The sequence below is a fragment of the Pseudomonas sp. SCPG-7 genome, from assembly GCF_002156405.1.
GTDB classification, from domain to species: Bacteria; Pseudomonadota; Gammaproteobacteria; order Pseudomonadales; family Pseudomonadaceae; genus Aquipseudomonas; species Aquipseudomonas parakoreensis.
Genome location: NZ_MVOO01000012.1, coordinates 1 through 115,343 on the forward strand (window position 1 = coordinate 1; position 115,343 = coordinate 115,343).

A 115,343-nucleotide genomic window follows, 5' to 3' on the forward strand; every position below is an offset into this window, starting at 1 on the left:
TATTCCCTTACTCAGACACAAGCGGGCTTGCCCGCGAAGACGGCAGCACTAACGACGTCGCACCCAACTGGCGCACGAAAATGTGCCCATCCGGTAATGAACATCTTGGATAACGACAGCTTTCAGCCTATTGCGACCTGATTCACAGGACTGGCACGCCCACTGCAAACGCCCTCCCCCGAGCTTTCCAAACCGTTCCGGGAGCATGCGCATGAACACACAACTCAAACCCACGCTGGGCACCTTGCACCTGTGGGGCATCGCCGTCGGGCTGGTAATTTCCGGCGAGTACTTCGGCTGGAGTTACGGCTGGGGCGTCGCCGGCACGCTGGGTTTTCTGGTGACTTCGTTCATGGTCGCCACGATGTACACCTGCTTCATCTTCAGCTTCACCGAACTGACCACCGCGATTCCTCATGCGGGCGGGCCGTTCGCCTATAGCCGCCGAGCCTTCGGTGAAAAAGGCGGACTGATTGCCGGACTGGCCACGCTGATCGAATTCGTCTTCGCCCCTCCGGCCATCGCCCTGGCGATTGGCGCTTATCTGAATGTGCAGTTTCCGGCGCTCGACCCGAAACACGCAGCGGTCGGTGCCTACATCGTGTTCATGACCCTGAACATCCTCGGGGTGAAACTGGCGGCAACGTTCGAACTGATCGTCTGCGTGCTGGCGGTGATTGAATTGCTGGTGTTCATGGGTGTGGTCGCACCGGCCTTCAGCTTCAGCAGCTTTGCCCTGAATGGCTGGGCCGGTTCCGATGTGTTCGGTGCGCCGGCGATTGCCGGGATGTTCGCTGCGATTCCGTTTGCGATCTGGTTTTTCCTCGCCATCGAAGGCGCGGCGATGGCTGCCGAAGAAGCCAAGGATCCGAAGCGCACGATCCCCAAGGCCTACATCAGCGGGATCCTGACTCTGGTGTTGCTGGCGATGGGCGTGATGTTCTTCGCCGGCGGTGTCGGTGACTGGCGCACCCTGGCGAACATCAATGACCCGCTGCCACAGGCGATGAAAACCGTGGTCGGCGACAATTCCGGCTGGTTGCACATGCTGGTGTGGATCGGCCTGTTCGGTCTGGTGGCGAGTTTCCACGGGATCATCCTCGGCTACTCGCGGCAGTTCTTCGCCCTCGCCCGCGCCGGTTACCTGCCGGCGTCGCTGGCGAAACTCTCGCGTTTCCAGACCCCGCACCGCGCAATCATCGCCGGCGGCATCATCGGCATCGCCGCGATTTACAGCGACGGTCTGATCAACCTCGGCGGCATGACCCTTACCGCGGCGATGATCACCATGGCCGTTTTCGGCGCGATCGTGATGTACATCATGAGCATGCTCAGCCTGTTCAAACTGCGCAAATCCGAACCCAATCTCGAGCGGACTTTTCGTGCGCCGTGCTATCCGCTGATTCCGCTGATTGCCTTGGTGCTGGCGGTGGTTTGTCTGGTGGCGATGGCGTGGTTCAACGCGCTGATCGGCTTGATCTTCCTCGGCTTCATGGCGGTCGGTTTCGGCTACTTCATGCTTACCGGTCAGTTGCGCGCTGACGCTCCGGCCGATGCCATGCTAACGGGGCGATAACGCATCATGTAGGAGCTGCCGAAGGCTGCTCCTACAGGGAATTAAGGTGCGGCTAGGATATCGGGCCTAGAATGGAACCACTGCGAAGTCATTTCGCTCATAAGTGGTATGCAGCGTCGCTGGCGAAGCCCTCGCCCGCCAAGCTGCCATTAAGGAGAGCCGTTATGCCCTGGTATGCCTGGTTGATTCTGGTCGTTGCAATCGGCTCGATCGTTGGCGGATTGATGATGTTGCGCGACACCGCCAACAAGGTTGAACTGACCGATGAGGAACGCAAGCGCGTTGCGCAGCGCAACGCCGAAGCGGACATCAAGGACGCGCAGGATCGCTGAACGAAAAACCCCGCCGGATCAGGCGGGGTTTGTTTTTTGTGGAGCGTATTCCCCCAAGGATCATGTTGGACTCAGCCGCACGCTTTTAAGAAGTAGAAGTACAGTCACCATTTCATTTACCTTGGTTAAGATGGTGGTCTTGTTGCGGAGAGTTCCACATGCGTTACTCGCAAGATCATAAAGCTCAAACCCATCAGCGGATCATCAAGGAAGCCTCGGCGCGATTTCGCAAAGACGGCATCGGTGCTACCGGCTTGCAACCTTTGATGAAAGCACTGGGGCTGACCCACGGCGGCTTTTATTCGCACTTCAAATCCAAGGACGAACTGGTCGAAAAAGCCTTGCAGGAGGCGAGCGCTCAAGTCGATGGACTGTGCGCCGAGATCTTTGCTCAGGAACAGCCGCTGCAGGCATTTATCGACACTTATCTTTCCGAATGGCATCAGACCTCCCCGCACGAAGGCTGCCCGCTGCTGACCATTTCTTCAGAGCTGGGTCTGCGCGGCCAGCCAAGCCCGACCAGTGATGCGGTACTCAATGCCCGACTGAGTCAAATCGAAGGCACCCTTGAGGGCGACAACGGCGCCGACCGGGCCATCGTCATCATGTCGACACTGGTCGGCGCGCTCTTGCTGTCACGCAGTGTCGCTGACGCCGAGCTTGCCCAGCGCATCCTCGACGTCACGCGCGATCACCTCAAGCAATCGCAGGACTAAGCCTGCCAACGCTTGAACAGCACACTGGCGTTTACCCCGCCGAAACCGAAACCGTTGGACAGGGCATACTCGATCGGCATCGACCGTGCCTGACCATGAACGATGTCTACACCCGCACTCGCCGGATCCGGATTTTCGAAGTTGAGCGTCGGCGGGACGACCTGATCGCGGATGGCCAACAGGGTGAAGATCGCTTCCAGTCCGCCGGCAGCGCCGAGCAAATGCCCGGTGGCGGATTTGGTCGAAGTCACGGCGATTTTATTCTCCGTACCGAACAGCGCCTTGATCGCTGCCAACTCACCAAGATCGCCCACCGGCGTTGAGGTCGCATGCGCATTGAGATGCTGCACCTGCTCCGGCGCAACACCCGCCTGAGCCAACGCCAACTGCATCGCCCGTCGTGCACCGCTGCCATCTTCCGGTCCGGCAGTGAGGTGATAGGCGTCGGCAGTGGTGCCATAACCGACCAGCTCAGCCAACGGCTGCGCACCGCGTGCCAGCGCATGCTCCAGCGATTCGATCACTAGCAGCCCGGCCCCCTCGCCCATCACGAAACCATCGCGACCGCTATCAAACGGTCGTGAGGCTCGTTCGGGGGTGTCGTTGTAACCACTGGACAGCGCCCGCGCCGCGGCAAAACCGGCCAGACTGACCCGATCAATACAGGCTTCCGCTCCGCCACAAACCGCGATGTCCGCTTCACCGGCACGAATCATCCGCGCAGCATCGCCAATCGCCTGCACCCCGGCAGCACAAGCAGTCACCGGTGCGCCGAGCGGGCCTTTCAAAGCGTGCTGGATCGACACATGTCCGGCCGCCAGATTGACCAGAAACGATGGGATGGTGAACGGCGACAGACGACGCGGACCACGACTGTCCGTAGTGCGTACAGCGTCAGCTATTGCACCGAACCCGCCAACACCGGAGCCGATGATCGTTGCGGTGCGCTCCTGATCCTTGGCTTCGGACGGCTGCCATCCTGCCTGAAGCAGGGCCTGGCGTGCCGCTTCCATGGCGAACAGGATGAAGCGATCCATCTTCTTCTGTTCCTTGGGTGGCGTGGCAAGGTCCGGATCGAAACCGGCCTCGACGTCTTCCGCCGCCATGGGCACCATCCCGGCGACCCGGGTCGGCAGATCTGCGCTCACCGCGTCCGGCAAATTGCGCAAACCCGAGCGCCCGGCGAGCAAGCGTTGCCAGACCCTCTCGACGTCACTGCCCAAAGGCGAAACCAAGCCCATACCGGTGACAACAATTCGACCTTCACTCATACCACAGTTACCTCTGATCAATGCTTGTAGCGTTGGGCCGCAGAGCTGCGCGACAGGTTCGGTGCCATGACATGCCGCGCGCGCACGAAGGCCTGCCATTCACCCTCATCCGGCAGCGACGGGATGGTAATCAACTCGCCCTGATCCAGACCGGCCAGCGCCGCATCGACCATCTCGCCAGCTTCCATCACCATCTCCGCCGGAATACCGCTGGCGTCGATGCCCGAGCGTTCCCAGATTTCAGTGCGGGTAACCCCGGGCAGCACCGCTTGCACCTTCACGCCAGTGCCTTCGAGCTCGGCGTTGAGCGATTGAGTCAGGCTCAACACGTAAGCTTTACTCGCGCTGTAGGTGGCATTGAAGCGCTCCGGAAACAGCGCCACCACCGAGGCGATGTTGATGATCGTGCCACGTCCGGCCTTGGCGAAACTGGCGGCGGCTGCCGAGGCCAGCAACGTTACGGCGGTGACGTTCAACTGGATCAGACGCTCCAGTTGCTCGGCATCGGAGTTGGCCAGTAAGCCATCGGCTGCGACCCCGGCGTTGTTCACCAACAGCGTGATGCCTGAATCACTGCGCAGGCGTTGCTGGAGTTTGAGGACATCGTCCTTTTGCGTCAGGTCGGCTTTGAGCACTTCGACCTTTACACCGTGCGCTTCGCGCAACTCGCCCGCAGCGCTGTCAAGACGCTGTTGATCCCGTGCCACCAACAGCAAATCAAAACCTCGCGCTGCCAGCCGCTGCGCGTAGATGGCACCGATACCGGACGATGCGCCAGTGACGACGGCCGTACCTTGAGACTGGACTGAACTCATGAGAGCGCTCCTGAAACATATTGGGAGATAGGCCTCCAACGCTCACTTGCCTGGAGGTGACGGAAATTATTATAGGCATAATCTCAAGACAATATGATACCCATAATTTTCAGATCGCCGACAGACGCGACGGCGCTCCCTCAGTCGCATCTCTGCCACCAGAAAGCAGAAAGGCCGGTCAATGACCGGCCCCTTGGCGTTGAATAATCAGCTTAGTTCACTTCCAGCTTGTCGCGGTTGCGATCGAGGATCGCCTTGCCGATGCCCTTCACTTCCAGCAACTCATCCACCGAGGCGAATGGCCCATTAGCGTCACGATACGCAACAATCGCTTTGGCCTTTGTCTCGCCAACTCCGGCCAATTGTTTTTGCAGAGTGGCTGCGTCGGCACCGTTGAGATCGACCTTTTCACTCGACGGCAATGTCACGTTATCGCTCACCATCGTTGCATTATCCGTGCTCGGGACGACGGCAGGTGCCGCGACTACAGCGATTGAAGCACTGGTGAGCAAAGCAAAAACCAGGGAGTAGAAAAAACCGTTACGCATAAATGACGCTCCATCATCGATTGAGAAAGCAGCTTTTCCGAAGCTGCTCTCCAAACTTAGGCGATGGTTGGCGGGTGTCAAAAATGCGTCTATTACAGGATGTGAAACAATCAGGGTTCGAGGCGGCGTTGTTGATAGATCCAGTCGACGATTTCGCCGTCCGGGGTGTAGCCGCTGACAGTTTCGCGCAGCAACTGACGCACTCGTGAGTAATCATCCTTTTCGACTGCGACGAGTAATTCGTGCAGGCGCCCCTTGAGTACATCCCAAGACAGGTGATCTTCATTAGCCGTCATGATCATCGGGTGCTGAGTAGCCGCCACGTTATCGCCGATCAGCAGCTCCTCGTAGAGTTTTTCTCCCGGCCGCAGACCGGTGAACTCGATGGAAATGTCACCCTGCGGATTACGCTCTGATCGTATGCTCAAACCGGACAGATGAATCATTTTCTCGGCAAGCTCGACGATTTTTACAGGCTCCCCCATATCCAGAACAAACACGTCACCGCCTTGCCCCATGGATCCGGCCTGAATCACCAACTGCGCGGCCTCGGGGATCGTCATGAAATAGCGGGTAATCTTGGGATGGGTGACTGTCAGCGGACCGCCTGTTTTGATCTGGCTGTGAAACAGAGGAATAACCGACCCCGACGAGCCCAGCACGTTGCCGAAGCGCACCATGGTGAAACGGGTTTTATTTACTCGGGAGACATTGGCACTGTCTCCAAATAATACTGGTGCGGTTTCACGACTAAGTGCCTGTAGCGTCAACTCTGCAAGACGTTTGGTACTGCCCATAACATTCGTTGGCCGCACCGCTTTATCCGTAGAGATGAGGACGAAATTCGATACTCCTGATTGCAGTGCAGCCTGTGCAGTATTGAGAGTGCCGATCACATTGTTGAGAACACCCTCTGCAATATTGTGCTCGACCATCGGCACATGCTTGTAGGCGGCAGCATGATAAACCGTGTCGACTTTCCAGGTTTTCATGGTATCCAGCAGCTTGTCCTGATAGCGAATGGAACCAAGGATTGGCAATAGTCGAACGGGAACCGCCTCTCTACATCCTCGCTGTTCCAACTCCGAAACAATGCTATACAGGTTGAACTCGCTGTGCTCGTACAGCACCAGGCTGGTAGGTCCCAACGAGAATATCTGCCGGCACAGCTCGGAACCGATCGACCCCCCAGCACCCGTGACCATTACCACCTTGCCGGTAATGCAACGTGCCAGCAGATCTGTTTGGGCCGGTACGGAGTCGCGTCCAAGCAAATCTGCAATGTCCACCTCCTGAATGTCTTCCACCCTTACGCGACCACTGGCCAGATCGGTGAAATTGGGAACGCTGCGGACGTGAAGCGGAAAACCTTCAAGCAGATTGAGAATTTCACGACGTCTGGCGCGTGTCGAAGACGGCAACGCCAGCAGTATCTCCTGGGCACCGGTTACATCAATCATCTGTTGTATATGCTTAGGCTTATAGACTTGCAGCCCAGATATAGAACGATCGGAAATACCGGGATCATCATCAATGAAGGCCACCGGACGCATCACGCGCCCCATGCGCAGAGCCGCTACAAGTTGATTGCCGGCTACACCGGCACCATAGATGGCAACCTTGGTCAAACCATCATCGCGGCTGGTAAAAGGTACGTGTTGGGCGGCCGTGAACCAGTCACCCATGAAAAACTGGCGCATACACAATCGCAGTCCACCTATAATTATCATGCTCAACCACCAATAGTTGAAAATGATTGATCGAGGTACCACTGTTTCGTGATTGCTATACCAGTAAACGACTACGGCCAAGATAAGCGAGGAAAGACTGACGGCCTTGACTATCGCTATCAGGGCATCATTGCCGAAATAACGCATGACTGCCCGATACATTCCAAAGCGGATAAACAGTGGAATGGCGATGACGGGGGCACAGGCGAAAAGCCAGATATGAGCTTTGAAAGGGTTATACATGTCATCGATACCCAGACGCACGATGAATGCCAACCAAAGGGCAACCCATACCAGAACGATATCGGTCCCCACCTGCAGCAGACGTTTCTGCTTCCGAGGTAACCCCAGCAAAACGGTCCGTACCTTATCCATTCACCCGTGCGAGCACTTGGCTCCCTCCTTAACCAGTCGACGACCAGCATTGTAACCTCAATGCATGAGCCATCATCTGAATAATTAGCTGCCTGAAAGCGAATTCACCTTCGGCGCAAACACCACATCCCAATGGCCTTACAGCATTGTTTTCTGCTGACACAATGCATCAGAAAGCCATCACTCCCCCGCATGGTCGCCGTCGTCGACTACGCATTCGCGTTTCAACTCTGGACAATTGACAACAATACAATTTGCAAAGTTGCTCTGGTCAAACCTGTCGGAATTTAAAACTCAGGTGATACGCACGTTAGATGCCGAACCGGAAGCCAAAACGACCATATTGATAATATTGCTTTCTGCGGAATCTGATAAAGACTTGCTGAAAAGTTATCGCGCGAAATCAGAGATAGCACGAACCTTTAGGGAGACTGCTAACTTGTAGAAGGAAGTTGAAGCTTTCTTACAGCAAGAGTCTGTCGAATCAATCCAATATTCTGATGGAAAAGTCGTTAGACACAAAAAGGGAAGTCACCTGAAAAATACAGCCGACTGGTGCATCTGCAAGGGGGGGAGCGCATCGAAGATTCCTCCCCCTCCCCTTTCAGGTTGCCAGCCGCAATGAGCAATGCGACCAGCGATTATCATACGTACGGATATACTTATTCGCTTTTGTTCCACGCCCCCTGCGGGCACCCCATGCGAATGTAATCTGCAAATGGATCGCTTCCTGGAATTTGCACGCCATGTTCAGCGGCATAAACAGCTGGGTTGAAATCCAAAGGCGGTGCCGGTGGATTAATACCGCTTGCCCATGCCCGGACATAACGACGTATGTCCTGTTCATCGGCTTTGAACAAGCCAGAGCCAATAATGGTTTGAACGTCGCGTCTTTCCTGGCCTGCACGTTCGGCGGCGTTAATTCCGACGACCTCAAGTGCTGCGACGTATTTATCCATGTCAAAGTAAACTTTAGAGGCATCGTGACTCTTATTGACCGCCTGCTCATACAACTCGCGGGAATTTGCCAGTGCGAATATTTTTTGAACGGCGCTATCGACATCAAGGTAATCAGCAATGCACGACTCGCGCAATCCACAAGAGGAAAGGAAGTCGGAAATACCGGTAGCCTTGTCGAAGCAGAGTACTGGCAATCGCGCGTCGAAGGCATCAATAGCGACGTTCGGCAACGGATCAAGTCGAGATGAAATAAACAGCAGATCGGCTTCTTCATAAGCCGTTTCAATTGCAGAGGTCTCGTCCAGCATGACAAAGTTATCTTGTAATCCGGATCTTTTGATCTGATCTGCAAGGTAAACCGAGTAACCATCTTCTACATCGGGGTTGTAACCCTTACCGATCCAAACAAATCGAAATTTATCGCCACCTGGTGTAAGCATCGTCTTGATAGCGCATTGAATGAAGAGGTCGGCACCTTTACGGAAGTTTACGTAACCCGCGCCCAGAACCACGAATTTCCTGTCGATGTCACTCACCTGACGGATCCGCCCACGCAAGTATTCCGACTCTCTTGTCAACGCCTCTTCACTGACCACTTGCCCGGGCAAGACACAGCGCCCTTGAGGAATAATATGCGCAATCATGGACTCCAGGTCGGGACATGAGTCCTGCGCGCTCTCCCAGGTAATGTCTGCCGAGAAAACCTGATCGGCAGACCACAGTCTGGCATCAGCGAACACCGAACTCGAATTAGGATAAGCAGAGGCAAACTCATGAATCAATGGAATGGCAGGTACAAAATGCCGAGCCAGTGGTTCCAGAACCACGCGGCACTCCATGCTGTTGACCAGCGCAAATTTGAAGCTGAACTGGCTGCACAGTTGCTCGATAGCAAAAGCTGTATAGGGCACATTATTTTTCAGTCGCGGGCTTGCCATTGTTGCGATGGCAGCTTCCTCAAAAGCATCTAGCAGCGCTCCATGCCCAAGCAAAAGAGCGACGACATTATAATGACTGGATAAGCGCTCTACCAAGTTGAGTGCAAGTATCGGCGCCCCCGAGCGCGACGCTTCGTGACTGACAACCATAACTGTTTCCCGCGCAGGATCGAATGCGCGGGTATTGGACAGTTTGATTTCAGGCAGGGTTACAATGCGCCAGCTTTCCTGATGACCGTGATTCAAATAATGAGCGACAGGATCAATGGCGGTACCTAGATCAGGGTTGAGCTTCAGATAGAGCACCGGATCAAAGTTTTTTGGCAGCGAAACCAAATTTTTCGCATTGGACTTCGCCCGTGGCTCCTGAACTTCAACAGACTCAATAACTTTCGAAATGGGAGGAAGCTGCTCTGCCAGGTTTGCCTCAACGCTAACTGATGGAGCGGAAATTTCTGGCTTGCGCACCTGCTTCAGGGAAGCTTCGGAGCTCTTCAGGTTCTCTGAGCGCTCAGTAAATAGTCTGAACAGCTTGGGGAAAAAGCTATTGCGAGCCAAAATCTATTCCTTCTAATTGGGGCAGTTTTCATGAACGACGAGTGCCCTAAGATTACATTGTTCAGCGGTTGGAGCTGTCCAACACAATCCTCATGAACAATTTTCCAGGCAATCGAAGCGTGCTGGATGCCAACTTCGATCTAGTCGTCAACAGGTCGGGGGGATGCTCCCTGCGTACGTGCATGATACACATTTTGGAAACTATTCTGATACTTTTAGACACACAACCTCGGGAGGATGAGCCGCCATGGACGTGCCATGGCGCTCCTCCCAGAAAACGGCCATCAGCACCTAATTTTTTTCAAGCTCACCGGCCCTATATTTGACGGCGAGCCAGATAAGCGGCAGATAAGCTACCAGCAGCGCCAAAGCGCCATCCAGTTTGAAACAGACCACACAAAACGCAATCGGCAGCAGCCAAAGCAGATTGATCAGTCCGACCACAGCGGTGACGGGTAAATGCTTGCCCATCTGTCTGGATGCAAACTGATAGGCGTGACTACGATGCGCCTCGTAAATTTTTTCGCCTCGTAACAAGCGACGCATCAACGTGAATGTTGCATCCACTATGAACACACCAAGCAGGATCAGCCACCCCCAGAGCAATCCTGGATCAGCCCACGCAGCTTGAAGCGACAGCACCCCGATTACGACACCGAGAAATCCGCTGCCAGCATCCCCCATGAAAATTTTCGCAGGAGGAAAGTTCCAACACAGAAAACCTGCAGAACACACCGCTAGCAACCCCGGCGGCCATGCCAACTCTGCAAATCCACCAAGCCAGTAAATTAAAACCATACCGCCACAAGTGGTCACTGCTTCAACGCCGGCGATACCATCAATGCCATCCATGAAGTTGTAAAGGTTAAGCATCCAGACAAGATAAACAAGCGCCAGAAAATGGCCTAACCAGCCTAATTGGATACTGCCCCCCCCAACCTCCAGCGGCGCCAGACCGCCTACCCAATAAATCGCCCAGGCTGCGGCAAAAAAATGAGCCAAAAGACGCCATCGAGCGGCAACGTGACCATGGTCATCCAGAAAACCGATAATAGCGGTAATGCCACCAGCGCCAACCAATGCAATGAAAGCATCCTGTGTCATCAATCCCAAATAGAATAGAACGCACAGAGCACAGACAAGTGTTAAAACAATGGCGACGCCTCCACCGCGGGGAGTTGGAATCGAATGCGAACTGCGTTGATTGGGTATATCGATCAAGCTGCGCGATAAGGCATATCGACGCAGAAAAGCTGTTAGAGCAAAAGAAAGGACCGCTGAAACCGAAATAAGCCACCAGTAATTCATTTTTTTCGAACATCCAGAAATGGTTTCACTGTAGAGTCGATTGCGCTGCGAAAACTTACCGGCGGAACCCAACCCAACACACGCTGATTTTTAGTGATATCCACTTCCAGCGAACCAAAGATACGCTGTGCGACGGCACCTTTTCCTAAGAGTTTGGCCACAACACTCATTAGGCTAACCGGCAGCGGCAACAATATCGTCGGGCTATTCATAGCCTTTGCCAGGCTGCGCAACAACTCGGTTGTGGAAACGTCATGCCCGTCGCTGACTAGAAATGTCTGATTCGCCGCCGCAGGGTGTTCGATACACGTAACTATAAAATCAATCAGGTTTTCGAGGCTGACCAGACTACGCTTATTATTTACTGCACCAAACGGCAAAGGCACTCCACGCTGCAACCAGCGGATCATATTCAGGAAATTGGCTTTTACACCCACCCCATAAACCAGCACGGGGCGAATGATCACAACTTCCATCCCGGTAGCAAGGGCGAGATCCTTCAGTGCAAGCTCTGCCTCAAGCTTAGAGATACCATAAGGGTCAACCGGATCCGGTGCATCGTCTGCGGCGAATGCACAACCGGGCTGGGTAAACTCGCCATTCACCTTGATTGAACTGAGATAAATGAAGCGCTTCACACCGGCTTCCGCCGCCTGCCGGGCAAGGTTCAATGTAGCCTCGACATTCACCCGCCGAAACTCCGCCACAGGGTCAGCAGCAGACTCAGCCATGACATGAACCCGCGCAGCCGAATGAACCACAACATCAACGTGATTTAACGCATTTTGCCAATCGACATAAGCGGTCAAATCCGCATACATGAAACGCCGAATGGATTGAGGAAGCTCGTTACACTCTCTACGCAACGCGGCAACCAAAGAATACCGGCCACAAAGGGCTAAATGCCGAAGCAAGCCCCCTCCGAGAAATCCTGAGCCACCGGTTACTAATACTGTTTCAACTTTCATTCATCAGGCTCGTTGAAAAAGCATTGAATGTTTGATACATGCATCATGACTATTTACCACCAAGCATCCCAAACCATTGCTGGCTCGCCATATAAGTAACAGAGCCGTGCATGTGGGATTGGGGACACAAACCTGGCAATACCAGACAACCCCGCGCCCCCTATCGGATCGAATGGCCTTAACTGACTTTTGTGGCCACTCGTACGGCCAGGTCTCGCGCATATTTCCTGAGTTCTGGAACAGCAGTGGCTTCCCAGTATTGCGCCTTGAGCATTGGGCCAACATAAGTCAGCCAACTTACTGGAACGCCGCGCCGATCCAGAACAGAAAGCGACTCATCCACACAGATGCCCAGACCGAGGTTATCCATTTGAATCAGGCCTGCTTGAAGCAACTGAACAATTAAACGATCATCGACCCGAGCAAGATTCGAATTCGGCCCCGTACAATTTATGATGTGCGACACTTGTACGGGATCAATCGCCACGCCCCCCCGCCCTCCGACATGAATCCGCAAACCGTCGGATAACGCTTCAATGTTATTGATTCTACCCGCCATTGGCTTAAGCCGACCCTGCTCGATCTGCGCCGAAAAAGCGGAATATGAGGCAGGAGCAACGCGGTGGCGATGAGCATCCCAGTACACTTGCAAATGGCGAAGGAAACGTTGCCGCTCCACTGGGTTCAAGCGCGCCCATAACTGCGCGGTAATCGGCCGCACAGCCGCGATGATGTCACGCCAATCAATATCATCTTTGGCAGCGGCGCGAACCAATGAGCGCATTTGACGCAAGTAGCTCAGCACAGTTGGGGGAGAATCAAGAAGTGCTTGAGCCACATCTCCCGAGGCGAAACTCACATGTCGTGAAGAGCGATGTGGTAACGGTAGCACGCCTCGCCTTGAGAGCATGTAGACCAGTCCGCTATGCCCTTGCTGATCCAGAGTCAATGCGACATCCAGCGCAGTAAGCCCTGCGCCCAGCAACAGAACCGGTGCCTTCGGGTCGATCGGTACCTCAATGTCTCCCGACCAAGGGTCCGCAACATAACGACCCGTATCTCGGGCGGTGGACGTAATCACTGGGTTAAACGGCGAAAAGTTTCCGAATGCAAGAATTACATGATCTGCAATTATTTCCTGGCCATCTGCAATGCGCACTCGCGCCTTACCATCCTGCTCTTCGATACTGTGCGCTTCTGTAGTGATTCGTTCGAAACTGACGCCATCAGGACAATTGCGCTCGGCAGTCGCCAGTAATCCCGAGAGGTATTCGCCATAGAGCTTGCGAGGCACAAAAGATGACGACGAAGTACCCGGCAAACGCGTTTCGCAAAAACGCAGAAAATGATCTGGCTGATCAACCAGCGCTGACATATTACCTGCCGGCACATTCAGCAAATGCCGGGAGCTATTGGTTCCGTAGGCGAGTCCGCGAGCCATCTCACCAGAGCGGTTGAGCAACAAAACGCGCGTACCGGCCTTGGAGGCTTGCAGTAATTGAACGGCGGTAACCGCCCCACTAAAGCCCGCACCAATGATGATCAGAGTCTTCAAGGTTCGATCCGCCCCACCAGATAGTCCATGATTTTCGCGACAGAAGTGGGCACATCATCATCAAGGGTGTTGATGGTGATATCCGGGGTCAGCGGCGGTTCGTATGATGAGTCGATACCAGTGAAGTTTTTTATCATTCCTGAGCGAGCCTTGCCATAGAGCCCCTTGGGATCCCTGCGTTCACACTCAAGCAACGGCGTACTGATATAGACCTCAACGAAGAACTCATCACCAATCACCTTCCGAGCCAGAGCTCGATCAAGGCGAAAAGGCGATATGAAAGCACTGACTACGATAAGACCTGCATCAACGAACAACTTGGCAACTTCAGCGATTCGACGGATATTTTCCGTACGATCATCATCATTGAACCCAAGATCATTGCAAAGACCAAGACGCATGTTGTCCCCGTCCAGCAAATACGTGTGACGATTATGCTCAAGCAACGCCTGCTCCAAAGCATTGGCTATCGTCGATTTACCAGCACCACTGAGCCCGGTAAACCAGAGAACCACTGGTCGCTGCTGCTTAAGAGCACTACGCTGCTCACGATCAACGACCATCTGATGAGCGACAAGATTTTCCGTCATCGAAACCACACCGCTGTTATATCCACATTGACTGAATCTGAATCTTCAAGGCCAACAGAAAACTTGGATCTGCCTGCCTTGAATCCAAGCTCAGAATTAAGCGTGAAGAATAGACCCAGCCACTGCTCGCGCCAAGGAAAACCTCCGCACGAAAACAATAGCTGACGTTGCTAAATGGATGATTTCCATACCTGCAATAACTCATCCACATAAACAGAAACAGATTTTGGACGAGTGGAACTGGAAGATAAATTCGCCAATAAACCCTGCTCAGAGACCAAACGTTTCAGAGCTGCTTCAAGCGCCTCCACACTGCCTGGCTCATACAGTAGCCCGTCGACATTATGTGTGACTGCATCGGCTATTCCCGGCACATTGGAAGCCACAACCGGACAGCCGGCAGCCTGCGCCGAGTAAACGACCAACGGGGTGTTTTCATTCCAGACAGATGGCACGACCAGCGCGTCCAACTCACCCAGCACATTGAATATATCTTCATTGGAAAATGTGCCGCAAAACGTAATACCTTCATTACCATCAGCCAAGCGATGCAACTGGGCTACATAGTCAGGAAAGTCTGTTTGCTTGCCATAAATTTTCAACTGGACATCGCAGGGAGAAAAATGGCGCAACGCCTTCAAAAGCACATGGCAACCCTTGTGCGGCGCGAGAGTACCAATAAACCCCAATACCAAGGGGCGATCTTTCAGCGCTCGATCCCGAACGACTACCGGTCTTTCCAGATTGATGCCGTAGGAAGATCTCACCACGATGTCTGGACGCACACCATTGCGCGTCAATAGTGACTCGATCATGGGGTTGGGCGCGATAATTCCCTGCAGAAGATTCAATCGACGGACATTGCGATCTAGCCGACCATTCAGCGCTCGTACTTCATCCAGCAGCGATACGGAAGGCATCCCGGACGACCGAACAATTCGTACCAGCATATCGCTGATAACATCCGGAACGGTCGTCAGAAGCCGCCCGATCCGGTCGGGAAGCTGACTGGCGGCAAAATGCACGACACAATTCCCCGCTTCCTTGCTGGGGCCGGCACATGCTCGCCCCCCGCAACGTAGTAATTGTCCAGTAGGACAGATACTCCAGAAGTCGGTGGGGGTGTAATAGGCTGGAACACCGGCAGCGACCGCTTTTTCGATCAAGCCGGTGCCGAGACGATTGAGATGGAAAAAATGCACAATATCCGGCCTGAATTCCTCCAGCAAGTCCTGGAAAAAATCAGCAGCCAAATGATTGTCATAACCGATCTCGATTTTTGAAGTCTGATCCGCCATGGGCAAATAAGCATGCTGAAAGCGATCAACCAGAATCGAGTCGTACTGATATTGATCAAAGCGTTCGTTATCTGCGAGCGCCTCATTGGCCGGATAGCCTGTAAAGATTCGAACTTCATGCCCGAGAGATTTTAATGCACGCGCGACGGACAGCGTCAAAACCTCAGTTCCCGCAGAAAACTCAGGGAAGAACTGATGGACTGTGAGAAGTACCTTCATTTGCAACCAACGCTATCAGCGAGCAGACGGCAACTCACCCGACCACCCTCACTTCTGCTGTTCGTTCTTGGCCCACTCAAAGGTTCTAACTATCCCTTCCTTCATCGAAACTTTGGGCTCCCATCCCAACTCCTCGCGTGCCAGATCGTTGCTCAAAACGCTGACAGGGACGTCAAAAGGGCGTCCTGGCTTGTAGTTTCTGGCAACCGGCGCACCACTGACTTCTTCAATCATCGACATCAGGCTATTTAGACTGGTGCCCACACCAGAGCTGATATTGAAGACACTGGCGCTACCCGAATAGGTAGCAGCCTTGGCGAACGCCTCTGCCACATCACTGACGTGAAGGAAGTCGCGCTCGACGCTACCATCCCCCCAAACCTCGATTGGCAACCCTTTCAATACATTATGGATGAACACTCCCACCGCTCCCTGTGCGGTTTCCACGCGCTGACGCTCACCGTAAGGATTGGCAACCCGCAGTACGACGGGCTTTATGCCATAGAGATGGTTATACATCTGCAGATATTTCTCGATGGTCAGCTTGGTTATGCCATAGGAAACTTCTGGATCTGTGGGATGCTTTTCATCAATAGGGAGGTATTTCGGGGCACCATATACCGTACCTCCGGAAGAAATAAACACAATCCGGCCAACGTTGTGCGCAACCATTGCATTAAGCAGCTGCAAGCTTGCGACCACATTGCTTTGCACATCATAAACCGGATCTTCATTCGAGCTTTTTGGCAGCGTCGTGGAAACCAGGTGAAAAACAGCATCCGCGCCATCTACAGCTTTATTGATATCGCTGGTCGATGACAAATCACCTGTCATCCATTCGACACATTCATGAGGTAAAAACTTGCGATACTCAACCACGCGAGGTCTTTCAAAAACTCGAATTGAATGGCCATCCAACAACAATCGATCAACAATAGTCGACCCAATAAAACCGCCACCGCCAAACACTGTAATCTTCATAAAAACTCTCGACTTACATCGAAGCCATGACAAAATAATTGACGACAATTCATCAAAAAATGACAAAAAAAGTAACACAAAAACCAAAGAGCGTCAAGAAACCAGCACCTTCAACTTTCTCATCATCTTTTTTATCAACGGCTTTTCCAGCATATATTTAGCCCATGGGTACTTCCGAACTTCCGCGAAGAGTAATCGCAAAATTCCACCGCTCGTTGGAACTTCTGTTTTAGCTTCGTTTGTAAGGCAATGTGTGGAATAGAGATAGTCCAGATAGGACGTTACACGCCGATTTTCCAAAGCTGTCGTTGCCAGTTCCCGTGCCAGACCAGCAGGCAAGAACGGTTGAGATGAAGACGCCCTGTTGGCTTGAGCCTCATCCAGAATCTGTAGCCACTGACGGTTAGTGGCTGCGGCGGTATAGTGCGCCTCGATCAACTGCTGACACGCTTGCGCCTTACGCTCGCGCATTGGCGCATCGATCGAAAGTGTCTGCAACACACCAACATAGCGATTGACCTCATCCTCACCGTGAGGAATCAGATACCCTGTCTCCTCCCCCACCAACTCATCCTGTCCGCCTACATCTGCAACAACAGGTACAACGCCCGCTGCCATCGACTCGAGCAGCGCGACCGAAATCCCCTCATATTCCGACGGCATCAGCAACACATCGGAAATCGCCAATAGTGAAAGCCACTCGGCATGCGGTTTCGCGCCGACCACATGAACATCGGCGCCCAAATCGAATTGCCTGATCAAATCCTCGAACGCCGGACGCAATTCGCCTTCCCCGATGATCAGCGCATTGAAGCGGACACCGGCCTGCTTCAAGGCATGAAGAATCTCGGCCAATTTCAGAGGGCGCTTCTGATTGCACATGCGACCTGCAAAAATGATAGTCAGTGCATGCTCGTCCAGACCGAAACCCCGCTGCATCTCAGCTCTCTGGGCTTGAGAGAGCGAAACCGGATGCGATTTGATCCCCGTGTACATGACTCGGATCTTCGCGGGGTCTGCGTTACGCTCAGCCATCCATTCGGACAAATGACGAGTACTCACCACGTTCATGTCCAGCGCGTCCTGATAGCCCACGCCAAATCGCGGATGCCCACCATTGAGCCAGTGCATTTCCTCGGTGTGGCATAAATCCACAAACGTTGTCTTTGGTGCTTCAGTACGCAAATAAGGAAGAAGCTGGTAACCCAGTGTGCTTCCGGCAACCAGCACCGTGTCGATTTGCCTGGAGGCTATGAGGTACAGCAAGAAACGCGGAAAGTCAGACAGCGAAAGAATATTCGGCAGAATGAAAATATCCGAAGTCAGTTCTGCAAACCGATCCTGCCAACGATGATCAGCATCAAGCGTGGCACAGACAGTCACATCGGCACCACCCGTAACAAGTCCTTGTATCAGATCAATATTGACTCGGTCAGCCCCACCTTCAACCATCCAGGGCAGTAGAAACATGACTCTTCTGCCGTGCGCATTGCGTTTCAAAGAATTATTGAAGGCAACACCCTCTGGCAATGTTTCGTAAGCAGATGGATAACGTCGCTGGGGACTCGGAACAGGCTTGAGTGGCATGGTACGGGGAGCATCAACGCCTTGATGCAACGGTACGTTACGACACATTTGCAGAACTTCTGGGATAGTGAACCCCCAATAGCCGGCATCCGCTAGACGAACGAGCAGTGAAGTGAGTTCCCGACCGTCGGCCATGGGCGCGAGGCCTTCAGTCACATTCAAAATGACCGACTTGCGAATAACAATAACTCTGACTTTGGCATGAGGGTTATCAAGATAATATTTGCCCTCACTCAAATTCTGTCGTCCCGCTCCGCCCTCCGCTCCCGGAATACTCCCAAAGGTATTGCAAAAGGCAAATTCGGGATTCGACTCAAGACACCAGATTCCCTTCTCAATAAATGTCGGCTCGAGCTCCGTAGCCGGATCAGCCAACACGACATATTCAGGGTGCAACCAAATGTCATTCGTGACAGAAAGCCCTGCATGGTCACGAACCTGCACACGCTCATCTGCGGCCACTGACTGAAGAAATGCTGCAGTTACTCGCGACTCCTCGCTCCCGTCGCAACAAATCAACCACTTCCACGCTTGAAATGTCTGGCCAAGGAGCGACCGGTAAAGACTGGAGAGATCCGTAAGACCGACGCTCGAACAACTGACCACAAGGACTTGATCTTTATGAAGAGCAGATTTTTCAGTATCCAATTGATAACGGCTGACCATTCCATCAGGACCGGAAACAAGAGAGGAATCAAGATGCGCGGTGTTTGACATAAAATTACTTACTTCCCTGCGCCGAAACGCTGAAAATCTTTTAAAAATTTGATTTTTGAAAAACTATCGACATCACGAAGTTTCAGGAATGGCTTTTCAATAAAGGTATAGCTCAGATGAGCAAGCGCATATACACACGAAATGAAAACCGGGTAGACCAACCAGGGATTAGTATAAATGCGCTCATGCAATCCATATCGATTCAGAACATTTATCACCAATATGAAAGCAAAAATATGACCAAGATAAATCGAATAGGAAATCAGACTGGTATATCTGACAAACCGATTTATCAAATCGAAACGCGATGCGCGCAAATTGAAAAACGCGGGAATTAACGCCGCAAAAAATATTGCTGAGCAGGTGAAAAACAATGACTGCTCAAACTTGCTCCCTGCTGTCCAGGGAAGCCCTTGGCGAGTCAATACGATCAGGGTGACAGCCAATACAAATGGCACATACCAAAAGCTGGAAAGACTTTGAAAAACGGGCCGGTGCCAAGTATATAGATAGGCAATCAACACTCCGAAACCGATTGCATCCAATCGATACAGAACAACATATCGCGCATCGTCATATCGGACCGATTGAATCGGCAATCCGATACGGGCAAGGAACGGTACAAGCAAAAACACCATGATCCCGATCACAGCTGCACGTTTTATTCCGGCCCCCAAGCCGATGATCAACAACATGACCAGTGGAAAAGTGTAATAAAACCACTCTTCGACCGCCAGACTCCAAGACAGGCGGTAGAAATCCGTCATATTCCAGGCGAAGTTCTGAGCAAATACCAGATAGTGAAACTGCTCAACAAAGGTTGTCGCACCCGCCCAGTCAAATCTCAGCGAGACAAAAAAGAAAAAAATATAGAGCGGCAATGTCCTCATCCACCGCCGGTACCAGAACCCTGTAACTCCGGCAATCTTTTGCTCTCGCCAGTGTGCTGCTTCTTTCATCAGGATCCTGCCGATCAAGAAGCCACTCAGGCAGAAAAACAAGTCCACGCCGAACGTCGCAAGAAACGAAAAACCAGCCAGTACCGGATGAGGGGTCGAATGCCCCAGCATATGCCCAAACACAACGAGCAGGCAGGCAATGGTTCGACACACGTCAAGACCAAATGAGCGGTGGACATTGGAAGCAGTGTCTGTTGTTGAAAGGTTATTCATCAAGCTTCACTTCTTTATTCCACAGAATTTCACAGCAACGCCCTTCCGGCGCCCTGAACTGGCCCAAGGCAACACGTGTATTTGCGCCAGGTGAAAGCTCTACGCGATAACGGCAAGACCTGAGGCCTGCCTGATCCTTGTATTCGATCGGCTTCAAGGCCTTCAAGTTGAACTGTTGGTTTATGAACCCTTCAGGACCTGCACTGGAAACATCCGCAGGATAGGTGTGCAGGAAGAACTCATCCCCGAGCTTATCGATGTCACAGGCTTTTACTTCCAATGTGATTTCAGCACTCGTTACCATCACATCGAGGCCTTGCGGAAGAACCACCGGCGCGACTGCCGACACTGGTAAATCCGCCACCCTGCCCACTCCCGTCCAGCGCACGAATGATAGAACGCCTATGGCAATCAAGCTGAAAAAAAGGACACCGCTCAATATCTTCAGATCGACCTTCACTCGCACCCTCATCATCACAGAACACTACACTCGATAAAGCAACGCTCCGCTCAAGCTTCGAAGATAGGATTCGAAGCCCAAGACGATTCAAAGCTGGACCGATAACCGATTAGACCTTCCAGCTATAACACACGGAGCTTGCGTACTACCTTCCCAGCTAGACGGCGCAATGGACTGATAGCAATTGGCTTCGGTGCTACCGGCTCTACCGCAGCAGGGTTAAAAAAGTCTTCCTGGCCCGTGAGAGCAATAAAATCCAGATAAGTGAAGCCGTGAATAGCTTCAATTTCCGCCCGCTCTTCTGAACTGTTCATCAATTGATAGAGAAGCTCAACACCGAACAGTCGGGTGCCTGGGCAACCACCAATCTGAATTGCGAACATTGCCAACAGGTAACCGCTATTGGCACCTTGTGGCGTTACCCATCTTTCACTCTCAGGAAACGCTTCAAGAATGTCGGCTAGCGGCATTCCGATATAGTGCTTTTTCTGCAAGTACCACTCCAACCACATCCGTGCGCGCCTGTCAGGTCGCTCACCACTCTCGTTGGATTGGTCCGAGAAAATCCGGTGTAATGTCAAGCGCTCCTGAACGACGTGGATATCGGCGATCATCAGTAGCCGCGTCCACATTTCCGCGTCGTCCGTCTGCGCATTGGCGCTTCTGTACAAGCCGGCCTGTTCATAGGCAGTGCGTCTGACCAAGGCACTTGGATGGCATAACTGATTTTCGTTGAAGAACAAAGAGCGTAACCACGCCGTACGCGGTTTGTTCGGCTGATTGAACCATTCAACGACGAGCGGACGGTTATTCTCATCAATACATTGAACGTGAGAGAACACTGCGCCTACGCCCGGATTCGCATCCAGAACGGCTACTTGCTTTTCCAGCTTATCGACTTCCCAAGCGTCGTCCGAGTGATGAATAGCGATATATTCACCTGTACTCTGCGACTCGACAGCCCGGTTAATATTGTAAATATATCGACGAGTCCTGTCGTTTTGAATCTTTATGATTCGGGGATCATTATAACTTTCGATAACACCCCAAGAGCCATCTGGCGAAACATCATCAACAATAATCAGTTCCCAATCGGTGAACGTCTGATTGAGAACAGACTCGATCGCCTGGCCAATAAATTTTTCGTGATTATACGAGGTGAGTACAACCGAAACCTTTGCCACCTTTACTCTCCTTTGCGCCGTTTAACCAGCCGTCCGGCTTTGCGCAACCGGTTAACAAGACCAGCTTCGACAAAATGATGCACCGCAAGGTATCGCTTATGCTTAAGGGCAAACGCGTCACGCTCAGAAATCAGTGACGCAACATTCTGCTTTATCTTTTCCAGCTCGGCTCTTGACCACTCCAGCTGATTATTAGCTAGAGCCAAATCGCTATTTGAACGTGAAAGCTCGGAATTAGACTTAGCCAGTTCTGAATTGGACTGCGCCAGTTCGCTACCGGATTGAGCGAGTTCGTTGGTCGAATGCGCAAGCTCGGCCTTCAATTGTGCAAGCTCCGAATTCGATTGTGCCAACCCCGAATTGGCCTGTGCCAAGCTCGACTTCAGTTGAACCAGATCGGAAGTTGTTTGCACTAGTTCGACCTTCAGCTGTCCTACCTTCCACTCGGACTCCGCGAGGTCGGCCTCCAACCGTGACGTTTTATCAGTAACCCGTGCAAGCTCAGCACCCAGTTGAGCCCCCTCAGCACTATGTCTGGCGAGCTCGGTCTCCAACCGCACCCCTTCGGCATTTAGTCTTGCCAGTTCCGCATTCGATCGCTGAAGTTCGGCGTTCGAATGTGCTAGAGCAGCATTGGATTGCGTGAGCTCGGACTTCAACTGCTCAAGTTCGGCGCGAGTCGCATCGAGAGTCTGGGCTCCCGCGGCGCAGTAGCCCTGAAGATCTACCAGCTCTGCTTCCTTTTCCTTGCATAGGGACATCCAGACCTCACGCTGTTCAGCCAGCCAGTCCTTGTCCTTCAACAGCGTAGAAAATCTGGCACTGAAATGCTGCCGCATTTCGCTGATGCGTAAATGCCGCCCTCGCAGGAGTTCTATACCTTTGAGCGCCAAAGTCAGGTGCTCTTGAGAGAACTGTTCTTTGGCTGGTGGCAAATCAAGCGAGTAGCCATACACCTCAAAGTCTTTCGCATAAAGCCGCTCAATCAGCGCTTTTGACCTGGCGCTGATAAATTCCGGCAAATAAGGGATCAGACTCTCGTTAGCTCTTGAAGTGGTGAAGGGATTGACATACGCCCCCCCTAAATGAGCCCGTAATGCGTCATTTAACTCGGAGGTGTCTTCAATTTTCGACACAACGGTATAGGGAAACAATTGAGGTTTGAGCAGGTCGTATTGTGGCGCCCAGTGCCAATCCTTGAAATCATCGGCTTCAAAGGTATTCAAGTACTCCAGAAAGCACTCAAACGCTGCTGCCACATCAGTCATTGTTTCGACTGGGTACTCAACAAATGCCTGCCCTAGATACGGCTCAATCTGATACGGCTCACGCAATAATATCTTTGACTGCCAAGCAGAAAAAAGCCGCTTGTACGGGTTCCGTACCAAAGCAAAGCTAAAAAAATCGCCATTTTTGATTTCCTGCAATTGCTCCGGTGACTGCAGGCAAAGTTGCGGGGCAGCGATGCGCATCGAGTCATGAATGACAAGCTCAGGATCAGTCTCGGAACTGGTTTTAAGGTTCCGAATGGCCTCGGCAACACCTTCCAGCTCAGCGAACCACCATTTCAGAGATGTACACGCCACCTTCGGGGTTGCTACGTAGAATAATTTCCGTTCCTGTGAAACACAGCTGTTCCATGTAAAAAAATCCAATAAACGCTGGTCGTCATTGCTCGTCATTACCGTCCTCTCAGGCTTATTGTTTTTTCTTAAGAACGGAAACCTTGCCAACGTTGATGCACTCTTCGTACATCTGCGTTGCGAGTAGCTCGTTGATTAGAATACGTGGCCCCAACTCTGGGTCAGAGGCATCATCAAAAGCAATGCATGCGCCTTCTGCGACATGTGGCAACCAGCACTCGAAATCGCGCTTCACACCTTCATAACTATGATCGCCGTCAATCCACAGCAACCCAACAGGCTCGTTCCACTTTGGCACAATCATTTCACTACTCATATTGATCAACGAGACAATCTCGCTGCACTCGGTGATCAACATTGTTTTGTAAAATTCGGTACGATCCTTGGGTCCGAAGACGCCACCGAGCACACCAATGAAAGGCTTGTGTGGATCGACGGCATAGACGGGAGCATTGTGCCCCGCAAGGGAGCCTCGGCCGAGGAAGACAGTAGAACGGCCACGGTAAGACCCTACTTCCACAATGCATCCTGACTGGACCTGACCTGCCAACGCATAAAGAACCAATCCCTCTTCCAGGCTGATCATACCGTCAGTGAGCTTATGGAAGGTGTGAATATCCCGGAGTTGATCCGCAGGAATGCTGTCAGAGTAGTTCAAGTGCTGGCTCATTATTAGAGGCATCCATATAACCGAAAGATCTTGCACCTTGATCCGAAACGAGACGGAACATAAGTGCATCCAGAATTCTGTGGCACAGGGTCGGCTCGCTTTCCGACCACACGCCTCCACCGACGAAGTATACGCCCGGCAGCATGACCATCTTGAAGCTGAAAGTGACCTTGAACGCCCGATCCGTACCGTTGCATTCAAAATACTTGCCTTCGTCAGGAAAGCGCTGACCGGTAATCACGACACCCGACACGGTTCGAATATGAGTTGCAAAGAAGACTCGGGATACGGACTCCTTCAACTCGCCAGTCATGACAATATTGTAGTCACCACCAGCCTTCAGGACGTTGCAGCGTCGACCTTGCTTGTCAAAGATCTCGAAGGCGTCGATTCGCGCTCCCTGCTCTGGATAAATCGTTGTGGACTCAGGAACCATCCCGGGATCGAAATATTGATCCTCCGGAGCCTTATCTGCGCCAACCTCGGTTTTTCCGGCCTCTCCGCTCTCAATCGCAAGCGTTTCGTTGCCGATCTGACGAAACTCCTCAATTAATCGAGGTTGTTCATCCGCAGGGGCATAGATCAATTTTTGATACGCACGCACCACACTCATTGGCGACCCTGTACAGATTCGCTCGCCGCGCTCCATCAATATCGCCCGGTCACATAGCTCGACAACTTGTGGCCCTGAGTGAGACACGAACAGGATCGAAGTCCCTTTGGCCTTCAACTCATCAAGACGAGCGAAGCATTTGCGTTGGAATCGCTCATCCCCCACTGCCAAGGCTTCGTCGACGATGAGAATATCGGGATCCACCATGGCCTGGACGGCAAACGCCAGGCGAACGATCATGCCGCTTGAGTAAGTCTTGACGGGTTGATGAATGAACTCACCAATATCGGCAAAGGCTGCAATGTCGTCATAACGCTCATCAACTTCCGACCGGCTCAAGCCGAGGATCGCGGCGTTCATGTAAACGTTTTCGTGCCCGGTGAACTCGGGGTTAAATCCGGATCCCAACTCAAGCAAAGCACCAATACGCCCCACGGTCTGGACGTGACCGGCACTCTGGTTCAGAGTGCCGCAAATAACCTGCAGCAATGTGGACTTGCCACTACCGTTGCGCCCGACAATACCGACTGTCTCGCCTCGCTTGATATCGAACGAAACATTCCGCAGCGCCCAGAACTCGTGATAGTACTGCTTGCGCTGGCCAGCAAACATTTGCGCCAGTCGATCCCGTGGCTTGTCGTAGATGTGATAGCACTTGCTGACATCCTGCAGCTTGATTGCAATTTCAGAGGACATCAGCAAACCCCTTTCTAGTCTTCTGGAAAAATGCAAAACCCAGGCATGCGATTATTATTCCGACCACCGAATAAATTCCCAGTACTTGCCAATCCGGTTGCTGGCCGAAAAACAGAACGCTTCTGACGTTTTCTACAGCAGCAGTCAGAGGATTCAACTGCAACAACCCCCTGTACTCTTCCGGCACCGCAGTGGCGGGATAGAAAATAGGCGCGAGGAACATAAGCCCACTTGTGACCAAGCCAATAAAATGGGCAACGTCACGCATATAAACACCGAGAGAAGCCAACCCCCAGGACAAACCGAGAATGATCAACAACAAGGGTGCGATGACCACTGGTAGATAGAGCATTGTTATCGGCGGCAAACCGAACACAATACCGTAGGCAGAGGTCCAGACTATCAGGCTCACCAGAGCATGAAACAGGGATGCGCCGACGATCACGCAAGGCAGTATTTCCAAAGGAAAAACCACTTTTTTTACGTAATTGGCATTGGAAATAATCAAGTTGGGGGCGCGAGTTACGCACTCGGAAAACAAGTTAAAGACCATCAATCCCGCGAACAGGATTAACGCGAACTCCGATTTTGAATCTCCTGCACCTGCCCAACGAGAGTTAAAAATGAAACTGAATACAAACGTGTAGATCGAGAGCATCACGATAGGGTTGAAGAACGACCAGAGGATTCCCATGAAGGAGCCCCGATAACGACCGATGACCTCCCTCTTGATCAACGCAGCGATGAGCGCACGATTGCGCCAGACACTGGTAAACATGACGCTTGGCGAAGCTGAAAATATCTGCATCAGCCAGCAACCTCAAAACTATTCATAAAAAAAATCCCTTGATACATTCTTGATCAAACCCCTTTGAATATAACGGCGACCAGCAGTCCCAGATTACCCATTAGCGTCTGGCGGTAGACGCCGCAGCGCCAAATCCCGAATAGACGGCCGAGCAGGCTTCGCTTGCGGGCAACCTTGAATTGCTGCAGCACCTCTCGATTCTGCTCTGCGAGAAGAAACTCTACGGCCTCCAGATTGTTGATATTCTGATCGATCCAGCGGCTCAACCGACCCTGAAACAGCTTTTGGATTCGTACGATGGTCGATTTGAGCCCAACACTGGCACCAATCGAATTCGCCTCATGCTGACGATAGAAAAGGTGTGGGACCTCATCGAAATAAAATGCTCCACCGGCCCCCGTTACCAGCAGATACGCCCACCAGTCATGAGCAACTACGTTCAAATTCGCGCTGGACCTTAACACTTCACGTGCAGCACGATTAAAGACCATCGTATTACCGGCCGCGATGTTCTGAACCAAAGCGTTGGAGAATCCGAAAGCGCGCGAATAAAGCGGTGTAGTTCCAACGGTGACACCCTCCTCGTCAATCAGGGTGGTGCGAGTGGCATAGAGTGCGGGAACGTCGACGGGAACCTGACCTAGCCACATCAATGCTGCCGTCAGCTTGTCACCTGCCCAGATATCGTCCTGATCCGACCAAGCATAAAAATCAGCGTTAATCTCTTCTCGACAGGTCAGCGACATGAAATTGTTGGCAAAACCGGATCGAGGACCGGAAAGCAACGTAACCTTTTCGTGCCCGAGCCGCTCTTGAAAGGCGCCAACAATATTGAGTGTAGAGTCAGTCGAACCGTCATCCGAAACGAAAAGACGCCACTGCGCATGATCCTGTTGCTCAATAGACGCCAATTGCTCGGGAAGGAACCGTTCCCCGTTGAAGGAGCACATCAAAATCGCGACGGTCTTTCCCCTCTCCAGCACTTCGACAGTGTCTAAATCCAGGCGGGAGTTAGCGGAATCCGCTGATAAAGGGCTTGACACTGTAAGCTCCACTGCAATTAAACGCCGACCGAGGGCCTGAAGAATCATTCAAAGCGCCTCGATCGTCCGGCTCCATCCGCCTCGGCTACAAGGCGGAGGATTATAGAGAACTTTCATTACCGGTTGTTAAGCTTCGAGCCAAGCGCGACGGATCGCGACGCCCGCTACCTGCCCGATCAAGTCTTCTTGCCGACAACAGCCGTCAAGCAGCACACGAAAAAGAACAGAAGTTTATCCCGAAGACGACGACGACACTGCCAGCCTCGCACTGAAAGCGCCAGTAGATCGCCCCGCCCCAAATTCAACCAACTGCGGACAAATGGTTCGTTGCCTACACCGACGAGCAGCGCAATAGTCCTGACCTGCTTGAACCACCATCCTTCATGAATGGTGGCATAACGCTGAAGCAGAGATGACAGCCCCGTATTAGCGCCCACCTGATTATTTTCGTGCTGGCGGTAGAGCATGCTGGAGCAAGGATCGATAAACCATTCAAAACCATGACTACGAGCAAATGCATAGCAATACCAGTCATGCAGGCTGACTTGCTGCATTGACTCCCAATCATCAAGAACCTGCTGACGAAGTGACTGCGCAAGAACTGGCTTCAGCACGTAAGTACAACCAGGCCCCGCTGCCTCGAATAAATAATCCCAAGAGACTTGCGGCTGACTCTTGTCGAGCAGAATGGTTTTCCCGTTTGGCCAGAACGCAGTGACGTTACTCGAATAGGCGTGGACACCTCGTGCAGCAATAATTTGCGTAGCACGCAACAGCTTGTCGGACTGCCAGATATCATCCTGATCCGCAAATGCCACAGCATCGAAGCCTTGCGTATCAACATCACGAATCAGACGAAAAAAATTGCGCGCTGCACCGCCAAAACGACCGGCAGGTGGCAACAGAATCACACGATTATCGACAGCGGCAAGCGCTTCGCACCAGGCCTCGGTACCGTCATCAGACGGGTCGACACTGATATGAATTGTGACATCGACAGACTGCTGATTCAGGATCGAGGCTACTTGCTCCTCGATCCACTGCATACCATTGTAGGCAGCCAGCAAAACCGCGATCTTGGGATGATTTACTGGCATGCCATTCCTGCTTGCAGCGGTTGAACGCACCGACTGGGAAGCGCTTTGCTTACGAATCAGCGTGACGGCGAATCAAGCAGTTTTTGCAGATACTGACCATACCCGGTCTTCTTGAGAGCCTGGGCCTGAGCAGCGAGTTGCTCAGCGGTGATCCAGCCATTGTTGTAGGCGATTTCTTCCAGGCAAGCCACCTTCAACCCTTGGCGCTGTTCGATGGTGTGCACAAAATGACTGGCTTCCAACAGCGAATCATGGGTACCGGTATCCAGCCAGGCGAAACCACGACCGAGCATTTCCACATTCAGCGACTTCTGATTGAGATAGGCGCTGTTCACATCGGTGATTTCAAGCTCGCCACGCTCGGAAGGCTTGATGTTCTTGGCAATCTCAACGACCTGATTGTCGTAGAAATACAGCCCGGTCACCGCGTAGTTGGATTTCGGCTTCAGCGGCTTTTCTTCGATACTCAAGGCTCGGCCGGTAGCGTCGAACTCGACCACCCCGAAACGCTCCGGATCAGACACGTGATAACCAAATACGGTAGCACCATGCTCTTGCGAACTGGCGGAGCGCAGATTGTCGGAGAAATGCTGACCGTAGAAAATGTTGTCACCCAGGATCAGACAGCAAGGGTCTTCACCGATGAACTCCTCACCGATAATGAACGCTTGAGCGAGACCGTCCGGGCTAGGCTGCTCGGCGTAGGTCAGTTTGATGCCGTAGACACTGCCATCACCCAACAACTTCTTGAAGCAAGGTAGATCTTCCGGAGTAGAAATGATCAGGATTTCGCGCATACCAGCGAGCATCAGTACCGACAACGGATAGAAGATCATCGGCTTGTCGTAAATCGGCAGCATCTGCTTGGACACACCGAGTGTCAGCGGATGAAGACGCGTGCCTGAGCCGCCAGCGAGGATGATGCCTTTACGATTTATGGTGGTCATTTTTCAAGAACTTCCCTAAGCATTCGAGTTACACCACTTTGCCAATCCGGCAAGTGTAAAGAAAAATTGTCGCGTAGTTTCTGAGTATTCAAACGCGAATTCAGCGGGCGACGAGCGGCGGTGGGGTATGCAACAGCGTCGATCGGCTTGATGGTTTTGAAGGCGAGTTCTTCGCCATTATCCCGAGCAAAACCAAGCACATGACTGGCGTAACCATACCAGGACACTTCACCGCTGGCGGCAAGGTGGTACAAGCCTGCCAGTTCCGGCCGAGACTGCGCCTGCTGCAAAGCAAGCGCCGTGACATCGGCGATCAGATCAGCCCCCGTCGGCGCTCCTATCTGGTCGGCAATGACACTTAGTTCCTGACGTTCCTTAGCCAGACGCAACATAGTCTTGGCAAAGTTTTGCCCACGAACCGCAAAAACCCAACTGGTACGAAATATCAAGTATTTGCAGCCCGAGACCTGGATCGCCAGCTCTCCAGCCAGTTTGCTTTCACCGTAGCGATTCAGTGGCGCAGCTGCATCGGTTTCCAGCCAAGGAGTCTCACCTCGGCCATCGAACACGTAATCAGTCGAATAATGAACCAGCCAGGCACCCAGTCGCGCAGCCTGCTCGGCCATCACCTGAGTGGCCAGACCATTGACTTGCAGTGCCAGCTCGGATTCCGACTCAGCCTTGTCGACCGCGTTGTAGGCAGCGGCGTTGACGATCACATCGGGTTTGACCCGCATAATGGTGTCGCGCAATGCCGACAGATCAGTCAGGTCACCACACAAACCATCAACGGTCTGCCGATCCAGCGCAATCAACTCGCCAAGCGGAGCAAGGGAGCGTTGCAGCTCCCAGCCGACTTGACCGTTCTTGCCTAGCAGCAGAATCTTCATGCCTTGTTCGAGCGGTCCGCGTAGTTCTGGTTGATCCACTGCTGATAGGCACCACTCTTGACGTGAGCGACCCATTCAGTGTTGTTCAGATACCATTCGACGGTCTTGCGGATCCCCGTCTCAAAGGTTTCTTCCGGAGTCCAGCCCAACTCGCGCTGAATCTTGCTCGCATCAATTGCGTAGCGCTGGTCGTGCCCCGGGCGATCCTGAACGTATGTGATCAGGCTGGCATGCGGTCGGTGTACAGAGTCGGGACGCAACTCGTCAAGCAGTGCGCACAAGGTGTTCACGACTTCGATGTTTTGCTTCTCATTGTGACCACCGATGTTGTAAGTCTCACCAATCACACCTTCGGTCACGACCTTGTACAACGCACGAGCGTGATCTTCTACATACAGCCAATCACGAACCTGATTGCCTTTTCCGTAAACCGGAAGCGGCTTGCCTTCCAGCGCATTGAGAATGATCAATGGAATCAACTTCTCGGGAAAGTGGCACGGGCCGTAGTTATTCGAGCAATTGGTGACCAGTGTCGGCAAACCGTAGGTACGCGCCCAAGCACGAACCAGGTGATCAGAACTGGCTTTGCTGGCCGAATAAGGCGAACTAGGCTGATAAGGTGTGGTTTCAGTGAACAGATCTTCCGGGCCTTCCAGGTCGCCATATACTTCATCAGTCGAGATATGGTGAAAACGGAAGTTGGCTTTACGTGCATCATCCAGAGCAGCCCAATAGTGCCGCGCAGCTTCAAGCAGCGTGTAAGTGCCAATGATATTGGTTTGAATAAACTCCGACGGACCGGAGATCGAACGATCAACATGGGATTCTGCGGCCAGGTGCATGATTGCATCCGGTTGGTGCTCACGCAGCACACGGTCAACCTGATCACGATCGCAAATATCGACGCGTTCGAAAGCGTAACGCGTGTTCTGGCTGACTTCTGCCAAGGACTCCAGATTGCCGGCGTAGGTCAGCTTATCGACATTGACGACAGAGTCAGAAGTATTGGAGATGATATGACGGATAACTGCCGAGCCAATAAAGCCTGCGCCGCCGGTAACTAGAATTTTCACGCGAAACGATACCCTTGAGCTGCAGACAGCGCTGCCATTGAGCACTGTCTAATCCATGAATGCAGATGCCACTCGCAGTTGGCATCCGTCAGAGTCAGTCTGAATCGACATGCGTTACGGCACGATCGAACAAGGGAAGCATTTTACAGCTTAATCATGGATTTACTAATGGATAAAGACAGACTGAGGCGCAATTTCGACAGACGCGTCGCGCCTATCACTTTTATACCAGTCTCTTACCCGCAGCTCTGGACGATCGTCCCAGTAGCCAGCCCAGCATAGGGCCGATCAACATACCGATCAGTAGCGCCAACACTACAAGCACCGACACCGGCAGTTGCGGCCCGGAAAAACCCAGAAACAAAAGCGAAACTGACTGCTGGTTCTCAAGAACAAAAGCCAACACCGCCAGCACCATCAAAAGGAGAAATGCGCCAAGCAGTATGCGTTTCAGATTACGCATTCAGACCCCCTTGAATTTGAATAACGCAAATCAAGCGCCCTCCTCCTCTTCCTCGTTCACACGATCACGCAATTCCTTGCCCGGCTTGAAGTGCGGAACAAACTTGCCGTCAAGGCTGACAGACTGACCGGTCTTTGGATTGCGACCGACGCGCGGCGCACGATAATGCAGGGAAAAGCTGCCAAACCCACGGATCTCGATGCGATCACCGGTAGCGAGGCACTGGGACATTTGTTCAAGCATGGTCTTGATGGCCAGCTCCACATCCTTGGATGAGAGTAGCCCTTGATGGGTGACAATTCGTTCGATCAACTCCGACTTCGTCATATTTTTCCCTTCTTTTTCAAGCAGCTAGATCAGCGCTTGAAAGGTTTTAGCACGCCCGGAAGATTTTGAACAGCCCAGGGATTGACATATCTTCCTTGGCGCCGAAACGCCCGTTTTCAGTACACAAAAGCACCAAACCAAGGCAGCGCACATTCAACGGCACATCACCAACATGGTTCGAGTGACATAGCCTGCGGGATTGAAGCCAAATGGAAACTCATCTTCGTCTTTAGCATCATCGGACCGGGTGATCACCCTGTAACCCGCCCCCTTGCACTCCTTCGCCGCGCGCTTTTGGCACTTCTCCCACCCCGACCCCAAACCGGAGCAGTCGATCTCGATACCGCTGACACCACGCACCGCATGCGTCTTGGCACTGGTGGTACAGCCAGCCAAAACCAACACCGCAATCAACACAATAAATCTGTTCATCCACTTCCTTATGCCAGGCAACGCCCGACTACTGCACGACTACTACCCACAGCTTAGTCGCGAATAGGCGATTGATCCGATTAAAGAAACAGACAACCCGCTGAAGGGATTGGTTTCACCGTAGTCTCAGCCCCCCCAAATCGCAGGCACAAAAAAGGGCGACCGAAGTCGCCCTTTTTCATGATCAAGCAGAACTTAGTTCTGTTTGGCCATTGCTTGCTTCAACAGAGCAGCCATGGTGGTATCGGCTGGAGCTTCCTGAACGGAGTTCAGGCTCTGGATAGCTTCTTTCTCTTCAGCGTCATCTTTCGACTTGATCGAGAGCTGGATTACGCGGCTCTTGCGGTCAACGCTGATGATCTTGGCTTCAACTTCCTGGCCTTCTTTCAGAACGTTGCGCGCGTCTTCAACGCGGTCACGGCTGATTTCGGAGGCTTTCAGGGTCGCTTCGATGTCGTCAGCCAGAACGATGATGGCGCCTTTGGCGTCAACTTCTTTCACGGTGCCTTTAACGATAGCGCCTTTGTCGTTAACCGAGACGTACTCGGAGAACGGATCGCTTTCCAGTTGCTTGATGCCCAGGGAGATGCGCTCGCGCTCTGGGTCAACCGACAGGATGACGGTGTCCAGCTCGTCGCCCTTCTTGAAACGGCGTACGGCTTCTTCGCCCACTTCGTTCCAGGAGATGTCGGACAGGTGAACCAGACCGTCGATGCCGCCGTCCAGACCAATGAAGATACCGAAATCGGTGATCGACTTGATGGTACCGGAGATCTTGTCGCCCTTGTTGAACTGGCCAGAGAAGTCTTCCCATGGGTTCGACTTGCACTGCTTGATGCCCAGGGAGATGCGACGACGCTCTTCGTCGATGTCCAAAACCATGACTTCCACTTCGTCGCCGACTTGTACGACTTTCGAAGGGTGGATGTTCTTGTTGGTCCAGTCCATTTCCGAAACGTGTACCAGACCTTCAACGCCCTCTTCCAGCTCAGCGAAGCAGCCGTAGTCGGTCAGGTTGGTTACACGAGCGGTAACGCGAGTGCTTTCTGGGTAACGGGCTTTGATAGCAACCCATGGATCTTCGCCCAGCTGCTTCAGGCCCAGGGAAACACGGTTGCGTTCGCGATCGTATTTCAGAACCTTGACGTCGATTTCGTCACCAACGTTGACGATCTCGGAAGGATGCTTGATGCGCTTCCAGGCCATGTCGGTGATGTGCAGCAGGCCGTCCACGCCACCCAGATCGACGAATGCGCCGTAATCGGTGAGGTTTTTGACGATACCTTTGACTTGCTGGCCTTCCTGCAGGGATTCCAGCAGAGCTTCACGCTCGGCGGAGTTCTCGGCTTCGAGGACGCTGCGACGGGAAACGACAACGTTGTTGCGCTTCTGGTCCAGCTTGATGACCTTGAATTCCAGCTCTTTGCCTTCCAGGTGCGTGGTGTCGCGCACTGGACGGACATCAACCAGGGAACCTGGCAGGAACGCACGGATGCCGTTAACGTCGACAGTGAAGCCGCCTTTAACCTTACCGTTGATAACGCCCTTGACCACTTCCTCAGCTGCGAAGGCTGCTTCCAGAACGATCCAGCATTCAGCGCGCTTGGCTTTTTCACGGGACAGCTTGGTTTCACCGAAACCGTCTTCAACCGAATCCAGAGCAACGTGAACTTCGTCACCGACATTGATAGTCAGATCGCCAGCGTCGTTGTAGAACTGTTCCAGCGGGATGAGTGCTTCAGACTTCAGGCCAGCGTGAACGGTTACCCAGCGAGCCTGGTAATCGATATCAACGATAACACCGGTGATGATGGAGCCTGCCTGAAGGTTCAGGGTCTTTAGGCTTTCTTCAAAGAGTTCCGCAAAGCTTTCGCTCATTTTAATTCCTGTAGATGAGGGCGAAGAATACGCCCATCTCCACACCCCAGACGGTGTGGGTTAGTTTCATTTAAAAGAAGCGCTGCAGGACTATGACTGGTCCCCTGCGGCCTTCTTGGTCACCCGGCGATATCGCGAATGGCGATCTCGCTCATGATGCGTTCAAGCACCTGATCGATGGACAACTCCGTGGAATCCAGCTGAATCGCGTCGGCCGCCGGCTTGAGCGGGGCCACTGCACGCTGGGTATCACGCTCGTCGCGTGCACGGATCTCATCTAGCAGACTCGACAGACTAACATCCTCGCCTTTGCCCTTCAACTGCAAATATCGGCGACGCGCTCGCTCCTCGGCGCTGGCGGTGAGGAAGATCTTCAATGGGGCATCGGGAAAAACCACCGTACCCATATCGCGACCATCAGCCACCAACCCCGGCGCCTCCTGGAAGGCGCGCTGGCGCTGCAGCAGCGCCTCGCGCACCGCCGGCAGCGCAGCTACCTGGGACGCGCCTGCGCCAACACTTTCAGTACGGATGACATCGCTGACTTCATCACCTTCCAGGATGATGCGCTGCAGCTGACCTTCAGTCGCCGCGATGAACTGCACATCCAGATGAGCAGCCAGCTTTTTCAGCAACTCTTCATTGGTCAGGTCGACACCATGGTTGTGCGCAGCGAACGCCAGCAGGCGATACAGCGCACCGGAATCCAGCAGGTTCCAGCCCAGACGCTTGGCCAGAATCCCGGCGACCGTGCCCTTGCCCGAACCGCTTGGTCCATCGATGGTGATGACCGGTGCAATGTTTTTCACGACTGAGCCTCTTGAGCCACACGAATGCCGACCTGCGCGCACAGCGCGAGGAAGTTCGGGAACGACGTCGCGACGTTGGCGCAATCATGGATGCGGATCGGCGCAGTGGCGCGCAGCGAGGCCACACTGAAGGCCATGGCGATACGGTGATCGCCGTGACCATGCACTTCGCCGCCACCGATCTGGCCGCCATCGATGATGATGCCGTCCGGGGTCGGCTGGCACTTGACGCCCAGCGCCAGCAAGCCGTCCGCCATGACCTGGATGCGGTCCGATTCCTTGACGCGCAACTCTTCAGCACCGGTCAGCACGGTACGACCTTCGGCACAGGCCGCCGCCACGAACAGTACCGGGAATTCGTCAATCGCCAGTGGCACCAGCGCTTCCGGAATCTCGATACCTTTCAGTTTAGCTGCCCGCACGCGCAGGTCGGCTACCGGTTCGCCACCGACCTCACGTTGGTTTTCCAAGGTGATATCGGCGCCCATCAGACGCAGGATGTCGATAACGCCGGTACGGGTCGGGTTGATGCCGACGTGCTCCAACACCAACTCGGAACCTTCGGCGATCGACGCCGCCACCAGAAAGAACGCCGACGACGAGATATCGCCCGGCACTTCAATGTGGGTCGCGGTCAGCTTGCCGCCGGACTCGACCGAAGCGGTCGCGCCATCAACGCTCACCGGGTAGCCGAAACCACGCAGCATGCGCTCGGTGTGATCACGGGTTGGAGCCGGCTCAGTGACAGTGGTCTTGCCTTCCGCGTACAGACCCGCCAGCAGCAGGCAGGACTTCACCTGAGCACTGGCCATCGGCATGGTGTAGGTCAGACCCTTGAGCTTATGACCGCCACGAATGGTCATCGGCGGACGACCTTCGGCAGCAGTTTCAATCACAGCGCCCATTTCACGCAGCGGATTGGCCACGCGATTCATCGGACGCTTGGACAGCGACGCATCGCCCGTCAGGGTGCTGTCGAAGTTCTGCGCCGCCAGCAGGCCGGACAACAGACGCATCGAGGTGCCGGAGTTGCCCAGATAGATCGGGCCAGGTGCCGGCTTCAAGCCATGCAGGCCAACGCCGTGAATGGTCACGCGACCGTGGTGCGGGCCTTCGATGACCACGCCCATGTCGCGAAATGCCTGCAAGGTCGCCAGGGCATCTTCACCCTCGAGGAAACCTTCCACCTCGGTCACGCCTTCGGCCAGCGAGCCGAGCATGATCGAGCGGTGGGAAATCGATTTGTCACCTGGTACGCGAATCCGACCGGACAAGCGGCCACCAGGTTGAGCCAGAAAAATCAGATCGTTGGAATTCATAGCGTCCACATAGGCCCTGCGGGCCAGGATTTTACTGAAATGCTCGCGGGCAACCCGGGCGCGCGTGAAGACGCCCAACAATTGGTGCCCATCCCCTGCATCGACCGCGTCGCGCAAGGCGTCGAGGTCGCTGCGAAATGTATCGAGTGTGCGCAGGACAGCCTCGCGGTTGGCGAGGAAGATGTCGTGCCACATCACCGGGTCGCTTCCGGCGATTCTTGTGAAATCGCGAAAACCGCCCGCAGCGTAACGGAAGATCTCAAGGTTTTCATTGCGTTTGGCCAACGAGTCGACCAGACCGAAGGCCAGCAGGTGCGGCAGATGACTGGTCGCGGCCAACACTTCGTCGTGGCGCTCGACCTGCATATGCTCGACATCGGCACCCAGCTCACGCCACAAGCGATCGACCACCGCCAGCGCGGCCGGGTCGGTTTGCGCGAGCGGGGTCAGAATCACCTTGTGCCGACGGAACAGCTCAGAGTTGGAAGCTTCCACCCCACTCTGCTCGGAACCGGCAATCGGATGCCCCGGCACGAAACGCGCCGGCATACCGCCGAACGCCTCGGTCGCCGCGCGCACCACGTTGCCCTTGGCGCTGCCGACATCGGTCAGAATCGCCTGGCCCAGATCGACACCCGCCAGACGCGCGAGCACCTTCTCCATGGCCAGAATCGGCACCGCCAGTTGAATCACGTCGGCGCCCTGACACGCAGCAATCAGGTCGTCTTCGCAACGGTCCACCACACCCAACTCGACCGCCAGCCTGCGCGATTGCGGGTCGAGATCGACCCCGACCACTTCACGGCAGATGCCGCTTTCACGCAAGCCTTTGGCAAACGAACCACCGATCAACCCCAGACCGACCACCACAAGGCGACCGATCATAGGTGCAGCAGATTGCAGAGCAGTGACATCACCCACGAGCCAGAACCTTGCGCAGCGCTTCAAGGAAGCGGCTGTTTTCCGCCGGCAGACCGATGGTCACCCGCAGGTGGTTCGGCATGCCGTAATTGGCCACCGGACGCACGATCACACCTTCACGCAGCAGCCCCTGGAAAACCGGTGCAGCGACCTGACCAAGATCGACGCAGATGAAGTTGCCTTTGGACTCGATCCAGCTCAGACCCAGCTCACGGAAACCCGCCTGCAGTTGCTGCATGCCGGATTCGTTGAGCTGACGGCTTTGCGCCAGATACTCGTCGTCCTTCAGCGCCGCACAGGCTGCGGCCAGAGCCAGGCTGTTGACGTTGAATGGTTGGCGCACACGGTTGAGCACGTCCGCTACTACCGCAGTGGACAGACCATAACCGACGCGCAGCGCTGCCAGGCCATAGGCCTTGGAGAATGTGCGCGATACCAGCAGATTCGGGTACGCCGCGAGGAAATCCAGACCGTCCGGCAGATCGCTGCCTTCGGCGTACTCGATGTACGCCTCGTCCAGCACCACCAGCACGTGTTCCGGTACATCTTGCAGGAACTCGTCCAGCGCTTCGGCGCCGAACCAGGTGCCGGTCGGATTGTTCGGATTGGCGATGAACACCACGCGGGTATTGGCGTCGATGGCCGCAAGCATCGCAGGCAAGTCGTGCCCCCAGTCCTTGGCCGGCACCACTTTGGCCTGCGCGCCGACCGCCTGGGTGGCGATCGGGTAAACGGCAAACGCATGCTCACTGAACACGGCGTTCAGACCCGGCGCCAGATAGGCGCGCGCCACCAGCTCAAGAATGTCGTTGGAACCGTTGCCCAGGGTTACCTGGTTCAGCTCGACGCGGCACTGCTCGGCCAACAGCGATTTCAGCGCGAAGCCATTGCCGTCCGGATAACGGGTCAGCTCGGCCAGCTCATCACGGATTGCCGCCAGCGCTTTCGGGCTGGCGCCCAGCGGGTTCTCATTGCTTGCCAGTTTGACGATTTTCGCCGGATCCAGATCCAGCTCGCGCGCCAGTTCGTCCACAGGCTTGCCCGGAACGTACGGCGAAAGTTGTTGCACGCCCGGCTGTGCCAGAGCGAGGAAGTTGCCACTCATTTGCTACCGCCCCTTAAAGAACTGCTTTCGGGTAGGAACCCAGCACTTTGAGTGCTACTGCTTCCTGACTGATCTTTTCCAACACACCTTTGATCAACGGATCACGGTGGTGGCCGACGAAGTCGATGAAGAACACGTAGGTCCATTTGCCACTGCGCGACGGACGGGTTTCGATCCGGGTCAGGTCGATCCCGTTATCATGGAACGGCACCAGCAGCTCATGCAGCGCGCCAGGCTTGTTGCTCATCGAGACGATGATCGAGGTTTTGTCGTCGCCGGTCGGCGGCACTTCCTGATTACCGATCATCAGGAAGCGCGTCGAGTTGTCCGGACGATCTTCGATCTTCTCGGCCAGACGCGTCAGGCCGTACAAGCCTGCGGCCATGTCACCGGCAATCGCCGCCGAATTCCACTCACCCTTGACCCGCTTCGCCGCTTCGGCGTTGCTCGCCACCGCCACGCGCTCGACATTCGGGTAATGCGCATCCAGCCACTTGCGGCATTGGGCCAGCGACTGCGCGTGGGAATAAATGCGGCTGATGCTGTCGGTCTTGGTGTTTTCACCGACCAACAGGTGGTGGTGGATGCGCAGCTCGACTTCACCGCAGATCACCATGTCGTGTTCGAGGAAGCTGTCGAGGGTGTGGTTGACCGCGCCTTCGGTGGAGTTCTCCACCGGCACCACGCCGAAGTTCACCGCACCCGCCGCTACTTCACGGAACACTTCGTCGATTGCCGCCATCGGCTTGCTGATCACCGCGTGGCCGAAGTGCTTCATCGCCGCTGCTTGAGTGAAGGTGCCTTCAGGGCCGAGGTAAGCCACTTTCAATGGCTGCTCGAGCGCCAGGCACGAAGACATGATTTCGCGGAACAACCGCGCCATCTCTTCGTTGCCCAGCGGCCCCTGATTGCGCTCCATCACCCGCTTGAGCACCTGAGCTTCACGCTCGGGACGATAGAACACCGGCACTTCGCCTTCGGCCAGCGAGGCCATCTTTACTCGCGCAACTTCCTGGGCGCAGCGGGCGCGTTCGCTGATCAGCTCGAGGACTTTGCTGTCCAGAGCGTCGATGCGAACGCGCAGTGCCTTGAGTTCTTGCTCGGACATCAGCCGTGTTCCTTCTCGAATTCAGCCATGTACGCCACCAGCGCGTTGACGGCGTTGATGTCGACGGCGTTGTAGATGGAGGCGCGCATGCCGCCCACGGAGCGGTGGCCCTTGAGGTTGAGCAGGCCGCGTTCGTCAGCACCGGCGAGGAACGGCTTGTCCAGGCGATCGTCAGCCAAACGGAATGGCACGTTCATCCACGAGCGGTCCGACTTGTTGATCGGGTTGCTATAGAGGCCGCTGGCGTCGATGAAGTCGTACAGCGTGCGCTGCTTGACGTCATTCAGTTTGGCGATCGCTTCAACGCCGCCCTGCTCTTTCAGCCACTGGAACACCAGGCCGGAGAGGTACCAGGCCAGGGTCGGCGGCGTGTTGTACATCGAGCCGTTGTCGGCCGCGACCTTGTAGTCGAGCATGGTCGGGCACAGCGCGCGAGCCTTGCCCAGCAGGTCTTCGCGGATGATGTTGACGACAATACCGCTCGGACCGATGTTCTTCTGTGCGCCGGCGTAGATCATGCCGAAACGCGAGATGTCGACCGGACGCGAGAGGATGTCCGAAGACATGTCGGCGACCAGCGGCACATCACCGGTTTCCGGGATCCACTGGAATTCCAGACCGCCGATGGTTTCGTTCGGCGCGTAGTGAACGTAAGCGGCGTCTTTCGACAGCTTCCACTCGTTCTGACCCGGGATGGCGAAATAGTCGTAAGGCTTGGCGGTGGCGGCAACGTTGACGTGGCCGTAGCGCGAGGCTTCTTCGATGGCTTTCTGCGACCAGATACCGGTGTCGATATAGTCGGCGCTGCCGTTTTCCGGCAACAGGTTCAGCGGGATCTGCGCGAACTGCTGGCTGGCGCCACCCTGCAGAAACAGCACTTTATAGTTCGACGGGATATTCAGCAGGTCACGCAGATCCTGCTCGGCCTGGGTGGCAATGGACACGAACTCATCGCTGCGATGGCTCATTTCCATGACCGACAGACCCTTGCCATGCCAATCAAGGAGTTCACCCTGGGCACGTTGCAGGACAGCTTCAGGAAGCGCCGCAGGACCGGCACAGAAGTTATAGGCTCGCTTGCTCACATCCAATCTCGCTCTGATTTGGTGGTATCACATATCAGTCGGCGCCGATCCTGCGGGAGCGAGCTTGCTCGCGAAGGCGGACTGACATTCAACAACGATGTCGCCTGTTGCTCCGCTTTCGCGAGCAAGCTCGCTCCCACAGGGTTCGTCATGGGCGCCGATATTTCATACCGGACAAATAACAAGGGGGCGAATTTTCATCCGCCCCCTCGCTTGTCCGCTTATTCCTGCGGCTCTTCGTCAGCTGCGGCGTCGAGTTGCTGGTCCTCGGCAACGTCGTCGATCACGACATCTCCCTCGAACTCGGCACCCTCTTCACCTTCAAGCTCGTCGCCTTCGACTTCCGATGGCTCCTGAACCCGCTCCAGACCGACCAGGGTTTCATCCTTGGCCAGTTTGATCAGAGTCACGCCCTGAGTGTTACGACCCAGGCTCGACACTTCGTCGACACGGGTACGCACCAGCGTGCCCTGATCGGAGATCAGCATGATTTCTTCGCCGTCGAGCACCTGAACCGCACCGACCAGACGGCCGTTACGCTCGTTGCTGACCATGGCGATCACGCCCTGGCCGCCACGCTTGTACTCAGGGAACTCGGTGATCGCGGTGCGCTTGCCATAACCACGCTCGGAAGCAGTGAGGATCTGGCTGCCTTCTTCCGGGATCAGCATCGAAATCAGCTTCTGCCCTTCCGGCAGACGCATGCCGCGTACACCACGGGCAGTACGGCCCATGGCACGGACATCGGACTCTTTGAAGCGCGTCACTTTGCCGCCATCGGAGAACAGCATCACTTCGCGCTCGCCATCGGTGATGGCCGCGGAGATCAACACGTCGCCTTCGTCCAGTTCCAGCGCGATCAGACCGACGCTGCGCTGACGGCTGAAGGATTCCAGCGGAGTCTTCTTCACGGTGCCGTTGGCGGTCGCCATGAAGATGTAATGACCTTCGGTGTATTCCTCGACCGGCAGCATGGTGGTGATGTATTCACCGTCATCCAGCGGCAGCAGGTTAACCAACGGACGACCACGGGCGGCGCGGGACGCTTCCGGAATTTCGTAAGTCTTCAGCCAGTACACCTTGCCCTTGCTGGAGAACAGCAGCAGCGTGGTGTGACTGTTGGCCACCAGCAGGTGAGCGATGTAGTCCTCATCCTTGACGCCGGTGGCCGACTTGCCTTTACCGCCGCGGCGCTGGGCCTGGTAGGCAGCCAGCGGCTGGGTCTTGGCATAGCCGCCGTGGGAGATGGTCACGACGCGCTCTTCTTCCGGGATCATGTCGCCCAGGGTCAAATCGAGACGCGCATCGAGAATCTCGGTGCGGCGCACGTCGCCATATTCGGCGCGGATCACTTCCAGTTCTTCGCGGATCACTTCCATCAGGCGCACGGCGCTGTTGAGGATGCGGATCAGCTCGCCGATCTGGTTGAGGATCTCTTGATACTCGGCCAGCAGCTTCTCGTGCTCCAGACCGGTCAGACGGTGCAGACGCAGCTCCAGAATGGCTTGTGCCTGTTCTGGCGACAGGAAGTACTTGCCTTCGCGCAAACCATATTGCGGATCGAGATTTTCCGGACGGCACGAATCGGCGCCGGCACGTTCCACCATCGCCACCACCGCCGAGGATTCCCAAGGGGTGCTGACCAGCGCTTCCTTGGCTTCCGACGGAGTCGGCGACGCCTTGATCAGGGCGATCACCGGGTCGATGTTCGACAGGGCAACGGCCTGACCTTCGAGGATGTGACCACGCTCGCGAGCCTTGCGCAGCTCGAATACGGTACGACGGGTGACCACTTCGCGACGGTGACGGACGAAGGCTTCCAGCAGATCCTTGAGGTTGAGGATGCGTGGACGGCCGTCGATCAGCGCGACGATGTTGATGCCGAATACCGATTGCAGTTGGGTCTGGGCGTAGAGGTTGTTGAGGATCACCTCAGGCACTTCGCCGCGACGCAGCTCGATCACGACGCGCATACCGTCCTTGTCGGACTCGTCGCGCAGCTCGGTGATGCCTTCGAGCTTCTTCTCTTTGACCAGCTCGGCGATCTTCTCGATCAGACGCGCCTTGTTCAGCTGATACGGCAGTTCAGTGATGACGATCTGTTGACGGCCACCGACCTTGTCGATGTCTTCGATGATCGAACGCGCACGCATGTAAATGCGACCACGACCGGTGCGATAGGCTTCGATAATTCCGGCACGACCGTTGATGATCGCGGCCGTCGGGAAGTCCGGACCGGGGATGTATTGCATCAGCTCATCGACGGTCAGCTCGGGATTGTCGATGAGGGCCAGGCAACCGTCGATGACTTCGCCGAGGTTGTGCGGCGGAATGTTGGTCGCCATGCCCACGGCAATACCGCTGGAACCGTTCACCAGCAGGTTCGGCACGCGGGTCGGCATGACCGCCGGGATCAGCTCGGTACCGTCGTAGTTCGGCACCCAGTCCACGGTTTCCTTGTGCAGGTCGGCCAGCAGTTCGTGCGCCAGCTTGGTCATGCGCACTTCGGTGTATCGCATGGCCGCGGCGTTGTCGCCGTCCACCGAACCGAAGTTGCCCTGACCGTCAACCAGCAGGTAACGCAGGGAGAAAGGCTGAGCCATGCGGACGATGGTGTCGTAAACCGCGGTATCACCATGCGGGTGATACTTACCGATCACGTCACCGACAACACGGGCAGATTTCTTGTACGGCTTGTTGAAGTCGTTGCCCAGCTCGCTCATCGCGAACAGTACGCGACGGTGCACGGGCTTGAGGCCATCGCGCGCATCCGGCAGTGCACGGCCGACGATTACGCTCATTGCGTAGTCGAGGTAGGACTGTTTCAGCTCGTCTTCGATATTGACCGGGAGGATTTCTTTGGCCAGTTCGCCCATGAGAAGCCTGATTCCTTTTTCTGGTGAAACTTCGTCATATCCATATGGGATGTACGAAGCTCGTCGGGGCAGGCTGAGTGCCGTGCGCCGACTTACGACAAATCAACGGATACAACCACGGATTTGCGCAGTAAAGACAGCTCCGTGAAGCCGCCTCGGAAAACGCCGGATGTTATCACAAGAGCCGCCACGCACCTATCCCCCAGATGCGCATGGAGCATAGTTAGTTGACCGATGACAGGCGTAAAGGGGACGAGAGAGGCTCAGAGCTTCTTTGAATGCAGTTTTGAGGTCAGATTTTGCGATGTTTATTGACTTTCAGGGCGCCATCGCTGGCAAGCCAGCTCCCACAGGGTCAGCGGCGAGCACAGAACCTGTGGGAGCTGGCTTGCCAGCGATGGCGTCCTTACAGACGCCAAAGCCAATCAATGCAGGCGTTTGCGGCACATCAACTGAGCCATTTTCGCCGTATCCGGACGCTCGACGATGCCTTTTTCAGTGACGATCGCATCGATCAGATCGGCCGGCGTCACATCGAACACCGGGTTGAACGCTTCAACGTCCGCACCCACCCGCTTGCCACCGACCTCCAGCAACTCGGCGCCATCACGCTCCTCGATCGGAATGTCGTCGCCGCTGGCCAGATGCATGTCGATGGTCGAACTCGGTGCCACCACCATGAAGCGCACGCCGTGGTGCATTGCGTTGACCGCCAGTTGGTAGGTGCCGATCTTGTTCGCCACATCGCCATTGGCAGTGATGCGGTCAGCACCGACGATCACCCAGGTCACGCCTTTGGTTTTCATGATGTGCGCGGCGGCGGAGTCAGCATTGAGCGTCACCGGGATGCCTTCGTTCGCCAGCTCCCAGGCGGTCAGGCGCGAACCCTGCAACCACGGGCGGGTTTCATCGGCGTAGACGCGCTCTACCATGCCTTCAAGATAGGCCGCGCGAATCACCCCCAGTGCGGTACCGAAACCACCGGTGGCCAAGGCGCCGGTATTACAGTGAGTGAGAATCGCCTGGGCGTTGCCCTGATGCTTGCGGATCAGGTCGACACCGAGCTGAGCCATGGTCAGGTTGGCTTCGCGGTCGCTTTCATGAATGGCGATGGCTTCAGCTTCCAGTGCCGCCAGCGGATCGGCGTTTTCTTTCAGCCGGTCCAGGCGATCGTGCATGCGATTCAGCGCCCAGAACAGATTGACCGCTGTCGGCCGGGAATCGGCCAGCAAGGCGAAATCCTCTTCCAGCGCCGCGTACCAGTCACCCCCCTCAGCGATCCGTGCGCGGGCCGCCAGCACAATGCCATAGGCCGCACTGATGCCGATCGCCGGTGCGCCACGTACCACCATCGAACGAATCGCCTCAGCCACACCGGCCGCGCTGGTGTAGGCAATCCAGGTTTCCTCGAACGGCAAAATGCGCTGATCCAGCAGGTGGAGCGCGCCATCTCGCCAATCGATGGCCTTTACTTTCTCCGCAGCCAACAGTCGATCGCGCATCCCTCACCCCGCACTCATGAACAAAAGCCGCCGATTATAGCGATCCCCCCGCGAAGACGCTCGGGTATACTTCGCCATCCTTTACAAAAGCACTGGAACCGACCCTCGATGCCGAAACCTGCCATTGCGCTCGACTTATTATTGCTGCCGACCTGGCTGGTACCCGTCGAACCTGCAGGCGTTGTGCTCAAGGAACATGGCTTGGGCATCCGTGACGGTCGCATCGTGTTTATCGGCCCGCGCGCCGAAGCATTGAAGTGTAACGCCACTGAAGTCCGCGAATTGCCGGACGTGTTGCTCAGCCCGGGCCTGATCAACGCCCACGGACATGCGGCGATGACCCTGTTCCGTGGCCTGGCCGACGACCTGCCGCTGATGACCTGGCTGGAAAACCATATCTGGCCGGCCGAAGCCAAATGGGTCGATGAAGATTTCGTCCGTGATGGCACTGACTTAGCGATTGCCGAGCAGATCAAGGGTGGCATCAGTTGCTTCTCGGACATGTACTTCTTCCCGAAAGTCGCCAGTGAGCGTGTGCACAACAGCGGCATTCGCGCGCAGATCGCGATTCCGATCCTCGATTTCCCGATCCCCGGCGCCAGTAGCGCCGATGAGGCCATTCGTCAGGGCGTCGAGCTGTTCGGCGATTTGAAGCATCACGAACGGATCAAGATCACTTTCGGCCCTCATGCACCCTACACCGTGGGCGACGAGAACCTGGAAAAAATCCGTGTGATCGCCGAAGAGCTGGACGCGTCGATCCACATGCACGTCCACGAAACCGCCTTTGAAGTCCAGCAATCGCTGGAGCATCGCGGCGAGCGACCACTGGCCCGTCTCGCTCGCCTCGGCCTGCTCGGCCCGCGCTTCCAGGCGGTGCACATGACCCAGATCAGCGATGACGATCTGGCATTGCTGGTAGAAAGCAACACCAGCGTGATCCACTGCCCGGAATCGAACCTGAAGCTGGCCAGCGGTTTCTGCCCGGTGGAGCGTCTGTGGCAGGCTGGTGTGAACGTTGCCGTCGGCACCGATGGCGCAGCGAGCAACAACGACCTCGACCTGCTCGGCGAAACCCGCACCGCCGCGCTGCTGGCCAAAGCCGTCGCCGGCTCGGCCACCGCGCTGGACGCCCATCGCGCGCTGCGCATGGCCACGCTCAACGGGGCCCGGGCTCTGGGCATTGAGGCACAGGTCGGTTCGCTGGAGATCGGCAAGGCCGCGGACATTGTCGCCTTCGACCTGTCCGGCCTGGCCCAGCAACCGGTCTATGACCCGGTGTCACAGCTTATCTATGCCACCGGCCGCGACTGCGTGAAACACCTGTGGGTCGCCGGCAAACAGTTACTCGACGACCGGCGCCTGACCCGCCTGGACGAACAACAGCTGGGCGCCACCGCCCGGGCCTGGGGCCAGCGCATCAGCGGCCACTCAGAATCGTAAACACCGCGGAGCAGACTTCGCGGCTACAGCCTTTTTCAAGTTTTTCGAGGAATAGATCATGAGCAACGTCGACCACGCCGAAATCGCCAAATTCGAAGCCCTGGCCCATCGTTGGTGGGACCGTGAAAGCGAGTTCAAACCACTGCACGACATCAATCCGCTGCGCGTCAACTGGATTGACGAGCGGGTCAATCTGGCCGGCAAGAAAGTTCTCGACGTCGGCTGCGGCGGCGGCATTCTCAGCGAAGCCATGGCCCAGCGCGGCGCCACCGTAACGGGCATCGACATGGGCGAAGCGCCGCTGGCGGTCGCGCAACTGCATCAATTGGAATCCGGGGTCAACGTCGAGTACCGGCAGATCACCGCTGAAGCCCTTGCCGAAGAAATGCCCGAGCAGTTCGACGTCGTAACCTGCCTGGAAATGCTCGAGCACGTACCGGACCCGTCGTCGGTGATTCGCGCCTGCTACCGCATGGTCAAGCCCGGCGGCCAAGTGTTTTTCTCGACCATCAACCGCAACCCGAAGGCGTACCTGTTCGCCATCGTCGGTGCCGAATACATCATGAAGCTGCTGCCACGCGGCACCCACGACTTCAAGAAATTCATTCGCCCGTCCGAGCTGGGAGCCTGGAGCCGCATCGCCGGCCTGACCGTCAAGGACATCATCGGCCTGACCTACAACCCGCTGACCAAGCACTACAAGCTGGCCAACGACGTTGACGTCAACTACATGATCCAGACCCTGCGCGAGGAATAAGCCGATGGCCATCAGAGCAGTCCTTTTCGATATGGACGGCACCCTGCTCGACACCGCGCCGGATTTCATCGCCATCTGTCAGGCGATGCGCGCGGATCGCGGCTTGCCGCCGATGAACGACAAGCACATCCGCGACGAAATTTCCGGCGGCGCCAAAGCCATGGTCGCGGTGACGTTCTCGATGGATCCGGAATCGCCGGGCTTCGAAGAACTGCGCCAGGAATTCCTCGAACGCTATCTGGCCGGTTGCGCGGTACACAGCAAGCTGTTCGACGGGATGGGCGAGTTGCTGGCCGACATCGAGCGGGGCAACTTGATCTGGGGCGTGGTCACCAACAAACCGGTGCGGTTTGCCGAACCGATCATGCAGCAACTGGGGCTGGCCGAGCGCTCGGCGCTGTTGATCTGCCCGGACCACGTGAAAAACAGCAAGCCGGATCCGGAGCCGCTGATCCTCGCGTGCAAGATGCTTGATCTGGATCCGTCCACCGTACTGTTTGTGGGCGATGATCTGCGCGACATCGAATCCGGGCGCGATGCGGGCACTAAAACCGCCGCCGTGACCTATGGCTATATCCATCCGGACGACAACCCGCGGCACTGGGGCGCGGATGTGGTGGTGGATCATCCACTGGAGTTGCGCAAGGTGCTCGACAGCGCGCTGTGCAGCTGCTGACCCGCCCCCCCCCCTGTGGCGAGGGAGCTTGCTCCCGCTGGGTCGCGCAGCGGCCCCATTTTTACCTGAGTGCGCATTTTCTCAGGCACACCGCACTGGCTGGCACTACGACTGCTCCGCAGCCGAGCGGGAGCAAGCTCCCTCGCCACAGAGTTCAGCATTCGCCTTATGGAGAGGTTTTTATGTTTGATTACACCGCCCGTCCCGAACTGCTCAAGGATCGGGTCATTCTGGTCACCGGTGCCGGCCGTGGCATCGGCGCGGCGGCTGCCAAAACCTACGCCGCCCATGGCGCCACCGTGCTGTTGCTGGGCAAGACCGAAGCCAATCTGACGCAGGTCTACGACGAAATCGAAGCAGCCGGCCACCCACAACCGGCAGTGATCCCGTTCAACCTCGAAACCGCCCTGCCCCATCAATACGATGAGCTGGCGGCGATGATCGAAACCGAGTTCGGCCACCTCGACGGTCTGCTGCACAACGCCTCGATCATCGGCCCGCGCACGCCGATCGAACAGTTGTCGGGCGAAAACTTCATGCGTGTCATGCAAGTCAACGTCAACGCCATGTTCATGCTGACCAGCACCCTGCTGCCGCTGCTCAAGCTGTCGCAGGATGCCTCGGTGGTGTTCACCTCCAGCAGCGTCGGGCGCAAGGGCCGGGCCTACTGGGGCGCCTACGGTGTGTCGAAGTTCGCCACCGAAGGCCTGATGCAGACGCTGGCCGACGAAGTCGATGGCGTAGCACCTGTGCGCTCCAACAGCATCAACCCGGGCGGTACGCGTACCAGCATGCGCGCACAGGCCTATCCGGGGGAAAACCCGCTGAACAATCCGACCCCGGAAGAGATCATGCCGGTGTACCTGTACCTGATGGGCCCGGACAGTACGGGCATCAATGGCCAGGCATTCAACGCGCAATAACTGCCATACGTCGCTTTTGTTGCCGTGGCGGATTACCGTCGCGGCACACCTTTGCCGCTTTTCGCCGTGATATTCCAGTCAAATATCTGCCACTCCCGCCCAAAGCAAAATGCCATCCTATTGATTCATAACAGTTTTAATAATCCTGAACTGAATGGCACGACTTTCGCTCTAATTTCCCTCAAAGCACGCCGTGTGAAGGCACTGGGGCAAGGCCGATTTCGATAGCTGACTAATCGACATCCGGCAGACTAAACTTACGCCAAATGTCCTACGGGACTGATGGATCAGTATGACGCGCAGCCCATAGCCGCTCTCACCCAGCCTGTAAGACAGACTTACTGCTTAGGGGCTCACGCCATATGAAATCACCTTCCCAGACCAATGCAATTGACTTTGACAGTGCCAAATTGCAACGCCTGGGCTTTGGTCAGCTGCCTCCGCTTCTGGAACGCCCGGCCAGCCTCGCGCAACTGCGCCAACAAATGAGCCTGCAACTGCAAACCAGTCTTGAACCGCAACGAATCCTCGGTCTGTTTTTTCGCGAAGTTCAGCGCCTGGTGCCGCTGGACGCCTTGAGTTATGTGCATTCAGGCAGCGACCTGCGCCTGGAATTCGGTGCCCGCGGTCACCATTCCGTCAGCTATAGCCTCAGCCACGAAGGCGAGCACTTGGGCGAGCTGGTGTTTCGCCGCAACCAGCGCTTCAGTGAGCAGGATCAGGGCAACCTCGAATCGCTGCTGTCGTCGCTGTTATTCCCGATGCGCAACGCCCTGCTCTACCGCGCTGCGACGCAAAGTGCGTTGCGCGATCCGCTGACCGGAACCGGCAACCGGATCGCCATGGAGCAGACCCTGCAGCGCGAGATCGACATGTCACGTCGGCACCTGCAACCACTATCGGTACTGATGCTCGACATCGACCACTTCAAACGGGTCAACGACAGCCACGGTCACAGCGCCGGTGATGACGTGCTCAAAGCGGTGGCAGCCTCGATCAAGAGCCAGTTGCGCAACGTCGACATGGTGTTTCGCTATGGCGGGGAAGAGTTTCTGATCCTGCTGTCGAACACCGGCCGGGAAGCGGCGCAAATGGTTGGCGAGCGATTGCGCCATGCCGCGCAGGCTGAGGAATACTTCGCCGACGGCCAATTGATCGACCTGACCGTGAGCCTTGGCTGCTCCACTCTGCTGCCGGGTGAGTCAGCGGACAGTCTGCTGCGTCGGGCCGACAGCGCGCTGTACGTGGCCAAGCGCGAAGGGCGTAATCGGTTGGCAATGGCTGGCTGAATACTCTCAGACAGCACACAGCAGTGTGGGAGCGAGCCTGCTCGCGAAAGCGGTGAATCAGTCAAAACCGTGCTGACTGAAGCGCCGTCTTCGCGAGCAGGCTCGCTCCCACATTTTTGCTACACCTCAGACCTTGAATCAGCTCTCTGCCAACGCCAGACGTTCACGACCGTGGATCGCGCGCTCCGTGGTTTCCAGCTGCATGCAGCGCTCAAGGAACAGGTACATGTAGTCGTAGCTCTTGCACACGGCCTGGCGCAGCTCGGTCTGCAATGCCTGGCTCGGGTTCATCCCCGCCAGCGTGCAGATGATTTCCAGCGCTTCCCATGGATGGGCGTCGTCATATTGGGCATGCATCTTCAGCCATTTCATCGCCCGCTTGCGCTCCTCTTCCGGGAACGCCGCAGCGTACACGCCAGTGGAACACACCAGCGCCGACCACTCCCCGGTCGCGCCCTCGATGGCGTAGTTGGTGGCGGCGATGGCGACGATCAGCGAATCCGCCGAACTCGTATGCCAGCACCAGTGACTCAGCGCATGCAGTTCCGGCGGCACTTGCTGAGCCTGAAGATCCTCAAGGCTGACGCCGTGCGCGCGGCTCCAGTTCAGCCAGTAATCGGCATGATTGAGTTCAACGCGGATGTTACGCATCAGCCAGCGGCGCGCCATGTCCTCCCCAGGATGGCGGGCAAACCTGGTCTTGGTCAGGTTCTGCGCCATATACAACGCAAACTGTTCAACGACCGGCCAGCCCCCGATCAGGTACTGGCGCATGGTCCTGGCGCTGAGCTTGTTATCGCGCATGCGCTGGTACAGTTCATGTTCGACAACCCGGCGCTTGCTCTCGCTGCAATCCGTAATGAGCTGTTGCGCCCAGGCGGGATAACTTGCAGCTTCCATGAGTGGTCCGGTTCGGTTGAATGTGTCGATCACTGTTCGGCTCCTTTTGATTTGTGATTGTAAGGATCGGCAAGAGATTTCAACGGAACGTGCCAGGCGCCTTGAATAACAACGGCTGCGGTCTGGCGGGCCGACTTTGCAAACTGTCGCAGGTAAACAACTGCGGGCGTTCGATGACGTAACCCTGAGCGTAATCCACCCCGATTTCAAGCAATGCCTGCTCGATCTGGGTTGTTTCTACAAACTCGGCAATTGTCTGCTTACCCATGACATGCCCGATGTGATTGATCACTTCGACCATTGCGCGGTTAATCGGGTCGTCCAGCATATCCTTTACGAAACTTCCGTCGATCTTCAGGAAGTCTACAGGCAAATGTTTCAGATAAGCGAATGAAGACATTCCGGCACAAAAATCATCAAGCGAGAAGTAACAACCTAAGCCTTTGAGTTCATTAATAAATCGAATTGCACTCCCAAGATTGGCAATTGCACTGGTTTCGGTAATTTCAAAACAAATCATTTCAGGAGGTATGGCGTAATTAACAAACTGTTCACGCAGAAAGTGCAAGAACGCCTCATCTCCGATAGTAATGCCTGAAAGATTAATCGCACACATTGCCAAAGGCCCTTGATGTTGTTCGGCAATACATTGGGCAATGACTTTAAAAACATTTTCTACAACCCAGCGGTCCAGTTGACTCATCAGGCCATAACGTTCGGCCGCCGGAATGAAACTGTCCGGCAGGATCATCCGCCCGGCCTCGTCATGCAGACGCAAGAGTATTTCGATGTGCCCGCCGCCATCAGCTGCGGGGCCCAGTGGCGCGATTTCCTGGGCGTAAAGGCAAAAGCGGTCTTCTTCCAGAGCCATGTGCAAGCGCTGCACCCAGGCCATTTCGCCGAAGCGCAGAGACAGTTCGGAGTCATCTGCGTGGTAAACCTGCACCCGGTTACGGCCCTTTTCCTTGGCCATGTAGCAAGCCATGTCAGCCGCGCGCAATGAGGCTTCGAGGGTGGTCGGGGTCTGGGCGATGTGCACCAGACCGATACTCACCGTGGTCAGGAACGGTCGTCCCTTCCACACGAAGTGCAGGTTCTGCACTGTCTGACGCAAGCTCTCGGCAATTTTCTCGGCAGCGTCCGGGGCGCAGTTCTCCAGCAGGATGCCGAACTCGTCGCCGCCCAGCCGTGCCAGGGTGTCGCTCTCGCGCAAGCCCGATTGCAACAACGCGCAGATGTGCCGCAGCAACTCATCGCCAGCGGCATGGCCGCAGGTGTCGTTGACCAGTTTGAACTGGTCCAGATCAAGGAACATCAGCGCATGCCGACCGGGCTGGCGCGTCAGGTTGTGCAGGGCCTGCTCCAGGCGATATTCGAATTCACGGCGGTTGGCCAGACCGGTCAGGGCATCGTGGGTGGCCTGCCACGACAGGTTGGCGATGTATTGCCGTTCCTGAGTCATGTCATGCAGCACCAACACTGTGCCACTGACTTTCTCGGCATTGCGGATCGGTGCGCCCACCAGCGTCACGGAAACCGTGCTGCCGTCCAGACGCTGAATCAGTTTGGAATGTTCGCTGCCGCCGACCAGTTGCCCGCTGAGGATATGCTCGATCAGCGTCAGCCCTTCTGCCTGCGCGTTGTCGTCCAGCAGATTGAACAGCGCGGCCAGAGGCAGCCCCGCCGCATGCTCGGACTTCCAGTGCGTCATGGCTTCTGCCGCAGGATTCATGTAATCGATCGCACCATTGACATCAGTGGTGATGACTCCGTCGCCAATCGATTGCAGGGTGATGTGCGCCCGGTCCTTCTCCAGTTGCAGCGCCTGAGCAAAGGCATGGCGCTGTTTGAGCAGTTTGTGGGTGCGCAACAGTGCCAGCACGATCAACCCCAGCGCCGTGGCCAGGTTGGTGAACAGCAGCAGGCGCAGGATCATCCGCGAGCCTTCGCCCAAGGCATCGCTGAAAGCCTTGGCCGCCGGCGTTACACCGTCATTGATGGCAAAGATTTGCGCTTTCCAGTGCTGGATATCAGCCGGCGTCGCGACATTCTTGCTGATGCCCTGATGCATCTCGCGCGCGACATTGTCCAGTTGCACCAGATAGGCATCGCCGATGGTCCAGCGGTCGATCGCTGTTTCCAGATAACTGAAATGACGGAAATTGAGGTACAGCCAGATCAGGCTCGAAACGTCATCGGGATGGTTGCCACCCTTGAGAATCCCTTCCCGCGCCGCCTGCAGATCCGGCGGTTGACGATCCAGCGCCAGACGCAACTGGTGACCGCCCTGGGGCACCGCAATCGCGTCCTTGTACTTGAGGAAGATCGCCTCGTCACGGCTGTCGGCATACAGGTTCAGGTAATAGATGGCGTCCTTCTGGCCCTTGGACCAGAGACTTTCACCGGCGACATAGCCACGCACGGCCGACAGGACGTAGAGACTCACGCCCCCCAATAACGCCTGAAATAACACGACGGCAATAAATGGCCAGACGATGCCCAACAACCGTGGCGTTCCGAGTGTCCTTTTTTGCTTCATGAGGTCCTTTGCGCACGTACTGCCATCATCAAGGGGAAACCGCTAAAGCCAGACTAGGGGGCGTTCCCCCTTCCGGCAAGCCAGGAAGCTTGCAACCGACGATACATAAGTACCGCACCCGAGGTGCGCGATACTTCGACACTGACGGCTTTCAATCATCCAGAGCCGTTTTCCATGCAGTCACTTACAACCGCGCTGCAACGCCATACTGCCCAACAGGACGAATACCGCGCAATGATCACTGCCCTGCGCGCGGTCCTCGACGCTTCGACTTCACTGGAGTCCTACTACCTGGCGCCCCAGGCCCATTCACGCCTGGGCGCAGCGCAAGAGCAGGCGCAAAACATGCTGCAAACGCTGTTCGAAAACAGCGGCGAACCGCAATTGACTGCCTATCTGCAGACCTCCAGAGGAGCCCTGCTGCAAGTCGACGCCACGGCTGATCAATGCAACTTCTCCTTCCACCGTCCCGATGGCAGCGTCGCCCGTTATGTCATCGAGAGCGTCAGCCAGGCCTCCAGCAGCCTTCAAAGGTTTCAGCGAGCGTTGCTGAGTATAGGCGCACACCTGCGTTCCGACAGGCTGCAGCCGCTGTCACAACTGCTGCGTGAGTCCGGGTTCACATTTGCGGACGCACCGGACGCCACGGCACTGACCCGGCTGATCGGCAAAGTCGAAGAACAGCGCGCCAGCCACCGATTGAATCTGCGACATCACCCGACGCTCGCGGTGTTGATGAGCGACGAGGACAAAGCCGCGATTCACGACGTGATGGGCGACTGGCTCATCGGTAAACCCCTGTCTGCCATTGACAGTCTGGCCAGCGAAGTCACGCCTCCTTTTACCGTCCAGCAACTGGAGCAGCAGCCCGCCACCTGCCTGGAGCGCCTGCTCGACACCCCCCAAGCCCATGACTTGGGCCAGCGCTTGCTGCAAAGGCTGCAATGGTACGGCTCCAGACCCGATGAACTGACCGTCCCCGATATCGGCCTGCGTTTACTGCTCGAAGCCTTGTGCCTGTGGTACGACCTGCCTGGCAACCGCAGTTCGACCGAGGTGGCCGGTTTTGCGCTCGAACAACGCGCTCACTACGGAGCCGGCTACGCCACCATTCGCCGGGACTTTTTACAGCATCTGGAGGATTCTGACCGAACCTCGACGATGATCGAGAAACACTTGCTGGGATGGGCCTGCCTGGCGCAATTCGGACCGGAATTTCAAGTGCGCGACATCCCTGACGACCTGCCTTACGCCAGCTCGGTGGTCTGGGTCAATTTCGTGCATGGCGTGCACCTTGCTCATGCTCTTGATCCACGGTCGCTGGAGTATCTGAGCTTCCAGCAACTGGTCGATCTGCCGCTGCACAAAAGTCACAACGCCAGCAGCGACCTGCAAACCCTGATCGCCATGACCCGAGTGGCTGCTGCGCGTACCTGGACCGCAGCCACCGGAGCGCTGGCTGTCGCGAGCGAAGCCTCCAACGGTCACGCGCCGCTGAACGCTCTGGAAGACCACGAGAAACAACTGAACGCGGCGATCCTGCAACTGGACATCGAACCACCACGCAGACTCGCCCTGGCGCAACAGGAACTGGACAAGGCGCTGACCAACGATCTGTCCGATCACACGACGATTCGCCTCAAGCGCTACCATCACTCAGCGCGCAACCGCGCCCGACGCAGCATTATCGATACCGAGGAAGTGGCATTGCACACCTGGCCGCTGCTGGAGGTCTATGCCTCTGGCGGGCTGAACAACGAAACGCGCTGGTACGTCAGCAGCGATGGCCGCAACGCCAGCGAATGGATCAGCCTGAATCCGGAAGGCAGCCTGCACAGTGGTTTTGTCGACACCGGACATCAACCAGGCAAACGTGTTTCACGCTTCCCGAGCAAGTGCACCCTGCCCGATATCAGGACAGTGTTCGATCGGCAGTTCGACGATTATCTGAGCAAGACCCGCAAAGCCTATGAATATTTGATCAAGTCGCTGTTGGTCACTCTGCCATGGGCTGACCGCCGGGCACTGGAACACGGCCAAGTGAGGATTCACAGCCTCAGGGATAAGACGCGGCACATCGAGGCTCACCTGGAAACACCGGAAAACATCCTGCCGCTTCGGGCACGCATGGGTTTCTTCCTGCAAGTGACGTATCAGGGCTTATCACGCTTCTACGAATGCCTGCCGCGTGCCGGCATCATTCGCCAACGTACAGATCTGGATAGCACCCGTATGGGCGGTGTGTTATTGCCACCACTGCCGCCCAAACGTGGACGCACCAGGGCCCAGAGCATCACTCGCATCGTCGCCCGCCGCCTGCCATTCGATCGAGAAGCACACTGGAACGGCTCGCCCCCCGCCACCGACGCCATGTGCATCGCCATCCTCGAACCACTGGGCGAGCCTCTCCCGGTTTCGATGATCCCGGCGGCCCATCAGGACAGCTCGCCGAACCTGAGCTTCACCTCGCCGCGCACTGCGCAAATCGCCTCTGTCATCGCGACGCAGCTGTTCTATGTCGACGAACAGGCACTGCGCAGCGACGCCTGGGGAAAAACCCGCTTCGAACAAGACACCAGCAAAACGCACTGGATTCATGCCCTCAAGGGTTTTATTCCGTTCTGGGGCAGTCTCGAAGACCTGCAATCGGACAGCCCGGAGAAACGCGCACTGGGCGTACTCGGCCTGTTCCTCGATATCGTCTCGTTTGCGATTCCCCTGGGCAAGTTTGTTGCCGGCAGTATCCGCCTCACTGCGGTGGCAGGAAAAATGGCGATTCGCGTCGCACTGCCACGCATGGCGCAATTGTCGAAGAACCTGCTGGTTTCGAGCTTGAGAAACTTCAATCCGCTGGACGCTGTGCCTGCCTTGCTCAAGCTTGGCGGCCGAGGCGCAATCGGCACAGTACGGGCCGTGGCGCATCTGGAACACCGCGCCGTCATGCGCCTGAAAAAACTGGCCGGCAGAAGCGCTGACTACGACTTGATGCACAGCCTGCCTCAGGCACTGGATGCCGGGCGCTGGAAAGCACTGAACCCTGCCGATCATCTGGCCGTGGTCAAAGGCATTGACGATGTACCGGTGCGCAACGTTGCTGTCGGCGACTCCCGGTATCACCTGCTTGATCCGATGTCCGATCGTCCTTACGGGCCTCAGTTGCTCGCTCACGAACACGACTTTTCGCTAGGGCGTTCGCACTACAGCGTCGTGAAAAAAACCGACAATCAGCTCGATATAGAGCTGGCGCCCGATACGCGCATCGAGCTCATGCCCGAGGCTGGCGGACGCATCACAGTACTGATCGATAAGGTGCCCTATCGACTCGACGGCGATGAACTGCGCCGGGTCGATCTGCTTGATGACAGTCAGCACTGGACGCTGCTGCCGTGCCGGGTACGTCGCGCACCGGGCGCGGGCGACTGCCGCGTCAGCTACGTCACTGCAGAACCGGCTCCGACGCCCGGCCTTGGCACGATTGACAAGGAAAAAGGTTACGCGCCGTGGTTTGGCGAGCGGATTTCGGAGCCCGCCGCCCTGCCCCGGCAAGAAGGAATGTTCCTGGCGGTCGATGCCAAGCTTTATCAAATCATCGATAACCGCCCGCGGCTGTTCACCGGTGACCTGCGTCGTCTGGGCTTCAATCAGGGCAGGCTGGTGCCAAGACAGCAGATTCAAGCCACGCTGCAGTTTCGCAAAGGTATTTATGCCCGGATAAAAACCGGCGGTACCTACGACGGGATCAATGATTCACATCAGGTCGGCGCAGTGCTGCTGCCGGCGTTCGACGATTCGGCCACCCATGTATTTTTCCGGGTCAACAACCATGAATACTACCTCGCCACTTTCGCCAAAGGCGAAGTCCCGGGCAGGCAGCTGACATTCAAACGCCTGGCCCCCGCCGAACTGGCCGACGGCAGTCTCGGTGCGGAATTGCTGACCGTCTACACCGGCTCGCTGCACGCCAACAACATCGTGCGCATCCATGGCCTCGAATCGGTGCAGCGCGCGATGAAGACCATGGAGCAGATCGCAATTCCCATCGGCACCACAGCCAGTCCGGCCAACAATCTGAAATGGCTGAAAGTCGACACCAGCCCGGGCGAGGCGCTGATGTTCGATCACTCGACGCGGATGATCGTCACCCGCCTGCCCGAAGGCGCCGTCACGTGGGCGCGCAGCAAGGAAGCGCCGGAAGCCTTTCGGCAGAAAACCGCAGAGATTTTCGACACGTTGTTCCTGTCACCGACGATCAACCCGGCCAACAACAACGCAGCACTGCGTATCGACAGTGCCATGCAGAAACTGCACAACCTGTTACCCGTGCGTGAACGGCCGCTCAACGCACGTAACATCGCCTATGCCGAAGTCACCACGGCCAGCGGCAAACGGGAAGTCTACGTCAGCGTCTCCGGCGCTCAGGGCAGCACCCAGCGCCTGCCGCTGTTTCGCCACATGGGTGCCAATCATGTGCGGATCGGCAACACCACTTACATCAATATCGACTACAACCCGGCCTTCCCGCGCACCTCGCTGGAGGTCACCGAGCAGGGGCAATTGCTGGCCGTGCCGCTGACCATCAAGGATCTGAAAACCTATCAGCCAACGCAGACCAGCCGGCCGACCTCGCTGGACAGCGAAAGCAAACTGATCAGCGTGCTGCGCGAGAAATACCCCGATCCGAAGGAGATTCGCTCGGTCGACATCGCGACGACCATGCGCCCGTGCGAATCCTGTTCGGTGGTGATGAAGCAATTTGGCCATGACGGCGAGGAGGCGGCGCTGCAAGTGCTGTGGGGCTGATTACAGACGCTGCAAGTGGCCGTAGAGCTTGGCGTAGAGGCCGCCGTCGGCGATCAGTTGCTGGTGGTCGCCATCCTCGGCCACTTGCCCGCCATCGAACACCAGCACCCGATCGGCCTGCTTCACCGCCGACAGGCGATGGGCAATGATCAGCGTGGTGCGGCCGCTGAGAAAGCGCGCCATGGCCTGATGCAGGTTGTATTCGGTAGCGGCATCGAGGGCCGAGGTGGCTTCGTCGAGGATCACCACTTTCGGCTCGGCGAGGATCATCCGCGCAATTGCCAGACGCTGGCGCTGACCGCCGGACAGGCGCACGCCGGAACGTCCGACGATGCTGTCGAGACCGTCCGGCAACGCCCGGATGGTCGCTTCCAACTGAGCGATTTCCAGCGCCTGCCAGCAAGCTTCGTCGCTGCGGGTGCGGCCCATGGTCAGGTTTGCGCGGACGGTGTCGTTGAACAGCGCCGGATGCTGCAGCACCACCGCGACGTTTTCACGAATCAGCTCCAGGCCGATTTCCTGCTGGGTCGAACCGCCGAAACGAATGGTACCGGACAACGGCGTGTATAACCCGAGCAGCAACTGCACCAGCGTGCTCTTGCCGCCGCCACTGGCACCGACAATCGCGACTTTTTCACCGGGAGCGATGGACAGATTCATCTGATCCACCACCAACTCGTCGCCATAGCCAAAGCTCAGTCCCTGCACCTCGATGCCCACGGTTTCACGGCCCTTGAACGGATCGACACCACCCGGGTACTGCGGCTCGTCAGCCCGCGCCAGCAGTTCGTTGATCCGCGCCAACGCGCCGCCCGCTGCGTAGTAGGCGTATTGCAGATTGAGCAGTTGCTCGACCGGGCCGATCATGAACCACAGATAACTGAACACCGCGAGCATCTGCCCGATCGACAGGTCGGAGAACAGCACCGTGAGCATCGCCGCCGCGCGGAAGATGTCGATGCCGAACTGGAACAGCAGACCACTGGCGCGGTTCGACGCGTCGGTTTTCCACTGCGAATTGACCGCGTAGTTACGCACTTCCTGCGCGCGCAAGCCGAGTCGCCCGAGGAAGAAGCCCTGACGGTTGCCAGCGCGCACTTCCTGGATCGCATCGAGGGTTTCGCTCAAGGCCTGAGTGAAACGCGAGGTGCTGTCGTTCTCCAGTTTCTTCAGGTGCTTGACCCGCTTGCCCAACTGCACCGTGGCGTAGATCACCAACGGGTTGAACAGCAGGATCAGCAGTGCCAGTTTCCAGTGCATCCACATCAGAATGCTCGCGGTGCCGACCAGGGTCAGCATCGCCACCAGAAACCGGCTGAGGGTTTCGCCGACGAATTTGTCGAGGGTGTCCAGATCGGTGACCAGATGCGTGGTCACGGTGCCGCTGCCGAGGCTTTCATATTCGCCGAGGGAGATACGTTTGAGGCGTTCAATCAGGCGCACGCGAATGCGGTAGACGATGTCTTTCGCCAGCCGGGCAAACAGCCGCGCCTGCAACACGCCAAAACACAGGGCGCTGCAACGCAGCGTCAGGGTGACCAGCAGCATCAGACCTATGTAGCCCGCCGCCTGCTGCCACATCGACGGCAACACATGGTTCATGACTTTCAGCGCGGCATCGCCATGGCCGAGCAGGACTTCGTCCACCAGCAACGGCAACAGCAACGGAATCGGCACGCTGCACAGCGTCGCCAGCACGGCCACGCCGTTAGCGATCCACAGGGACTTTTTGTGATGCAGTGCCAGGCGCCGGACTTCTGCCCAGCTCAGCCGGTCGACACGCTTTACGGCTGGCGTGTCATCGGCCCGGTCAGGCACAGGCTGCGCGCTCCAGCCAGCGGCCGAGCAACGGCGACAGCTCACTGAGCGGTTGATAGCCGTTGGTCAGCAAGGCCAGTTGGCCATTGCGTTCGGCGAGCAGGGTCGGAAATCCGGCAATGCCCAGATCCTGCACCCAAGTGAAATCCGCCTGAGTCGCTTTGTGTTGGTCGGCATGATCGAACAAGGCAGCAAATTCGATGCGCGGCACGCCAGCCTTTTCAGCCAGCTCCACCAGCACACTGGCCTGGGTAACATCGCGACCTTCAGCGTAAAACGCCTGCTGGATCAGGCCGACCAGTTTCCACGCACAATCCGGTGCCAGGCTGCGCGCGGTAACGATTGCGCGACAGGCCGGTTCGGTGTCGTAGACAAAACCGTCAGGCAAGGCGCCGTCGAACTTGAACGGCTGACCGGTGGCCTCGGTGACCGCCTGCCAATGCTCAAGGATGTAGCGCCGCGTGGTCGGTTCCAGCGCCGCACCGCTGCCGGTGCGCAAGCCGCCGACCACCAGATGCAGCTCCACTCCCGCTGCGTGCGCCTGCTCGACCAATGCCTTGGCGACCGGAGCGAACCCCCAGCACCAGGAACACATCGGATCCATCACATAGAGCAGGCGCGCAGTCATGATCAGGCCTCGGTGGATGCTTGTTTATAGTTGTAGCCGATCGGGTGCGGCATGTTGCGCGCCTTGGCCAGTTCAATCTGCTTCTGCCGATCGATGGCGCTGCGGCGGGTTTTCTCGCTCAACTTGTCCCAGCAATGCGGGCAGCTGATGCCGGCCACGTAATGTTCGGAGGCACGATCTTCAACACTGACCGGAGTGCGGCAGGCATGACATTGATCGTAGTCGCCTTCGCTGAGGTCGTGACGCACGGTCACGCGATTGTCGAAGACGAAGCAGTCGCCCTGCCACTTGGTCTCTTCCTGCGGCACTTCTTCGAGGTACTTCAGGATGCCGCCCTTGAGGTGGTAAACCTCTTCGAACCCCTCACCCAGCATGTAGCTGGAGGCTTTCTCGCAGCGAATGCCACCGGTGCAGAACATCGCGACCTTCTTGTGTACGGCCGGGTCGAAGTGCTCTTTGATGTAGTCGGGGAATTCACGAAAACTGGTGGTTTTCGGATCGATGGCGCCTTCGAACGTGCCGATCGCCACTTCGTAATCGTTGCGGGTGTCGATCAGCAGCACTTGCGGATCGCTGATCAGCGCGTTCCAGTCCTGCGGTTCGACGTAGGTGCCGACCTTTTTGTTCGGGTCCACGCCTTCGACGCCGAGGGTGACGATCTCTTTCTTCAGCTTGACCTTGGTGCGATAGAACGGCTGCTCGTCGCAGTACGACTCTTTGTGGTCGATGTCGATCATGCGCGGGTCGTTCTTCAGCCAGGCGAGCAGGCCATCGATGCCTTCGCGGCTGCCGGACACGGTGCCGTTGATGCCTTCTTCGGCGATCAGCAGCGTGCCTTTGATGCCGTTGTCGACCATCGCTTTGAGCAGTGGCTCGCGCAGGTCAACGTAATCTTCGAGGGTGACGAACTTATACAGTGCCGCCACGACAATCGGTTGTGTCATGGGTATTTCTCCAGGTGGCTACCCTCGCAAAGGGTGAACCGGATTCAAAAAAAACGCGCCGGCTGAGCGGCGCGTTGCGGATTCTAGCAAAAACACGGTGGTTTTAGGATCTGTAGAAACTCTGTGGCGAGGGAGCTTGCTCCCGCTCGGCTGCGAAGCAGTCGCAAAACTCGCACCTTGGGAGTGCTGCGCACTCCAGCGGGAGCAAGCTCCCTCGCCACAGCAGCCCTCGCAATCCTCAGTGTTTGCTACCGCCGGCACAGGTCGGCGACGCCGGGGCGGCGCCGACTTCGGCCCATTCCTGCGGGGTGTAGGTGTGCAGCGCCAACGCATGGAACTCGCCCATCAGCTCGCCGAGCGTGCCGTAGACTTTCTGGTGGCGCTTGACCCGGTTCAGGCCTTCGAACTGCGCGCTGACCACCACCGCCTTGAAGTGGGTCTGCAACCCGCGACTGTGCATGTGGCTTTCGTCCAGCACCTGCAAATGCTCAGGCTGAAGCAGAGCCAGCGTCGATTCGATGCGTTGTTGCATGCTCATCACGAACTCCGCTTACTTCTTCTTGGCCGGCGCAGCGCCTTTCGGTGCCAGCTCGTTGGTCATGTCGTCGAGCAGCTTGTTGACGACTGGCACGGCGCTTTCCAGTTTGGCCTGGGTCATCTGGGCCGATTGCTGGGTCAGCTGCGGCATTTTTTCCAGGACTTTCTTGCCCAGTGGCGACTGGTAGAACGCGACCAGGTCTTTCAGCTCCGATTCGCTGAAGTTGCTGGTGTAGAGCTTGACCATGTCAGGCTTGAGCTTGTTCCAGCCGATGGCCTGGTCCAGCGCGGCGTTGGCCTTGGCCTGGTATGTTTCCAGTACGGCTTTTTTGGATTCCGGGGCTTTGGTCTGTTCAAAACGCTGAGCGAACATTTGCTGCACTTGCATGTACACCGGAGTGCCCAGCTTGTCAGCGTGCGCCAGGGTCAGGAAAGCTTCAGCACTGGCGTTGTGGCTGGCGGTATCGGCAAGCACCTGGCCGCTGGCGCAAACCAGTGCAACCGCGGTGCAGATGGCACGAAGACGAGTCATCGAGTTTCCTTTTCAGCTAGGCGAGGTCAAACCCCAAGGGCGACCATTCTGCGCCTAAAAAACCTCGTGGCTCAACCCCCGGGCCTTGCCGTGCTTGATTGGCGGGGTTTTGCCGGTCAACAATCGGTTCGAGGGAACCACCTGGGCCTGACCGGGCCTAAACTGCGCAAACAGACCAACAGGAGTGTGCACGATGAGCCGTATCGAAACCGACAGCCTGGGCCAGATCGAAGTCCCGGACGACGCCTACTGGGGTGCTCAGACGCAACGCTCGCTGATCAACTTCGCCATTGGTCAGGAACGCATGCCGCTGCCGGTATTGCACGCGCTGGCCCTGATCAAGAAAGCCGCCGCCCGGGTCAACGACCGCAACGGCGACCTGCCCGCCGACATCGCCCGCCTGATCGAGCAGGCCGCCGACGAAGTCCTCGACGGCCAGCACGACGACCAGTTTCCGCTGGTGGTCTGGCAGACCGGCAGCGGTACCCAGAGCAACATGAACGTCAACGAAGTGATCGCCGGCCGGGCCAACGAACTGGCCGGCAACCCGCGCGGCGGCAAGACGCCGGTGCACCCCAACGATCACGTCAACCGCTCGCAAAGCTCCAACGATTGCTTCCCCACCGCCATGAGCATCGCCACGGCCAAAGCCGTGCAGGAGCAATTGCTGCCGGCCATCGCCGAGCTGTCCGGTGGTCTGGCCGAACTGGCGGCGCGCCACATGAAACTGGTGAAGACCGGTCGCACGCACATGATGGACGCGACGCCGATCACCTTCGGTCAGGAGTTGTCCGGTTTCATAGCGCAGTTGGATTACGCCGAGCGAGCGATCCGTGCGGCACTGCCGGCGGTGTGCGAACTGGCACAGGGTGGCACCGCCGTCGGCACCGGCCTGAATTCGCCGCACGGTTTTGGCGAAGCGATTGCCGCCGAGCTCGCCGCTCTCTCCGGCCTGCCGTTCGTCACCGCGCCGAACAAGTTTGCCGCGCTGGCCGGGCATGAGCCGCTGACCAGCCTGTCCGGCGCCTTGAAGACCCTCGCCGTGGCGTTGATGAAAATCGCCAACGACCTGCGCCTGCTCGGCTCCGGCCCTCGCGCTGGCTTTGCCGAAGTGAAACTGCCGGCCAACGAACCGGGGAGCTCGATCATGCCCGGCAAGGTCAACCCGACGCAGTGCGAAGCGCTGTCGATGCTGGCCTGTCAGGTATTGGGCAACGATGTCACCATCGGCATCGCCGCCAGTCAGGGTCACCTGCAATTGAACGTGTACAAACCGGTGATCATCCATAACGTGTTGCAATCGATCCGCCTGCTCGCCGACGGCTGCAGCAACTTTCAGCAGCACTGCATTGCCGGTCTTGAACCCGACGCCGAAGTCATGGCCAAACACCTGGAACGTGGGCTGATGCTGGTGACGGCGCTGAACCCGCACATCGGTTACGACAAGTCGGCAGAAATCGCCAAGAAGGCTTACGGCGAGGGTCTGACCTTGCGTGAAGCGGCGTTGCAACTGGGCTATCTGACCGATGAAGAGTTCGATGCCTGGGTGCGACCGGAGAATATGATCGAGGCTGGCGCCAAGGGCTAACAGCAAAAAGATCGCAGCCTGCGGCAGCTCCTACAGGGGAACGCATTCCAACTGTAGGAGCTGCCGCAGGCTGCGATCTTTTGCTTTTCAGGCCACCCGCATCCGCCGCGCCTTCAGCCCGGCAATCAACGACGGCCCCAGCGCCACCAGCGCCGACCCCAGCACCACCAGCACCGCGCCGCCGTAGCCCAGACCATTGATCTGCTCGGCCTGCACATACGCCGGCCACATCCACGCGGCCAGCGCCACCGCGCCAAAGGTCACCAATGGCGTGATCGCCAGCGTCGCACTGACCCGCGAGGCCTCCCAGTGCGCCAGCGCCTCGGCAAATGCACCGTAGGCAATCAGCGTGTTCATACAGCAAGCCAGCAGCAGCCAGCCCTGCAATGGGCTCAATTCCAGCGCTTTGAGCGGATGCACCCACGGCGTCAGCAACAAAGCGCAGAACAGGTAAATCACCATCATCACCTGCAACGAATTCCATACCGTGAGCAATTGCTTCTGGCCCAGCGCGTAGAACGTCCAGACGGTCGAGGCCAACAGCACCAGCAACACGCCGGCGGTGTAGTCCGACAATGACGTCAGCAACTCGGCCAGCCGTTGATTGAAAAACAGCACGAAGCCGATCAGCAGCACTGCCAGACCCATGCCCTGACCGATGCTGAAGCGCTCCTTGAACACAAACAGGCTGGCGATCAGCAACATGATCGGCCCCATCTGCACCACCAGTTGCGCGGTGCCGGGGCTGAGCAGATTGAGCCCCATCAGGTACAGCACGTAATTGCCCACCAGCCCGAGCACCGCCATCAACACCAGCCAGCCGCCCCGGGGGCCGAGGGCTTTGCGGCTCGGCAGACGCTTGACCGACGCCAGATAAATAAACAGGCAACCACCGGAGACCAACAGACGAAACCAGGTCACGGTGATCGGGTCCATCACCTGCAACACCTGTTTGAGCTTGATCGGCAGGATGCCCCACAAGAACGCCGTCAGCAGCGCCAGGAACAGACCGTAGACCCAGCGACCGGATGAAATGTGCATGCGAACCCCAAAGCCTGCTGACGAGAGCGGTCATTCTAGGCCCGCGCGCAGGCGCAACACAGGGACAGTTCCGGCCAGGCCGCGAATGAAACTGTGCAGGTCGCAGCATTAAATTGACGTTTTGCCGTTGATCGGCTGACCAGGCGCGCCAAGTGCTTCAGGCATAAGCTCATTGGATCCCTTTCAGCGCATCAACCAAGGAGGCCGATCATGTATGGAATGCGCGCCCAGGACAGCGCCCCCGCCACCCACTTTCGCAGTGAGCGGATGTGCCGGGTCAATGGCGAACTGTTTTTCTGCACGCGGGAGAACACCCTTGAAGGGCCGTTCGCTTCCCCGGAGAAGGCTGAGCAGGAAATAAAAGCGTACATCGCGCGGATGCAGCTTCTGGATTCCAACCGGTCATCAGGTTGATCCCATCGCTGGCAAGCCAGCTCCCACAGTGTCCAGGGTGTTCACAAATACAGGCAACACCTGCAGAACCTGTGGGAGCTGGCTTGCCAGCGATGACGGCTTGAATGCCGACTATTATCTTCAGGCTTACCGAACAGCCTCGAACAACCCCGTCGCCCCCATCCCGCCCCCCACGCACATGGTCACGATGCCGTAACGCAGATTGCGCCGTTGCAACTCACGCACCAGATGTCCGACCTGCCGCGAACCGGTCATGCCGAACGGGTGGCCGATGGAAATCGAGCCGCCGTTGACGTTGTATTTTTCGTTGTCGATCTCCAGCCGGTCGCGGGCATACAGGCACTGCGAAGCAAACGCCTCGTTCAGTTCCCACAGATCGATATCCGCCACTTGCAGGCCCCTGGCCTTGAGCAGTTTCGGCACCGAGAACACCGGGCCGATGCCCATTTCGTCCGGCTCGCAACCGGCCACGGTGAAGCCGCGGAAAAACGCCTTCGGCTTGAGCCCCAGTTGCAGGGCTTTCTCCAGACTCATCACCAGCGTCATCGACGCGCCGTCGGACAGCTGCGACGAGTTGCCGGCCGTCACCGAACCGTCCTCGGCAAATACCGGTTTCAGTCCGGCGAGACTTTCGTAAGTGGTGTCCGGGCGGTTGCAGTCGTCGCGATCGACGATGCCGTCGAGGATCTGCACCTCGCCGCTGTTTTTGTCCTCGACCCGGTATTTGACCGCCATCGGCACGATCTCGTCATCGAACAGCCCCGCCGCCTGAGCCTGGGCGGTGCGCAACTGGCTTTGCAACGCATAGCGATCCTGCACCTCGCGACTCACGTCATAACGACGCGCCACGACTTCAGCGGTTTGCCCCATGGTGTAGTAGATGCCCGGCACCTGCTGTTTGAGCAGCGGATTGATCAGGTGATCGGTGTTGACGCTTTTCAGGGTCAGGCTGATCGACTCAACGCCACCGGCGACAATGATGTCGCTGCAACCGGAAGCAATCTGGTTAGCGGCAATCGCAATCGCCTGCAAACCCGAGGAGCAAAAACGGTTGAGGGTCATGCCGGCCACATGGGTGCCCAGCCGCGAGAGCACCGCCACGTTGCGACCAATGTTGTAACCCTGCGCGCCTTCGTTGGAGCCGGCGCCGACAATGCAGTCCTCGACGCTGGCCGGGTCGATGTCGTTGCGCGACAGCAGCGCATTGACGCAATGGGCCGCCATGTCGTCGGGGCGGGTCTGGTTGAACTTGCCGCGAAAGGATTTGGCCAGGCCGGTCCGCACGCTGTCGACGATCACCACTTCACGCATGGCATACCTCAATTGTTGTTGTCGGAAGAGAGTCAACCGAGAATAAGTCCACCCCGCCGCCGACCGCGACAATCATTCACCCCGCGTATGCGTGCCCATTGGCTCAGTCCTTGTGTTTTTTCGCGCGCTTGTCGGACTTCTCGAACGCCTCTTCGAGTGCTCGGTTGATCGTGCGCAGGACCTTGACCCGCGCCCAGCGTTTGTCATTGGCCTCGACCAGCGTCCACGGCGAAATCTCGGTGCTGGTGCGGTCGACCATGTCGCCCACGGCGGCGCGGTAGGCGTCCCACTTGTCGCGGTTGCGCCAGTCGTCCTCGGTGATCTTGAAGCGCTTGAACGGGATCTGCTCGCGGGCCTGGAAACGTTCCATCTGCGTGTCCTTGTCGATCGCCAGCCAGAACTTGACGACGATGACCCCGGCGTCGGCGATCTGCTCTTCGAAGTCATTGATCTCGCTGTAGGCGCGCAACCAGTCGGCCGGGCTGCAAAAGCCCTCGACCCGCTCCACCAGCACCCGGCCATACCACGAGCGGTCGAACACGGTGAACTTGCCGCGTGCCGGCAAATGTCGCCAGAAGCGCCACAGATACGGCTGCGCACGCTCCTCTTCGGTCGGCGCGGCAATCGGCACGATGCTGTACTGACGCGGATCGAGCGCCGCCGCCACCCGGCGAATCGCCCCGCCCTTGCCCGCCGCATCATTGCCTTCGAACACCGCCACCAACGCATGGCGACGCATGCGCTTGTCACGCATCAACCCGGACAGCCGGGCCTGCTCGGTGATCAGTTGTTCTTCGTAATCTTTCTTTTCCAGCTGCTGGTTCAGGTCGAGGCTGTCGAGCAGGTTGAGTTCGTCGACGGCAGTGCCCAACGGGGCGGCGTTGACCTCTTCGGTATGCACCTCAGGACGCTTGAGCGCGTTCTGCAAGCCCTCCAGCAGGATCTTGCCCACCGCGAGGCTGCGGTAGTTGGCGTCCATGCCTTCGATGATGTGCCAGGGCGCATAGTCGCGGCTGGTGCGGCGCAACACGCGCTCGCCGTATTTGACGAACTTGTCGTAGGTCTGCGATTGCTGCCAGTCCAGCGGGCTGATGCGCCAGCTGTGCAGCGGGTCGTCGGCCAACGCCTTGAGGCGGGCCTTCATCTGTTTCTTGGACAGGTGAAACCAGAACTTGAAGATCAGCGCACCTTCATCGCAGAGCATCTTTTCCAGACGCTCGGCGGCGTTGATCGCCTGATCCAGACGCGGATCCTTGAACAGCCCGTGAACCCGCCCCTGAAGCATCTGGCTGTACCAGTTGCCGAAGAACACGCCCATCCGTCCTTTGGCCGGGAGCATCCGCCAGTAACGCCACGCCGGTGGCCTTGCCAGTTCTTCATCGGTCTGCTGATCGAAGGTACGCACCTCGATCAGACGCGGGTCCATCCATTCGTTGAGCAACTTGACGGTCTCGCCCTTGCCGGCGCCCTCGATGCCGTTGATCAGAATGATCACCGGGAAACGCTTCTGCTGCTGCAACTCGAACTGCGCTTCCAGCAGTGCTTCACGCAAGGCAGGCACAGCCGCGTCGTAAGTCTCTTTGTCGATGGCATGGCCGATTTCGGCGGATTCAAACATGGGGACGGCTCCTTCCAGGATTCAGCAAGACTAGCGGATTGGGCACGGGCACGACGGAGAAATTCCGCACACCATGGCAATTGGGATGAATGAGTAAACTGTGGCGAGGGAGCTTGCTCCCGCTCGGCTGCGCAGCAGTCGCAAGACCTGCAGCCACCGTCCTCCAGACAAATTGCGATCGCTGGTTTTGGGGCTGCTTCGCACCCCAGCGGGAGCAAGCTCCCTCGCCACAAAAGCCGGTGATGATCCTGCATTCGATCCAAGGATCACTTGCCATGGATCAAGCACCCTCCGCCCGATCAGCTAGAATGGCCGCCTTGTCGTTGCCGAGCCTGCCATGAAACCTGTATTGCCCCACGCCCAACTCGACTGGGATGACCAGGGACGCCCGCGCTCGCGGGTGTTCGATGATGTGTATTTTTCCGACCAGTCGGGGCTGGATGAAACCCGTTACGTGTTCCTCGAACAGAATCGCCTGGCCGAGCGTTTTGCCGCGTTGCCGGCGCACGGGCGGCTGGTGATCGGCGAAACCGGCTTCGGCACCGGGCTGAATTTCCTTTGCGCGTGGCAGCTGTTTGAACAGCACGCGGTGGCCGGAGCACGGCTGCATTTTGTCAGTGTCGAAAAGTACCCGCTGAGTCCGGCGGATCTGCAACGGGCTTTGGCCCTGTGGCCGCAACTCAAGCCGCTGGCCGATCAACTGCTGACCCATTACGTGGCAATCCATCAGGGCTTTCAGCGGATCGTCCTCGGCAACGGCCGGGTCACGCTGACGCTGCTGATCGGCGATGCGCTGGAGCAGCTGCCGCAACTCGATGCGCAGATTGACGCGTGGTTTCTCGACGGTTTCGCCCCGGCGAAAAATCCCGACATGTGGACCGCCGAACTGTTCGTCGAACTGGCTCGACTGGCCGCCCCCGGCTCGACCATCAGTACCTTCACCAGCACCGGTTGGGTCAGGCGTTTGCTCAACGCCGCCGGGTTCAAGATGAAACGCACACCGGGCATCGGCCACAAGTGGGAGATCCTGCGCGGCGAATTTCTCGGCTGGCCGCAGGATGTCGCGCCACCGCTGCCGGACAAACCGTGGTTCGCCCGCCCTGCTCCGCTGACTGGCGAGCGGCGCGCGCTGGTGATCGGCGCCGGGCTGGCCGGTTGTGCGACCGCTGCCAGCCTCGCCGCGCGCGGTTGGCACGTCAGTCTGCTGGAACGTCACGAGGCCGTGGCGCAGGAGGCGTCGGGCAATCCGCAGGGTGTGCTGTACCTGAAGTTGTCGGCCCACGGCACCGCGTTGTCGCAACTGATCGTCAGCGGCTTCGGCTACACCCGCCGCCTGCTGGAAACCCTGCAACGCGGCACCGACTGGGACGATTGCGGCGTGCTGCAATTGGCGTTCAATGCCAAGGAGGCCGAGCGTCAGGCGCAATTGGCCGCGGCGTTCCCGGAAGACCTGGTGCACTGGCTCGATCAGCCGCAAGCCGAGATTCAGGCCGGCATCGGTCTGGCCCATGGCGGTTTGTACTATCCCGAAGGGGGCTGGGTGCATCCGCCCGCGCTGTGCCAGGCGCAAGCCGCGCAGGCGAACATCGAACTGCTCAAGCATCACGATGCGCTGGAACTGCGCAGGGTCGAGGGACAGTGGCAAGCCCTCGACGGCGAACGGGTGCTCGCCAGCGCGCCGGTGGTGGTGCTGGCCGGCGCAGCGGAGATCAAACGCTTTGCGCAAAGTGCCGAGCTGCCGCTCAAGCGCATTCGCGGGCAGATCACGCGCCTGCCGCAAACCGCCGAGAGTCAGGCGCTGCGCACTGTGGTCTGCGCCGAAGGTTATGTCGCCCCGGCACGTCTGGGCGAACACACGCTCGGCGCCAGTTTCGACTTCAACAGCGACGACCTGACACCGACCACCGCCGAACACCTGGGCAATCTGGCGATGCTCGAAGAGATCTCCAGCGATTTGGTAGCGCGTCTGCACATCAATGAGCTGCCCCCGGAAACCCTGGAAGGACGCGCCGCATTTCGCTGCACCAGTCCTGACTATCTGCCGATTGTCGGCCCCCTCGCCGACCGCGAAGCCTTCGCCGAGGCCTATGCCGCGTTGAGCAAGGATGCGCGCCAAGTGCCGGACATCGACTGCCCGTGGCTCGATGGCCTGTACGTCAACAGCGGCCATGGTTCACGCGGGCTGATCACCGCGCCGCTGTCGGGCGAACTGCTCGCGGCGTGGCTGGACAACGAGCCGCTGCCGCTGCCCAAAAGCGTCGCCGAGGCCTGCCATCCCAATCGTTTCGCCTTGCGCACGTTAATCCGCGGCAAATGAAAAACGGCGGCTGGCCGCTGGTCAGTCGCCGCCTCTTATAACTCATCGTTCTAAAACTCCCACATCTGCAGCGGGTCAGTTTCTGAGTACCGGCCATTTTGGCCAGACTTGAATGCCCCCTCCCCAACGGAAAAACCGGTAAGGACTTTATGTGCGGATTAGCTGGCGAGTTACGTTTTGATCATCAACCTGCAGACCTTGCAGCGGTAGAGCGAATCACCCATCACCTGGCCCCTCGCGGCCCCGACGCGTGGGGCTTCCATGCCCAAGGGCCGATTGCCCTCGGCCATCGTCGCCTGAAAATCATGGACCTGTCGGACGGCTCGGCTCAGCCGATGATCGACAGCCAGCTGGGCTTGTCCCTCGCCTTCAACGGCGCGATCTACAACTTCCCGGAACTGCGTGCCGAACTCGAAGCGCTCGGCTATGCCTTCTATTCCGGTGGCGACACCGAAGTGCTGCTCAAGGGCTACCACGCCTGGGGTGAAGCGCTGCTGCCAAAACTCAACGGCATGTTCGCCTTCGCCATCTGGGAACGCGATGCCCAGCGCCTGTTCATCGCTCGTGACCGCCTCGGCGTGAAGCCTTTGTACCTGTCGCGCACCGGCCAGCGTTTGCGCTTCGCCTCGGCCCTGCCGGCGCTGCTCAAGGGCGGCGACATCAACCCGATCCTCGATCCGGTGGCGCTCAATCACTACCTGAATTTCCATGCGGTGGTGCCGGCTCCACGCACCTTGCTCGCGGGCATCGAAAAGCTGCCGCCTGCGACCTGGATGCGCGTCGAAGCCGATGGCCGCACCGAGCAGAAAACCTGGTGGACCCTGCCCTACGGCCCGCACGACGACGAGAAAAACCTGACCCTCGAAGACTGGCGCGACCGCGTGCTCGACAGCACCCGCGAGGCGGTAGCGATTCGTCAACGGGCGGCGGTGGATGTCGGCGTGCTGCTGTCCGGCGGTGTCGATTCGAGCATGCTTGTCGGCCTGTTGCGTGAAGTCGGCGTGGAGAACCTGTCGACCTTTTCCATCGGCTTCCAGGACGCTGGCGGCGAGCGCGGTGACGAATTCCAGTATTCCGATCTGATCGCCAGACACTACGGCACGCAGCACCATCAATTGCGCATCGACGAAAAAGAGATCATCGAGCAACTGCCCGCGGCGTTCCGCGCGATGAGCGAGCCGATGGTCAGCCACGACTGCATCGCCTTCTACCTGCTGTCGCGCGAAGTGGCCAAGCACTGCAAAGTGGTGCAAAGCGGCCAGGGTGCGGACGAGTTGTTCGCCGGTTATCACTGGTACCCGCAAGTCGACGGTGCGGCGGATCCATACGCAGCCTATCGCGCGGCGTTCTTCGACCGCAGCTACGACGACTACGCCGCCACCGTGCAACCGAAATGGTTGACCGCGAATGACGCGGCCGGCGACTTCGTGAAAGAACACTTCGCCCAACCCGGCGCCGATGCTGCCGTCGATAAAGCCCTGCGTCTGGACAGCACGGTGATGCTGGTGGACGACCCGGTCAAACGCGTCGACAACATGACCATGGCCTGGGGCCTGGAAGCGCGCACGCCGTTTCTCGATTATCGACTGGTTGAGCTCTCCGCAAGGATTCCCGGTCAGTTCAAGCTGCCGGACGGTGGTAAACAAGTGCTCAAAGAAGCTGCGCGTCTGGTGATTCCAAGCGAAGTGATCGACCGCAAGAAAGGTTACTTCCCAGTGCCGGGCCTCAAGCATTTGCAAGGCGACACCCTGAACTGGGTGCGTGAACTGCTGCTGGATCCGAGCCAGGATCGCGGCCTGTTCAACCCGGCCATGCTCGACAAACTGCTGACTGATCCGCAAGGCCAACTGACGCCTTTGCGCGGCTCGAAACTGTGGCAACTGGCGGCCCTGAACCTGTGGCTCAGTGAACAAGGAATCTGATTGATGAAACCTCACGCCACGGCTATCAACCAACGCCTGTTGCGCGGCCAGACACCGTCGTATGAACGCTTGCAGGCGCGTCTGGCCGAAGACGGCAGCGAACTCGGCGCCGACCCCATCGCCGTACATTGCGGTTGGGGCCGGCTGCTGATCGGTCACACCTTTCCTGACCCGGCGACGCTGGCGCAGGAACTGCTCAACGAGCAGCCCGGCGAGCGCGATATCGCCCTGTACGTTGCCGCACCGCAACAGATTCTCGGGCTGGAACCGACGCAACTGTTTCTCGATCCGTCCGATACTCTGCGCCTGTGGTTCAGCGATTACCGCCAGGCCACCCGGGTATTTCGCGGCTTCCGCATTCGCCGGGCACAAAGCGAAGCCGACTGGCAAGCAATCAATCTGCTGTATCAGGCACGCGGCATGCTGCCGATCGATGCCACGCGCCTGACTCCGCATCATCAGGGCGGCCCGGTGTACTGGCTCGCCGAAGATGAAGACAGCGGCGCGGTAATCGGCAGTGTCATGGGCCTCAATCACCAGAAAGCCTTCAACGATCCGGAACATGGCAGCAGCCTGTGGTGCCTGGCGGTGGATCCGCAATGTTCGCGGCCCGGCGTCGGCGAAGTGCTGGTGCGGCACTTGATCGAACACTTCATGAGTCGCGGCCTCAGCTATCTGGACCTGTCGGTACTGCATGACAACCGTCAGGCGAAGAATCTGTACGCCAAACTCGGCTTTCGCAACCTCTCGACCTTCGCCATCAAACGCAAGAACGGCATTAACCAGACGCTGTTCCTCGGGCCCGGGCCGGAAGCCAATTTCAACCCTTATGCGCGGATCATCGTCGAGGAAGCGCATCGGCGCGGCATCGACGTGCAGGTGGATGATGCCGAAGCCGGGCTGTTCACCCTCAGCCATGGCGGACGTCGGGTGCGTTGCCGCGAATCGTTGAGCGACTTGACCAGCGCGATCAGCATGAGTTTGTGCCAAGACAAAAGCCTGACCCACAAAGTGTTGAAAGGCGCCGGACTGAAGCTGCCCTCGCAGCAATTGGCAGGCAACGCCGACGACAATCTGGCGTTTCTCGATGAGCATCAGCGGGTGGTGGTCAAGCCGCTCGACGGTGAACAGGGCCAAGGCGTGGCGGTGGATTTGCAGAGCATCGAAGAGGTGCAGCAGGCCATCGAAGCCGCCAAGCGTTTTGACAGCCGCGTACTGCTCGAAAGCTTCCACGAAGGCCTCGACCTGCGGATTCTGGTGATCGGTTTTGAAGTGGTGGCGGCAGCGATTCGTCGTCCCGCCGAGGTGGTCGGTGACGGCCATCATTCGATCGGCGCATTGATCGAGGCGCAGAGTCGACGCCGGCAAGCCGCGACTGGGGGCGAGAGCAAGATCCCGCTGGATCACGAAACCCAACGCACTCTGCATGCGGCCGGTTATGACTACAGCACTGTATTGCCGGCAGGCGAACACCTGTTTGTGCGCCGCACCGCCAATCTCCACACCGGCGGCACGCTGGAAGACGTCACGGCGATTCTGCACCCGACTCTGGTCGATGCCGCCGTTCGTGCAGCGCGGGCACTGGATATTCCAATGGTCGGCCTCGATTTGATGGTGCCGGCAGCGGATCAAGCGGAGTACGTGTTTATCGAAGCCAACGAACGCGCTGGCCTGGCCAATCACGAGCCGCAGCCGACGGCGGAGCGGTTTGTCGATTTGTTGTTTCCGCACAGTCAGCCGGCTGTTTCTTGATCATTTAGAGCCTGAACCGGCCCCATCGCTGGCAAGCCAGCTCCCACAGGTTTACCGGTGTACCCAATCACTGTGGGAGCTGGCCTGCCAGCGATGAGGCTCTAACAGGCAACACAAATTCCCTCATCGAAACCATCGATGCGCCTCAACTCATCAGGAGTTGCCATGACCACACAAATCCCCGAACCGGATCTGAACTACCTGCAAAAAGTCCTGCTGGAAATGCTCGCCATTCCCAGCCCCACCGGCTTCACCGACACCATCGTGCGCTACGTCGCCGAGCGTCTGGAAGAACTCGGTATCCCTTTCGAAATGACCCGTCGCGGCACCATCCGCGCCACGCTCAAGGGCAAGAAAAACAGCCCCGACCGCGCCGTTTCCGCGCACCTCGACACCATTGGTGCCGCCGTGCGCGCGGTGAAAGACAACGGCCGTCTGACCCTGGCCCCGGTCGGCTGCTGGTCGAGCCGGTTTGCCGAGGGCAGCCGGGTCAGCCTGTTCACCGACAACGGTGTGATTCGCGGCAGCGTGTTGCCATTGATGGCCTCCGGGCACGCGTTCAACACCGCCGTGGACGAAATGCCGATCAGTTGGGATCACGTCGAACTGCGTCTGGATGCCTACTGCGCAACCAAGGCCGATTGCGACTCACTGGGCATCAGTGTCGGCGACGTGGTGGCGTTCGACCCGTTGCCGGAGTTCACCGACAGCGGCCACATCAGCGCCCGTCACCTCGACGACAAGGCGGGTGTCGCCGCGCTGCTCGCCGCGCTCAAAGCCATCGTCGACAGCGGTCAGGAATTGATGATCGACTGTCATCCGCTGTTCACCATCACCGAAGAAACCGGCAGCGGCGCGGCAGCAGCCTTGCCGTGGGATGTCAGCGAATTCGTCGGCATCGACATTGCACCGGTCGCGCCGGGCCAGCATTCCAGTGAGCACGCGGTGAGCGTAGCGATGCAGGATTCCGGCGGGCCATACGACTATCACCTGTCGCGGCATTTGCTGCGGCTGGCCAGCGAAAACGAACTGCCGGTAAGGCGCGACCTGTTCCGCTATTACTTCAGCGACGCACATTCGGCGGTGACCGCCGGGCACGACATTCGCACGGCCCTGCTCGCCTTCGGTTGTGATGCAACCCATGGTTACGAGCGCACGCACATCGACAGTCTGGCGGCGCTCAGTCGTTTGCTTGGAGCGTACATTCTGAGTCCGCCGGTATTTGCCAGCGATGCCGCGCCGGCCAATGCTTCGCTGGATCGCTTCAGTCACCAGATCGAGCACGACACGCAGATGGAGAGCGATACGCGAGTGCCGTCGGTGGACAGTCTGGTGGGGCAGCGCTCCGACAGCTGATCCGGGCTTCCGTGGTGGCTGGACTGGCCCCATCGCTGGCAAGCCAGCTCCCACAGTTTTTGGGGTGGCTCAGTTGTTTGTGTACACCATCAAACTCTGTGGGAGCTGGCTTGCCAGCGATAGGGCCGATACTGCCCACACAAAACTGGCAGCCAGCCACCAATCGCCGTAGCATCCCGCCATTGATTGAACCGAGGTGCCCATGCTGATTCCCTACGACGCTCTAGAAGTCGACACCCTCACCCGCCTGATCGAGGACTTTGTCACCCGCGATGGCACCGACAACGGTGATGACACGCCGCTGGAAACCCGCGTGCTGCGCGTACGCCAGGCGTTGACCAAAGGCCAGGCGCTGATCGTCTTCGACCCGGAAAGCGAACAATGCCAACTGATGCTCAAACACGACGTGCCCAAGCACCTGTTCGACTAGCGGACCTTCTCGGTGGCCTGTTTGCGCTGAATCCGCTCGTAGACCTCCGAACGGTGCACATTGATCTTCTGCGGCGCTTCGACACCAAAGCGCACACTGGAGCCGTTGACGGACAACACCCGCAGGGAAATGTCGTCACCGATGGAAATCAACTCGCCCACAACACGGCTGAGTACAAGCATGGAGTTCGTCCTTCAAGGGTTAGCCAGCCCTGAAGATGCGCGGTGCGCGCCCGCTCTACAATGCGTGGTGAGCAATTCAGTCTTGCCCTACACTCGCAAGCGCTGCGCCCGTCAGACGTTTCCTGCAAATCGCTAAACAGTCTCGCCTCACGCGGCGCTAAACCGCGGCCCGAACAGGATCACACTGGCGCCGATCACGCACAGCGCCACGCCGATCCAGTCCGAACCCAAGGGACGTATCCGTTCAACCACTGCCAGCCAGCCAATCGACGCGACGATATAGATCCCGCCATAGGCGGCATAGGCGCGACCGGCGTAAGCCGCTTCGACACGGGTCAGCAACAGGGCGAACAGCGTCAGGCTGAGCAGCGCCGGGATCACCCACAAGGCACTTTTGCCCTGGCGCAACCACATGAAAAAGGCGAAACAACCGGCGATTTCAAACAGCGCCGCGAGGAAGAACCACAGGTAATTGAGCATTGATGCCTCTCGACAGGGTGACTATTGCGGCCACCCTAACGACGCGACACCCATGGGGCAAGTTCAGCCGTTGGTTTGTTTGGCCTTGGCGCGCATTTTATCGGCCATGGTGGTCATTTCGTTGTAGATCAGTTGCGGGTTCTTCTGCTTGATCGCCCAGGCCATGCGTCCCTGCTCGTGCGGCAGGATCATGAACTCGCCGGCGGCCACTTGCTGATAAATGTAGTCGGCGATGTCGGCTGCGCTGATCGGCGAACTTTCCAGCAACTTGCCAACCTGAGCTTTCATGGCTGGCGTCGGGCCACGGAACGAGTCGAGCAAGTTGGTCTGGAAGAACGACGGGCAGACCACATGCACCCCGACTTCCTGCTGCGCCAGTTCCACCAGCAAACTTTCAGACAGCGCCACCACACCGGCCTTGGCCACGTTGTAATTGCTCATCGCCGGGCCCTGCATCAATGCCGCCATCGAAGCAATGTTGATGATCTTGCCTTTGCTCTGTTCCAGCAGCGGCAGGAAGGCCTTGCAGCCTTTGACCACGCCCATCAGGTTGATCGCGATCTGCCAGTCCCAGTCCTCCAGCGACAGTTCGCTGAAGAACCCGCCGGACGCCACACCGGCGTTGTTGACGATGATGTCGATGCCGCCGAGCTTCTCTTCGCAGGCCTGGGCAAACGCGGTGAGCTGGCTGTAATCACGCACATCACAGCGCTGGATGAACCCGTCGCCACCGGCCTCGCGCACCCGCTTCAGGGTTTCCTGCAGGCCAGGTTCGCTGACGTCGGACAAGGCCAGCTGCCAGCCTTCACGCGCCCAGCGCAGTGCAAGTTCGCGACCTAAACCTGAGCCCGCACCCGTGATCATCATGCGATTTTGCATAGCAGACAGCCTTGTTGTTCTGTAGGAGATGCGCGGAGTGTAGCGAAGGAACACTGGCCACCCACGCTCCATCAGAATGCTGAATACAGGATCAAAAGATCGCAGCCTTCCGCAGCGCCTACATCAGTTCCCTGTAGGAGCTGCCGAAGGCTGCGATCTTTTGGTCTTGCGCTTCAAAGGAAATAAACGAGTCATCCAAATACATTAAAAAAACATTGAATTTTCTTTCATACGCACCGGTCGGAATTTGTAAGCCGTCTGGAATTAGTTAGCCTCCAGTCGCCCTTGAATACCAAGACTTCTCGAACGCTATAAACAAGGAAATCGACATGGGCACAATTCTTATCATTATCCTGATCCTGTTGCTGATCGGTGGTCTGCCGGTCTTCCCGCACTCCAGAAGTTGGGGTTATGGCCCTTCGGGCATTATTGGCGTGGTGTTGGTGGTGCTGTTGGTCTTGCTGTTACTTGGCAGGATATAAAACCCCAAGACAAAAAAAAGAGGCCCTCAGGGGCCTCTTTTTTATGCAGCGGTTTTATCAGTCCGGCTTGCCGTTGATCACACCGGCCGTGTTGTCCATCAGGCTCTTGGTCGCCGTTTGCAGGAACGCTTCAAGCTTGAGTTTCAATTCGGCGGTACGCGGTGCGTCCGGAATGATCTCGGCAGAAGGGTTCGCGCCCAGTTGGTACTGGTAGATCTTCGGTGCCATTTCCTTCTCTTTCGGCAAGACCAGGATCTGGTCAGCGGTGACGATGGCAGTGGTCTGCTCGCTGCCCGACGGCTTGATCACACCGAAACCGGTGTCGCCGGCCGGCAGGTTGAGCAGGTCACGGCCCCAGCACTGGTGACGCACTTCGCCACCCAGACGACCCATGATGGTCGGCACGATGTCGATCTGGGTGCCCACGGTGTGGTCACGGGTACCGAACTTCTCCTGAATGCCCGGCGCAATCATCAGCATCGGCACGTTGAAGCGGCCCAGGTCCATTTCGGTGATCTGACGCTCGTTGCCGAAACCGTGGTCGCCGACGATAACGAACAGGGTTTCCTTGAAGTACGGCTCTTTGCGCGCCTTCTCGAAGAACTGACCCAGGGCCCAGTCGGCGTAACGCATGGCCGTGAGGTGTTCGTTGAGCGTGCCGCGATCCGTCACGCGCTCCACCGGCAAAGGCGTTGGCAAGGCGTACGGCGTGTGGTTGGACAGGGTTTGCAGCAGCGCATAGAACGGCTTGCCGTTTTCCCGCGCCTTCAGTTCCACCAGACCACGGTCGAACATGTCCTGGTCGGACACGCCCCAGGTCGGATCGGAGAACACCGGGTTGACGAAGTCGTTACGGCCAACGAAGTTGGTCATGCCCTGGTTGCTGAAGAAGCCCGACTGGTTGTCCCAGGCGAAGTCGCCGTTGTAGACATACACGTCGTCATACTTGCGCGCACTGAGCAACTGCGGCAGGCCGGAGAGTTTGTGGCTGCCTTCCGGTGTCTGCATCAGGTATTCGAAACCCGGCAGGTTCGGGAAGCACGCCATGGTCGCAAACATGCCCTGGTGGGTATGGGTGCCGTTGGAGAAGAAACGGTCGAACAGCAGGCCTTCCTTCGACAGTTTGTCGAGGTACGGCGTGATGTTGCCCGGCGCGCCCAGAGCGCCCACCGAGTGACCGGCCATGCTTTCCATCAGGATCACGACCACATTCTTGATCGGCAGGGTCTTGTCGGCCGGTGGCGTGTAGTCACGACGCACCGCCGCAATGTCGGCATCGACCAGTTTGTCGTCCGGCATCACCAGCATCTCGCGCACCACTTTCTGCGCCTGTTCCTGCGGCAGGGTGGCTTTCCAGATGTTGTTGCGATCTTCACCCATGCGGTCCTTGGCGGCGGCGATCAGCGACAGCGTGCCGTTGAGGCCAAGCTGGTTGGCGAAGTTCGATTCGGTGGTGTACACGTCACCCCAGCGCAGCGGCGGGCCCTGACGCAGGGTGCCACGGGCCGCCACGACGCAGATCAGCAGGCACACCACAAACACCGCCAGACGCGTGTACCACGGCGCCACCTGGCGGGTGCCGACGTTGCCGCCGCTGAACGGGCCGCGCGGACGGGTTGCACGATCGGCGCCCTTGAAAGCCAGGGTCAGGATCACGGTGCCGATCACCCACGCCAGCAGGTAGCGCACCACCGGGAAACCGTACCAGAGCATGCTCATCACGGTTTTCGGGTCTTCTTTCACGTACTGAAATACCAGGCCATTGAGGCGCTGGTGGAACTCACGGTAGAAGTCCATCTCCATCAGGCCGAGGAACAGCGCGATGCTGGACGCCACGGTCAGCCACAGACGGAAGAAGCCACGCGCAGCCATCGCCCGCGCACTGAACAGTGCCAGCAGCAACGGGACGCAGACGTAGACCACCAGGCGCAGGTCGAAACGCAGGCCGTTGGCGAAAGCTTCGAGGAAGGTCGAAGCCGGGGTATCGAGGATCATCTCGCGGTTGTAGACCAGCAGCGCGAGGCGCAGCACGGAAAACATCACCATCATGACCAGGGCACACAACAGGGTGTAGGCCAGATGCGATTTGACGGTCGGTTGCAGCAGGCGAGTGGAAGATCGCTGCTGATTCAGGGCGTCCGGGTTTGCCATGTCGTTTTAGGACCCATTGGAAGTTGAAGTTGCAAAATACAGCGGCGCCATGCCCTCTATTGGCCATTCCAGGCCCCGGGGCGTGCGCGGTGCGCAAATGTTGCACGATCACCGGCAGCATTGCCATTGATTAGTGCCCCGCTGCCCGACTCTTTCATAAAGGCAATCGTTCGCAGACAGCACGCATTGCGCGGGCGAATTGTCAGGAACGCTTTGTGAAAATTTCGTGCAGCGCATATCTGGAAACACAATATAACGACAAAACAAAACGCCCCGAATCGATCGGGGCGTTTTTGCGCAAAGCGCGCGGATTACTTCTCGGCGCGCTCTTTCAGGGCTTTAAGGGTGTTGAACGGCGCATCAACCACAAACTTGTTGGCAACCATGGCCGGTACGCTGCCGCCTGGCTCAGTGTGCACTTGATAGGTCACTTCGACCTGATCACCTTTCGGCACGAACTTCCAGAAGCCTTTGACCTGAGTGACGCGCACAAAACCTTTCTCTTCAGGAACGTACTTCGGCAAGCCTTCGAGGTTGCGGGTCAGGCTGCCATCGGCACCTTCCACGGTGGTGATGTGCAGCACCGAATCACGCGAAGTGACTGGCCACGGCGTGTTGAACTGCGTATAGGTCCAACTCTGATCGCCCTCGTGCTTGAGCAGCTTCTGGGCCTTGCACTCGTAGATCCACGCACAGGCTCCGGACACGTCTTCCTGCAAGGCACGCAGTTTGGCCACGGTGGTCTTCATCAGAGTCACGCCCTGATAGGACTTGTAATCCGAGCCCGGTACTTCAGCCAGCGAGACCTTGATCCCGTCCTGTTCCTTGGCGACCTTCCAGTCCTCGGCCTGAGCCACCGAAGTAGCCAGCACAGCGGTCAAACCACACAACACAGCGATACGATGCAGCGAACCCATAGTCTTATTCCTTATTGTTGAAGTTCCGTTCGTTTGACACATCACGCCGCCGTCATCTGCTCCCACCAGCCGATCAGTTTGATCGCTTCCTCGGAGCTGCTGCCGCAGACTTCGACATCGGCGGCAAATCCTGAACAAACCGCCGGACGCTCCGGCTGGCCGAAAATGCTGCACAGGTTTTCGACCGAGAGTTGCACGCAACGTTCGCCGGCAGGTTTGCCGTTGGGCATGCCTGGAATGGCAGAACTGATGGAGGGGGCAATACAGCAAGCGCCACAGCCTTCACGGCATTTCATGACGAGCAAGTCCTCGCGACGGGCAATGTGTTAAAGAGACACGGACAGAGTAACCGCTAAAACGGTTGTTTCAAATTCCCTGCACCGGGGTTTTTACCGATAACTGAATGTGACTGACCAGTCTCCGACAAAGCGTCTGGTTCGCGGGTCACGGATCGATTGAATTTATTGCTTGAACTCGAAATCCAGTGCTGCGCCTTCGATATCACGGCGCTCATCGTTGCGCAGCTGCAACTGCATTTCGTTGCTGAGCAGGCGACCATTGAGCTGGAAGCCGCTGTTCTTCTCGCCGAACATCTGCGGCAGGATCGCCTCGTGTTTGGGCAGCGATACAGTACCGGCGGGTTTTAGCTGCTGGACCATGTCCTTGGGCAGGCTCAGATCCAGCTTGGCCGGCGGCAATCTGGTTTTCACCACCTCACTGGCCGGTTTCGACTTGGACGCGACCGGGGGCCGTTTCTTCACCGCGGCGGCTTTCTTCTGTGGGGCTTTTTTAGCCGCAGCTTTGTTATCCGCAACGGCTTTTTTGCTCGCCGCCGGTTTGTTTGCCGGCGCGGACGTTGCGGGCTTTTCCTGAACGGCAGCTGCCATGACACCGGGCGCATGGCCCATCATCAACACACCAAGCAATATCCAGGCAGCAGGCAAAATCGCTTTCATGAACCCTACAACACTAACGGCAGAGGGCCATATGCTCGCCTGTTGAGCGCCACAAGACAAGCACGACGCGCGCCCCGTTCAGAAACCGCCAGCCGTTTCCTGACACAGTTGAGTCGCCAGCAGACCGAGGGTCATCAGCGCCCTTTCCGCCTCGCGATTCCACGGTGTGCCGCAGTTCAGGCGGATGCAGTGATTGAACTGCTCGGTATTACTGAAGATCAGCCCCGGTGCAATGCTGATGCCCTGCTGCAATGCGCGGACATGCAATTCCTGGGTATTGACCCTGCCCGGCAGACTCACCCAGAGGATGAAACCGCCCGTGGGCCGGGTCATCTGTGTACCTTCGGGAAAGTACTGCTGCACCGCCAACTGGAACGCGCTGAGATTTTTCCGGTATTCCTGGCGGATGTACCGTAAATGCCGGTCATAACCGCCATTTTCCAGATAAGCGGCAATCGCCATCTGCGTCACGCTGCACGCCGAATGCGTGGTGAAGGTCTGCAGACGCTGGATTTCCTGCTGATATTTGCCGGCAATCATCCAGCCAACGCGCACGCCCGGCGACAATGTTTTGGAAAAGCTCGAGCAGTAAATCACCCGATCCAGTCGATCGTAAGCCTTGAGGGCTTTGGTGCGGCCCTGTTCGAACATCAACTCACCATAGATATCGTCTTCGACGATCTGGATATCAAAGTCCGAGGCCAGACGCAGCAGTTGTTTCTGCCGTTCTTCCGGCATGGTGCCGCCCAGCGGATTGCTCAGGCGCGTGGTCAGAACCAAAGCCTTGATCGACCATTGGTTGGCCGCCAGCTGCAAAGCTTCGAGGCTCATGCCGGTGGCCGGATCGCTGGGAATCTCGATCACTTTCAGGCCCAACAGATCGGCCAGTTGCAGCAAACCGTAATAGGTCGGCGATTCGGCAGCGATCAGATCTCCCGGACGGGTCAGCACCCGCAGCGACATCTGCAGCGCATCGACACAGCCGTGGGTAATGACCACTTCCGACGGATCGACCACCACCCCGGCGTCGCGCATGCGGATTGCCACTTGCCGGCGCAACGGTTCGAAACCCGGGCTGAACATGTAGCTGAAGGCGCGTGGGCTGTGGAATCGGGTGACCTTGGCCAGTTGCTGATGCAGTGCGCGAACCGGGAGGTAATCGACACTCGGCACCGCAGCGCCCAACGGGAAGACCCCCTCGCGGCGAGACTCGACCAACACTTGCTGAATAATACTGGCGCGGGTGACCAGGCCTGGGCGCTCGACCCGGGCGATGTCCGGGGTCGGCGCCGTCAGTGCCGGGGTCTGGTGCACGTAGTAACCGGATTGCGGCCGTGCGCGGATCAGGCCCTGATCTTCGAGATTGGCATAAGCCTGCAACACCGTCGCATGGCTGACATTGAGCTGCGAACTCATCTTGCGCACCGACGGCACGCGTTCTCCGGGTTGATAGACACCGCGCCGGATGTCTTCCGCCAATTGTTGAGCAATACGTTGGTAGAGCAAGAGATTGGTCATGACGCAGCACTCGATTTCACGGGCATTTTATTCTTGTGTGAAACAATACCGGAACAGTTTAGAAGTGTACTGGGACAGTTGCCACCATAGTCGACCGTACAGTGCAGTGTCAGCCAAAACTGTACGGATTTGCGTGCTATTCGACAGTCGTAAAAAAGCCCGGCGCTGCATGACAGGCCGGGCTTTCCAGAGACGCAGCCCTCAACGGGCGGCGCCGAGCTGGCCTTTTTCGTCGGAGAAGACAATTTCCACCCGACGGTTCTGTGCCCGACCGCGCTCGGAAGCGTTGGCGTCTACCGGGTATTCGTCACCGTAACCTTCGACCTGAATCCGCTTGTCCTCAATCCCCAGGTCCATCAACACATCAGCTACTGCTTGCGCGCGATCACGCGACAGCTTGAGGTTTTCCTGTTTGCCACCGGTGCTGTCGGTGTAACCCTCGATACGCACCACACGTTTCGGGTTGAGTTGCAGGAACTGCACAATCTTCAACACCACGCGATTGGCCGAGTTCTTAAGCTCCGCCTCGCCAGTGTCGAACAGTACATCGCCGAGGGTCATCACCAGGCCGCGATCGGTCTGCGTAGTGGCCAACGCCACGATCTGTTCCTCAAGCCATTTACCCTGCTGCTGCACGCTCAGCAGTTTGGACTCGCGCAGGGCCAGCTGCAGACGCTGACGCTCCAGTTCAAGCTTCGCCGCGCGCTCTTCGTTGAGCACCAGATTGGTGTGTTCGCGAGCGATTTCGCTGTAGCGCTGACTCAAGTAGGCGTAATGCACCACGTCCGCGCCACTGCCCCAATAGGTGGACAGGCGATCGGCGCGGGCCAGCGACTCACCGGCGCGGATCACATCCTTCGGCGCGATACGCAGCACATTGGAATCTTCCTTGACCTTCTGAAAGTCACTGCCAGCCTGTTGCAATGCGGCTTCGCCGTGTTGACCGGCGCAGCCATAGAGGCTTGCGCATCCGGCCAGAATCATCCCGCCGAGGATTTTGGACTTGAGGCTCATTGGGCATCTCCCAGTTGCTTGCGCAGACGGATGATGCGGGTGTTGAGCACGTTGAGTTGCTCTTCGCTTTTTTGCGTCAGCACTTTGGCTTCGGCCAGACGCGCATCCAGCTCGGCCTGTTCGGCGCGCATGCGGGCGTTCTTGAAAGACTCGTCGGTCATGTTGCCCTTGGCCCGGTTGAACTTGTCTTCGGCCAGTTTCATTTCCGGCATTTCATCGGCGGTCGCACCGACAGCCTTGGCCTGGGTGATGGCCTGCTCGGTCAGGCGCATTTGCTCATGGGGTGCCGGATCGTTGGCGCAGCCGGCCAGGGCCAGAACGGCCATGGCCGCGAAAAGAGGTCGAATACTCACTAAGAATCCCTACTGTTTTGGGGCACTGACAGGTGGCTGCGGTTGTTGCTGCTGGGCCTTCCAGCGCTCGATATTGCGTTGCAGCGCGGCCTCGGTCAGTCCGGACGCGGGCAATTCTGTCATCTTTTTAGCGAGCTGTCCGCGCAACCACGGATCGTTGCAGGCGGAGTTGTGTGAAACCGCGAGGAACAGGCCTGGCCGGTCAATCGGTTGCTCGAAGGCCAGCAGATCATTGGCCATGCCCAATGCCTGCGCGGCGGCCATGCCCGAGTAGCGACCGGCGAGTACATATTCCACCTCACCCAGCAGCAATTTCTGAAAGGCCTGGGTGATATTTGCCGTGCGCGTCAGGGTCAGATTCTGCTCGGCGAAAGTGCCGAATGCCTGGGTCATTCGAGACTTTTCCGACATCCCACCGGTGTGCCCGTGCAGGTCTGCGGCTTCGCTGTAGACCAGCGTCGAGCCTTTGCGCGTCCACACCAGGTAGTCGTTTTCCAGCAACGGTGGATAGATGTAGTCGAGGTTTTCCAGTTCATTGAACATCAGCGGCGTGTCGGCCAGCATGTCCATTCGGCCGCTGCGCACTTCATCGAGGGCCTGCGCGCGTTTGCCGGCGTAGAGCAGCTCGACCTTGATGCCGAGGTCCTTGGCCACTTGCTGCAACAGGTCGGCACTGGCGCCGATCAGCTGTCTGGGGTTCTGCGGGTCCTGCCACAGGTACGGCGGAGCATCCGGACTGCCGGTGACGACCAAGCGCTCGCACTTGCCGGAAGCTGCGGCCATTCCCGGCAACAGGATCAATCCCAATAACAACCTGCGGCGCAGATCCATGGCAAAACGCTCCTACGCAAATTCGAGACAAAAAAAAGCCCGGCCAGAAGGCCGGGCTCTTTATAAGTGAAGCCGCCGGATTAGACCAGCTTCTCCAGCTCAGGGACTGCTTCGAACAGGTCCGCCACCAGGCCGTAATCGGCCACCTGGAAGATCGGCGCTTCTTCGTCCTTGTTGATCGCAACGATCACTTTGGAGTCTTTCATGCCGGCCAGGTGCTGGATCGCGCCGGAGATACCGACGGCGATGTACAGCTGTGGCGCAACGATCTTGCCGGTCTGACCGACCTGCATGTCGTTCGGTACGAAACCTGCGTCGACCGCGGCACGCGAAGCACCAACGGCAGCGCCCAGCTTGTCGGCCAGGGCGTACAGGTGTTTGAAGTTGTCGCCGTTCTGCATGCCGCGACCACCGGAAACGACGATCTTGGCAGCGGTCAGTTCAGGACGATCGGACTTGGCCAGTTCTTCGCTGACGAAGCTGGAAGTGCCGGCATCGTGTGCAGCAGCAACGGCTTCAACGGCTGCCGAACCACCTTCAGCGGCAACCGGGTCGAAACCGGTGGCGCGCACGGTGATCACTTTGATCGGTGCGGTCGACTGCACAGTCGCGATGGCGTTACCGGCGTAGATCGGGCGCTTGAAAGTGTCGGCGCTTTCTACCGAAATGATCTCGGAGATCTGGTCAACGTCCAGTGCAGCGGCAACGCGCGGCAGGATGTTTTTGCCGTTGGACGTGGCGGCAGCCAGGATATGGCTGTAACCCTTGCCCAGCTCAGCAACCAGCGGCGCAACGTTTTCCGGCAGCTGGTGCGCGTAAGCGGCATTGTCAGCGTTCAGGACTTTGCTCACGCCAGCGATTTTCGCTGCGGCTTCAGCCACGGCGCCAGCGCCCTGGCCTGCAACCAGAACGTGGATGTCGCCGCCGATTTTGGCAGCAGCAGCCACGGTATTCAGCGTGGCCGGGGCCAGCACTTTGTTGTCGTGTTCAGCGATTACCAAGATAGTCATTTTTAGATTACCTTCGCTTCGTTTTTCAGTTTCTCGACCAGTTCAGCCACCGACTTGACCTTGATACCCGCGCTGCGTGCAGCCGGCGCTTCGACTTTCAGGGTCTTGTTGGTGGAGGCGGTGGAAACGCCCAAAGCGTCCGGAGTCAGCACTTCGAGAGGCTTCTTCTTGGCTTTCATGATGTTTGGCAGGGACGCGTAGCGCGGCTCGTTCAAACGCAGGTCGGTGGTGACGATGGCCGGCAGTTTCAGGGAAACGGTCTGCGCGCCGCCGTCGATTTCGCGGGTCACGGCAACGCTGTCGCCGGAGACTTCGACTTTCGAAGCGAAAGTGCCCTGACCGTAGCCGCTCAGTGCAGCGAGCATCTGGCCGGTCTGGTTGTTGTCGCTGTCGATCGCCTGTTTGCCCAGGATCACCAGCTGAGGCTGTTCCTTGTCTACCACAGCCTTGAGCAGCTTGGCCACGGCCAACGAAGTCAGGTCTTCAGCGGATTCGACGAGGATGGCACGGTCGGCACCCAGAGCCAGTGCGGTACGCAGCTGTTCCTGAGCGGTGGACGGGCCGATGGAGACGACGACGATTTCAGTCGCAACACCTTTCTCTTTCAGGCGTACGGCTTCTTCCACTGCGATTTCGCAGAACGGGTTCATCGACATCTTGACGTTGGCGAGGTCTACGCCGGAATTGTCCGCCTTGACGCGAACCTTGACGTTGTAATCCACAACGCGTTTGACAGCTACAAGAACCTTCATGGATTCCTCGTTACTCTCCGGTGAAAAGAAAGTCGCCTAGGCGAACCTGGCGGTTGATGCTCATCGGGCACAAGGGCACCTCTAAAAACGCCGGCTGGGGGGCGATGACCGTTCGTCAGTGGTGACCAACGGGTCATTGAATCGCACGGTGTGTAAACTGCGCGCCGGACTTGCGCTGCGCATCACCTTGAACTGCCTGTGCCCTGTCTTTAGAGGTGCTCTTGAAACCGCCAGTCTGCCTACGGCGAGCGCAAAACCGCCCGTATCTTGACCGGAACGCCTATTCCGGTCAATACGGCAAAATGGCCGTTCATAAGCCGCGCTTCTTTGATTTCTCTGGGCTGGAGCCGATTCAAACAAACGTTTGTATTGGACGCTCCGAGTGGTGTAGATATAATGCGCCGCCTAGAGAGAAAGGTGGTTTACCCATTATTACCCTTGACGTTAACGTAAAGGCAATAACGGATGCGACGCCGAACCTCCAAATTAGAAAAAAAACTGTTGAGCCTTGAGTAGGAGATAGCCTGTGGAACGCGAATACATGGAATTCGACGTGGTCATCGTCGGTGCCGGCCCCGCTGGCCTGTCCGCCGCCTGCCGTCTGAAGCAGAAGGCCGCCGAAGCCGGTAAGGAAATCAGCGTCTGCGTGGTCGAAAAAGGCTCCGAAGTCGGCGCACACATCCTGTCCGGTGCCGTGTTCGAACCACGCGCTCTGAACGAACTGTTCCCGGACTGGAAAGAACTCGGCGCCCCGCTGAACACGCCGGTCACCCGCGATGACATTTTCGTGCTGAAAAACGCCGACAGCGCGCAGAAAATCCCTGACTTCTTTGTGCCCAAGACCATGCACAACGAAGGCAACTACATTATTTCTTTGGGCAACCTGTGCCGCTGGCTGGCCCAGCAGGCCGAGAACCTGGGCGTGGAAATCTACCCGGGCTTCGCCGCTCAGGAAGCGCTGATCGACGACAACGGCATCGTGCGCGGGATCATCACCGGTGATCTGGGCGTCGACCGCGAAGGCAACCCGAAAGAAGGCCTGTACACCCCGGGTATGGAACTGCGTGGCAAGTACACGCTGTTCGCCGAGGGCTGCCGTGGCCACATCGGCAAGCAACTGATCAAGCGCTACAACCTCGACAGCGATGCCGACGCCCAACACTACGGCATCGGCCTGAAAGAAATCTGGGAAATCGACCCGGCCAAACACCAGCCAGGCCTGGTGGTGCACACCGCCGGTTGGCCGCTGGACATCATGGGCACCGAAAACACCGGCGGCTCGTTCCTCTATCACCTGGAAAACAACCAGGTCGTGGTCGGTCTGATCGTCGACCTGTCTTACAGCAACACTTACCTGTCGCCGTTCGACGAGTTCCAGCGCCTCAAGCATCACCCGGTGCTGGCGCAGTACCTGGAAGGCGGCAAACGCGTCAGCTACGGCGCCCGTGCGATCTGCAAAGGTGGCCTGAACTCGCTGCCGAAAATGGTCTTCAAGGGCGGCGCGCTGATCGGTTGCGACCTCGGCACCCTGAACTTCGCCAAGATCAAAGGCAGCCACACCGCGATGAAGTCCGGCATGCTCGCCGCTGAATCGGTGGCCGACGCACTGTTCGCCGAAAAGGATGGCACCGAAGAGCTGACCACTTACGTTGACGCGTTCAAGAAGAGCTGGCTCTACGACGAACTGTTCGCCAGCCGCAACTTCGGCCCGGCGATCCACAAGTTCGGCGCGATCGTCGGCGGTGGTTTCAACTGGCTGGACCAGAACATCTTCGGCGGCAAACTGCCGTTCACCCTGCATGACACCAAGCCGGATTACGCTTGCCTGAAACTGGCGGCCGACTGCAAGAAGATCGACTATCCGAAGCCGGACGGCAAACTCAGCTTCGACAAACTGAGCTCGGTGTTCATCTCCGGTACCAACCACGAAGAAGAGCAACCGTGCCACCTTAAGCTGACCGACCCGAGCATTCCGCTGAGCCGCAACCTGCCGATGTACGACGAACCGGCACAGCGCTACTGCCCGGCCGGTGTATATGAAGTGATCACCAAGGAAGACGGTGAAAAGCGCTTCCAGATCAACGCCCAGAACTGCGTGCACTGCAAGACCTGTGACATCAAGGACCCTTCGCAGAACATCACCTGGGTCACGCCGGAAGGCGCTGGCGGCCCGACTTACCCGAACATGTAAGTCGCATCGCTGAACAACGAGGCTCCCGAAATGGGGGCCTTTTTGTTGCCCAAAATTTAATGCATCACATCATCCCCTGTGGGAGCTGGCTTGCCAGCGATGGGGCCATGTCAGTCGACATCTTGGCAGCCTGGATCACCGCCTTCGCTGGCAAGTCAGCTCCCACAGGGTTACGCAAACTCTCAGGCAACGCGCTCATCACCAGGGCTACGCTCGAAGTAGCGCTTGTATTCGCGACTGAACTGCGACGTGCTCTGATACCCCACCCGATGCGCCACCTGCGCCACGCCCAGCCCTTCGGCGACCAGCAAGGTCTGCGCCTTGAGCAAGCGCAGGCGCTTGAGATACTGCACCGGCGACAACAGCGTGCTGCGCTTGAAGTGCTCGTGAAAAGACGACACGCTCATGTTCGCGCAACTGGCCAACGTCTCGACATTCAGCGGCTCGGTGTAATGCGCATGCAGATGGCTGATCGACGCCGCGACCCGGGCGAACTGCCCCTGCTGTTCGACCAGTGCGCGCAACACATCGGCCTGCGGCCCGCGCAACGCAGTGAACAACAATTCGCGGACCCGCGCCGGTCCGAGAATCTGCCGTTCCAGCGGATCGTGCAGGCAACGCAGCAAGCGTTCGACACAGCCACGCATGTCATCGTCGAGCACCACCGAGGTCATCGACTCCGGTGTCTGCGCCGGAATGTGCCGCCCCGGCGCCAGCCCCATGGCCAGCACCAGTTCGCCGAGCAACACCCGGTCGATGGCCACCGATACACCCAGCAACGGCGCATCCGGCAAGGCAAAGGTTTCACACTCGAACGGCACCGGCAGCGCCTGAATCAGGTAGTGCCCGGCGCCATATTCCATGGTGCGCGGGCCGAGGAACGCCAGTTTGCTGCCTTGGGCGATGATCATCAGGCTCGGCTCATAAATGTGCGGGCCACGCGCCACGTCGCAACTGGCGCGCAGCACCTGCACACCAGGTAACCCGGTCTGGCTGTAACCGTCGCAAAGCGCCAGCGGCTCGATCAGCGAAACCAGCGTGGCATTGGCATCAAGGTGGCGAGTCAACTGCATCGGAGGGGTCTTCAAAAAAGTCACGGAAAAAGGCATGCAAGCATCATCGCAGATCCTTTTGCCAATGCGCTTGCCCAGACCTGCATGCCGGAGGATTAGGCATGAGACCCGGAGGAATCGTCATGGCCGCAGCGGCAGTCGGCGCCCAAAATGCGCCACCTCACCTGTCACTGCTTCTGCGAGGTTTCTTATGTACACCGCTATCGGTTATGCCGCTCAATCGGCCACCACTCCCCTCGCCCCGATGAAATTCGAACGCCGCAGCCCGCGCGCCGACGACGTGGCGATCGAGATCCTGTACTGCGGCGTCTGCCACTCCGACATCCACCAGGCGCGCAACGAATGGGGCATCGCCGTGTATCCGTTGATGCCCGGCCACGAAATCGTCGGCAAAGTCACCGCCATCGGTGCCAACGTCACTCAACATAAAGTCGGCGACCTGGTCGGTGTCGGTTGCATGGTCGACTCTTGCCGCACCTGCGCCGCCTGCCAGCAGAACCTCGAGCAATACTGCCTCGAAGGCCCGACCATGACTTACGCCACCCCGGACCGGGTCGACGGCAGCAACACCATGGGCGGTTATTCGGACAGCATCGTGGTCAGCGAGCACTTCGTGGTGCGCATTCCGGAAAAGCTGGATCTGGCCAGCGCCGCGCCGATCCTCTGCGCCGGCATCACCACCTACTCACCGCTCAAGCACTACGGGGTCAAGGCCGGCGACAAGGTCGGGATTCTCGGCATGGGCGGCCTCGGCCACATGGGCATCAAGTTCGCCAAGGCCATGGGTGCGGAAGTCACGCTGTTCACCCGTTCGGCGAGCAAGGCCGAGGAAGGCCGTCGTCAGGGCGCCGATCATGTGATCGTCTCCACCGATGCCGAGCAAATGGCCGCCGCTGCGGGCCGTTTCGACTTCCTGCTGGACACCATTCCGGTGCAGCACGACCTCAACCCGTACCTGCAAACCCTGCGCTTTGATGGCGTGCACATTCTGGTCGGCCTGATCGAACCGATCGACCCGCCGGTGCATGCTGCCAACCTGGTGCTGGGCCGCCGCGTGCTGGCCGGTTCGTTGATCGGCGGCATCGCCGAAACCCAGGAAGTGCTGGATTTCTGCGCCGAGCACAACATCACCTGCGACATCGAAATGCTCGACATCCGCCAGATCAACGAAGCTTACGCGCGGATGATTGCCGGTGACGTGAAGTACCGCTTCGTGATCGACATGGCGACCTTGAAGCTTTAAACCTTCAAGCCAAGCTCCGCCGAGAGCCGGGCTGTGACCCCTTTGATCAGGGGGATCAGCTCGGCCATTTTTTCCAGCGGCATGTACGGCACGGTGCTGGCGATACTGATCGCCGCGACAATGCGCTTGCTCGCATCGCGAATCGGCGCCGCCACGCAGCGGATCGACGGTTCGTTGTCCTCCAGATCGAAGGCGTAGCCGCCGGCCACGTACTCGGTCATGCGCTGCTCGAGCTGTTCCCACGATTGCTGGGGATGCTGCGGCCAGAACTGACTTTTCCCACCCGCCGGCAGGCTGATGTCGTACAGGCGCTGCCAATCCTGCGGCGCATCATCGAGCATCAACGCCTTGCCGATCCCGGTGCGCGCCAACGGCATGCGGTGGCCGACACGCGAACGCATTTCCGGGCCGTTGCGCCCCGGATTCTTCAGCAGGTACAAGACCTCGTCGCCTTCGCGAATGCCCAGATGCACGGTGTCGCCGGTCAGCGCCGACAACTCGTCCAGATACGGCCCGGCCAGACTCACCAGCGGCAACTCTTCACGCGCCTGAAACCCCAGCTCGATCAGCTTGGGCCCCAGCAGATAGCCGATTTGCGGCACTACGCGCAAATAGCGCTCGTCCACCAGGCAACTGGCCAGACGATGGGTGGTGCTGCGCGTGGTGCCGATCAGCCGGGCAATCTCTTTCAGATCGCGGGCGCCACTGGCCACCGCGTGCACCACACCCAGGCCGCGAAGCAGCGTCTGGGTGCCGGTGGGTGCGGCGTCCTTGGTTTTTTCCGGGGCGTCTTCCTGCATATCCAGCCTTTACCGTTGAGCGAGGGAACGGGCGGCATTATGGTCGCCCGACGCAGACGACTACAACTCGATACGCTCGACCTTGCCCACCAGCAGCACGTAGGACAATGCACCGATCAGCGCCAGAACCGCGATGTAAGTAATCGCCGGGGCGAACGAGTCACCGCTGGCGAGGAAACCGATGACAATCGGCGTGGCAATTGCCGACAGGTTGCCGATGAAGTTGAACACCCCGCCGGTCAGCCCCAGCAACCGCGCCGGAGCGAGGGTCGAGACCAGCGACCAGGTGATCGACGCCAGCCCGTTGCCGAAAAACGCCAGCGCCAGGAAGGCAATCACCAGCGGTGTCGATTCAACGAAGTTGGCACCGATGATCGAGGTGGAAATCAGCAGCCCGCCAATGATCGGCAACTTGCGCGCAAAGCCGACGCTGCAGCCACGGCGGATCAACAGGTCGGAAAAGAACCCCGAACACAGCACGCCAATGAACGCGGCAAGAAACGGCAGCGACGCCAACAGGCCGGATTTGATGAAGTCCATGCCGCGATATTTCACCAGGTAGGTCGGGAACCACGTCAGGAAGAACCACAGCGTCGAGTTCAGACAGAACTGGCCGAGGTAGATGCCCCACAACTTGCGTTTGCTCAGGACGATGCCGAGGTCGGTCCAACTGAACGAGGCCTTGGCCGTTTGCGCTTGAATGTCTACCAGTCCGCCGCCCTCACGGATCAGGTCGATCTCCGCGTCGTTGGCGCCCTTGAAATCCCGCGGTTCGCGGTACACCGCGTACCAGATCGCCGCCCAGATAATGCCCGCCGCGCCGGTCGCGACGAACACCATGTGCCAGCCGAACTCATGTTGCAGCCAGGCCAGCACCGGGGTCAGAAACGCCAGGCCTACAAACTGCCCGGAGGTGTAGAAACCAATCGCCGTGGCCCGTTCACGCTCGGGAAACCAGGTGGTGACCACGCGGCTGTTGATCGGATAGGCCGGCGCTTCCAGCGCGCCGACCGCCATGCGCAGCACGAACAGCGCAATGAAACTCGCGGCGAAGCCGAGCAGCACCGTGGCCAGCGACCACAACAGCAGCGCGACGCTGTAGAGGATGCGCGGTGGCACCCGATCCACCAGCCAGCCGCCGGGGATCTGCATCGCGGCGTAGGTCCAGCCGAATGCAGAGAAAATCAGCCCGACGTGAACCGGGTCGATGCCCAGTTCACTGGTCAGCGCGGGCGCGGCAATCGACAGGTTGCTGCGGTCGAGGTAGTTGATGACCACGGTGATGAACAGCAGCACCATGATGAAAAATCGCTTGCGGCTGGGCGTGACTAAAGACGCCTGCCCGGTGAGGGTTTGCGTTGGCATGGGGGTGCCTCTTCTTATGATTATTTGAGGACAATCGTAAAACTTGCGCCGAACCCTGTGGGAGCTGGCTTGCCAGCGATAGCGGTGCATCTGTTACATCAATGTCGGATGTGCCGCCGTCATCGCTGGCAAGCCAGCTCCCACAGTGGATTTTGGGTGGGTCAGAAGGGACTCACCACTCGGCAAAACTGCCGTCGGCATGGCGCCAGATCGGGTTGCGCCAGCGGTGGCCGACAGCGGCACGCTCGATCACGTATTCTTCGTTGATCTCGATGCCCAGTCCCGGCCCGTTCGGAATCTTCACGAAGCCCTGGTCGTAGTCGAACACCCGCGGATCCTTCACGTAGTCGAGCAAATCGTTGCTCTCGTTGTAATGGATACCCAGGCTCTGTTCCTGGATAAACGCGTTGTAACAAGCCGCGTCGAGTTGCAGACACGCCGCCAGCGCAATCGGCCCCAGCGGGCAATGCAGCGCCAGCGCCACATCGTAGGCTTCGGCCATGTTGGCGATCTTGCGGGTTTCGGTAATGCCGCCGGCGTGGGAGGCATCCGGCTGGATGATGTCGACGTAACCTTCGCTCAACACCCGTTTAAAGTCCCAGCGCGAGAACAGCCGCTCACCGAGGGCAATCGGCGTGCTGGTCAACGGCGCCAGCTCCTTCAGCGCTTCGTAGTTTTCACTGAGCACCGGCTCCTCGATGAACATCAGTTTGTACGGGTCGAGCTCCTTCATCAGCACCTTGGCCATCGGCTTGTGCACCCGACCGTGGAAGTCGACACCGATGCCGACATTCGGCCCGACCGCATCGCGCACGGCGGCGACATTGGCCAGGGCCAGATCGACTTTCTCGAAGGAATCGAGGAACTGCAGCTCTTCAGTGCCATTCATTTTCACCGCAGTAAAACCCCGGCTCACCGCCTCTTTCGCGGCGCGTGCGGTGTCGGCCGGACGATCGCCACCGATCCACGAATACACACGAATCTTGTCGCGCACCTGACCGCCGAGCAGATCGCTGACCGACACGCCGAGGGCTTTGCCCTTGATGTCCCACAGCGCCTGATCGATACCGGCCAGTGCACTCATGTGGATCGCGCCGCCGCGGTAGAAGCCGCCGCGGTACAGCACGGTCCAGATGTCCTCGATGTTGCGTGGGTCTTTGCCGATCAGGTAGTCGGACAATTCTTCAACGGCAGCGGCGACGGTGTGTGCGCGGCCTTCGACCACAGGCTCGCCCCAACCGGTCACACCCTCATCGGTTTCGACCTTGAGGAAGCACCAGCGCGGCGGGACGATGAAGGTGGTGAGTTTGGTGATTTTCATCTTCTTGTCTCTCTTGTTAGATGCAGCGCACGCAGCGCCGGATAAATCTCAGCGAAGGGCCTTCCAGGCAGCCACGTAGGCCTTGGCATTGGCCGCCACTTGCTCAACCGTCATGCCTGGCTTGAACAGGCCGGAACCGAGGCCGAAACCTTTCACACCAGCGTCGATGAACGCTTGCATGTTGTCCGGGGTGATCCCGCCGACCGGCGCCAGCACCGTCCCGGAGGGCAACACCGCGAGCCACGCCTTGACCACCGCCGGGCCCATCTGCTCGGCCGGGAACAGCTTGAGAATGTCCGCGCCCTCCTCCAGCGCCGCGAACGCTTCGGTCGGCGTCGCTACTCCCGGCGACAGGTACAGCCCCGCCGCTTTCGCTGCGCGCAGCACCTTGGCGTCGCTGTGTGGCATCACGATCACCTGGCCGCCGGCCTCTTTCACCAGCTCGACCTGCTCCGGGGTCAACACCGTGCCGGCACCGATCAGGCAATCGGCGGGCAAGGTCTGACGCAGGATGCGGATACTTTCGTACGGCGACGGGGAATTGAGCGGTACTTCGATGACGCGAAATCCGGCGGCATACAGGACTTCTCCGACAGCAGCGGCTTCCTGCGGATGCAGGCCACGCAGGATTGCGATCAGACTGTTTTGTGCCAATGCTTGCTTGAGCATGTCAGGCCTCCAGTCAGGGTTAACGGGATAAGGAATCGAGCAGCCCGGCGGCCAGCGCCAGTTGCCACAGGCCACGCTCGGTGGCCTGCTCGGCCAGCGTGACGCGAGCGAAACCGCAAGCCTCGAGGGCACGGGCGTAACGGGCGCAGAGTTGCGCGTTGCCGATGAGGATGATCGACGGCAGATGCACGCTGTTGCGGCGGCGGCGCTGAACGGTGGCGAGTGCCGCCAGCTCATGGCCGATCATCAGCCCGGACAGGTAGTCCGCTTGCGCCGTCGGCGCCAGTTCGCCGGTCAGGCCCAAAGTACGCGCACTGAATAATGTGGAGAGCACACCCAGTTCGCCGTCCGCCGACAGCGCCACTTGCACACCACGGTCAAATGCCACGCCGTCGAACGCCGCACCCTGTTGCTGGGTACGCCCGAGAATGCTGTGTTCACTAAGCACGGCGAACACTTCGCCGGTCATGAAGGTGTCGAAATGTGTGATGCAGCCATCGACCACTTCCACCCACTTGGAATGGCTGCCCGGCAGACCGATCAACAGATCGCCGCCCGCCTCCGCCGGCAGGTTCTGCAGTACGCCGAGGACCTGAGTTTCTTCGCCGCGCATCACATTCGGCAGGCGTGAACGCTGGATCACCCCCGGCACGATATGTACCCGCGTGCCGCGCAGACTGACCAGTGTTTGTAAGGAATTTCCGAGATTGGCGACGTTTGCCGGCGTTTCGCAGTAGGCCGCCTCGCGCCAGCCCTGGGCGCTGCCCACCATGCCGCAGGCGATCACCGGCAGATCCGGCTGCGCATCAAGCCAGTCACCACAAGCGTCTTCGAAGGCCAGTTCAAAGCCGTCGGCGCATTCACCACCGTTGATGACTCGCGGCGTCTTCGGTAACTGCATGATTCCGGACGACAGCGCACGCTGTTCCAGCACCACCCCGCCCGCCGCGAGTTTGTAAGCACGTAATGAGGTCGTCCCCCAATCGAGCGCGATCAATTGCGCCTGCATCGCATCACCTGTTTTGTTTTTGGCAGTGAGTGCGACGGACTATAAACCTTGGCGCAGATAAATCTCAATATATAAATATCATTCCCATATTATGGGATTTACAAGTGTAACAAGCGTTTTTCTGCCAAATCTTTAAAATGCCGGCCGCGTCCATGCGGCGACCGCTCTCAATATGTTCAGGGAAGAAAAAATGAAAACCGCTTTAACGGCGTTACTGCTCTGTGGCGCACTCTGCTTCGCGGCGATTGCCAGCGCCTTGCCCGCTATCAAGGAGGGTGATATCTGGGCTTACAACACCCGGCCGGGTGAAGAAGCCTCGACCTTGACCATTCTCAAAATCGAAAGCTATCCGCACTACGGCACCGTCGTGCATATCCGCGTTGATGGCATTCGGATGATCAACCCGGTCACCGGAGGCGAGTTCACCGCAATGCCCCACCTGCCTTTCCAGGCCGAGGCTTTGCAGCGCAGCCTGACTCGGCGCGTGGGAGAAACGGCGCAGATTCCGGATTTCAGCCAGGGCTACACCTACTGGAAAGCGGCCTTCGATGAAGAGAAGGCCGGGGCTTTCAAGATTTCCGTGCGTAAGACGCTTGATGGGTTGCTCAGCGGCAACTGGGAAATGACTGATGATGACACCGCCAAAACCACATCGACGCCCTGACGATCATCCCTCGGCAAACTCCCGCAACACCTTGCCATCCATGCGATAGCGCACCCACTCTTCCTGCGGCTGCGCACCGAGGGATTTGTAGAATTCGATGGCCGGGGTGTTCCAGTCCAGCACGCTCCATTCAAAGCGGCCGCAGTCGTTGTCGCAGGCGATTTTCGCCAGATGCCGCAGCAGGGTTTTACCGGCACCGCCGCCGCGCTGTTCGGGGGTGATGTAGAGGTCTTCGAGGTACAGGCAATTGCTGCCGAGCCACGTCGAATAGCTGAAGAAGAACACCGCAAAACCGATCGGCACACCGTCACGCAGGCAGATCAGACCATGGGCCGTGGCGCCTTCACTGAACAGGCTGCGCTCGATATCGGTGACGCTGGCGATCACTTCGTGGCGGGCCTTTTCGAAATCTGCCAGTTCGGTGATGAAGGCGAGGATTTGCGGCGCATCGCTGGGGGTCGCCGGGCGGATTTCGATCGTCATGAACGGGCCTTGTCGGAAAAGGGAAAGCGCCATACTAAGGCCGGATGCGGCGCTCGTCACATGGCAACACAGAGAATATCCTGATCCAATATTGCAAACAGTGTGGCTTTCGCGAGCAAGCCCGCCCCACAGGAACTTCGCCAGTCTGAAAGGATGCTCATGAACCTTGAGATTTTTATGCCCGTGGAGGAGCTAGCAGCCGTACTGCTGCCCCACGCTCTGGAGACCTCCGACGACGGTGCCCACGACCTCGCTCACTTGCAACGGGTCTGGCACACCGTGCGCACCTTGCAGGCCGAGGAAGGCGGCGACTTCGAAGTATTGCTCGCCGCCGTGCTGCTGCACGACTGCGTAGCTGTCGAAAAGAACTCGCCGCTGCGCTCGCAGGCCTCGCGCCTTTCCGCTGACAAAGCCGCTAACGTGCTGGCCGATCTGGATTGGCCCGAAAGCAAAATCAGCGCCGTCAGCCACGCCATCGAAGCCCACAGTTTTTCCGCCAACATCACCCCGCTCACCCTCGAAGCGAAACTGGTCCAGGACGCCGATCGTCTCGATTCGCTGGGCATGCTCGGCGTCGCCCGTACCTTCTACGTTGCCGGGCGCATGGGCAGTGCGCTGTACGATCCACGCGACCCCGAAGCCAAGACACGCGACTACGATGACACACGCTTCTGCCTCGACCACTTCCAGACCAAACTGCTGCACCTCGCGGACGGTTTCCAGACTGCCGCCGGGCAGCGTCTGGCGCAGATCCGCCATCAGCGTCTGAAGGGTTTCATGGAGCAGTTCAAGGAAGAGATCGGCATTGATGCCGCACTTCGCCAATAGACCGTTCGTCGATCATCAGGCACCAATCCGATTCAGGGGCAGACCAAACACAGGTAAGGATTCCAATCACTGGAGAAGCCCTATGATTCCGTCAAGGTTGACTGCCCTCGTTTTCGCCGCCCTGCTGAGCCCTGCGGTTTTCGCCGCTTCTACCACTGCAGCGGGCACCGGTCCTGCCGATCCGGTTCCATCACCGCGCGCCCCGGCCATTAACAGTGCCCCAGGCATGAACACCGATGGCTCCGGGGTTCCGTTGATCAACCAGCCACCTGCGACTGGCACCGACCCACGCACACAAGGCAGTGACCCCGGCCGCCAGGGTGGCATGAACACCCCCGACGCCCCCGCAACACCCGATAACGCCGGCCCCGGCATCGGCTCGAAAACCACCACCGGTGGCTCGGGTTCCGAAGGCAGCGGTCAGTAGTTCGCCGACGCGAGCGTCCTATTCACATCCATGAAGAGGTAACCATGAACGTCGATAAAAACCTGGAAAAAGAAGTCCTTACCCGCCTGCTGCACGCCCATCCGAGTGGATTGGGCAAAGAGGTGCTGGACAACTATCGCGGTGAGAAAGTCGTGGCCAGCGCCCTCGCCGCCCTGCAGGATCGCGGACTGATTCACCATGGTCATGTGACCTGCAACGAGGCCGGCGAACACTCGTTGAATCTGCCGATCAAGCTCAGTGCCGCGGGCGTTGAAGCGGCGCGAAAGCTGGATGTCTAGAAGCGGTGGTTGTGTGAACACATGATCTTTTAGGAGCTGCCGCTCGCGGCGATCTTTTGATCTTGCTTTTTAAAATCAAAAGATCGCAGCCTGCGGCAGCTCCTACACATGAAACCCATCTACCGGTGCAAGGAGAAATCCCATGCCTCGTGGAAGCAAAGACAAATACACCGCCGAACAGAAGCGCAAGGCCGATCACATCGAAGACAGCTATGAGAAAAAAGGCTTGTCGAAGGATGCAGCCGAGGCGCGGGCCTGGGCGACGGTCAACAAACAGTCGGGCGGTGGCGAAAAGGCTGGCGGCTCCGGACGCAGGAAACCGGCGAGTGCCAAGTCCGAAGATCGCAAAGAATCATCGCGGCGAGCGGTGGCCAGTCGCGAGGGACATGCGCGCGACAGCAAGGCGTCGCGCGAGACGCAGACTGTGGACAGTCTGAGGAAAGAGGCGCGGGCGAAGAATATCGCCGGGCGCTCTTCGATGCGCAAGGATGAGTTGATTGCGGCGTTGCGCAAAGCCGGCTGATATTTGTTGTGAGGCTGATGGCCTTATCGCTGGCAAGCCAGCTCCCACAGTGACTCCGGGGTACACAAATTTGCGTTTCACCCTGTAAACCTGTGGGAGCTGGCTTGCCAGCGAAAGCGTCAGTTCAGTCGCCGCAGGACTCGCGGATAAACCCATCCACTTCAGCCGCCCCCGGCGCCGTAGCCGGCCCCCATCGCGTGACTGCCAAAGCCGCTGCCGCATTCGCCCGCCGCGCCGCCTCATACGCATCCAGACCCTGCGCCAACCCGGCGACAAACACCCCGGCATGCGCATCCCCCGCACCGTTGCTGTCGACCGCTTTCACGGCGAACCCCGGCACATGCCGACGTTCACCGGCCTGCTGAATCCAGCAACCCTGCGGCCCGTCGCGTACCACCAACAGCACGTCTTGCGGCAAGTGTTCGGCGAGTCGGTCCAGTGCCGCGCCAATATCCGCAGCTCCGGTGAAGCGCAACGCCTCGACGCTGTTGCTGGTCCACACATCAATGCGCGGCAGCAGCGCTTGCATCAACGCCGAGTCCGGCGACTCGACCAGCGGGCCCGGATCGAACACCACGTTGATCGCGTCCGGCAGCGCCAGCGTCCAGTCCAGCAAAACTTGCGCCTTGCCTGCATGCAGCAGGCTGTAGCCGCTCACATACACGTAATCGCCCGCTTCGGCGGCCACGCTGTTCAAATCCTCCTCGGTCACCTCACCTTCAGCGCCGATGTAGGAAATGAAACTGCGCTCGGCCGACGCATCGGTCAGCGCCACGCAAATTCCGGTGTCGCGTTGCGCAGGCGTCGGGATGCCGATGTGAATGCCTTCATCCTTCATCGCCTGACGCGCCAGATCACCGAAACGCCCACTGCCGTGGCGACCGAGATAAACCACCGGCAAACCATTGCGCACGGCAGCGGCCATCACGTTGAAACCGCCGCCGGCCTCGAACGCCGCAGACTGCGCCAGCACATCGCCGCCGATTTGCGGCAACCGATCCACGGCCATGACCAGGTCGATGATGACCTGGCCGGTGTGCAACATCTTAGGCATGAGCATTCTCGACTTGCGCGGCGCGGCGGTCTTTCGCCCCGCCGAGAACCAGGTAAATGCCACCGGCCACCACGAAGGTCACGATCCAGCCCAGACCGTTGTGCCCCAGCCACGAGTCAGACAGGAAGCCTTTGAACCAGACGTTCTCGGCGGTGGTGCCGATGGTGGTGAAACTGAAGCCGAGCACGATGGCAATCGCCCACGCGCCGAACGCGCGCCACTCGATGCCGCCGCTGTACCAGTAGGCGCTGCTCGGGCTGACGTCGAGCAGGTCTTTCGGGCTGTAGTAGTGACGGTGAATCAGGTCGACCACGAAGATCCCGACCCATGCGGTGATCGGCACCGCCAGCAGGGAAATGAAGGTGATGAACGGGCCGTAGAAGCTGTCGGCGATCAGCATGAAGTAGATCGAACCGGCGAAGATCGCCACGATGTCAACCACCACTGCGTAGACGCGTTTGACCTTCAGACCGAGGGTCAGCGTGGTCAAACCGGCGGAGTACACCGAGAGGTTGTTCGACAGCAGCAGGCCGCCGAATGCGGTGATCAGGTACGGCACGGCCATCCAGGTCGGCAGCATGTCGCGGATCGCCACGATCGGGTCAGTTGCCGATGCCAGATCGTTGTTGCCCACCGACAGCAGGCCGCCGAGGGTGATCAGCAACACCAGCGGAATCCCCGCGCCGAACGCTGCCGAAGCGACCAGCCGTACAGCCTTGACGCTGCGGTGCTGATAGCGCGACATGTCCGCGCCGGCGTTGGCCCAGCCGATCCCGGTGCCGGCGGCCATGGTGCCGATACCAATGATCATCGCACTCAGCGGCGCTGGCGTGGCGTTGAACACCGCGCTCCAGTCGATGGTCGCGCAAAGGAAGCCGCCGACCAGAATGTTCAGCGCGCCGAACACGTAGGTCGCCCACTTCTGGATCACCAGCAACGTCGCGTGACCGAGGCCGGAAACCGACAGGGTCAGCAACACGAAAATGGCGATGAAGAGCAGGGTCAGCACGGGCGCGCTTTTCGCTTCAACCGGTGAGCCGAACAGGATCGAGCACAGCGACAGCAGCACGAATGCGGCGGTGGTGGTGTTGACGGTTTCCCAGCCCAGACGCGACATCAGCGAGACCAGGGTCGGGCCGATATTGCCGCGCACGCCGAAGATTGCCCGCGACAGGGTCAGGCTCGGCGCGCGGCCGCGGCGACCGGCAATCGAGATGATTCCCACCACCGCAAACGAACCGGCTGCGCCGACAATCGCGACAATGATCGCCTGCCAGATTGCCAGCCCGCGAAACGCCACCAGCGTAGCGCCGAGCGGCAGTCCGAGAATGGAAATGTTGGCCGCAAACCAGACCCAGAACAGTTGCAGCGGATGGCCGTTGCACTCGGCTTCCGGCACCGGCTCGATACCCCGGGTTTCCAGCTGCCCGGCGCTTGGCCCGACGTTTGATGAACTCATGAACAGTGCTCCTGTTTGCCTTTATTGTGGTTGTGGCAATGATGCAAAACGACAAGACATCTGTGGCCTTCCCGGGCCTGTCTGTGCGATCCATTGCGGGTGAATAATTCATAAATGCGTCGCGCCTATCGCGGGCAAGCCCACTCCCACAGGTTCAAAGTGAACCTTAAGATATGCACGATCCCTGTGGGAGCTGGCTTGCCAGCGAAGGCGTCAATTGAATCAACGCAAGGCCAACAGACCTTGCACCAACGGCTCAAGCTCCAGATGATTGACAGCCTTCACCGTCTTGATCATCTCGGCAGGCCAACTCTCAAGACCCAGGCAGGCCCCGAGCATGGCGCCGAGAATCGCCGCGATGGTGTCGGTGTCACCGCCCAGGCTGGCAGCCATGCACAACGCGTCGAACGCACTCATCTCGCCGACCGCCACTTGCTGCGCCAGGGCGAACGAGACCACCACCGATTCCTGCGAGGCTACCGACGTGCCGATCACGTCGTACAGCAGATCGGCCAGCAGCGCCTTGTCGCTGTCGACGCTGATGCTGCGCGCCCAACTGATGCGCGAAGCGATGCGCCCGCCAGCGACCCAGTGCCCATGTGCCTCGGCCTGTTGCGCAATCTGCTGGCCAAGGTTCAATGCCTCGCCCAGATCCATGCCGTTGATCCCGGCCGAGACCACCGCCGCCACCGCCGCCGCGCTGGAAATCCCCAACGTGGTGTTGTGGGTAACCTGACAGGCCTGCACCACGGCTGCGATGAAACGCTCGGGATCAGCGACATCCGCCGCAATGCCCACCGGGGTGATGCGCATCGCCGCGCCGTTGGTGGTGCCATAACGCCCGGCCTCCTCCGGCGAGTGGCCGGCGAGGATCATTTCAATGGCGCGTTTGGTCGATGGGCCGAGCAGGTCCTGCGAACCCTTGGCTTGCATCTCGGCTTCCCACTCGATCAGCCGTTGGGCGAGCACGGCCGGCTCGATCCGGCCCTTGCCCTCGAGCAGCAACTCGCCGACCAGAATCGCCTGTTCGGTGTCGTCGGTGATCGAGCCTTTGGGCATGTTGGCGGCGATCGGTTGCAGAGGACCGGCATCCTGCAGATCAGTAATCCGGCCGAAGCGGGCCTTGATCGTTTCGCGGTTCAGCGATTGCGTCGGCATGCCCAACGCGTCACCGAGAGCCAGGCCATAAAACGCACCGAGGGCACGGTTGAGCGCGGTCATTTCGATTCTCCAAATTGCAGGTGCAGGCGGAAATGCACCGGGTCGAGCAGGCTTTCGACCTGTTCCATGAAACGGTTCTGTCGGTCGTAGGTGGTGCGCAGGGCCTTGAGGAACACGGTTCCCACCGGGCGCCCGAGCAGTTCGGCGTCCTCGGCATTCAGCGGTTCGGCGCCGATCCATTGATCGCCGCGTTCGCCGATGTAGCCGTAGGCCGCGAGGGTAATGGTCAACGAGTTGTCGATCAGACCGACACGCGGCAGGCTTTCCAGGCCGCCGGTGGCCGGCATCAAAGAGCGTTCGAGGGACACCAGGGTGCCGTCGTTGGAGCGGCGACGGCGGTCGAGGGTGATGAATTGCTCGGTGCCGAACCGCGAGAGCAGATCGGGCCGGGTCACGGCTTCCAGGCGCAGCACTTCGGTGTTGATCAGCGCCCCGCTGTCGGCCAGCGCCTGCGCCCAGCCGCTGCGCTGATCGAGCGCTACACCGTCGAACGTAACAATGGAGCCGACCCCGCTTTGCGTGGCGATGTAATTGCGCCGCTTCAGCTCGGCCAGCGCCTCGCGCAACGTGCCACGGCTGACGTTGAATTCCTGCGCCAACTGATGCTCGCCGGGCAACAGAAAGCCGTCCTCCATGAGGCCGCTTTCGATGCGCCGGACGAGCTCGTCGACCACCCGTTGTTTCTTGTCAAATCGTACCTGTCTAATCATGTACAAAGTGATACCTGAAACGGTTGCGGGCGGGCAAGGAATTTTTAGCAGAGATGACGGAAGGTCTGGCGCGGCGCAGCCACCTGTGGGAGCTGGCTTGCCAGCGATGGCGGCGGAACATTCAAAGTTAATGTTGAATGATCAACCGAAATCGCTGGCAAGCCAGCTCCCACAGGTTCGCGTGCTGAGCGGGAATCAGCGTTGTTTGAGGCGGTCGATGACCACGGCCAGCAACAGAATCGAACCACGAATCACATACTGATAAAACGTGTCGATGTTCTTCAGGTTCATCGCATTTTCGATGATCGCCAGAATCAGCACCCCGGCAATCACATGCCGGATCATGCCGATCCCGCCGCTCAACGACACACCGCCGAGCACACACGCCGAAATTACGGTCAGCTCGAAACCCTGGCCAATCATTGGCTGCCCGGAGGTCATGCGCGATGCCAGAATCACCCCGGCCAGTGCGCCGATCACGCCGTGCACGGCGAAAATGATGATCTTGGTCCGGTCAACGTTGACCCCGGCGAGCAACGCCGCTTCCTGGTTGCCGCCGATGGCCATGGTGTTGCGCCCGTAGGTGGTGTAGTTCAGCAGCCAGCCGAAGAACAGGAAGCAGACGATGGTGATCAGAATCGGCACCGGCACGCCGAACAACTGGCCGTTGCCGAAGACGAAGAACGATTCCTGCGACACGCCCACCGCTTTGCCGTTGGCAAAAATGTAGGCCAGGCCGCGGACGATCTGCATCGTCGCCAGCGTGGTGATCAACGCGTTGACCCGCAACTTGGCGATCACGATGCCGTTGATCAGCCCGACCATCAGGCCCATCACCAGCGCCGCGCTGACGCCGAGGAACACGCTGTTGGTGTCGCGCATCACCACCGCCGCAACGACCCCGGCGCAGGCGATTACCGAGCCCACCGACAGGTCGAAGTGCCCCGACGCCAGGCAATACAGCATGGTGCACGCGGCAATGCCGGTAGTGGAAATCGCCAGGCCCAACCCGCGCATGTTCAATGGCGAGAGGAAGTTGTCGATCAGCAGCGTGCAGGCGACGAAGATGCCGATGGCCGCCAGCAGCATGACCCAGTCGTCGAGGAAGCGCCGCAGGTCCAACGGTTTGCGGGGAGTCGGCAGCGCCTTGTTTTGGATGGTCATCATAGTCACCTCTCAGTTCGCCACGCCGTCAGCGCGATGGCGCGGCAAAGCCAGTTGCAGCAGGTTGGATTCATTGGCCTGGTCGCGGCTGACTTCGCCGCGCAGCGCGCCTTCGCAGAGCACCAGAATGCGGTCGGAAATGCCCATCACCTCCATGAGGTCGCTGGACACCACGATCACCGAAATGCCGTCGGCGGCCAGGTTATGGATGATCTGGTAGATCTCGGCCTTGGCGCCGATGTCGATGCCGCGAGTCGGCTCGTCGAGCAGCAGAACCTTCATCGGCATTGACAGCCAGCGACCGAGAATGGCCTTCTGCTGATTGCCGCCGGACAGGAATTTGATCTGCTGACCGGCGTGCGGGGTTTTGACTTTCAGCGCCTTGATCTGCTTGTCGGCGTTGCCCTTCTCCCACAGCCCGCGCAGCAGGCAGCCGAGGCTGGCATTGGCGCCGCGCGCGCTGATGTTGATGTTCTCGGCAACGCTGGCCAGCGGAATGATCCCTTCTTTTTTCCGGTCCTCGGGGCACAGCAGGATCCCGGCGGCAATCGCGTCACGCGGTGAGCGCAATTTCAGTTCATGCCCGCGTAATTCCAGGCGTCCGGCGGTGTTGCGCTCAAGCCCGCTGAGCAGCCGGAACAATTCCGTGCGCCCGGCCCCGACCAGACCGAACAGCCCGAGAATCTCGCCCTTGTGCGCCTCGAAACTCACCGGTTCGCGCAGCCCCGGGCCGAGCAGACCGTCGACCTTCAACGCCACCGCGCCGCGTGGACGGCTGCGGTAATCGTAGATGTCCTGAATGTCGCGGCCAACCATGCAGGTCACCAGTTGATCGTGGGTCAACTGACTCATGTCGTCGAAGGTGCGCACGTAACGGCCGTCCTTGAACACCGTCACCGCATCGCAAATGCGGAACACTTCTTCCATGCGATGCGAGACGTAGAGCACCACTTTGCCCTCATCGCGCAGGCGGCTGATGATCGCCATCAAACGGTCGATTTCACGCGCCGAGAGGCTGCTGGTCGGCTCATCGAAGGCAATCACATGCGCGCCACGGGACAGCGCCTTGGCGATTTCCACCAGTTGCCGCTGGCCGAGCGACAGGCGCCCGACCTTGGTCTGCGGATCGATTTCATCGGCCAGGCCCTTGAGGCAGGCCAAGGCATTCTGGCGCAGGACGCCACGATTGATCAGGCCGAAACTGGCCGGCAGATGACCGAGAAACAGGTTCTCGGCCACGCTCATTTCCGGCACCAGATGCAGCTCCTGGTGAATCACCGCGACGCCGCTGCCGATGCTGTCGGCGGTCGACTTGAAGGCCATGGTCTGCTCGCCGATCTGCAACTCGCCGCTGCTCGGGATGTAGGCGCCGCCGAGGATTTTCAGCAGGGTCGATTTGCCGGCGCCGTTCTCGCCCATCAAGGCGTGCACCTGCCCCGGATGGGCGACGAAGCTGATCGCGTCCAGCGCCTTGACCCCGGGAAAAGTCTTGCCGATCCCGTTGAAGCGCAGGCTCCCGCCGGCGCTGCTTTCATGTATCTGTACTTGCGCGTGCATCTGAGTCACCTCTTCACACCGATCGAACAGCCATCAGTTCCACAGGCCGATTTTTTCCAGCTCTTGCTTGAAGTTCTCGCGGGTGATCAGGGTGACATCGTCCATCGCCGTGTACTTCGGCGGTTCTTTGCCGGTGGTGACCCACTCGTACATCATCTCGGCGGTCTTGTAGCCTTCGATGTGCGGGCTTGGCAGCATCGAACCGAAGAAACCGCTGTTGGGCTTTTTCAGCTCGCCGATGGCGTCGGTGCCATTGATGCCGATACCAATCACATTGGCCGCAGCGAACCCGGCGGCTTCGGTGGCGCGGACGCCGCCGAGCACGGTGTTGTCGTTCATGCCGCCGATGATCAGGTTCTTCGCTGCGCTGGGCAGCTTGACCAGCGCCGAGTTGGTGGCGTCCATGCTGCCCGGCACGTCGAGGGTTTTCAGTGCGGCGGTCAGGATGTGATCCTTAGGCAGGCCGGCGTCTTCGAGCGCCTTCATCGAACCGTCGGTGCGCTTCTTGCCGGTGTCGAGCTCGTTGTAGGTGTTGACCACCGCGTAGGTGTCTTTCCAGTCCCAGTTGCGTTTCTTCGCTTCGGCGACCATCGCGTTGCCCTGCTTCTGGCCGACTTCGAACGCGGCCATGCCGAGGTATGGCACGTCTTCCATGAACTTGCCGCTGGCGTCGACAAAACGGTCGTCGACGGCGATCACTTTCAGATCATTGAGTTTGGCTTTGGCCATGATCGCCGGGCCGAGCGAGACGTCCGGCGGGCAGATCACGAAGCCTTTGGCGCCGTTCGCCGCAAGGCTGTCGATAGCCGAGAGGGTTTTCTCGCCGTCCGGCACGGCGATCTTGATCAGTTCGAAGCCTTTGTCCTTGGCGGCTTTTTCAGCGAAGGCCCATTCGGTCTGGAACCATGGCTCTTCAGCCTGCTTGACCAGGAAACCGATTTTCACGGCGTCGGCAGCGAGCAGCGTACTGCTCAGACTGAACGCGGTGACCGCCAGCGCGGCACTGCACAGGGTACGAATCCCGAAACGACGTTTCATAAGCTGACTCCTTGTTATTTTTCTTGAGCAAATTAAACAGCTTGTGGCGAGGGAGCTTGCTCCCGCTGGGCTGCGAAGCGGCCCTAAAACCGGTTACCTCGGTCAATCAAACACACCGCGCAGCCCGAATTTACGACTGCTGCGCAGCCGAGCGGGAGCGAGCTCCCTCGCCACAGGTGTGGTGGCGTGACACGTACTGCTGCAAAGCCTGTTGAAAATAGTCATATCGTATGATGATTGGATTTCACGCGGAGTTCACCGCCTGAAACCCAAGCTATTCAGTCGTGGTACATCACCGAGCGCCCACCATCGATGGTGATACACGCGGCATTGATAAACGGCGCTTCGTCACTGGCCAGAAAAACCGCGGTCATCGCCACTTCAATCGGCTGGCCGATACGTTTCGGCGGGTGCAGATCGAAGGCGCGCTGACGCTCGGCGTGCGGGTCGGCAAAGCCGTTCCAGTAATCGACGTTGAGTTGCGTCTCGATGTAGCCCGGCGCGATAGCGTTGACCCGAACGCCCTTCGCCGCGTACTCGATACCCAGCGCCCGGGTCAGGCCGAGCAGGCCGTGCTTGGCCACCGGGTACGGGAAGCAACCGGGAATGATGTGGGAGGAATGGGTCGAAGCGATGTTGATGATGCTGCCGACACCTTGCTCGATCATCTGCGGCAGCACGGCTTTGCAACCGTACCAGGCGCCGTCCAGATCGATGGCGAAGCAACGACGCCAGTCTTCTTCGGTCATTTGCAGCGGGTCGCGGAACACGTTGACCCCGGCGCAGTTGACCAGCACGTCGATGCGTCCGTGCCGCTCAACCGCCAGTCTGGCCATGGCGTGCAGGTCTTGCTGGCGCGAGACGTCGGCCTTGATTGCCTGCACGTCAGCGCCCTGCTCGCGCCAGTGCGCGGCAACCTTCTCGACCTTCTCTGCCTGAATGTCGCTGATCACCAGCCTGGCCTGCTGTGAGGCGAAGGTGGCGACGATGGCTTCGCCGATGCCTTGAGCGGCGCCGGTCAGCAGCACCACTTTGTCTTTCAGACGCTCACCCTTCGGCGGCGCAGGCACCGGCGGCAAGGAAAGAGGTTCAGCCATGGATCAGAACTCCTGTTCGTCGACACAAAAAAACCGGGCATCTGACGATGTCCGGTCTGGAAGACTGTGAAAACGAAACAGGCAGGCGCGGCGAGCGACGCCGGGCCGTTGCGAGACGCTGACTCCGTTGGGGAGTGCGATAGAGGTTCGCTGCATCACTTCACCTGTTTTGTTCTTTTTAAGTGTGAGTGCGTGTTACTGCTGGAGCCGACTATAAACCCGACTGCCAAATAATCTCAATATATAATTTTGCATCCCATATTTTGGGATTTAGCCAGCGAAGCGTGTGCAGAGTTTGCCCGGTACATCGACCCGCATCGACAACAGCGCGCCATCCAATGGATGGTTGTGCGGACTCTGGGCGCTGGTGATGTAGAGGGTTTTCAGGTCTTCGCCGCCGAATACGCAACTGGTCGGTCGGCTGACGGGCAGGTCGATTTTGCGCTCGACCTTGCCTTCCGGGCTCAGGCGCAGCAGACAACTGCCATCCCAGCGGGCGTTCCACACGTAGCCTTCGGCGTCCATTGCCGAACCGTCCGGGCCGCCGTTCTGGTCAGGACCGTACCAACGGTTGGCGACATCGAGATTGCCATCGGTGTGAATGAAATAGCGATTGAGCACCCCGTCGAGGCTGTCGCCGAACAGCAGCGTGGTGCCGTCGTCGCTCCACAGCAGTGTGTTGGGAATGCCGAGACCGAGCAGCAATGGCGTGACACGCTGGTCAGGATCAATGCGAAACAAGCCGCCGGAACGACGCTCGATCGGCAGGTCTTCGCCGTTGTCACCGATGTTGCTCTGCATGGTGCCGAGCCACAGTCGGCCTTGGGCGTCGCAGCGTGCTTCGTTGGGTCGATTGCCGGGTTGCGGGTCGGCAATGCAGAACAGCGTAAGGCGTGGTTCGAGGCCCGGGGAATCGAGATCCAGTCGATACACGCCGCTGCTCAATGTCACCAACGCGTCGCCACTGGCACAGGGGATGAACGCGGAAACGTGCTCGGGCATCCGCCAGATCTGCACGTTGTTGCCGATCAGCCGCAGCGCCTGCTGGCCGGCGATATCGACCCAGTACAGCGCCTGGGTGGGGGCGTCCCAGAACGGGCCTTCTCCGAGTCTGGCGCGGTGTTGGGTTACGGCGGTCCAGCTCATGGCAACTCCTTGGTTCTTGTGGTTTTTATGGTAGGGATTTGTGTTGTCAGCTGGCTTTTTTGTCGGCCATCACCTGCGGGTAAAAGCGCTTGATTGCCAGGTCGGCATTGTCGATCAAGGTCATGCAGGCCCACACCCCGCGCGCCGCATCGCGGGCGACGATGGCGTCGGCCATGTCCTTGTGGATTGGCAATGTGCGACGCAGTTCATCGGGGTCAGCGGCGGAGACTTCAAACGACACGGCGAGCAAAGCGCCGAGGGCCGGGACCATTTGCTCAATGAACTGGTTATGGCTGGCCGCCAGAATGCACTCGTGGAACACCTGGTCGGCACGGTTGTAATCGATGCCGCTGTCGACCGCCCGTTCCAGCGCGTTGTAGGCCAATTGCACCGCATGAATCTGCTCCAGGCTGGCGCGCTCGCAGGCCCAGCGCACGGCCATCGGTTCGATGGTGCGACGCAGATCGAGCAGGTCATCGACAAAGTTTTCCGGCAAGCCGTTGCGTGACAGCCAGCCGACGACTTGCGGATCAAACAGGTTCCAGCGCCGCACTGGCAACACGCGGGTGCCGACTTTCGGCCCGACCTCAAGCATGCCTTTGGCGACCAGGGTCTTGATCGCTTCGCGAATCACCGTGCGGCTGACGCCGAGTTGCTCGCCCAGATCGGCCTCGACCTTGATCGCCTGCCCCGGCTTTACCTGGCCAGCGGCAATCCAGCTGCCCAGCCAATCGACCGTTGACGCATGAAAGCTGCTGGACATGGAGACCTCAAAGCAGTTGGCGATGGGTGTCCACGCTAATGATCATATGATTAGCCGTCAATCGAGATTTTAAGGTAATTCTCAAAACCAATGTGGGAGCGAGCTTGCTCGCGAAAGCGGTGTATCAGTCAACCTAAGTATCGACTGACTTACCGTCTTCGCGAGCAGGCTCGCTCCCACAGTGATTTGTGTTTAAGGTTCGAGGCCGATGCGGAAGAATTCGCCGCCACTCCATACGCCCAACCAGCGCTGCCCGTCGATTTCGCGACTGACCGCCAGTTCCACCAGTTGGTAAAACACATTGCGGTGAATCAGCGCTTCGAGGTTGGTGCGCACGTGCACGTAAGGCGCGGGCTCTTGAGTCACCGGGTCGATCTCGACGCGGATCGGATGTTCCGGCCCGGCCTCGGCGGCCTCCTCGACGTTGGTGGTGAAGCGCAGCAACTGCGTTTCACCCTCGCCTTCAACCTCCACGGCAATCGCCACAAACGGCGCGTCGTCGACTTTGATCCCGACCTTTTCCACCGGGGTAATCAGGAAGTAATCATCGCCGTCGCGGCGGATGATGGTGGAGAACAGCTTGACCATCGGCTTGCGCCCGATCGGCGTGCCCAGGTAATACCAGGTGCCGTCGCGGGCGATGCGCATATCGATGTCGCCGCAGAAGTCCGGGTTCCACAAGTGCACCGGCGGCAGGCCTTTGGTTTTGGGGATCTGTCCCAACAGGTCATTGGCTTTTTGCGGTCCACTCATGGCGTACTCCTTGGTTTATTGGTCGCCGACTCCCAGCAGGCTGCGCGCGTATTGCGCCAGCGGCGGGCCGATCAGGTCTTCCGGCTTGTTATCGTGGAACGTCAGTAAACCGCCACGACTCTTGATCCGTGCAGTATCAATCAAATACTGGGTGCTGGTCTCGATCAACATGATCTGAATCACCCCGCCGTCGATGCCGAGGCGATCCACGGCTTCCTGATCGAGCCACTCGTCGGAGTTGCCGATGCGGTCGTCAGCCTTGGCGAAGCGGGTATACAGCAGGTAGTGAGCACCGGCATCGCGAGCTTCGCCCAATGCCTGATCGAGGCCTTCCGGGGCTCGCGCACGGCGGACCATCGGGAAGTATTCGACAAAACCTTTGAACGCTTCTTCGGCCACAACGTTCGGGCGCGGATAGGAGCCCCCCGGCGGCGCGAATGAACCCTGGGCGATGTAGATGAACGAGTCCGGCTGAATGCGGAAGTTGTTCACCCGACGGCTGTCGCTGTGATCCAGCAGCCCCGCGTCGCTCATCTGATAGCGAGTGCCTTCGGCCATATCGCTGACAGTCATACAGCCGCCAAGCGCCAAAACGGCCAGCAGCAAAACCAGGCTACGCATCCTCATCCTCCAGAAGCCGGTGACGGAAAACCGGCGAATGGCCGTTGGATGCAGCTTTTGCGCCAGCTCAGGAAAATCGTTGATTGTAAGATCGTATTCGCGAGCAAGCTCGCTCCCACAGGAGAATGCATTCGAAATGTGGGAGCGAGCTTGCTCGCGAAAGCGGTTGTTCAGCCGCCGATAATCTTCATAACGGTCGCGCCACCGGAGAACGCCACTTCCTGCTTGTCGCCCAGCGCCTTGACCAGCAAGCGCTGCAACGCTGGTAATGCCTGATGACGCGGCTTGTCGAGCAGATCGCCGACATAGTGGCGGTTGCTCGACGACAGGCAGCCGTGCAGCCATCCCGTCGAAGACAGACGCAAGCGCGAACAGGTTCGGCAGAACGGCACGCTTTCGTTGGCAATCACGCCGAAATGGCCCAGCCCCGGGATCGCATAACGCACGGCCGTTGCATCGACTGGCGCATCGGCTTGCGCGTACTCGTAACGCTCGCCAATCAGGCTCAGCAACTGCTGCAGGCTGACGAACTGTTGCAGGAAGGCATTGGAGTCAGTGGCGAGGTGGCCCATGCGCATCAACTCGATGAAACGCAGCTCGTAGCCACGTTCCAGACAGTAATCGAGCAGCGGCATCACCTGATCCAGGTTCTGCCCGCGCAACGGCACCATGTTGACCTTGATCTTCATCCCCGCCGCTTTCGCCTGGTCCATGCCATCGAGCACGGTCGCCAGATCGCCGCCACGGGCGATACTGCGGAACGCGCCGGCATCCAGGGTATCGAGGGATACGTTGATCCGGCGCAGACCTGCGTCCACCAGCAGCGGCAGCTTCTTCGCCAGGAGTTGACCGTTGGTGGTCAGGCTGATGTCTTCCAGGCCCATCTTGCCGACGGCACTCATGAAAGATTCGAGTTTGGGGCTGACCAGCGGCTCGCCACCGGTGATGCGCAGGCGCTCGATGCCGGCGGCTTCGATCAGATACGCCACGCCGCGGGCCATGGCCTCGGCCGACAGCTCATCCTGCGCAGCCACCAACCGCTTGCCGTTGGGCACGCAGTAGGTACAGGCGTAATTGCAGGCTGAAGTCAGGCTGATGCGCAAATTGCGAAAACGCCTGCCTTGTCGGTCAACGATCATGATCACTCCGGCGATAGAATTTCGAGCCGCTAAAACTTGACTCACAAATCAAGTTTTAGCAAGCCCTATGCCTGAGTATATTCCTGCGGTACTGCGTCATGTAGCGAAATCATGGCGCAATAAGGCCGCTGAATGATTCAACTGCTCGGGGTTTCCGGATCGCGCTTGCGCTTGTTGCCCATACGCACGCCGATGTCCATCAGGAACTGGAAGAAACCTTCCTGATCTTCGAGCACGTTGCTCCAGAACGGCGAGTGATACAGCGCAACCGCGCCGTGCACCAGCGCCCAGGACGCGCAGTAGTGGAAGTACGGTGGCACGTCTTCGAGCTTGCCTTCGCTGATCCGGCCCTTGATGAGCAAGGTCAGGCGTTCGAAGTTCGAGGCACGGATCTTGTGCAGTTCCTCGACCATTTCCGGTACCTGATTGCCTTTCACCACCTTCTCTTCGAGACGGTCGAACAGGCGATAGCGCTGAGGGTCGCGCATACGGAATTCGAAGTA

Annotated in this window: 103 protein-coding genes (1 of these 103 running past the window's edge); 24 read left to right on the forward strand and 79 right to left on the reverse strand. The window is 58.4% G+C overall.

The window, feature by feature from the left end; translation table 11 throughout:
• The first annotated feature begins 211 nt into the window (after nucleotides 1-211).
• The 3 genes from eat to B1722_RS20710 all read left to right on the forward strand — a co-directional run bounded on the left by eat (nucleotide 212) and on the right by B1722_RS20710 (nucleotide 2,624).
• Nucleotides 212-1,576: an ethanolamine permease gene (eat, locus tag B1722_RS20700; protein WP_041069445.1), complete on the forward strand. Its 1,365-nt coding sequence runs from the start codon at nucleotides 212-214 to the stop codon at nucleotides 1,574-1,576.
• Nucleotides 1,577-1,740: 164 nt separating this feature from the next.
• The gene (locus B1722_RS20705) at nucleotides 1,741-1,908 is read left to right on the forward strand and encodes a DUF2897 family protein (RefSeq protein WP_003226857.1); all 168 of its coding nucleotides are present in this window, start codon (nucleotides 1,741-1,743) and stop codon (nucleotides 1,906-1,908) included.
• Nucleotides 1,909-2,066: 158 nt separating this feature from the next.
• Nucleotides 2,067-2,624 carry a TetR/AcrR family transcriptional regulator gene (locus B1722_RS20710; protein ID WP_041069442.1) on the forward strand — a complete coding sequence of 186 codons (558 nt, stop codon included), beginning with the start codon at nucleotides 2,067-2,069 and terminating at the stop codon, nucleotides 2,622-2,624.
• Here B1722_RS20710 and fabF read toward each other — a convergent pair.
• The 35 genes from fabF to mtnA form a co-directional block, all read right to left on the reverse strand.
• Nucleotides 2,621-3,895, reverse strand: coding sequence for a beta-ketoacyl-ACP synthase II (gene fabF, locus B1722_RS20715; protein WP_086794140.1), 1,275 nt, complete (start codon nucleotides 3,893-3,895; stop codon nucleotides 2,621-2,623). The two genes, B1722_RS20710 and fabF, sit on opposite strands and share 4 nt — an antisense overlap.
• 17 nt (nucleotides 3,896-3,912) lie before the next feature.
• Complete coding sequence (locus B1722_RS20720) at nucleotides 3,913-4,710, reverse strand: SDR family oxidoreductase (RefSeq protein WP_041069437.1); 798 nt, start codon at nucleotides 4,708-4,710, stop codon at nucleotides 3,913-3,915.
• A gap of 212 nt (nucleotides 4,711-4,922) precedes the next feature.
• The gene (locus B1722_RS20725; protein WP_086794142.1) at nucleotides 4,923-5,258 is read right to left on the reverse strand and encodes a helix-hairpin-helix domain-containing protein; all 336 of its coding nucleotides are present in this window, start codon (nucleotides 5,256-5,258) and stop codon (nucleotides 4,923-4,925) included.
• A 110-nt stretch (nucleotides 5,259-5,368) separates the two neighbouring features.
• The gene (locus tag B1722_RS20730) at nucleotides 5,369-7,363 is read right to left on the reverse strand and encodes a nucleoside-diphosphate sugar epimerase/dehydratase (RefSeq protein ID WP_041069431.1); all 1,995 of its coding nucleotides are present in this window, start codon (nucleotides 7,361-7,363) and stop codon (nucleotides 5,369-5,371) included.
• A 662-nt stretch (nucleotides 7,364-8,025) separates the two neighbouring features.
• Nucleotides 8,026-9,819 carry a glycosyltransferase gene (locus tag B1722_RS20735; protein WP_254616414.1) on the reverse strand — a complete coding sequence of 598 codons (1,794 nt, stop codon included), beginning with the start codon at nucleotides 9,817-9,819 and terminating at the stop codon, nucleotides 8,026-8,028.
• A 291-nt stretch (nucleotides 9,820-10,110) separates the two neighbouring features.
• Complete coding sequence (locus B1722_RS20740; protein WP_086794143.1) at nucleotides 10,111-11,127, reverse strand: glycosyltransferase family 4 protein; 1,017 nt, start codon at nucleotides 11,125-11,127, stop codon at nucleotides 10,111-10,113.
• Nucleotides 11,124-12,095, reverse strand: coding sequence for an SDR family oxidoreductase (locus B1722_RS20745; RefSeq protein WP_086794145.1), 972 nt, complete (start codon nucleotides 12,093-12,095; stop codon nucleotides 11,124-11,126). Before B1722_RS20745 ends, B1722_RS20740 begins: the two co-directional genes overlap by 4 nt.
• A gap of 178 nt (nucleotides 12,096-12,273) precedes the next feature.
• Nucleotides 12,274-13,650, reverse strand: a complete 1,377-nt coding sequence (locus B1722_RS20750; RefSeq protein WP_086794147.1) for an FAD/NAD(P)-binding protein — start codon at nucleotides 13,648-13,650, stop codon at nucleotides 12,274-12,276.
• Entirely contained in the window at nucleotides 13,647-14,240 is a 594-nt protein-coding gene (gene cysC / locus B1722_RS20755) for an adenylyl-sulfate kinase (protein WP_041069419.1), read from the reverse strand. The genes B1722_RS20750 and cysC overlap by 4 nt, the downstream gene beginning before the upstream one ends.
• 170 nt (nucleotides 14,241-14,410) lie before the next feature.
• Complete coding sequence (locus B1722_RS20760; protein WP_086794148.1) at nucleotides 14,411-15,757, reverse strand: glycosyltransferase; 1,347 nt, start codon at nucleotides 15,755-15,757, stop codon at nucleotides 14,411-14,413.
• Between the two features lie 48 nt (nucleotides 15,758-15,805).
• On the reverse strand, nucleotides 15,806-16,738 hold the full coding sequence (locus tag B1722_RS20765; RefSeq protein ID WP_041069413.1) for an NAD-dependent epimerase/dehydratase family protein: 933 nt from the start codon (nucleotides 16,736-16,738) through the stop codon (nucleotides 15,806-15,808).
• A gap of 93 nt (nucleotides 16,739-16,831) precedes the next feature.
• Nucleotides 16,832-19,042 carry a glycosyltransferase gene (locus tag B1722_RS20770; protein ID WP_254616415.1) on the reverse strand — a complete coding sequence of 737 codons (2,211 nt, stop codon included), beginning with the start codon at nucleotides 19,040-19,042 and terminating at the stop codon, nucleotides 16,832-16,834.
• An 8-nt stretch (nucleotides 19,043-19,050) separates the two neighbouring features.
• Nucleotides 19,051-20,214: an acyltransferase gene (locus B1722_RS20775; protein WP_086794149.1), complete on the reverse strand. Its 1,164-nt coding sequence runs from the start codon at nucleotides 20,212-20,214 to the stop codon at nucleotides 19,051-19,053.
• Entirely contained in the window at nucleotides 20,207-20,674 is a 468-nt protein-coding gene (locus B1722_RS20780) for a hypothetical protein (RefSeq protein ID WP_254616416.1), read from the reverse strand. Before B1722_RS20780 ends, B1722_RS20775 begins: the two co-directional genes overlap by 8 nt.
• A gap of 122 nt (nucleotides 20,675-20,796) precedes the next feature.
• Nucleotides 20,797-21,858, reverse strand: a complete 1,062-nt coding sequence (locus tag B1722_RS20785; RefSeq protein ID WP_041069410.1) for a glycosyltransferase — start codon at nucleotides 21,856-21,858, stop codon at nucleotides 20,797-20,799.
• 2 nt (nucleotides 21,859-21,860) lie between these two features.
• On the reverse strand, nucleotides 21,861-23,540 hold the full coding sequence (locus B1722_RS20790; protein ID WP_052510596.1) for a sulfotransferase family 2 domain-containing protein: 1,680 nt from the start codon (nucleotides 23,538-23,540) through the stop codon (nucleotides 21,861-21,863).
• Between the two features lie 16 nt (nucleotides 23,541-23,556).
• A complete protein-coding gene (locus B1722_RS20795; protein WP_174377284.1) occupies nucleotides 23,557-24,159 on the reverse strand; it encodes a class I SAM-dependent methyltransferase in 603 nt (200 codons plus the stop codon).
• A complete protein-coding gene (locus tag B1722_RS20800; RefSeq protein ID WP_041069405.1) occupies nucleotides 24,146-25,480 on the reverse strand; it encodes an ABC transporter ATP-binding protein in 1,335 nt (444 codons plus the stop codon). The genes B1722_RS20795 and B1722_RS20800 overlap by 14 nt, the downstream gene beginning before the upstream one ends.
• Complete coding sequence (locus tag B1722_RS20805; RefSeq protein ID WP_041069402.1) at nucleotides 25,470-26,288, reverse strand: ABC transporter permease; 819 nt, start codon at nucleotides 26,286-26,288, stop codon at nucleotides 25,470-25,472. Before B1722_RS20805 ends, B1722_RS20800 begins: the two co-directional genes overlap by 11 nt.
• Before the next feature lie 53 nt (nucleotides 26,289-26,341).
• Complete coding sequence (locus tag B1722_RS20810; RefSeq protein ID WP_217436909.1) at nucleotides 26,342-27,379, reverse strand: glycosyltransferase family 2 protein; 1,038 nt, start codon at nucleotides 27,377-27,379, stop codon at nucleotides 26,342-26,344.
• 128 nt (nucleotides 27,380-27,507) lie between these two features.
• Complete coding sequence (locus B1722_RS20815) at nucleotides 27,508-28,428, reverse strand: glycosyltransferase (protein WP_041069398.1); 921 nt, start codon at nucleotides 28,426-28,428, stop codon at nucleotides 27,508-27,510.
• Nucleotides 28,429-28,484: 56 nt separating this feature from the next.
• Nucleotides 28,485-29,375, reverse strand: coding sequence for a glucose-1-phosphate thymidylyltransferase RfbA (gene rfbA, locus B1722_RS20820; RefSeq protein WP_041069395.1), 891 nt, complete (start codon nucleotides 29,373-29,375; stop codon nucleotides 28,485-28,487).
• The gene (gene rfbD, locus B1722_RS20825; RefSeq protein ID WP_041069392.1) at nucleotides 29,372-30,265 is read right to left on the reverse strand and encodes a dTDP-4-dehydrorhamnose reductase; all 894 of its coding nucleotides are present in this window, start codon (nucleotides 30,263-30,265) and stop codon (nucleotides 29,372-29,374) included. The genes rfbA and rfbD overlap by 4 nt, the downstream gene beginning before the upstream one ends.
• Nucleotides 30,262-31,338, reverse strand: a complete 1,077-nt coding sequence (gene rfbB / locus B1722_RS20830; protein WP_174377285.1) for a dTDP-glucose 4,6-dehydratase — start codon at nucleotides 31,336-31,338, stop codon at nucleotides 30,262-30,264. Before rfbB ends, rfbD begins: the two co-directional genes overlap by 4 nt.
• Nucleotides 31,339-31,561: 223 nt before the next feature.
• Nucleotides 31,562-31,801: a lipopolysaccharide assembly protein LapA domain-containing protein gene (locus B1722_RS20835; RefSeq protein ID WP_041069386.1), complete on the reverse strand. Its 240-nt coding sequence runs from the start codon at nucleotides 31,799-31,801 to the stop codon at nucleotides 31,562-31,564.
• A gap of 30 nt (nucleotides 31,802-31,831) precedes the next feature.
• Nucleotides 31,832-32,128 (reverse strand): integration host factor subunit beta, encoded by a 297-nt coding sequence (gene ihfB, locus B1722_RS20840; protein ID WP_007950920.1) that lies wholly within the window; start codon nucleotides 32,126-32,128, stop codon nucleotides 31,832-31,834.
• A 153-nt stretch (nucleotides 32,129-32,281) separates the two neighbouring features.
• Nucleotides 32,282-32,560 (reverse strand): hypothetical protein, encoded by a 279-nt coding sequence (locus B1722_RS20845; protein ID WP_041069383.1) that lies wholly within the window; start codon nucleotides 32,558-32,560, stop codon nucleotides 32,282-32,284.
• 195 nt (nucleotides 32,561-32,755) lie between these two features.
• Nucleotides 32,756-34,438 (reverse strand): 30S ribosomal protein S1, encoded by a 1,683-nt coding sequence (gene rpsA / locus B1722_RS20850; RefSeq protein WP_041069380.1) that lies wholly within the window; start codon nucleotides 34,436-34,438, stop codon nucleotides 32,756-32,758.
• 119 nt (nucleotides 34,439-34,557) lie between these two features.
• Nucleotides 34,558-35,247, reverse strand: coding sequence for a (d)CMP kinase (gene cmk / locus B1722_RS20855; protein WP_007963625.1), 690 nt, complete (start codon nucleotides 35,245-35,247; stop codon nucleotides 34,558-34,560).
• Complete coding sequence (locus B1722_RS20860) at nucleotides 35,244-37,451, reverse strand: bifunctional prephenate dehydrogenase/3-phosphoshikimate 1-carboxyvinyltransferase (protein ID WP_254616417.1); 2,208 nt, start codon at nucleotides 37,449-37,451, stop codon at nucleotides 35,244-35,246. The genes cmk and B1722_RS20860 overlap by 4 nt, the downstream gene beginning before the upstream one ends.
• Before the next feature lie 28 nt (nucleotides 37,452-37,479).
• On the reverse strand, nucleotides 37,480-38,592 hold the full coding sequence (gene hisC, locus B1722_RS20865) for a histidinol-phosphate transaminase (RefSeq protein ID WP_086794154.1): 1,113 nt from the start codon (nucleotides 38,590-38,592) through the stop codon (nucleotides 37,480-37,482).
• 13 nt (nucleotides 38,593-38,605) lie between these two features.
• Nucleotides 38,606-39,700: a prephenate dehydratase gene (gene pheA / locus B1722_RS20870; RefSeq protein WP_086794155.1), complete on the reverse strand. Its 1,095-nt coding sequence runs from the start codon at nucleotides 39,698-39,700 to the stop codon at nucleotides 38,606-38,608.
• The gene (serC, locus tag B1722_RS20875; protein WP_086794157.1) at nucleotides 39,700-40,785 is read right to left on the reverse strand and encodes a 3-phosphoserine/phosphohydroxythreonine transaminase; all 1,086 of its coding nucleotides are present in this window, start codon (nucleotides 40,783-40,785) and stop codon (nucleotides 39,700-39,702) included. Before serC ends, pheA begins: the two co-directional genes overlap by 1 nt.
• Before the next feature lie 221 nt (nucleotides 40,786-41,006).
• Nucleotides 41,007-43,661, reverse strand: a complete 2,655-nt coding sequence (gyrA, locus tag B1722_RS20880; protein ID WP_041069368.1) for a DNA gyrase subunit A — start codon at nucleotides 43,659-43,661, stop codon at nucleotides 41,007-41,009.
• Between the two features lie 425 nt (nucleotides 43,662-44,086).
• The gene (gene mtnA / locus B1722_RS20885; protein ID WP_086794158.1) at nucleotides 44,087-45,163 is read right to left on the reverse strand and encodes an S-methyl-5-thioribose-1-phosphate isomerase; all 1,077 of its coding nucleotides are present in this window, start codon (nucleotides 45,161-45,163) and stop codon (nucleotides 44,087-44,089) included.
• A 108-nt stretch (nucleotides 45,164-45,271) separates the two neighbouring features.
• On the opposite strand from mtnA, the gene B1722_RS20890 reads away from it, so the two are divergent.
• From B1722_RS20890 to B1722_RS20910, 5 genes are all read left to right on the forward strand, one after another.
• The gene (locus tag B1722_RS20890; RefSeq protein WP_041069362.1) at nucleotides 45,272-46,606 is read left to right on the forward strand and encodes a TRZ/ATZ family hydrolase; all 1,335 of its coding nucleotides are present in this window, start codon (nucleotides 45,272-45,274) and stop codon (nucleotides 46,604-46,606) included.
• A 58-nt stretch (nucleotides 46,607-46,664) separates the two neighbouring features.
• Nucleotides 46,665-47,363 carry a bifunctional 2-polyprenyl-6-hydroxyphenol methylase/3-demethylubiquinol 3-O-methyltransferase UbiG gene (gene ubiG, locus B1722_RS20895; protein WP_041069358.1) on the forward strand — a complete coding sequence of 233 codons (699 nt, stop codon included), beginning with the start codon at nucleotides 46,665-46,667 and terminating at the stop codon, nucleotides 47,361-47,363.
• Nucleotides 47,364-47,367: 4 nt separating this feature from the next.
• Nucleotides 47,368-48,039, forward strand: coding sequence for an N-acetylmuramic acid 6-phosphate phosphatase MupP (gene mupP, locus B1722_RS20900; protein ID WP_041069355.1), 672 nt, complete (start codon nucleotides 47,368-47,370; stop codon nucleotides 48,037-48,039).
• A gap of 182 nt (nucleotides 48,040-48,221) precedes the next feature.
• On the forward strand, nucleotides 48,222-48,962 hold the full coding sequence (locus B1722_RS20905) for a YciK family oxidoreductase (RefSeq protein WP_003226924.1): 741 nt from the start codon (nucleotides 48,222-48,224) through the stop codon (nucleotides 48,960-48,962).
• Between the two features lie 362 nt (nucleotides 48,963-49,324).
• Nucleotides 49,325-50,251 (forward strand): GGDEF domain-containing protein, encoded by a 927-nt coding sequence (locus tag B1722_RS20910; RefSeq protein WP_041069352.1) that lies wholly within the window; start codon nucleotides 49,325-49,327, stop codon nucleotides 50,249-50,251.
• Nucleotides 50,252-50,389: 138 nt separating this feature from the next.
• Here the strand turns inward: B1722_RS20910 and B1722_RS20915 are convergent, their stop codons facing one another.
• Nucleotides 50,390-51,151 carry a TenA family transcriptional regulator gene (locus tag B1722_RS20915; protein WP_217436895.1) on the reverse strand — a complete coding sequence of 254 codons (762 nt, stop codon included), beginning with the start codon at nucleotides 51,149-51,151 and terminating at the stop codon, nucleotides 50,390-50,392.
• A 79-nt stretch (nucleotides 51,152-51,230) separates the two neighbouring features.
• A complete protein-coding gene (locus B1722_RS20920; protein ID WP_041069346.1) occupies nucleotides 51,231-53,690 on the reverse strand; it encodes an EAL domain-containing protein in 2,460 nt (819 codons plus the stop codon).
• Between the two features lie 174 nt (nucleotides 53,691-53,864).
• On the opposite strand from B1722_RS20920, the gene B1722_RS20925 reads away from it, so the two are divergent.
• Nucleotides 53,865-58,490: a deaminase domain-containing protein gene (locus B1722_RS20925; protein ID WP_086794161.1), complete on the forward strand. Its 4,626-nt coding sequence runs from the start codon at nucleotides 53,865-53,867 to the stop codon at nucleotides 58,488-58,490.
• On the opposite strand, the gene B1722_RS20930 is transcribed toward B1722_RS20925, so the two are convergent.
• The 5 genes from B1722_RS20930 to B1722_RS20950 all read right to left on the reverse strand — a co-directional run bounded on the left by B1722_RS20930 (nucleotide 58,491) and on the right by B1722_RS20950 (nucleotide 62,949).
• The gene (locus B1722_RS20930; RefSeq protein ID WP_047295570.1) at nucleotides 58,491-60,308 is read right to left on the reverse strand and encodes an ABC transporter ATP-binding protein; all 1,818 of its coding nucleotides are present in this window, start codon (nucleotides 60,306-60,308) and stop codon (nucleotides 58,491-58,493) included. It lies immediately after the preceding gene.
• The gene (locus tag B1722_RS20935; RefSeq protein WP_174377216.1) at nucleotides 60,301-60,903 is read right to left on the reverse strand and encodes a DsbA family protein; all 603 of its coding nucleotides are present in this window, start codon (nucleotides 60,901-60,903) and stop codon (nucleotides 60,301-60,303) included. The genes B1722_RS20930 and B1722_RS20935 overlap by 8 nt, the downstream gene beginning before the upstream one ends.
• 35 nt (nucleotides 60,904-60,938) lie before the next feature.
• Nucleotides 60,939-61,880 carry a rhodanese-related sulfurtransferase gene (locus B1722_RS20940; protein ID WP_041069334.1) on the reverse strand — a complete coding sequence of 314 codons (942 nt, stop codon included), beginning with the start codon at nucleotides 61,878-61,880 and terminating at the stop codon, nucleotides 60,939-60,941.
• A 238-nt stretch (nucleotides 61,881-62,118) separates the two neighbouring features.
• Nucleotides 62,119-62,418, reverse strand: coding sequence for a BolA family transcriptional regulator (locus tag B1722_RS20945; protein ID WP_041069332.1), 300 nt, complete (start codon nucleotides 62,416-62,418; stop codon nucleotides 62,119-62,121).
• Between the two features lie 12 nt (nucleotides 62,419-62,430).
• Complete coding sequence (locus B1722_RS20950) at nucleotides 62,431-62,949, reverse strand: DUF2059 domain-containing protein (protein WP_003226938.1); 519 nt, start codon at nucleotides 62,947-62,949, stop codon at nucleotides 62,431-62,433.
• 193 nt (nucleotides 62,950-63,142) lie between these two features.
• Between B1722_RS20950 and B1722_RS20955 the strand changes: the two genes are divergently transcribed.
• Nucleotides 63,143-64,537, forward strand: coding sequence for a class II fumarate hydratase (locus tag B1722_RS20955; protein WP_027612406.1), 1,395 nt, complete (start codon nucleotides 63,143-63,145; stop codon nucleotides 64,535-64,537).
• Nucleotides 64,538-64,624: 87 nt separating this feature from the next.
• Here B1722_RS20955 and B1722_RS20960 read toward each other — a convergent pair whose 3' ends face one another.
• On the reverse strand, nucleotides 64,625-65,578 hold the full coding sequence (locus B1722_RS20960) for a DMT family transporter (protein WP_086794163.1): 954 nt from the start codon (nucleotides 65,576-65,578) through the stop codon (nucleotides 64,625-64,627).
• A gap of 210 nt (nucleotides 65,579-65,788) precedes the next feature.
• On the opposite strand from B1722_RS20960, the gene B1722_RS20965 reads away from it, so the two are divergent.
• On the forward strand, nucleotides 65,789-65,992 hold the full coding sequence (locus tag B1722_RS20965; RefSeq protein ID WP_041069325.1) for a DUF6316 family protein: 204 nt from the start codon (nucleotides 65,789-65,791) through the stop codon (nucleotides 65,990-65,992).
• Nucleotides 65,993-66,118: 126 nt separating this feature from the next.
• On the opposite strand, the gene B1722_RS20970 is transcribed toward B1722_RS20965, so the two are convergent.
• Nucleotides 66,119-67,303, reverse strand: coding sequence for a thiolase family protein (locus tag B1722_RS20970; protein WP_086794164.1), 1,185 nt, complete (start codon nucleotides 67,301-67,303; stop codon nucleotides 66,119-66,121).
• Between the two features lie 103 nt (nucleotides 67,304-67,406).
• A complete protein-coding gene (gene pap / locus B1722_RS20975; protein WP_041069320.1) occupies nucleotides 67,407-68,921 on the reverse strand; it encodes a polyphosphate:AMP phosphotransferase in 1,515 nt (504 codons plus the stop codon).
• A 337-nt stretch (nucleotides 68,922-69,258) separates the two neighbouring features.
• Here pap and mnmC point away from each other — a divergent pair, with 337 nt between their 5' ends.
• The 5 genes from mnmC (at nucleotide 69,259) to B1722_RS21000 (ending at nucleotide 76,698) form a co-directional block, all read left to right on the forward strand.
• Nucleotides 69,259-71,238: a bifunctional tRNA (5-methylaminomethyl-2-thiouridine)(34)-methyltransferase MnmD/FAD-dependent 5-carboxymethylaminomethyl-2-thiouridine(34) oxidoreductase MnmC gene (gene mnmC, locus B1722_RS20980; protein ID WP_086794166.1), complete on the forward strand. Its 1,980-nt coding sequence runs from the start codon at nucleotides 69,259-69,261 to the stop codon at nucleotides 71,236-71,238.
• 149 nt (nucleotides 71,239-71,387) lie between these two features.
• Complete coding sequence (locus B1722_RS20985; protein WP_041069314.1) at nucleotides 71,388-73,160, forward strand: N-acetylglutaminylglutamine amidotransferase; 1,773 nt, start codon at nucleotides 71,388-71,390, stop codon at nucleotides 73,158-73,160.
• Nucleotides 73,161-73,163: 3 nt separating this feature from the next.
• Nucleotides 73,164-74,912, forward strand: a complete 1,749-nt coding sequence (ngg, locus tag B1722_RS20990; RefSeq protein WP_041069311.1) for an N-acetylglutaminylglutamine synthetase — start codon at nucleotides 73,164-73,166, stop codon at nucleotides 74,910-74,912.
• Between the two features lie 165 nt (nucleotides 74,913-75,077).
• Entirely contained in the window at nucleotides 75,078-76,268 is a 1,191-nt protein-coding gene (locus B1722_RS20995; protein WP_041069309.1) for an osmoprotectant NAGGN system M42 family peptidase, read from the forward strand.
• A gap of 202 nt (nucleotides 76,269-76,470) precedes the next feature.
• Nucleotides 76,471-76,698: a YheU family protein gene (locus B1722_RS21000; RefSeq protein ID WP_003192759.1), complete on the forward strand. Its 228-nt coding sequence runs from the start codon at nucleotides 76,471-76,473 to the stop codon at nucleotides 76,696-76,698.
• Here B1722_RS21000 and csrA read toward each other — a convergent pair.
• The 3 genes from csrA to B1722_RS21015 all read right to left on the reverse strand — a co-directional run bounded on the left by csrA (nucleotide 76,695) and on the right by B1722_RS21015 (nucleotide 78,239).
• Nucleotides 76,695-76,880 (reverse strand): carbon storage regulator CsrA, encoded by a 186-nt coding sequence (gene csrA, locus B1722_RS21005; protein ID WP_041069300.1) that lies wholly within the window; start codon nucleotides 76,878-76,880, stop codon nucleotides 76,695-76,697. The genes B1722_RS21000 and csrA overlap by 4 nt on opposite strands.
• Before the next feature lie 147 nt (nucleotides 76,881-77,027).
• Complete coding sequence (locus tag B1722_RS21010) at nucleotides 77,028-77,360, reverse strand: YnfA family protein (protein WP_041069297.1); 333 nt, start codon at nucleotides 77,358-77,360, stop codon at nucleotides 77,028-77,030.
• Between the two features lie 63 nt (nucleotides 77,361-77,423).
• Nucleotides 77,424-78,239 (reverse strand): SDR family oxidoreductase, encoded by an 816-nt coding sequence (locus B1722_RS21015; protein WP_041069294.1) that lies wholly within the window; start codon nucleotides 78,237-78,239, stop codon nucleotides 77,424-77,426.
• Nucleotides 78,240-78,562: 323 nt separating this feature from the next.
• Here B1722_RS21015 and B1722_RS21020 point away from each other — a divergent pair, with 323 nt between their 5' ends.
• Nucleotides 78,563-78,721 carry a DUF3309 family protein gene (locus B1722_RS21020; protein ID WP_169432680.1) on the forward strand — a complete coding sequence of 53 codons (159 nt, stop codon included), beginning with the start codon at nucleotides 78,563-78,565 and terminating at the stop codon, nucleotides 78,719-78,721.
• Between the two features lie 57 nt (nucleotides 78,722-78,778).
• Here B1722_RS21020 and B1722_RS21025 read toward each other — a convergent pair whose 3' ends face one another.
• The 10 genes from B1722_RS21025 to B1722_RS21070 all read right to left on the reverse strand — a co-directional run bounded on the left by B1722_RS21025 (nucleotide 78,779) and on the right by B1722_RS21070 (nucleotide 88,223).
• A complete protein-coding gene (locus B1722_RS21025; protein WP_041069289.1) occupies nucleotides 78,779-80,872 on the reverse strand; it encodes an LTA synthase family protein in 2,094 nt (697 codons plus the stop codon).
• A 311-nt stretch (nucleotides 80,873-81,183) separates the two neighbouring features.
• Nucleotides 81,184-81,789: an START domain-containing protein gene (locus B1722_RS21030; RefSeq protein ID WP_041069286.1), complete on the reverse strand. Its 606-nt coding sequence runs from the start codon at nucleotides 81,787-81,789 to the stop codon at nucleotides 81,184-81,186.
• Between the two features lie 41 nt (nucleotides 81,790-81,830).
• Nucleotides 81,831-82,085 carry a YkgJ family cysteine cluster protein gene (locus tag B1722_RS21035; RefSeq protein WP_041069283.1) on the reverse strand — a complete coding sequence of 85 codons (255 nt, stop codon included), beginning with the start codon at nucleotides 82,083-82,085 and terminating at the stop codon, nucleotides 81,831-81,833.
• Between the two features lie 165 nt (nucleotides 82,086-82,250).
• Entirely contained in the window at nucleotides 82,251-82,745 is a 495-nt protein-coding gene (locus B1722_RS21040) for a hypothetical protein (RefSeq protein ID WP_041069280.1), read from the reverse strand.
• Nucleotides 82,746-82,823: 78 nt separating this feature from the next.
• Entirely contained in the window at nucleotides 82,824-84,263 is a 1,440-nt protein-coding gene (locus B1722_RS21045; protein ID WP_003226969.1) for a PLP-dependent aminotransferase family protein, read from the reverse strand.
• A gap of 201 nt (nucleotides 84,264-84,464) precedes the next feature.
• Entirely contained in the window at nucleotides 84,465-85,277 is an 813-nt protein-coding gene (locus tag B1722_RS21050; RefSeq protein ID WP_041069276.1) for an OmpA family protein, read from the reverse strand.
• The gene (locus B1722_RS21055; RefSeq protein WP_047295606.1) at nucleotides 85,274-85,630 is read right to left on the reverse strand and encodes a DUF4398 domain-containing protein; all 357 of its coding nucleotides are present in this window, start codon (nucleotides 85,628-85,630) and stop codon (nucleotides 85,274-85,276) included. Before B1722_RS21055 ends, B1722_RS21050 begins: the two co-directional genes overlap by 4 nt.
• 9 nt (nucleotides 85,631-85,639) lie before the next feature.
• A complete protein-coding gene (locus tag B1722_RS21060; RefSeq protein ID WP_086794167.1) occupies nucleotides 85,640-86,461 on the reverse strand; it encodes an ABC transporter substrate-binding protein in 822 nt (273 codons plus the stop codon).
• Nucleotides 86,462-86,541: 80 nt separating this feature from the next.
• Complete coding sequence (locus B1722_RS21065) at nucleotides 86,542-87,471, reverse strand: electron transfer flavoprotein subunit alpha/FixB family protein (RefSeq protein ID WP_086794169.1); 930 nt, start codon at nucleotides 87,469-87,471, stop codon at nucleotides 86,542-86,544.
• 2 nt (nucleotides 87,472-87,473) lie between these two features.
• Nucleotides 87,474-88,223 (reverse strand): electron transfer flavoprotein subunit beta/FixA family protein, encoded by a 750-nt coding sequence (locus tag B1722_RS21070; protein ID WP_003226982.1) that lies wholly within the window; start codon nucleotides 88,221-88,223, stop codon nucleotides 87,474-87,476.
• Nucleotides 88,224-88,749: 526 nt separating this feature from the next.
• Here B1722_RS21070 and B1722_RS21075 point away from each other — a divergent pair.
• On the forward strand, nucleotides 88,750-90,414 hold the full coding sequence (locus B1722_RS21075; protein ID WP_041069264.1) for an electron transfer flavoprotein-ubiquinone oxidoreductase: 1,665 nt from the start codon (nucleotides 88,750-88,752) through the stop codon (nucleotides 90,412-90,414).
• A gap of 182 nt (nucleotides 90,415-90,596) precedes the next feature.
• On the opposite strand, the gene B1722_RS21080 is transcribed toward B1722_RS21075, so the two are convergent.
• Nucleotides 90,597-91,487, reverse strand: coding sequence for an AraC family transcriptional regulator (locus tag B1722_RS21080; protein WP_007961974.1), 891 nt, complete (start codon nucleotides 91,485-91,487; stop codon nucleotides 90,597-90,599).
• 190 nt (nucleotides 91,488-91,677) lie between these two features.
• Here B1722_RS21080 and B1722_RS21085 point away from each other — a divergent pair, with 190 nt between their 5' ends.
• Nucleotides 91,678-92,730: an NAD(P)-dependent alcohol dehydrogenase gene (locus tag B1722_RS21085; protein ID WP_041069261.1), complete on the forward strand. Its 1,053-nt coding sequence runs from the start codon at nucleotides 91,678-91,680 to the stop codon at nucleotides 92,728-92,730.
• On the opposite strand, the gene B1722_RS21090 is transcribed toward B1722_RS21085, so the two are convergent.
• From B1722_RS21090 to B1722_RS21110, 5 genes are all read right to left on the reverse strand, one after another.
• Nucleotides 92,727-93,530 (reverse strand): IclR family transcriptional regulator, encoded by an 804-nt coding sequence (locus B1722_RS21090; RefSeq protein WP_041069258.1) that lies wholly within the window; start codon nucleotides 93,528-93,530, stop codon nucleotides 92,727-92,729. The genes B1722_RS21085 and B1722_RS21090 overlap by 4 nt on opposite strands.
• Before the next feature lie 60 nt (nucleotides 93,531-93,590).
• On the reverse strand, nucleotides 93,591-94,895 hold the full coding sequence (locus tag B1722_RS21095) for an MFS transporter (RefSeq protein WP_086794170.1): 1,305 nt from the start codon (nucleotides 94,893-94,895) through the stop codon (nucleotides 93,591-93,593).
• 172 nt (nucleotides 94,896-95,067) lie between these two features.
• Nucleotides 95,068-96,216, reverse strand: coding sequence for a galactonate dehydratase (gene dgoD, locus B1722_RS21100; protein WP_007961968.1), 1,149 nt, complete (start codon nucleotides 96,214-96,216; stop codon nucleotides 95,068-95,070).
• A gap of 48 nt (nucleotides 96,217-96,264) precedes the next feature.
• Nucleotides 96,265-96,885: a 2-dehydro-3-deoxy-6-phosphogalactonate aldolase gene (locus B1722_RS21105; RefSeq protein WP_086794172.1), complete on the reverse strand. Its 621-nt coding sequence runs from the start codon at nucleotides 96,883-96,885 to the stop codon at nucleotides 96,265-96,267.
• A gap of 19 nt (nucleotides 96,886-96,904) precedes the next feature.
• A complete protein-coding gene (locus B1722_RS21110) occupies nucleotides 96,905-97,894 on the reverse strand; it encodes a 2-dehydro-3-deoxygalactonokinase (protein ID WP_086794173.1) in 990 nt (329 codons plus the stop codon).
• Between the two features lie 190 nt (nucleotides 97,895-98,084).
• Between B1722_RS21110 and B1722_RS21115 the strand changes: the two genes are divergently transcribed.
• Entirely contained in the window at nucleotides 98,085-98,558 is a 474-nt protein-coding gene (locus B1722_RS21115; RefSeq protein WP_086794175.1) for a hypothetical protein, read from the forward strand.
• Between the two features lie 3 nt (nucleotides 98,559-98,561).
• Here the strand turns inward: B1722_RS21115 and B1722_RS21120 are convergent, their stop codons facing one another.
• A complete protein-coding gene (locus B1722_RS21120; protein WP_007961964.1) occupies nucleotides 98,562-99,041 on the reverse strand; it encodes a GNAT family N-acetyltransferase in 480 nt (159 codons plus the stop codon).
• Between the two features lie 159 nt (nucleotides 99,042-99,200).
• On the opposite strand from B1722_RS21120, the gene B1722_RS21125 reads away from it, so the two are divergent.
• The 4 genes from B1722_RS21125 (at nucleotide 99,201) to B1722_RS21140 (ending at nucleotide 101,118) form a co-directional block, all read left to right on the forward strand.
• Complete coding sequence (locus B1722_RS21125; protein ID WP_086794176.1) at nucleotides 99,201-99,869, forward strand: HD domain-containing protein; 669 nt, start codon at nucleotides 99,201-99,203, stop codon at nucleotides 99,867-99,869.
• An 82-nt stretch (nucleotides 99,870-99,951) separates the two neighbouring features.
• A complete protein-coding gene (locus tag B1722_RS21130) occupies nucleotides 99,952-100,296 on the forward strand; it encodes a hypothetical protein (protein WP_041069243.1) in 345 nt (114 codons plus the stop codon).
• Nucleotides 100,297-100,340: 44 nt separating this feature from the next.
• Nucleotides 100,341-100,595 carry a hypothetical protein gene (locus tag B1722_RS21135; RefSeq protein WP_007961959.1) on the forward strand — a complete coding sequence of 85 codons (255 nt, stop codon included), beginning with the start codon at nucleotides 100,341-100,343 and terminating at the stop codon, nucleotides 100,593-100,595.
• Between the two features lie 142 nt (nucleotides 100,596-100,737).
• Entirely contained in the window at nucleotides 100,738-101,118 is a 381-nt protein-coding gene (locus B1722_RS21140; RefSeq protein WP_086794178.1) for a Rho termination factor N-terminal domain-containing protein, read from the forward strand.
• A gap of 124 nt (nucleotides 101,119-101,242) precedes the next feature.
• Here the strand turns inward: B1722_RS21140 and B1722_RS21145 are convergent, their stop codons facing one another.
• From B1722_RS21145 to B1722_RS21210, 14 genes are all read right to left on the reverse strand, one after another.
• Complete coding sequence (locus B1722_RS21145; protein ID WP_086794179.1) at nucleotides 101,243-102,172, reverse strand: PfkB family carbohydrate kinase; 930 nt, start codon at nucleotides 102,170-102,172, stop codon at nucleotides 101,243-101,245.
• The gene (locus tag B1722_RS21150) at nucleotides 102,165-103,631 is read right to left on the reverse strand and encodes a cytosine permease (RefSeq protein WP_041069234.1); all 1,467 of its coding nucleotides are present in this window, start codon (nucleotides 103,629-103,631) and stop codon (nucleotides 102,165-102,167) included. The genes B1722_RS21145 and B1722_RS21150 overlap by 8 nt, the downstream gene beginning before the upstream one ends.
• Before the next feature lie 222 nt (nucleotides 103,632-103,853).
• Nucleotides 103,854-104,852 (reverse strand): ADP-ribosylglycohydrolase family protein, encoded by a 999-nt coding sequence (locus B1722_RS21155; RefSeq protein WP_086794181.1) that lies wholly within the window; start codon nucleotides 104,850-104,852, stop codon nucleotides 103,854-103,856.
• Nucleotides 104,849-105,562, reverse strand: coding sequence for a GntR family transcriptional regulator (locus B1722_RS21160; protein WP_041069228.1), 714 nt, complete (start codon nucleotides 105,560-105,562; stop codon nucleotides 104,849-104,851). The genes B1722_RS21155 and B1722_RS21160 overlap by 4 nt, the downstream gene beginning before the upstream one ends.
• A gap of 195 nt (nucleotides 105,563-105,757) precedes the next feature.
• Complete coding sequence (gene araH, locus B1722_RS21165; protein WP_041069807.1) at nucleotides 105,758-106,726, reverse strand: L-arabinose ABC transporter permease AraH; 969 nt, start codon at nucleotides 106,724-106,726, stop codon at nucleotides 105,758-105,760.
• Between the two features lie 12 nt (nucleotides 106,727-106,738).
• Complete coding sequence (gene araG / locus B1722_RS21170; RefSeq protein WP_086794182.1) at nucleotides 106,739-108,283, reverse strand: L-arabinose ABC transporter ATP-binding protein AraG; 1,545 nt, start codon at nucleotides 108,281-108,283, stop codon at nucleotides 106,739-106,741.
• A 33-nt stretch (nucleotides 108,284-108,316) separates the two neighbouring features.
• Nucleotides 108,317-109,321, reverse strand: a complete 1,005-nt coding sequence (locus B1722_RS21175; RefSeq protein ID WP_047295641.1) for a substrate-binding domain-containing protein — start codon at nucleotides 109,319-109,321, stop codon at nucleotides 108,317-108,319.
• Between the two features lie 278 nt (nucleotides 109,322-109,599).
• Nucleotides 109,600-110,418, reverse strand: a complete 819-nt coding sequence (locus B1722_RS21180) for an SDR family oxidoreductase (protein ID WP_041069220.1) — start codon at nucleotides 110,416-110,418, stop codon at nucleotides 109,600-109,602.
• A 270-nt stretch (nucleotides 110,419-110,688) separates the two neighbouring features.
• A complete protein-coding gene (locus tag B1722_RS21185; RefSeq protein ID WP_086794184.1) occupies nucleotides 110,689-111,564 on the reverse strand; it encodes an SMP-30/gluconolactonase/LRE family protein in 876 nt (291 codons plus the stop codon).
• Nucleotides 111,565-111,610: 46 nt separating this feature from the next.
• Nucleotides 111,611-112,327, reverse strand: coding sequence for a FadR/GntR family transcriptional regulator (locus B1722_RS21190; protein WP_086794185.1), 717 nt, complete (start codon nucleotides 112,325-112,327; stop codon nucleotides 111,611-111,613).
• 192 nt (nucleotides 112,328-112,519) lie between these two features.
• A complete protein-coding gene (locus B1722_RS21195) occupies nucleotides 112,520-113,080 on the reverse strand; it encodes a DUF1285 domain-containing protein (protein ID WP_086794187.1) in 561 nt (186 codons plus the stop codon).
• Between the two features lie 15 nt (nucleotides 113,081-113,095).
• Nucleotides 113,096-113,701: a DUF4823 domain-containing protein gene (locus tag B1722_RS21200; protein WP_041069208.1), complete on the reverse strand. Its 606-nt coding sequence runs from the start codon at nucleotides 113,699-113,701 to the stop codon at nucleotides 113,096-113,098.
• Between the two features lie 170 nt (nucleotides 113,702-113,871).
• Nucleotides 113,872-114,840 (reverse strand): GTP 3',8-cyclase MoaA, encoded by a 969-nt coding sequence (locus B1722_RS21205; RefSeq protein WP_041069205.1) that lies wholly within the window; start codon nucleotides 114,838-114,840, stop codon nucleotides 113,872-113,874.
• Nucleotides 114,841-114,977: 137 nt separating this feature from the next.
• Nucleotides 114,978-115,343: the 3' portion of a TetR/AcrR family transcriptional regulator gene (locus tag B1722_RS21210; protein ID WP_007950805.1), read on the reverse strand. 273 nt of this gene lie beyond the right edge of the window; the window shows 366 of its 639 coding nt (coding positions 274-639); its start codon lies off the right edge, out of view — the gene reads right to left on this strand; the stop codon is at nucleotides 114,978-114,980.

Excerpts from the sequence above, each read along its gene's own strand:
- eat (WP_041069445.1), top strand. The coding sequence starts at position 212 with ATGAACACACAACTCAAACCCACGCTGGGCACCTTGCACCTGTGGGGC.
- B1722_RS20705 (WP_003226857.1), top strand. The coding sequence starts at position 1,741 with ATGCCCTGGTATGCCTGGTTGATTCTGGTCGTTGCAATCGGCTCGATC.
- B1722_RS20710 (WP_041069442.1), top strand. The coding sequence starts at position 2,067 with ATGCGTTACTCGCAAGATCATAAAGCTCAAACCCATCAGCGGATCATC.
- fabF (WP_086794140.1), bottom strand. The coding sequence starts at position 3,895 with ATGAGTGAAGGTCGAATTGTTGTCACCGGTATGGGCTTGGTTTCGCCT.
- B1722_RS20720 (WP_041069437.1), bottom strand. The coding sequence starts at position 4,710 with ATGAGTTCAGTCCAGTCTCAAGGTACGGCCGTCGTCACTGGCGCATCG.
- B1722_RS20725 (WP_086794142.1), bottom strand. The coding sequence starts at position 5,258 with ATGCGTAACGGTTTTTTCTACTCCCTGGTTTTTGCTTTGCTCACCAGT.
- B1722_RS20730 (WP_041069431.1), bottom strand. The coding sequence starts at position 7,363 with ATGGATAAGGTACGGACCGTTTTGCTGGGGTTACCTCGGAAGCAGAAA.
- B1722_RS20740 (WP_086794143.1), bottom strand. The coding sequence starts at position 11,127 with ATGAATTACTGGTGGCTTATTTCGGTTTCAGCGGTCCTTTCTTTTGCT.
- B1722_RS20745 (WP_086794145.1), bottom strand. The coding sequence starts at position 12,095 with ATGAAAGTTGAAACAGTATTAGTAACCGGTGGCTCAGGATTTCTCGGA.
- cysC (WP_041069419.1), bottom strand. The coding sequence starts at position 14,240 with ATGACGGAAAATCTTGTCGCTCATCAGATGGTCGTTGATCGTGAGCAG.
- B1722_RS20760 (WP_086794148.1), bottom strand. The coding sequence starts at position 15,757 with ATGAAGGTACTTCTCACAGTCCATCAGTTCTTCCCTGAGTTTTCTGCG.
- B1722_RS20765 (WP_041069413.1), bottom strand. The coding sequence starts at position 16,738 with ATGAAGATTACAGTGTTTGGCGGTGGCGGTTTTATTGGGTCGACTATT.
- B1722_RS20770 (WP_254616415.1), bottom strand. The coding sequence starts at position 19,042 with ATGTCAAACACCGCGCATCTTGATTCCTCTCTTGTTTCCGGTCCTGAT.
- B1722_RS20775 (WP_086794149.1), bottom strand. The coding sequence starts at position 20,214 with ATGAATAACCTTTCAACAACAGACACTGCTTCCAATGTCCACCGCTCA.
- B1722_RS20790 (WP_052510596.1), bottom strand. The coding sequence starts at position 23,540 with ATGACGAGCAATGACGACCAGCGTTTATTGGATTTTTTTACATGGAAC.
- B1722_RS20800 (WP_041069405.1), bottom strand. The coding sequence starts at position 25,480 with ATGTCCTCTGAAATTGCAATCAAGCTGCAGGATGTCAGCAAGTGCTAT.
- B1722_RS20805 (WP_041069402.1), bottom strand. The coding sequence starts at position 26,288 with ATGCAGATATTTTCAGCTTCGCCAAGCGTCATGTTTACCAGTGTCTGG.
- B1722_RS20810 (WP_217436909.1), bottom strand. The coding sequence starts at position 27,379 with ATGATTCTTCAGGCCCTCGGTCGGCGTTTAATTGCAGTGGAGCTTACA.
- B1722_RS20815 (WP_041069398.1), bottom strand. The coding sequence starts at position 28,428 with ATGCCAGTAAATCATCCCAAGATCGCGGTTTTGCTGGCTGCCTACAAT.
- rfbA (WP_041069395.1), bottom strand. The coding sequence starts at position 29,375 with ATGACCACCATAAATCGTAAAGGCATCATCCTCGCTGGCGGCTCAGGC.
- rfbD (WP_041069392.1), bottom strand. The coding sequence starts at position 30,265 with ATGAAGATTCTGCTGCTAGGCAAGAACGGTCAAGTCGGCTGGGAGCTG.
- B1722_RS20835 (WP_041069386.1), bottom strand. The coding sequence starts at position 31,801 with ATGCGTAATCTGAAACGCATACTGCTTGGCGCATTTCTCCTTTTGATG.
- ihfB (WP_007950920.1), bottom strand. The coding sequence starts at position 32,128 with ATGACGAAGTCGGAGTTGATCGAACGAATTGTCACCCATCAAGGGCTA.
- B1722_RS20845 (WP_041069383.1), bottom strand. The coding sequence starts at position 32,560 with ATGAACAGATTTATTGTGTTGATTGCGGTGTTGGTTTTGGCTGGCTGT.
- rpsA (WP_041069380.1), bottom strand. The coding sequence starts at position 34,438 with ATGAGCGAAAGCTTTGCGGAACTCTTTGAAGAAAGCCTAAAGACCCTG.
- B1722_RS20860 (WP_254616417.1), bottom strand. The coding sequence starts at position 37,451 with ATGATCGGTCGCCTTGTGGTGGTCGGTCTGGGGTTGATCGGTGGTTCG.
- hisC (WP_086794154.1), bottom strand. The coding sequence starts at position 38,592 with ATGAGTGGCAACTTCCTCGCTCTGGCACAGCCGGGCGTGCAACAACTT.
- pheA (WP_086794155.1), bottom strand. The coding sequence starts at position 39,700 with ATGTCCGAGCAAGAACTCAAGGCACTGCGCGTTCGCATCGACGCTCTG.
- gyrA (WP_041069368.1), bottom strand. The coding sequence starts at position 43,661 with ATGGGCGAACTGGCCAAAGAAATCCTCCCGGTCAATATCGAAGACGAG.
- mtnA (WP_086794158.1), bottom strand. The coding sequence starts at position 45,163 with ATGCGCGATCGACTGTTGGCTGCGGAGAAAGTAAAGGCCATCGATTGG.
- B1722_RS20890 (WP_041069362.1), top strand. The coding sequence starts at position 45,272 with ATGCCGAAACCTGCCATTGCGCTCGACTTATTATTGCTGCCGACCTGG.
- ubiG (WP_041069358.1), top strand. The coding sequence starts at position 46,665 with ATGAGCAACGTCGACCACGCCGAAATCGCCAAATTCGAAGCCCTGGCC.
- mupP (WP_041069355.1), top strand. The coding sequence starts at position 47,368 with ATGGCCATCAGAGCAGTCCTTTTCGATATGGACGGCACCCTGCTCGAC.
- B1722_RS20905 (WP_003226924.1), top strand. The coding sequence starts at position 48,222 with ATGTTTGATTACACCGCCCGTCCCGAACTGCTCAAGGATCGGGTCATT.
- B1722_RS20910 (WP_041069352.1), top strand. The coding sequence starts at position 49,325 with ATGAAATCACCTTCCCAGACCAATGCAATTGACTTTGACAGTGCCAAA.
- B1722_RS20915 (WP_217436895.1), bottom strand. The coding sequence starts at position 51,151 with ATGGAAGCTGCAAGTTATCCCGCCTGGGCGCAACAGCTCATTACGGAT.
- B1722_RS20920 (WP_041069346.1), bottom strand. The coding sequence starts at position 53,690 with ATGAAGCAAAAAAGGACACTCGGAACGCCACGGTTGTTGGGCATCGTC.
- B1722_RS20925 (WP_086794161.1), top strand. The coding sequence starts at position 53,865 with ATGCAGTCACTTACAACCGCGCTGCAACGCCATACTGCCCAACAGGAC.
- B1722_RS20935 (WP_174377216.1), bottom strand. The coding sequence starts at position 60,903 with ATGTGTTCCTGGTGCTGGGGGTTCGCTCCGGTCGCCAAGGCATTGGTC.
- B1722_RS20940 (WP_041069334.1), bottom strand. The coding sequence starts at position 61,880 with ATGACACAACCGATTGTCGTGGCGGCACTGTATAAGTTCGTCACCCTC.
- B1722_RS20945 (WP_041069332.1), bottom strand. The coding sequence starts at position 62,418 with ATGAGCATGCAACAACGCATCGAATCGACGCTGGCTCTGCTTCAGCCT.
- B1722_RS20950 (WP_003226938.1), bottom strand. The coding sequence starts at position 62,949 with ATGACTCGTCTTCGTGCCATCTGCACCGCGGTTGCACTGGTTTGCGCC.
- B1722_RS20955 (WP_027612406.1), top strand. The coding sequence starts at position 63,143 with ATGAGCCGTATCGAAACCGACAGCCTGGGCCAGATCGAAGTCCCGGAC.
- B1722_RS20960 (WP_086794163.1), bottom strand. The coding sequence starts at position 65,578 with ATGCACATTTCATCCGGTCGCTGGGTCTACGGTCTGTTCCTGGCGCTG.
- B1722_RS20965 (WP_041069325.1), top strand. The coding sequence starts at position 65,789 with ATGTATGGAATGCGCGCCCAGGACAGCGCCCCCGCCACCCACTTTCGC.
- B1722_RS20970 (WP_086794164.1), bottom strand. The coding sequence starts at position 67,303 with ATGCGTGAAGTGGTGATCGTCGACAGCGTGCGGACCGGCCTGGCCAAA.
- pap (WP_041069320.1), bottom strand. The coding sequence starts at position 68,921 with ATGTTTGAATCCGCCGAAATCGGCCATGCCATCGACAAAGAGACTTAC.
- mnmC (WP_086794166.1), top strand. The coding sequence starts at position 69,259 with ATGAAACCTGTATTGCCCCACGCCCAACTCGACTGGGATGACCAGGGA.
- B1722_RS20985 (WP_041069314.1), top strand. The coding sequence starts at position 71,388 with ATGTGCGGATTAGCTGGCGAGTTACGTTTTGATCATCAACCTGCAGAC.
- ngg (WP_041069311.1), top strand. The coding sequence starts at position 73,164 with ATGAAACCTCACGCCACGGCTATCAACCAACGCCTGTTGCGCGGCCAG.
- B1722_RS20995 (WP_041069309.1), top strand. The coding sequence starts at position 75,078 with ATGACCACACAAATCCCCGAACCGGATCTGAACTACCTGCAAAAAGTC.
- B1722_RS21000 (WP_003192759.1), top strand. The coding sequence starts at position 76,471 with ATGCTGATTCCCTACGACGCTCTAGAAGTCGACACCCTCACCCGCCTG.
- csrA (WP_041069300.1), bottom strand. The coding sequence starts at position 76,880 with ATGCTTGTACTCAGCCGTGTTGTGGGCGAGTTGATTTCCATCGGTGAC.
- B1722_RS21010 (WP_041069297.1), bottom strand. The coding sequence starts at position 77,360 with ATGCTCAATTACCTGTGGTTCTTCCTCGCGGCGCTGTTTGAAATCGCC.
- B1722_RS21015 (WP_041069294.1), bottom strand. The coding sequence starts at position 78,239 with ATGCAAAATCGCATGATGATCACGGGTGCGGGCTCAGGTTTAGGTCGC.
- B1722_RS21025 (WP_041069289.1), bottom strand. The coding sequence starts at position 80,872 with ATGGCAAACCCGGACGCCCTGAATCAGCAGCGATCTTCCACTCGCCTG.
- B1722_RS21030 (WP_041069286.1), bottom strand. The coding sequence starts at position 81,789 with ATGGGTTCGCTGCATCGTATCGCTGTGTTGTGTGGTTTGACCGCTGTG.
- B1722_RS21035 (WP_041069283.1), bottom strand. The coding sequence starts at position 82,085 with ATGAAATGCCGTGAAGGCTGTGGCGCTTGCTGTATTGCCCCCTCCATC.
- B1722_RS21040 (WP_041069280.1), bottom strand. The coding sequence starts at position 82,745 with ATGAAAGCGATTTTGCCTGCTGCCTGGATATTGCTTGGTGTGTTGATG.
- B1722_RS21045 (WP_003226969.1), bottom strand. The coding sequence starts at position 84,263 with ATGACCAATCTCTTGCTCTACCAACGTATTGCTCAACAATTGGCGGAA.
- B1722_RS21050 (WP_041069276.1), bottom strand. The coding sequence starts at position 85,277 with ATGAGCCTCAAGTCCAAAATCCTCGGCGGGATGATTCTGGCCGGATGC.
- B1722_RS21060 (WP_086794167.1), bottom strand. The coding sequence starts at position 86,461 with ATGGATCTGCGCCGCAGGTTGTTATTGGGATTGATCCTGTTGCCGGGA.
- B1722_RS21065 (WP_086794169.1), bottom strand. The coding sequence starts at position 87,471 with ATGACTATCTTGGTAATCGCTGAACACGACAACAAAGTGCTGGCCCCG.
- B1722_RS21070 (WP_003226982.1), bottom strand. The coding sequence starts at position 88,223 with ATGAAGGTTCTTGTAGCTGTCAAACGCGTTGTGGATTACAACGTCAAG.
- B1722_RS21080 (WP_007961974.1), bottom strand. The coding sequence starts at position 91,487 with ATGCAGTTGACTCGCCACCTTGATGCCAATGCCACGCTGGTTTCGCTG.
- B1722_RS21085 (WP_041069261.1), top strand. The coding sequence starts at position 91,678 with ATGTACACCGCTATCGGTTATGCCGCTCAATCGGCCACCACTCCCCTC.
- B1722_RS21090 (WP_041069258.1), bottom strand. The coding sequence starts at position 93,530 with ATGCAGGAAGACGCCCCGGAAAAAACCAAGGACGCCGCACCCACCGGC.
- B1722_RS21095 (WP_086794170.1), bottom strand. The coding sequence starts at position 94,895 with ATGCCAACGCAAACCCTCACCGGGCAGGCGTCTTTAGTCACGCCCAGC.
- dgoD (WP_007961968.1), bottom strand. The coding sequence starts at position 96,216 with ATGAAAATCACCAAACTCACCACCTTCATCGTCCCGCCGCGCTGGTGC.
- B1722_RS21105 (WP_086794172.1), bottom strand. The coding sequence starts at position 96,885 with ATGCTCAAGCAAGCATTGGCACAAAACAGTCTGATCGCAATCCTGCGT.
- B1722_RS21110 (WP_086794173.1), bottom strand. The coding sequence starts at position 97,894 with ATGCAGGCGCAATTGATCGCGCTCGATTGGGGGACGACCTCATTACGT.
- B1722_RS21115 (WP_086794175.1), top strand. The coding sequence starts at position 98,085 with ATGAAAACCGCTTTAACGGCGTTACTGCTCTGTGGCGCACTCTGCTTC.
- B1722_RS21120 (WP_007961964.1), bottom strand. The coding sequence starts at position 99,041 with ATGACGATCGAAATCCGCCCGGCGACCCCCAGCGATGCGCCGCAAATC.
- B1722_RS21125 (WP_086794176.1), top strand. The coding sequence starts at position 99,201 with ATGAACCTTGAGATTTTTATGCCCGTGGAGGAGCTAGCAGCCGTACTG.
- B1722_RS21130 (WP_041069243.1), top strand. The coding sequence starts at position 99,952 with ATGATTCCGTCAAGGTTGACTGCCCTCGTTTTCGCCGCCCTGCTGAGC.
- B1722_RS21135 (WP_007961959.1), top strand. The coding sequence starts at position 100,341 with ATGAACGTCGATAAAAACCTGGAAAAAGAAGTCCTTACCCGCCTGCTG.
- B1722_RS21140 (WP_086794178.1), top strand. The coding sequence starts at position 100,738 with ATGCCTCGTGGAAGCAAAGACAAATACACCGCCGAACAGAAGCGCAAG.
- B1722_RS21145 (WP_086794179.1), bottom strand. The coding sequence starts at position 102,172 with ATGCCTAAGATGTTGCACACCGGCCAGGTCATCATCGACCTGGTCATG.
- B1722_RS21150 (WP_041069234.1), bottom strand. The coding sequence starts at position 103,631 with ATGAGTTCATCAAACGTCGGGCCAAGCGCCGGGCAGCTGGAAACCCGG.
- B1722_RS21155 (WP_086794181.1), bottom strand. The coding sequence starts at position 104,852 with ATGACCGCGCTCAACCGTGCCCTCGGTGCGTTTTATGGCCTGGCTCTC.
- B1722_RS21160 (WP_041069228.1), bottom strand. The coding sequence starts at position 105,562 with ATGATTAGACAGGTACGATTTGACAAGAAACAACGGGTGGTCGACGAG.
- araH (WP_041069807.1), bottom strand. The coding sequence starts at position 106,726 with ATGACCATCCAAAACAAGGCGCTGCCGACTCCCCGCAAACCGTTGGAC.
- araG (WP_086794182.1), bottom strand. The coding sequence starts at position 108,283 with ATGCACGCGCAAGTACAGATACATGAAAGCAGCGCCGGCGGGAGCCTG.
- B1722_RS21175 (WP_047295641.1), bottom strand. The coding sequence starts at position 109,321 with ATGAAACGTCGTTTCGGGATTCGTACCCTGTGCAGTGCCGCGCTGGCG.
- B1722_RS21180 (WP_041069220.1), bottom strand. The coding sequence starts at position 110,418 with ATGGCTGAACCTCTTTCCTTGCCGCCGGTGCCTGCGCCGCCGAAGGGT.
- B1722_RS21185 (WP_086794184.1), bottom strand. The coding sequence starts at position 111,564 with ATGAGCTGGACCGCCGTAACCCAACACCGCGCCAGACTCGGAGAAGGC.
- B1722_RS21190 (WP_086794185.1), bottom strand. The coding sequence starts at position 112,327 with ATGTCCAGCAGCTTTCATGCGTCAACGGTCGATTGGCTGGGCAGCTGG.
- B1722_RS21195 (WP_086794187.1), bottom strand. The coding sequence starts at position 113,080 with ATGAGTGGACCGCAAAAAGCCAATGACCTGTTGGGACAGATCCCCAAA.
- B1722_RS21200 (WP_041069208.1), bottom strand. The coding sequence starts at position 113,701 with ATGCGTAGCCTGGTTTTGCTGCTGGCCGTTTTGGCGCTTGGCGGCTGT.
- B1722_RS21205 (WP_041069205.1), bottom strand. The coding sequence starts at position 114,840 with ATGATCGTTGACCGACAAGGCAGGCGTTTTCGCAATTTGCGCATCAGC.